31 protein-coding genes and 2 pseudogenes are annotated in these 91,332 nt (G+C 69.7%); 15 read left to right on the top strand and 18 right to left on the bottom strand.

What is annotated here, in order from left to right:
* The first annotated feature begins 133 nt into the window (after positions 1–133).
* Both ABH920_RS47105 and ABH920_RS47100 read left to right on the top strand, forming a co-directional pair.
* Complete coding sequence (locus ABH920_RS47105; RefSeq protein ID WP_370355889.1) at positions 134–1,081, top strand: carbohydrate ABC transporter permease; 948 nt, start codon at positions 134–136, stop codon at positions 1,079–1,081.
* A 19-nt stretch (positions 1,082–1,100) separates the two neighbouring features.
* Positions 1,101–2,054, top strand: coding sequence for a carbohydrate ABC transporter permease (locus ABH920_RS47100; RefSeq protein ID WP_370355888.1), 954 nt, complete (start codon positions 1,101–1,103; stop codon positions 2,052–2,054).
* Positions 2,055–3,069: 1,015 nt separating this feature from the next.
* Here ABH920_RS47100 and ABH920_RS47095 read toward each other — a convergent pair.
* A complete protein-coding gene (locus ABH920_RS47095; protein WP_370355887.1) occupies positions 3,070–4,713 on the bottom strand; it encodes a thiamine pyrophosphate-binding protein in 1,644 nt (547 codons plus the stop codon).
* Between the two features lie 225 nt (positions 4,714–4,938).
* Positions 4,939–5,718, bottom strand: coding sequence for a cyclase family protein (locus ABH920_RS47090; RefSeq protein WP_370355886.1), 780 nt, complete (start codon positions 5,716–5,718; stop codon positions 4,939–4,941).
* A 92-nt stretch (positions 5,719–5,810) separates the two neighbouring features.
* Here ABH920_RS47090 and ABH920_RS47085 point away from each other — a divergent pair, with 92 nt between their 5' ends.
* The 3 genes from ABH920_RS47085 (at position 5,811) to ABH920_RS47075 (ending at position 8,218) form a co-directional block, all read left to right on the top strand.
* Entirely contained in the window at positions 5,811–6,773 is a 963-nt protein-coding gene (locus tag ABH920_RS47085; protein ID WP_370355885.1) for a hypothetical protein, read from the top strand.
* On the top strand, positions 6,770–7,591 hold the full coding sequence (locus ABH920_RS47080) for a CHAD domain-containing protein (protein WP_370355884.1): 822 nt from the start codon (positions 6,770–6,772) through the stop codon (positions 7,589–7,591). The genes ABH920_RS47085 and ABH920_RS47080 overlap by 4 nt, the downstream gene beginning before the upstream one ends.
* A 204-nt stretch (positions 7,592–7,795) precedes the next feature.
* Positions 7,796–8,218, top strand: coding sequence for a ribonuclease domain-containing protein (locus ABH920_RS47075; RefSeq protein WP_370355883.1), 423 nt, complete (start codon positions 7,796–7,798; stop codon positions 8,216–8,218).
* A gap of 120 nt (positions 8,219–8,338) precedes the next feature.
* On the opposite strand, the gene ABH920_RS47070 is transcribed toward ABH920_RS47075, so the two are convergent.
* A complete protein-coding gene (locus ABH920_RS47070) occupies positions 8,339–8,704 on the bottom strand; it encodes a winged helix-turn-helix transcriptional regulator (RefSeq protein WP_370355882.1) in 366 nt (121 codons plus the stop codon).
* 93 nt (positions 8,705–8,797) lie between these two features.
* Between ABH920_RS47070 and ABH920_RS47065 the strand changes: the two genes are divergently transcribed.
* Complete coding sequence (locus ABH920_RS47065; protein ID WP_370355881.1) at positions 8,798–9,637, top strand: NAD(P)H-binding protein; 840 nt, start codon at positions 8,798–8,800, stop codon at positions 9,635–9,637.
* Between the two features lie 106 nt (positions 9,638–9,743).
* A complete protein-coding gene (locus ABH920_RS47060) occupies positions 9,744–11,072 on the top strand; it encodes an alpha/beta hydrolase family protein (protein WP_370355880.1) in 1,329 nt (442 codons plus the stop codon).
* Positions 11,073–11,268: 196 nt separating this feature from the next.
* Here ABH920_RS47060 and ABH920_RS47055 read toward each other — a convergent pair.
* The 3 genes and pseudogenes from ABH920_RS47055 to ABH920_RS47045 form a co-directional block, all read right to left on the bottom strand.
* Positions 11,269–12,266 (bottom strand): annotated as a pseudogene (locus tag ABH920_RS47055) (phosphotriesterase).
* A gap of 41 nt (positions 12,267–12,307) precedes the next feature.
* Positions 12,308–12,739 carry a hypothetical protein gene (locus ABH920_RS47050; protein WP_370355891.1) on the bottom strand — a complete coding sequence of 144 codons (432 nt, stop codon included), beginning with the start codon at positions 12,737–12,739 and terminating at the stop codon, positions 12,308–12,310.
* Positions 12,740–12,768: 29 nt separating this feature from the next.
* Positions 12,769–12,888 (bottom strand): annotated as a pseudogene (locus ABH920_RS47045) (sigma-70 family RNA polymerase sigma factor); the annotation flags it as partial.
* A 397-nt stretch (positions 12,889–13,285) separates the two neighbouring features.
* On the opposite strand from ABH920_RS47045, the gene ABH920_RS47040 reads away from it, so the two are divergent.
* The 6 genes from ABH920_RS47040 to ABH920_RS47015 all read left to right on the top strand — a co-directional run bounded on the left by ABH920_RS47040 (position 13,286) and on the right by ABH920_RS47015 (position 21,306).
* Entirely contained in the window at positions 13,286–13,696 is a 411-nt protein-coding gene (locus ABH920_RS47040) for a BTAD domain-containing putative transcriptional regulator (protein WP_370355879.1), read from the top strand.
* Positions 13,697–14,166: 470 nt separating this feature from the next.
* Positions 14,167–14,442, top strand: coding sequence for a DUF397 domain-containing protein (locus tag ABH920_RS47035; RefSeq protein WP_370355878.1), 276 nt, complete (start codon positions 14,167–14,169; stop codon positions 14,440–14,442).
* A gap of 25 nt (positions 14,443–14,467) precedes the next feature.
* On the top strand, positions 14,468–16,858 hold the full coding sequence (locus ABH920_RS47030) for an NB-ARC domain-containing protein (RefSeq protein WP_370355877.1): 2,391 nt from the start codon (positions 14,468–14,470) through the stop codon (positions 16,856–16,858).
* Positions 16,859–18,272: 1,414 nt separating this feature from the next.
* On the top strand, positions 18,273–18,653 hold the full coding sequence (locus ABH920_RS47025) for a hypothetical protein (RefSeq protein WP_370355876.1): 381 nt from the start codon (positions 18,273–18,275) through the stop codon (positions 18,651–18,653).
* Positions 18,654–18,725: 72 nt separating this feature from the next.
* Entirely contained in the window at positions 18,726–20,939 is a 2,214-nt protein-coding gene (locus ABH920_RS47020) for a tetratricopeptide repeat protein (RefSeq protein ID WP_370355875.1), read from the top strand.
* Between the two features lie 148 nt (positions 20,940–21,087).
* Complete coding sequence (locus ABH920_RS47015) at positions 21,088–21,306, top strand: DUF397 domain-containing protein (RefSeq protein ID WP_370355890.1); 219 nt, start codon at positions 21,088–21,090, stop codon at positions 21,304–21,306.
* Positions 21,307–21,747: 441 nt separating this feature from the next.
* On the opposite strand, the gene ABH920_RS47010 is transcribed toward ABH920_RS47015, so the two are convergent.
* From ABH920_RS47010 to ABH920_RS46965, 10 genes are all read right to left on the bottom strand, one after another.
* Positions 21,748–22,407 carry a 4'-phosphopantetheinyl transferase gene (locus tag ABH920_RS47010; RefSeq protein WP_370355874.1) on the bottom strand — a complete coding sequence of 220 codons (660 nt, stop codon included), beginning with the start codon at positions 22,405–22,407 and terminating at the stop codon, positions 21,748–21,750.
* Between the two features lie 19 nt (positions 22,408–22,426).
* Complete coding sequence (locus ABH920_RS47005; protein ID WP_370355873.1) at positions 22,427–23,287, bottom strand: metallophosphoesterase; 861 nt, start codon at positions 23,285–23,287, stop codon at positions 22,427–22,429.
* 226 nt (positions 23,288–23,513) lie between these two features.
* Positions 23,514–26,612 carry an ACP S-malonyltransferase gene (gene fabD / locus ABH920_RS47000; protein ID WP_370355872.1) on the bottom strand — a complete coding sequence of 1,033 codons (3,099 nt, stop codon included), beginning with the start codon at positions 26,610–26,612 and terminating at the stop codon, positions 23,514–23,516.
* Positions 26,609–42,352 carry an amino acid adenylation domain-containing protein gene (locus tag ABH920_RS46995; protein ID WP_370355871.1) on the bottom strand — a complete coding sequence of 5,248 codons (15,744 nt, stop codon included), beginning with the start codon at positions 42,350–42,352 and terminating at the stop codon, positions 26,609–26,611. The genes fabD and ABH920_RS46995 overlap by 4 nt, the downstream gene beginning before the upstream one ends.
* Positions 42,353–42,381: 29 nt before the next feature.
* Entirely contained in the window at positions 42,382–44,880 is a 2,499-nt protein-coding gene (locus ABH920_RS46990; RefSeq protein ID WP_370355870.1) for a beta-ketoacyl synthase N-terminal-like domain-containing protein, read from the bottom strand.
* A gap of 14 nt (positions 44,881–44,894) precedes the next feature.
* A complete protein-coding gene (locus ABH920_RS46985) occupies positions 44,895–46,028 on the bottom strand; it encodes an OzmP (protein ID WP_370355869.1) in 1,134 nt (377 codons plus the stop codon).
* Between the two features lie 29 nt (positions 46,029–46,057).
* A complete protein-coding gene (locus tag ABH920_RS46980) occupies positions 46,058–49,432 on the bottom strand; it encodes an amino acid adenylation domain-containing protein (protein WP_370355868.1) in 3,375 nt (1,124 codons plus the stop codon).
* Positions 49,429–63,324, bottom strand: a complete 13,896-nt coding sequence (locus tag ABH920_RS46975) for an SDR family NAD(P)-dependent oxidoreductase (RefSeq protein ID WP_370355867.1) — start codon at positions 63,322–63,324, stop codon at positions 49,429–49,431. The genes ABH920_RS46980 and ABH920_RS46975 overlap by 4 nt, the downstream gene beginning before the upstream one ends.
* A 217-nt stretch (positions 63,325–63,541) precedes the next feature.
* Positions 63,542–72,616: an amino acid adenylation domain-containing protein gene (locus ABH920_RS46970; protein WP_370355866.1), complete on the bottom strand. Its 9,075-nt coding sequence runs from the start codon at positions 72,614–72,616 to the stop codon at positions 63,542–63,544.
* The gene (locus ABH920_RS46965) at positions 72,616–85,029 is read right to left on the bottom strand and encodes an amino acid adenylation domain-containing protein (RefSeq protein WP_370355865.1); all 12,414 of its coding nucleotides are present in this window, start codon (positions 85,027–85,029) and stop codon (positions 72,616–72,618) included. The genes ABH920_RS46970 and ABH920_RS46965 overlap by 1 nt, the downstream gene beginning before the upstream one ends.
* A 1,056-nt stretch (positions 85,030–86,085) precedes the next feature.
* On the opposite strand from ABH920_RS46965, the gene ABH920_RS46960 reads away from it, so the two are divergent.
* Together ABH920_RS46960 and ABH920_RS46955 are read left to right on the top strand one after the other, a co-directional pair.
* A complete protein-coding gene (locus ABH920_RS46960; RefSeq protein WP_370355864.1) occupies positions 86,086–87,591 on the top strand; it encodes a DHA2 family efflux MFS transporter permease subunit in 1,506 nt (501 codons plus the stop codon).
* A 661-nt stretch (positions 87,592–88,252) separates the two neighbouring features.
* A complete protein-coding gene (locus ABH920_RS46955; RefSeq protein ID WP_370355863.1) occupies positions 88,253–88,723 on the top strand; it encodes a MarR family winged helix-turn-helix transcriptional regulator in 471 nt (156 codons plus the stop codon).
* 460 nt (positions 88,724–89,183) lie between these two features.
* Here the strand turns inward: ABH920_RS46955 and ABH920_RS46950 are convergent, their stop codons facing one another.
* Complete coding sequence (locus tag ABH920_RS46950) at positions 89,184–90,143, bottom strand: hypothetical protein (RefSeq protein WP_370355862.1); 960 nt, start codon at positions 90,141–90,143, stop codon at positions 89,184–89,186.
* Between the two features lie 893 nt (positions 90,144–91,036).
* Positions 91,037–91,201 (bottom strand): hypothetical protein, encoded by a 165-nt coding sequence (locus ABH920_RS46945; protein WP_370355861.1) that lies wholly within the window; start codon positions 91,199–91,201, stop codon positions 91,037–91,039.
* Positions 91,202–91,332: the final 131 nt, after the last annotated feature.

The following is a 91,332-nucleotide window of genomic DNA, read 5'->3' as shown; positions in this document are numbered from 1 at the left end:
TTCACGCGGCCCCCCTGCACCTCCGGCCCCCCCCCGCCCCCCCCCCCGCCGGGCCCGCCGGCACCGTCCGGCGCCCACGGCGCACCCTCCGCCACAGTCCCACCCTCCCCTTTCCTCCCCGGGAGCACGCGCCATGCGGCTGCGCAAGAAGACCAGAGAGCGGCTGTTCATCGCCTCGTTCCTCGCGGGGCCGCTCGCGGTCTATCTGACCTTCGTCATCTGGCCCTACATCGAGACCTTCGGCTACTCCCTGACGGAGTGGAGCGGCGTCGCGCCGCCGACCAAGACGGTCTGGTTCAAGAACTACGTGGACCTGTTCCACGACTCGATCTTCCTCAAGGCCCTGGGCCACAACATGATCATCCTGATCGTGTTCCCCACGGTCACCATCATCCTGGCGATGTTCTTCGCCTTCATGCTGAACGTCGGCGGACGCCGCGGCGGTCTCGGCGGCGTGAAGGGCATCCGAGGCTCGGCCTTCCTCCGGGTCATCTTCTTCTTCCCGCAGGTACTCTCGGTCGCGATCGTCGTGATCCTGTTCCAGGCCGCCTACGAGTCCAACAGCGTCGGCCTGTTCAACGCCATCGTCATCAAACTCGGGCTGACAGACGCGAACCACCCCTGGGAGTTCCTGAACTCCCCCACGTTCGTGCTCTGGTGCATCATGTTCATCCTGGTCTGGCAGTGGGTCGGCTTCTACCTGGTGCTGTTCTCGGCAGCGATGCAGCAAATCCCCCGGGACTACTACGAGGCGGCCCTGCTGGACGGCGCCGGACGCACCCAGACCTACTTCAAGGTCACGATGCCCCTGCTGTGGGACTCAGTGCAGACCGCCTGGGTCTACCTGGCAGTCGCCGCGATGGACGCCTTCGCCCTGGTGGCCACCCTGACCCCGGGCTCCAGCTTCGGCGGCGGCCCGGACGAGCACGGCGAGGTCCTGGCGACGTACCTGATGCGCAACTTCCAGGTACTGGGCAAGGCCGGGTACGCCTGCGCGATGGGCGTCGTCATCTTCTTCATCACCCTCATCCTTTCGCTCGTCGTCCTGCGCGCCACGCGCCGCGAGCGCCTCGAGTACTGAGCGCGGAGGAAAAGACGACATGGCAGCCGATATGACGCAGACCCCGCCAGCGAGCCCGGCATCGGGCACCCCGGGGACGCCGAGCGCAAAGCCCGGCAGCAGCGGCGCCGGCACGGAGCGCACCCGGCGCTTCGGCGAGTCCGGCGCGACCCTGAACGTGTTCGGCACCGGATTCATGGTCATCTGGGGGATCATGGTCGTTGGCCCGGTGCTGTGGGTGGTACTCGGAGCGTTCAAGAACACCAGCGAACTCAACGGCAGCGCATGGTCCTGGCCGCACCACTGGTCGTTCGACGCGTTCTCCCGCGCCTGGCACACCGGAATCAGCACGTATCTGAAGGACACGGTCATCGTGCTGGTGTTCTCGGTGTCCCTGACGATGCTGTTCGGCGCAATGGCGGCGTACGTACTGGCACGGTTCGAGTTCCGCGGCAACCGCTTCATCTACTACCTGTTCGTCAGCGGCGTGATGCTACCGGTGTACCTGGCGCTGGTGCCACTGTTCTTCCAGGTGAGCAAGCTCCACATGCTGAACACGTACCAGGGACTGATCCTGGTGTACGTCGCGTTCTCGATGCCGTTCACAGTGTTCTTCCTGCACGCGTTCTTCCGCACACTGCCCTCGGCCGTGTACGAGGCGGCGCTGATCGACGGCGCGTCACACACCCGGGCCTTCTTCCAGGTGATGCTCCCGATGGCCAAGCCAGGCCTGATCAGCGTGGGCATCTTCAACATCCTGGGCCAGTGGAACCAGTACCTGCTGCCGGTGGTGCTGATGCAGTCGCAGCACGGCGAGGCACCGCACTACATGCTGTCGCAGGGCCTGGTGTCGCTGATGGTGGCGCAGGGGTACAGCGGAGACTTCCCGGCGCTGTTCGCAGGGATGACGATCGCGATGCTGCCGGTGATGGCGGTGTACCTGTCCTTCCAACGGCAGGTGCAGGCGGGGTTGACGGCGGGGACGTTGAAGTAGGGGCTGGAGCTCGGGTGGTCGGCGGTGGCGAAGCCACCGCCGACTGCGGTTTTGGGCTTCGGTTGGTGACGGGGCAGCGCGGCCGGTGGTGTGGTGAGGGGGTCCGAAGGACCATGTGGGGTGTTGGTTCTGGGTCCCTCGCCGCGTCGGCGGGCGAAGCCAACCTGGCCGGGCCGGTGGTGTCAAGCCGGGCGCGACTGCACCACAGCAGCAGGGGTGCGGCTTGATACCGCCGGACCGGACTGGTTCCGTTTACGGCGACGACGCGGTGAGGGACCCAGAACCTCGGCGACCACAAGCAACACCGCCGGCAGGCAGCGCGGCGCAGGCAACAGCGTGATGGCAAGCCGAACAGTCGCGGGCCGCCGCCTGGAGGAGGTCGCGCGGGTCACCCCCTCGCTGTAGAGCGCCCGCCGGAGGCCTCGAGGTGCCCACCAAACGCGGCCGGCAGCCGCCCACATGACGTGTGCGCAGTGACTCGGACCTGTGCGTGGTCGTGGACGCGAAAACCGCCAGCCGCCAACGCACCGCCGCACAGACCTGAACCGGTGCGCGGTCGTGCCCACGAAAACCGGCGGCCGCCAGACCAAACGCGCGCAGCGACTCGGACCTGTGCCGGGTCGTGCCCGCGAAAACCACCAGCCGCCAAAGCACCGCAGCGCGAGTCGGACCATCGCGCGGTCATGTCCGCGAAAACCGCTGGCCGCCAGCGCAGCCCTGTTGTGCGGGTCGACGTGGCGGCATTTTGTTAGGACATTATCGCCCCTTATACGTAGATATAGCACGCACCACTGACACCGCCACCGCCGACCGCCAGCGCATTGCCACAAAGACCTGAACCACCGCGCGGTCGTGCACGCGAAAACCGCCAGCCGCCAGCGCAACCCCGCCCCGCACAACCGAACTGCGTCCCCCAGCGAGGTCACCAAACCTTAGGCGAAGCCGTAAAAATCGCCTGTAAAACCCACACCCCAACCGCACCCAGGCAGCTCAGTGGCCTGATGCACCAGCCCCCTCAGTGCCCCCGAAAAGCCTCCTCCAACCACCAAGAAGCCTGGTCCGCAGCCACCTTCGCATCAAGCAACAACGGCCGGTCCCGCGGTCCGGCCAGCCAAGGCGCCAGCACCTTCAAATCCGCCGGCGTACGAACGGTCGCCGCCTCGCACCCGAACCCCCGCGCGATCGCGGCGATGTCGGTGTCGGGGAAGGTGACGGTGCCCAGGTCGTCGCCGTGCGGTCCGAAGTGGTGGACCTCGGCCCCGTACGCCGCGTCGTTGTAGACCACGATCAGCAGCCCCAGCTGCTCGCGTACCGCCGTCTCCAGCTCCGTAATCGACATCAGCGCGCCGCCGTCTCCCAGCGCGGCGACCGTCAGGCGGTCCGGGCGTGCCAGCGCGGCCCCGATCGCCGTCGCGAGACCCAGGCCGATGGACTGGTACGCCTGTGTGAACACCAGCCCCTCGGCATCCGGCACGTCCAGATACATCACCGGATACCCCATGAAGTTCCCGGAGTCCACCGCCACCGTGCGCTCGGCGGGAATCAGAGCGTTGAGTTCCGCCGAAAGCATGCGCGGGTCGATCCGGTCAGCCGTGGAGCGGTCCGTGAACGGGATCAGCGGCCAGCGCCCCTCGGTCTGCACCAGGTCGGCGATCTCCTGCGACCGGTACCCGCGCTTGGCCGGCACCCGATCCGCGACCTGGCGCGCCGTATCAGCAGCATCGCCGATCACCCCCAGATCCACGCGCCGATGCCGCCCCAGCGCGTCCTGCTCCGTATCCACCTGCGCGACCTTGGCGTCGGGGGCGATGAGCGTGCCGTGGCGCAGCGTCCACATGTTCAGGCCGCAGCCCCAGCCGACGATGAGGTCCGCAGACCGGATCAGGTCCGCGGCCAGCGGTGTGGCGAAGCCGCCGCTGACGTCGAGGTCGAAGGCCTCGCCGCGGAACAGTCCGCGGGCCGCCGCCGATGTGGCCAGCAGCGCGCCGGCCCGCTCGGCCAGGGTGGCGATGGCCTCGCCGGCGTCCGCCAGCCGCGCGCCGCGCCCGGCGATGAACACCGGCCGGTCGGCCTCCTCCATCAGCGCGGCGAGGGCCGAGATGTCGTCCTCGCGCGGGTGCACCGTGCTCCCGCCGGCCAGCAGGCCGAAGCGATTGCCGGCCTCGACGCGCTGCTGCTGCACGTCCAGCGGCAGGTTGAGGATGACGGTCCGGCGCTCGGACTGTGCGGTGGCGACCGCGGTGAGCGTGTCGGCCCGTGCCGACCTGGCGCTGTTGACGCGGCGCGGCAGCGCGCCGACGGCCCGCGCGAGCGCGTTCTGGTCGACCCAGAAGTTCGACAGCCGCGACGTGGCCTCGGCGGCCAGCACGACCAGCGGCGTGCGACTCTTGGCCGCTTCGGCGATACCAGTCATGGCGTTGGTGAGCCCGGGCCCCTGGTGCACGGAGAGCACCCCGAGCCGGCCACTGGCGCGCGCGTAGGCGTCGGCCATCGTGGCCGCACCCCCCTCGTGCCGCGCGGCGACGAAGCGCGCGCCGGCACTGACCAGGGCGTTGGTGACGTGGAAGTTGCCGCTGCCGACCACGCCGAAGACCACATCGGCGCCGGCTTCGCGCAGGGTCTGGCCGACTTCGGAGGCGACGGTCTCTTCTGCGGACATGAGTCCTCCGATCGCTCGGGACGCGGCAGGTTCCTACCCGCCGCAGCACGCTTCACAACGAGAAGTGGGGATCCGGGCGGGGGCGCGCGACGGTGCGCGTACGCCGCTGGGGTGGCAGAACCGCGAAGCAAGGCCTCACCGACCGGCCGCATTACCGCCGACAAACCAGCAATAACTAGCAATAAACAGTAATAAACAGCAATAAACCAGCCCCGCGCCGGCCCCTCACGCCTCCCGCTCGACGAGCGCGAGCACGCGCGCCGGGCTGCCGGAGCCGCGCACGATCGGCAGCGGCGCCGCGATCAGCAGCGCCCCGCGCGTCGGCAGCCGGTCCAGATTGCGGAGCTGCGTCAGGCCGTACTTGCCGGCGCCGAGCATGTACGAGTGGCACGGGAACGGCGGGTCGAAGCTGTGCGCGGCGCCGGCGTCCGTGCCGACGGTCTCCACGCCGATACCTTGCAGCGGCGTCTGCTCCGCGAGCCACTTGGCGCACTCGGGCGAGATCCCCGGGGTGTGCGGCCCGGTCTCGTTCGCGTTGAGGAACGCGGCCTGGTCGGCGGCTCGGGCGTCCCAGCCGGTGCGGTAGAGGAGCCAGCCGCCGGCCGGCAGTGCTCCGTGCTTGGCCTCCCACTCCTGGACGTCCTCGATCTGCAGGAGGTGGTCGGGATCCTGGGCCGCGCTGTCGGAGGCGTCGAGGACCACCGCGGGGCCGATCAGGCGGCTCGGCGCCACCTGCGAGACGTCCTCGCCGTCGCGGCCGGTGATCCAGTGGACCGGGGCGTCGAAGTGGGTGCCGACGTGTTCGCCGGTGACGATGTCGTTCCAGTACCAGGCGGGGCCGCGCTCGTCGTAGTGGCTGATCTCGCGGAGCGAAAACGGGACCGTGTTGGCGAAGGGCTCGGGGAGTTGCAGGATCGGCGTCTCGTGCGACAGCGGCGCGGTGAGGTCGACCACCTCGATCGTCCCGGCGGCGACCGCCTCGGCCAGCTGGGCCAGCAGCGTCATACCGTGCACCGTACTCCCGGCACGGCGGCTCGTCAGCCGCGGCGGCGCGCTCTTTCCCCGCCCCGCGCGGATTCTGACGGATACTGAAGCGTATGAGCACAAGGCGGACGATTCTCCGGGGCGGCATCGCGGCACTGGGAGCGGCAGCGGTCACGGCCGCTTGTGACTCCTCGCACGGCAACGTCGGCGGCGCGGCGACGAGCACGCCGGCGACCGGGACGACCGGAGCGACCGGAGCGACCGGCACGGCGACGACGTCGGGCGCGACAACCGCGCCGCCATCGGGATCACCGTCGGGATCCGCGTCCGGACTGACATCGACACCATCGAGCACCGCATCGAGCTCGCCGCCGCCCACGTCATCCGCACCGTCCGCGAAACCAACCCCCGCCGCCCTCTGGACACCGGGCCCCGGCGAACTCGACCCGGACGTCAAAGCGGTCGCCGTCGAGCACATCACCGCCCAGCTGAACCGCCCCGACCTCCAGATCTTCGACGCGCAGTACGGAGGCCTGCTCGACACCTCCGCGAGCGTCCTGGTCGTCACCAGCGTCGCCACCTACGACGTCCGCCTCGTCCAGGCCAGCCCGCGCTGGCAGGTCACGCAGGTGAACCCCTCCGACCCCGGCCCGCCGACCGCGACCCCGAGCGCCGCCGCCCGGGCCCTGCTCGCCTCCTCGCGTGTGAGCCTGCCGCCGGCCGGGCTGGCCGACGTCCGCAGCGGCCAGGTGCACGACAGCGTCCTGACCGTGCTGCTCGAACTGGCCCAGGACCACGAGCTCACGGTCAGCATGGTGCGCTCCGGCCACCCCATCGACGTCTTCGGCACCACCCGGCCGTCCGACCATCCACGTGGACGGGCAGTTGACGTATGGCGAATTGACGGCAACGCTGTCGTGAACCCCGCCACTCCGACCGCACTCGTCGACAACCTGATGCGCCGGGCCGCAGCGCTCGGCTCCTACAACGTCGGCGGCCCCCGGCAGCTGTCGGGTCCGCAGTTCTTCAGCGACCGGACCCATCACGACCACGTGCACATGGGATTCACCACATGAACCGCATGACCCACCTGAGCCTCCTGACATCCCTGAAAGCCCAGGCCGACGCGCTCTCCGCCCTGAAGCCGGCGGTCCGCGACGACGCCCCCGACGCCGTGCACCAGATGCGCGTCGCGGCCCGCACCCTGCGCGCGAACCTGCGCACGTTCGAAGACGTGCTCCCCGGCGGCAAACGGCGCGCCGCCCTGATCGAGGAGCTGGGCTGGCTCGGGGACGCGCTGGGCCCGGCACGCGAGGCCGAAGTGCTGAAAGCCCAGGTCCTCGACCTCCTGGACCGGACGCCGCAGGAGTACGTCCTCGGCCCGGTGCGCACCCGCGTCGAGGCGGTCTTCGCCCTGGAACGGGAATCAGCCCTCGGACTCGTCACCGAAGCCATGGACTCCCCGCGCTATCGCAGGCTCCTGAAGCACCTCGATGCCTACTTCGCGGCGGTGCAGCCCGACAAGGACCCCGACCTCTCGCGCCTGCACCGCCGCGTCCGCACCAGAATGCAGCACGCGCTCCCGATGCCGCCGGGCGCCGACCGCGACATCGCGATGCACGAGGCCCGCAAGGTCGCGCGCCGGGCCCGCTACGCCGGCGAGGCGCTGGGTCTGACGACCAAGCCGATCAAGGCGCTGCAGGACGTGCTCGGCGACGAACACGACCGCGTGGTCACCGCCTCGGCGCTCACCGACCTGGCCGCCGGTGCGTACCAGGCCGGGGAGAACGCGTTCACCTACGGCGTGCTGCTCGGGCTCGTGCGCTGCGACTCGCGGGACTTCGACCGGAACGTGCGGAAGGCGTGGAAGGCGGCTCGGCCGAGTCTCGGCTAGCGCGCCGGCGATCCGACGACTACCCGCGAATATCCGCGCTCGACGATCTTCGGCAAACGCCGGGCGACGTGCACGGAACGTATCCGAGCCCTGACAGGTGAACCTTTACGAACGCGGCGGATGTACAGGGATTGCCCTGTAGCGAAGACCCGCATTCGGCGTCACAGTGACGGTGACCACCTTCCCCCACGACCTGGAGGTTCCATGACCCCCCAGCGCCGTCTCGGCCTGTCCTGGACGAAACGCCTCGCCGTGGCCGTCGCCGCCACCGCGTCCGCCGTCACCGTCACCGTCATCGCCAGCCCCGCCGCGAACGCGACGGTGTACAACTCCTGCACCATCTCCGGATGCTCGGACGCGGCCTCGGCGAACTCGACCTGGTCGTCCATGAACTACCCGAGCTCTCGTGGCTGGTACAACTGGCCCGACGGCGAGTGCAACTACGCCGGCGGCACCTACTACAACGACGACGGCCAGCTGCCCTCCGGCGACAGCTTCCAGGAGTTCGACGTCTACCCGCGTTCCTGCGGGGCCCACCGCGACGCGGTGCGGATCGTCGTGGACATGAACACCGGCGAGGTCTGGTACTCGCCGGACCACTACGCCGACTTCTACGCGCTGTCGTAGTCGCACTGTCTTGATCACGGCGATCACGGCGAGCACCGCGATCATCGCGAGCGCCACGATCGCCGCGTAGTCTGCGCCGCCGTCGGATTCCGGCGGCGGCGCAGTCTGTGCCGGACGGCCTCAGCCCGACGGCATCAACCGGCGCGTGACCCGGTTGAACAACTCCATCAGCGGCTCGCCGACCTCGCGGCCGAAGTCGGTCAGACCATAGGTGACCTGAGGCGGCGTCGTCGGCTCGACGTGCCGCCAGACCAGGCCGTCCTCGACGAGCGCGCGCAGCGACTGCGCGAGCATCTTCTCGCTGACGCCCTCGATCCCGTCGCGCAGTTCGTAGAACCGGAGATCCTTGTCCCGCAAGGAGATCAGCACCCAGATCCCCCACCGGCTGGTCGCGTGGTCGACCACGTCGCGCGCGGGGCAGTCGGTGTGAAACACGTCATACAACGGCCCGCTTCCGGCCGGTGTCAGCTGCGCGCCTCCCGTCATGTCATGAGCTTACCTCCAGGTATGTCCTTACCAAAAGTTAGCCAGCCTCCTACCGTTCGGAGCAGGCAAGACATTCGGACGAAGGAGCAGTTCATGATCGTGGTGACCGGTGCTACCGGAAACATAGGCCGTCCCCTGACGCAGGCGCTGGCCGAGGCCGGCGAGCAGGTGACGGCGGTGTCGCGGCACACCGCGGCGGTGCCGGAGGGCGTCCGCCACATCGTCGCCGACCTCGCCGAGCCGGCAAGTTTGGAGCCGGCGCTGGCGGGAGCGAAAGCCTTGTTCCTGCTGCTGTCCGGCGACCTGCACGCGCTGGGGGCCAACCCGGCGGACGTCATCAGCAAGGCCGCGGACAGCGGGGTGCGTCGCATCGTCCTGTTGTCCACGCTGGGGGTGGCGACCCGGCCCTTCGGCAGGACGCGGATCGCGATGCGCGAGCTGGAGGACACGCTGCGGGAGTCCGGTCTGGAATGGACCATCCTGCGGCCCGGCGGATTCGCCAGCAATGCCCTGTGGTTCGCCGAATCCGTGCGCACGCGGCAGCTCGTCGCCGCGCCCTTCGGCGACACCGGCGTGCCGCTCATCGACCCGGCGGACATCGCCGCGGTCGCCGCGGCCGCCCTAACCGAAGACCGGCACAACGGCGGCGTGTACGAGCTGACCGGGCCGGAAGTCATCACGCCGCGGCAGCAGGCCGAGGCCATCGCCGCGGCGCTCGGCACGCCGGTGCGCTTCCACGAGCTCACCCGCGCGGAGGCCAAGGCCGGGATGGAGCAGAGCATGCCGGGCGAGCTCGCCGACGACACCCTGGACATCCTCAGCTCCCCCACGCCGGCCGAGCTGCGCGTCAGCCCGGACGTCGAGAAGGTGCTGGGCCGCGCGCCGCGCTCGTTCGCGGAGTGGGTTCGGAGCAATATCGCCGCGTTCCGCTGAGGCGGCCGGGACGGAGCGGGCACGGATCGCGCACACACGCCTCCGGGTCTGGTAAAGCAGAGTTCTGCGACAACGGTCTCTCTGGAAACTCGGGATAGGAGAACTCATGTCCGTACCCCGCTCCACCGCTCGCGCCACTGTCCGCTCCGCGCCCTTCGCGCCCTCCGCCGCCTCCGCCCCCTTCGCCGGTGCGTTCGCCACCGCGCGCCCCAGCCGGCGCACCGCCCTGGCCGGCCTGACCGCGCTCGGCGTCGGCGCCGTCGTGCCGACGCTGTCGGCCGGGACGGCGCACGCCGCCGCCGCTTCCGCCGCCGGCGCGGGAACACTCGCGGCCGCCGGGCCGGTCCAGCTCAGCCTGCCCGCGCCGACCGGCCCGCACCGGGTCGGGAACGTCGCGCTGCACCTGGTCGACCAGTCCCGGCGCGATCCGTGGGTGCCGTCGCATCCGCTGCGCGAGCTGATGATCGGCATCTGGTACCCGGCGCACGACGTCGACGGCCACGGCGCCGTGCCCTGGCTGCCGGCCAACGCGTGGTCCGCGTACCTGCAGGACAGCGCGATCGCGCCGGGCTTGGTGTCCGTGCCGGCCACCCACGGCCACGACGGCGCTCCGGCCGAGCGCCGGGGCGGGCCACGTCCGGTGCTGCTGTTCTCGCCGGGCTCCGGCGGCGACCGCGACACCTGCACGACACTCACCGAGGAACTGGTCAGCCACGGCTACGTGGTCGTCACCATCGACCACACGCACGACAGCGCCGAGGTCGAGTTCCCCGACGGCCACGTCGAGCCGCGCACGATCCCGCCGGACTCCCTGCCGATCAACACCGAAGCCGTCTCGGTCCGCACCGCCGACGCGGTGTTCGTCCTCGACCAGCTGTGCGCCATCGCGGCGGGCCGCAACCCGGACGTCGACCACCGTCCGCTGCCGCACGGCCTGGCCGAGGCGCTGGACCTGTCCCGGGTGGGGATGTACGGGCACTCCATGGGCGGCGCCACATCGGCGTGGGCGATGCTCGACGACCGCCGGATCCGGGCCGGGATCAACCTCGACGGCTCGCTGTACGGCCCGGTCCTGAGCGCCGGGCTGGACCGGCCGTTCCTGTTCATGTGCTCGCAGCTGCACGATCTCAGCGACGACCCGAGCTGGGCCCAGACCTGGTCGCACCTGCGCGGCTGGCACAAGCTGCTGCGGTTGGCGAACGCCGCCCACAACTCGTACACCGACCTGCAGTCGCTGGTGCCGGAGGCCGCCGCCGCCATCGACTACCCGCCGAGCACGGTGCAGGAGCTGATCGGGACGGTGGATCCGACCCGGTCGGTGCTCGACGTGCGGACGTATGTGCGGGCTTACTTCGACCGGTTCGTTCGGGGGCACGACAACCATCTGCTCGACCGGCCGTCGCCCGCCTACCCCGAGATCGAGTTCTTGGCCTGAGCCGGTGGTCTGAGCCAATGGCCTGAGAGCGGGCATCGCGCATACCAACGGTGACCGCGCCCACGTTCGGCGGCGGCCTCGGTGCTCCGGCCGAGGCCGCCGCGGGTGTCGTGGGTGTCGTGGGTGTCGTGGGTGTCGTGGGTGTCGCGGTCGTCGCGGGCGTCCTCGGCACCATCGCAGGGCTCCGGCTCCGCGATCACCCACGGCCCCCGGTCAGAAACCGGCGCGGGTTGTCGACGAGCATCGTCGTGATCTGCTCCTCGGTGACGCCGGCGTGGCGCAGCGCCGGCAGGACCTGGTCGGGGATGTAGTGAAGTTCCAGTTCGGCGTGATCTGCTCGCGCACCCCCGGCGGGAACCAGTCGATGTGGCACGACGCGTCGTGCGAGAGCGTCAGCCGCCCGGCCAGGCCCTCGCCGACCAGCTTCACGAGGTTGGCGATGCGCTGCTCGCCGGGCAGGTACAGGTCCAGTCCGAGCCGGTCCATCCCGACGGGGGAGCCGCCGTCGATCAGGGCCCGGACATAGTCCAGGTCGTCGGTGTCCCCGCTGCGGTCCAGGACCAGCGCCGCCGGATCGACCCCCTCGCCGCGGAAGACGTCCTGGGCGACCAGTCCGGTGCGGTGCGCGGCGCTGGTGTGCACCACGATCGGCGCCCCGGTGCGCAGGTGCGCCTTGGCCACGGCCCGCATCACGCGCTCCACGCCCGGCGTCAGCGACTTCTCGATCGCGCACTTCAGGACCGCCGCGCGCACGCCGGTGTCGGCGATGCCCTCGGTGAGGTCGCGGACGAACAGCGCGACCATCGGCTCCTCGCCGCCGAGCAGCGTGCCCGGGCCGCGCTAGCGGAACAGCAGCGGGACGTCGGCGAGCGTGTACAGCCCGGTGGCCACCACGATATTGAGGTCCACCCGCTCGTTCACGCGCGCCACCCGCGCCACGTCGCGGCCCAGGCCGACCACGGTCGGGTCCACGACGGTCGACACCCCGCGCGCCGCGAGGGCGTTCAGCTTGGTCACCGCCTCCGCGACGACCGTTTCCTCGTCCCACATCTCCGGGTAGTTCCGGCGCATCTCCTTGTCCAGGACGAAGATGTGCTCGTGCATCAGCACCGTGCCGAGCCGGTCGGCCGCGACCGGTCCGCGGACGGTCTGGACTGTGGTTGTCGCTGTGGTCGTTTCCACGCTGGTGGTCATGTCCGAGCTCCTGGCCCTCCGGCCCCCCGGCCCTCACGCCCTCAGGCGCCCGGGGCCTTCTGGGTCAGCGCGTACAGGTCCGGGGTCGCGGGACCGTCCAGCGGCACCGGGTGGACGAGTCGCAGCTGGCTGACCCGGCCGCCGTCCAGGCTCATGATCCACGCCAACGCCGCCGGCCAGTGCTCGGGATCGTCGGTCGGAATGATCATGTCCATCTCCCACACCGCCACCGACCGCCCGGCGGCCACATTCACCGGCCGCTGGCGCACCCCGGCGGCCAGCGAGACGTCCATGGCGTCCCGGATGAGCGCGCCGTCGCCGATCCTGGTCCAGTCGCGCATCGCGAGGCGGTCCAGCACGTCCTCCGGGCTGGCGCCGACGCCGACGCCTCCGCCGGCCCGGCCCTCCCACCGCGGCCGGGGCACCACGGCGTACGGCTCGACCTCCGCGCGGCGCGCTTCATGTCCCGACACCGGTTCCGCACGATCATCCGCAGCCAGGCACCGACGGCCGCCGGGTCCCGGACGTCGCCGATCCCGCGCAGCGCGATCGACGCGGCGTCCTGCACCGCGTCGTCCGCGTCCGGACCGGGCCCGAGGATGCTCAACGCGACCGCGCGCATCCCCGCCCGGTGCTGCTCCAGCAGCAGGCCGAGGGCCGCGACCTCCCCGGACTGTGCGGCGCGGGTGAGCGCCACGTCGTCTCCGACCGCGTCCCCACCCGGATGTGCCGTCATCGCCGCTCCTGTCCGCCGAGGTTCCGACCACCGTGATGGCGCCGCGCCTAGGGGGACAGTCTTCGCGCGGTACGCGTTGATTACCGGTGACGCGGTGAGGGTGCTGTCGGTGAGAGCCAGCACGTTTGACGATAAGAGGTTTTCCACGGCCCTCCTCAGGGTGGGCTGAACTATGCGGACGGAAAGGATCTCCGCACAGGTGGAGGTGGTGCGACCACACCCGAGGCCGAGGCTGCACGCCTTGAGCTCCTTCCTCATAGGCGGAGGTGGAGCGTACGCGTAGATGGAACTTACCGAGCTGGCGGCGACGAACCGGACCGCCGAGCACATCGCCGCATTGCCGATGACGTCACTGGACAAAGACGGCCGCACCGCGGACGCCCTGGCCGTCTACTGCGAAATCCGCAAACAGCTGCAGGAACACACCGGCACCGAGCCCCGCCCGGAACTGCCGAAGTCCGGCAAAACCCACGGCACCGATAGACGCTGTGGAAGCCGGACCCGACTTCGTCGCCGGACGCAAGAGCGATCTCGAGATCCTCATCACAACTGCCACCTCCGACCTGCGCACGGCAGGGCGAGCGGCGCGGTTCGCCCGCGACGGGCTGGCCGGCTAGTTGGTCGTCTCGGCGCTGAGGATCGCATGGCCGACGACGGAGTCGGCCTGCCTGCTGTGGGCGCTGCCGATCTTTGACCGGCCAGCAGAGACCCGGTACTTGGACGGCACCCGCGTACCCGCGCTATCGGCAAGAGACCTAGCCAGCGCCGTTACTGCCGCTCTTGACGCAGCCAAGTCGGATTCGAGGCCTTCCACGTCGTCGACGACGGCTCTGGCCGGTGCTTGAGCCTTGCCAAGTCCGCGCATGAGCTCGGTTGGCGCCCGCAGCGACGTGAGAGTCGCCGGCCCCCGGAACGCCCGTGATCCGGGAATAGACAGCCCGCACAGTCGGCCGCCAGGCGGTTCGGCTGCCTGACGCTGCATGGTGTAATAGCCTGCCTCGGACTCAGAGCTGACGGCAGTAAGGCTAATACCTGGCAAAGGGAATCAGCCGCCAGCTACCCTCAAGTACTGCTGGCGCTACCCCGGCGCGCCGAGCCACTTTCGGATGAAATACGGCGACACACCGATCCACACCCAACGACTTCAGAACTGAGGTTGAGACAATGGGCACCGACGACCGACGACCGACGACCGACGACCGATCTGATCCGGATCCGGTACGGCTGGCTTCCGCCGATCTCAACTGGACGAAGGCAACTGCCAGCAACGGAACCGGCGGAAACTGCCTAGAGGTCGCACAGTTGCCGAATCACCACGTCGCGGTGCGCGACAGTAAGCACCCTGAACAGCAGTACCTGATATTCACCCAGCCCGAGTTCAGCGCCTTCGTCGATGGCGCCAAGGCCGGCGAGTTCGACACGTTCACCAGGAGACTGTGATCTCCACGTAGAGACCGGGGGACCGATGACGCGCGGGAACGAAGAGAGCGACCCGGTCCCTCGACCAGACGAATCCACGCACTCGAGAATCACGGACGCGTACGGGAATGTCGTTCAGGCCCGGGACGTCTCCGGCGGGGTCCATTTCCACGTACCGACGGCCCCCGGCCCTCGCCCCCAGCAGCTGCCTGCCGACGTCCGCGGGTTCGTCAACCGAACCAAAGAACTGGCACTCCTGCACGCTGCCGTCGGCGATCCAGCACACGCCGACTTCAGAACACCAGGAGTACTCCTGGTCGCAGGAACAGCCGGAGTCGGCAAAACATCGGTCGCCGTCCACTGGTCTCACCTGATCCGTGAGCACTTTCCCGACGGGCAGCTCTACGTCAACCTGCGTGGCTATGACGCGGGCGAACCCGTCACTGCGCGCGAGGTACTCGAGCGATTCCTGCGTGCGTTGCACGTCGCACCAGACCGAATGCCCCCCACTGAGGAGGAACGCGCGGAGCTCTATCGAACGCTGGTCGCCGAACAAAGGATGCTGGTCGTCCTTGATAACGCTGCAACGGCCGAGCAGGTACGTCCCCTACTGCCAGGAACGGATAGATGCCTGGTCCTGATCACGAGCCGAAACCGAATGTCGGGTCTGGCGGCCCGGGACGGTGCGCGCCGTATCAGCCTGGACACTCTGTCGCGAGAAGCCTCTGTCGCGCTGATTCGCAAGGCCAACGAAGGTCATCGGATGGGAGACCGGGAAGACGACCTCGCTGAACTGGCGCAGCTGTGCGCGTTCCTTCCACTCGCACTGCGCATCGCCGCGGAACGCGCGGCGTCACGGCCGCACATGCCTCTTCGAGAACTGATCCATGACCTGCGCGATGAATCCAGCTTGTGGGATGCCCTGTCCACTGATGAGGGCAGTCAGGCAGACGCGGTGCGGACAGTATTCGCGTGGTCTTATCGCGCACTCACTCCTGAGGCCGCGCTCATGTTCCGTCTGCTTGGGCTGCATCCAGGGCCCGAGTTCAGCCTTCACGCTGCGGCCGCCCTGGCCGGCCTCACCCCAGTCGAGGCACGCCGGCGCCTGAATGCGTTGGTCGGGGCTCATTTGCTGGAGGAGATCGAATACGACCGGTACCAGTTTCACGACTTGCTGCGCGCGTATGCGATGGACCAGGCTCGCGACGATGAATCTGAGGACGAGCGGAGATCGTCTGTCGAGCGTTTACTCACCTGGTATCTGCGGACGGCCGCGACTGCAGAACCCCGTGACCGCCTGGCTCCGATCGACATTGGACCAGACAGCTTGACCAGTGCCATTCCAACCCTGGATACGCCCGATGCCACGGCAAAGTGGTACCACGCCGAGCGCACGAATCTGCTGTTGGCCACCGAAGTCGCTGCTTCCGCGGGTCTGGACCGTATTGCGTGGCAGATTCCCGCTGTCGTTCAGGAGATCTCCCCAGCCTTCGATCCCATCGACACCTGGACCGCCGCCAAAGAACGGGGTCTTGAAGCCGCCAGGCGGCTCGGCGACCGTTACGGCGAAGCGGTGTTGCTCAATGCTCTGGCTATCGGCGACCGCTATGCCGGGCGCCTCGACCGGGCGCGTGAACGATACGTCGCGTCAGCCGATGCGTTCGCCGAGTCCGGGTCGCCACTCGGTGAGGTCTTCGCCCTCAACGGGATGGGCCTGGCGTGTCTGCAGGTTCGAGATCTGGATTCCGCCGAGACCCACCTAACCCGCGGCTTATCGGCAGCCCGCCGCTTGGAAGATCGCTACCCTACGGGTCTATGTCTCATGAATCTAGGCTGGGCGTGGCTGGAGTTGGGGGTATGGTCACGGGCAGATGAGCTGCTCAGCGAAAGCCTCGACATCATGCGCCAGCTCGGACAACGAAGCAACGAGGCGGCCGTTCTCAATTTGATGTCCCGCGTGCGGCTGGCCTCTGGTCGAACGGCCGATGCACACACCAAAATCGCTGAATCGTTGGCCATCAGCGCGGAGCTCGGCGAACGTGCTGCGCAGGCGTTCGGGCTGATCCAACAGGCCAGGATCGCACTGGCCAGAGGCGACCGGGCCGAGTGCCTGGCGGCGAGTCACAGCGCCGCGACGATGTTCCGCCGACTGGGCCATCGTGATCAAGAGGCTGTGGCGTGGGCACTAACTGGTCGCTCCTACATCGGCTCCGGACGCGCCGAAGACGCGATCCCGTACCTACGCCAATCCACAGCCGTACTCGAGGAACTCGACAGCCACTGGTTCCACGCCGACGCTCTTCTGGCTTTGGCGACCGCCCAAGAAGACATGGGCGAGATCGAAGCAGCTCACGAAAATCGCCGGAAGGCATCCGCCATTCTGGCCCGCTTCCATGACCCCGTCGCTAATGCGCTACGCGCCCAAGCTGAAGGCTGACCGGCACAATCATGACATTCGCCTCGCGGTAGCCACGCCGCTATTCTCTGTGAACGCAGCAAGTCCCCCAGGAGAAACCCTTTTGCAGCGCCTCTCGTATTCTTGACCGATGGTCGGTGAACTCGGGATTGACGTAACGGCCAAGGACCAACACCACCACTCGGGCTGCCCCAGCAGCCTTGAGAACGCTCGATGCACACTGGGCATGCGCTCCGGTAGTCCAGGTGTCGTCTACGAGCAGCACCGACTTCCCGCTTAGACTCTCCAGCGTACGATAGCGGTTTGGTACGCACTCGTGGTCGCGGATAGCGATCCCCGTCGGTTCCAGTAGATCAGCGTAACGATCTCTGGTCGGCGCGACGACAGTTGCCACAATCCGGCGCAACGGATGCTCCCCACGCCGACCGCTGGCGCTTGGCACAATTGTGACCATATCAAAGGTCTGTGAATCAATGAGAGCTGCGTCAGCAAGGCAGGATTCGTGTTCAGCCAGGAAGCGCCAGCAGACACATGCCAGCCTGGTCGCGACTGCTTCAGCCGAATCCCGAAGGTGGGGATGCTTGTATTGGCGAAGCTCACGCGCAAGCTGCCGGCCTTTGACCGACAGACTGATCGGGGTGACGAGATCAGCGGTACCGGCGCCGAGCAGCCTCTGGTTACGCCGGCAGGGCGAGCACGGCGAATTGCCATAGACCCAAGTCCGACACACCGGACAGACGCCAGGAGCTGAGGACCCGGGGCGAATGAGAACGTCGTGGGAGTACTGTTCGCTGACCTCTCGTACTGCCAGCATTCAGCCAGCACCTCTCAACCCCAACTCAACAGCACCGTCCTACCTGAAGGAATCCCTCGCATGCCGCCATCCGCGGCCCGAATACTCTCGCTCGTTCGTAATCCAGGAACGACAGTGAGCGAGACAAATATCAGCCCCGCACTTGGACGCGAGTCGCAGAACCGCCATCAACACAGGATAGCTACCCATATCCATGTTTTGGAGCGGAAGAGCCCATTCAGTCAGCAAGAGGTTCAGCGCGAGCCCGTCGCCCACTCGCGGATCCACAGCATCAATCAGCGCTTGCGGAACACGCTTTCGGACCGAGTACCAGTGGCTTACACCGCTCCCGACGACCGCCGCAGTTGCACGTCAACACCGCACGGACTTGCGGGCAGCGGCAGGGTCTGCGAGAAACCGTGAGCACACCATGGCCGTCCGACCTACCAACGACAGCAGCGCTCACCCAGCGCAGCCGATCAGTTGCCGAAGGGGTGGCTTTCGCAGCATACTGGCACCGTTTGAACGATGATCGGGGCTTGGAAGGTGCTACTAGGCATACTTACGACTACCCCCAGTAGCCCCGTCCTGCCAGGGCGGACAGACCGACGGTCGACGCACGAGACTTTCACGGAGGGACCAATGGACCCGATCATCACGGTACCCATGCTAGTTAGCGCGTTGACGAAAGCCTTGGATTCAGCCGCGGGAGAAGCCGGAAAGAAGGCCTGGTCTGCACTCTCGACTCTGCTGACGAAGCATCGGCGCCAAACCCCAAACGAAGCCGACGCTGCAGCCGCCCCGCTGCTGCGCCCCGACCCCAGGGACATCGAGCCCTTCGCACAACATCTGGCTACGCTCGCCGTGGCCGACCCCGCTCTCGCCCAGAGCCTGCATGACTGGGCAGCGGAGACGGCAAGAACCTTCGGCAGCTCCGAAAACACGGTCAACACGCTCTCAGGTACCGTTCACGGAAACGTCGTCCAGGCCGGGAACATCTCCGGTTCGGTCAGCTTCAGCTGAGCCCTCAGCAGACGGGGGACGGTTGTGCGAGACGAACCCAGGGAAGATCGAACCGCGAGCCAGAGATCTGAGTTGTCGGGCAACGCCCGTGACGTCGTGCAAGCCCGCGACATCAACGGCGGTGTTCACTTCCACAGCGCCTCCGGAGTGCCCCTGCCCACACCACGGCAACTGCCCCACGATGTCCACGGCTTCGTGAACCGTGTCACCGACCTAGAGTCCCTGAGCAACTTCCTGATTGCCGCCCAGCCCGGTGGCCCGGGCAGCAAAGTCGTCTTGATCGCCGGAACGGCCGGCGTGGGCAAAAGCTCGCTAGCTGTGCACTGGGCCCACCGAGTCCGGAATCAATTTCCTGACGGCCAACTGCACGTCGATCTCCATGGCTACGGGCCCGGGGCACGCGTGGAACCGGCTCAAGCCCTCTTGCGGTTCCTCGAAGCCCTAGGAGTGCCCGCTGATTCCATCCCGGATGATCTGGAATCCCGATCAGTTCTGTACCGATCCCTGCTGGCCGAACGACGGATGCTGGTCCTACTCGACAACGCCGGCTCGGCCGAGCAGGCCAGACCATTGATACCAGCCGCGGAAGGCTGCATCGTAGTAGTGACTTCGCGTAGCCAGCTGTCAGGCCTCGTCGCCAGGGACGGCGCTGTCAGGATCGCCGTCCACACCTTCGGTGACGCCGAGGCTGTCCAGCTACTCAGATCCACCATCGACAGCTACCGCGGCGGCAACGACAACGAAGACGATGTCGCCGAACTCGCGCGGCTATGTGCTCGCCTTCCACTGGCACTGCGCATCGCGGCGGAGAGGGCCGCCGCCCGGCCCATGATGGCGCTGGCAGATCTCATCGAAGATCTGCGAGACGAGTCTTCACTTTGGGACGCTTTGTCCGCCGAAGACGCCGCCGAAGCCGACGCGGTACGAACCGTGTTCGCCTGGTCGTACCGAGCCCTGCCTGAGCCAGCAGCCCGAATGTTCCGGCTCATCGGCCTGCACCCAGGGGCCGACTTCCCAACTGGGGCCGCCGCCGCGCTGGCCGGCCTGCCACGACGTCGGGCGGCCCGGCTCCTGGACGACCTTGTCGGCGCGCACCTGATCGAGCAGCTTGCCTCCGACCGATACCGACTACACGACCTGCTGCGCGCCTACGCCTCGGACCAAGTCCGAACCGATGAGTCATCCTCCGACCGCACCGACGCTTTGGCCCGCATGCTCGACTGGTATCTGCAATCGGCGGCGCACGTCCGGCAGGTGGCCCCCTACGAGCAGGCCTCGCACCACGCCCGCCTGGACCAGCCCCGCCCCGAGGTCGAGCCGCAGCGATTCAACAACTACACCACCGCGATCGAATGGTTCCGGAGCGAGCGGCACAATCTGATCGCAGTCGTCCGGGCAGCCGCCGAAGTCGGCCTGGATCGGCCGGCCTGGCAGATCCCGGCAGCATTGAGCTTCGTGTACGCTCACAACGGCTACTTCGACGACTGGTTCACGATCGGTCGCATGGGATTGGACGCTGCGACTCGCGAGGGTTCGCTGGATGGACAGGCCGCGCTGCTCGCGTCACTGGGCATGGCATGCCGACAGTCCCAGCGCCTCGACGAAGCATCAGAGTATTACCACGCAGCTCTAGATATCCACCAGAGCCGAGCAGATCACCTTGGTGAAGCGTGGGTCCTGAACCTCCTGGGCTACCTTCACCTCCAGGCCGGGCGCCTGACTGCGTCCACGGACACGTTCCAGCAGTCGCTGAATCTCTGTCGGCGAAGCGGTTTTGACCAGCTGTGCGGCTACCCGGCCGAAGGGCTGGGGCGTGTCCGCCTGGCCGCCCACAACGCTGAAGAAGCAGTCACTTACTTCCGGGAAGCCTTGGCCATCCATAGGGCCGCGAACGAACAGACCGGGCAGTTCAGTGTCCTGATCATTACAGCCGAAGCCCTACTCGCCCTGAGGCGAACCGAGGAAGCAAGCGATTGCATCTCAGATGCGCTCTCAGTCGCCGAGACGCTCGAAAACCGCCACTTCGAAAGCTTGGCGCTTGTGGTACAAGGCCACGTGCTAAGGGCCACGGGGCGGCCATCGGACGCACTGAGCGCCTATCAACAAGCCGGCGCGATCCAACGCATGCTCGGCGACCGCGCCGGCGAGCTAGTCACCATAGGTGCCATCGCTGTTGTCTATCGTGACCTGGGCCGAACCGACGAGGCCTCAGACTTCGAGCTGTGGGCGACGAACCTCAGACGCAGCCTAGGCATCGCCGCAACGACAACAGCTAACCCACGATGAAACCCACGCCCCCAGGACCGCATCAACCACATATGTATTCAACGGCCACTATGGCGCCACCTGGCGCGCTAAGACACCTTCGAGTGAAAGACAGACACGATGACAGCAGCAGCATCACTTCCTGGCGACGATGACAAAATAAAATCGGCTGGGACGAGCGGACGAGCGGACGAGCGGACGAGCGTGGCGGAAGGCTTCTGCCAGCGGCAGCTCCGGGTCCTGCGTGGAAGTAGCATGGCTACCCGACGGGGGTAGAGCAGTCCGGGACAGCAAGGATCCCAGCGGCCCGCACCTTAAGTTCACTGCCCGTGAATGGGCTGCATTCATCGACGGCGTCAGCAAGGGAGAGTTCGAAGACGAGCTCTAATCAACTCGCCGGTCGAGACTCACGATGGAGGTTGCCCCAGAATGCCGGTTCTGGATTCGCCGATTCGAGCCGGATCTGCACAGCAACCACAGCAAACAGCGCACCACTACCACCAGCGCGATCTGACGGCACCGACGGCAGTGCTCGGCCGGCGCGGCGGATCTTCCCATTGACACGGTAGACGCGCCTGCCAACGCCAGGCTTGCTCGGGTCCGTCCAGGTCACGGGCGGAACAGCACGCCAAACACAGACGACCAGTCAACCAGTCTCAGGCGAGGGCGCGTTGCGGTCGGGCATGAGCGCCGTGCTGGCCGCCTGTGCGGCACGATGCGGTACGGTGCGGGGCAGCGGGATCCGGAGTATGCGATCCGCAACGCTGAGTCTTGGATGGCGTTGCCCACCGATACTGGAGTACGGAGGGCGACGCTGGTCTCGACGTTGTCATGAGACTGGGACCACTACCGCGGTGAGGGCCAGCCCGTTGTGCACTCGCCAGCGGCCCCGCATCGCCGTCAGCGGGGCGGCGCCGATCACCGGTCCGATCACGTGCAACTGCGCGGCGAACGTGCCGTCGGACGGATCGAAGCGTAGCGTTGCGTCCTCGAAACCGAGCCAACACCGGGCTACCGGGAACCACGCCTTGTAGACCGATTCTTTAGCGCTGAACAGCAAACGGTCCCAGTGGATAGTCGGTTCCTGGCGTGTCAGGGATGCGAGGTGTGAGAGTTCCTCGGGGTTTGTGATCGTGTCGAGCACGCCGTCCGGCAGTGCCAGATGAGGCTCGGCGTCGATGCCGAGTGACGTCACCGCCTCGCTCGCCCGCACGACCGCGGCGGCGCGATAGCCATCGCAGTGTGTCAGGGCCCCCACTATGCCGGCTGGCCAAAGTGGCTCGCGTTTTGAGCCGTTCAGGATCGCCGTCGGTGGTAGACCGAGTTCGCCCAACGCCAGGCGTGCGCAGTAGCGGACTGTGGTGTATTCGCGACGGCGCTTGTCTACGGCGCGCGCGATCGCCTCGGTTTCGGCGGGGAGGAGAACCGCCTCCGGCGGATCGCCGAAAGCTTCGGCGACGGCGACGCTGGGCGGCAGAAGGGTTTTCAAGACAGTGACCTCGGCAGGTTTAAAGGATCAATCGTGGCGTGAAGGCGTCTCGGTGGCTCCACTCCCGCGGGTAGCCCAGGGAGACTTCCTCGAAGCGAACGCCGTCGTAGTGCGTGGTGCGTGGAATGTGCAGATGCCCGTAGACAGCCACGATGGCCCGAAACCGGGTGTGCCAGTCGGCGGTGTGTACGGTGCCGCACCACTGCGCGAACTCCGGGTATCTCAGGACCTGGGTGGGCTGGCGTACGAGAGGGAAGTGGCTGATCAGCACGGTCTTCGCCGTCGGATCCAGCTCCGACAGGCGCCTCTCGGTGTAGGCGAGGCGGGCTTCGCACCAGGCCTGCCGCGTCGGGTGCGGGTCGGGGTGCAGGAGGAACTCGTCGGTGCAGACGACGCCGGTTTCGTGCGCGAGGGCGAGGCCTTCTTCGACGGAACTGGTGCCGGGCGGATGGAATGAGTAGTCGTAGAGAACGAACAGGGGCGCCACCACGACGGGCCCGTCCGGGCCGGCCCACACGGGATACGGGTCTTCCGGTGTGTCGATCCCCAGTCGTCGGCATATTCGCACCAGATGCTGGTAGCGCTCCTCGCCGCGCAGTCGCACCGGATCCGAAACGTGGGTCCACAGCTCGTGGTTGCCGGGTGTCCAGATGACCCGGGTGAACCGCGTCGCCAGCTTGGCCATCGTCGCCTCGAAGTCGGCCGTGATCTCGGCGACGTCGCCAGCGACCAGCAGCCAGTCTTGGGGGTTCTCGGGACGTAGCGCTTCGACGACGGCACGGTTGCCGGCCACCGCGACGTGCAGGTCGCTGACGGCCAGCAGATGCCCGCCGCGCCAGGTGGCATCCGGCCTCGGCAGCGGCATTTCAGTGGTGTGCATACCGTCCCCTCACGAATATCGTCGCCCTGGATCCACCACTGGAATGCAGGCCCCCACCCGCAGCGATGCCTTTACGAGCCCCAAACGTCACCGATCCGACGCCGGCCGACGATCTCGACGCGCTCCGTCGAGCGATCGATCGCGCGGGCGGCGCCGAGGCAGAGGCGCGACCGCACTGGAGCGCCACCCGGAAACGCAGAACCCGCGATCCGACGCCTGACGCGGACTACGCGCTTTTCAGCTGCGCGGTGCGGGTCGCGGCACCCTCCATCAACAGGGTGGCGATGGCTTCGACCGTGCGGGCGCGCCAGTCCTCCAGCTGTGTGCCGGCGACCACCTGGTTGAAGGCACCCATCGCGGGGCCGCAGTGGATCAGGAAGTCAACTTTGGACAGCTCGTCGCCGGTCACCGCGAGCCGGAAGCAGCGCTCGACATAGCCTCGCAGGACCGCCGTCAGCTCGGTTGTCGCGGGCAGTTCGCCACCGAGATACCGCTCGACGACCCGGGACCGAGTGGCACCGTCCAGCTCGGCCAGGGAGCCGTACTGACGCGAAAGCTCGTGCAGGCGGGTCGCGCGGGCCGGGAAGAACAACCCACGCTTGAGGTAGCGGGCCTGCACGCCGAGTTCGAGCTGCTCGCCCCATGGCGCGGCGTCCACGTCGTATTCCTGAGCCTGCGCCAGCAGGTCCTTCACCGCCGGGCTGGTCGCCGCCTCGACCGAGCACTGGTTGACCGACCCCGTCAGGATGAACTCGGCGCCGAGCAGGAACGCCGCCGCCGCGGCCTCGGGCGTGCCGATGCCGCCGGCGCAGCCCACGTGGACCCGAGGGCCGCTCACCGCGGCGGCGTCGCGGAGCCGGATCACCGACGGGAGCAGGGTCAGCAGATCGGCGGTGCCTTCGAGCCACCCGCCGACGGCCTCGACGCACAGGTCGTCGGCCATCGGCCGGCCGCGTGCCGCGCGCGCCTCCTGCTCGGTCACCTCGCCGGACGCCAGGAGGCGTTCGACCAGGCGCTGCGGTGGAGGAGCCAGGAACTGGGCGGCGACGTCGGTGCGGGACACCTTGGCGATGATTCGTCCGCCCTTGAGTCGGAACCGGACCAGGGCGGGCGTGATCAGGGGGAAGCCCGATGCCTCGATGAGCTCGACGCCGTGCCGCAGCAGGAGGTCGACCAGCGCGGACTCCGCCTCGGGGGCGCCGTGTCGGTAGAGCAGGTTGGCGCCGAACGCGCCGCCGAGGCCGAGGTCTGCGACCAGGGTCCGCAGGTGGTCGGCCACCTCGGCCACGCTGAGGCCCCCGGTACCGAGGAAGCCGAGCAGGCCGCTCTTCGCCGCGGCCCCGAGGAGTTCGAGGCCTGAGACGCCTCCGTACATGCCGCCGAGCAGGTAGGCGTGGCGCAGCCCGTACCGTTCCCGGAAGCTCGCGGCGCCCAGGGTCTCGGCGGTCGGGCGGACCGGCTCGGCCGCGGTTCGGGCAGGGGCCGGCATCTCCAGCGGCTGGGCGTTCTCGCGGATCTTGCCGACCAGCTTGGTGAGCACCTGGCCCGGCCCCAGTTCGACGAACTCGAACTCGCCGAGGCCCATCAGCCTGCGCACCATGTCGGTCCACCGGACCGGCGCGGCGATCTGCGCGGTCAGCGTGGCTTTCAGGTTCTCCGCCGTGTAGGGCAGCGCGGTCACGTTGGCCAGCACCGGAATCGTCGGCGGTCGCAGCGTGAACTCGTCGAGGAAACGGCCGAACTCGGCCGCCGCGTCGCGCATGTAGCGGGAGTGGAACGGCGCGCTCACATTGAGCCGGACCGCGCGGGCACCCGCTTCCTGGAACACGGTGCAGGCACGGTCGATCTGCTCGAGGGGCCCGGACATGACGAACTGGTCGGGTGCGTTGTGGTTGGCCAGGTCCAGCCCGTCCAGGCCCGCCTCCGTCAGGGTCCTTGTCACGGTCTGCTCGTCGGCGCCGACGATCGCCGCCATGCCCCCGCCGCCGGCCTGCGCCATCAACTGGCCTCGGCGCTGCACGAGGCGCAGACCGTCCTCGAAGGAGAGCACCCCCGCCGCGAACAGCGCGACGTACTCGCCGATGCTGTGGCCGACCACGTAGTCCGGCGGTCGCGGGTCCGTGGTCTGACGGTCCAGATAGGACAGCGCGCTGACCACGTAGATCGCCGGCTGGGTGAACTCGGTGCGCCCGAGCTTGCGCTCCGGGTCGGCGACACAAAGCTGCTCGATCGACGTACCGAGCACCCGGTCGGCGATCGCGGTCTCGCTGGGGAACCGGGCGAACAGGTCCCGGCCCATCCCGCGCTGCTGGGAACCCTGACCGGGAAAACCGTAGACCTTCATACCGGACGCCTTCCTTGATGGCTTCGGACGGGGAGCCTCACTGGCGATTCGGGCCAGCAAGCCCGGGTCGTGACCGAACGGGCTGAGCAATGCCACCGACCGGGATCGCGAGCCCGGCGGGAGGTTGCCTCGGACAAAGTTGTTCAGGGTCCCAGCGGGGCCGAGATCGAGATAGTGGAAGTCGCCGCGACGACGCATCGCGGTGATGGTCGTCTCGAATTCGATCGGCCTGCGCGCGGCCTGCCACAGGTGCTCCGGAGTCACCCGTGGCACCAGTTCGCCGTCCACGCACGAGACCAGCGGAATGCGCGGCGGTCCGAACGTCGCGGTGGCCGTGGCCTGACGAGCCGCGACCGCGATCGAGTCCATCAGGCTGGAGTGGTACGCGTACTCGACCGCGACACGCTGGTGCGGCACGTCGGCCGCACGCAACGCGACCTCAGCCGCCTGGAGCACGTCGGTGCGCGCCGACACCACGAAGTGTCCCGGGTAGTTGCGGGCCGCGATCTCGCACTCGCGCAGCTCGGGCACCCGGTCGAGCACGTCGGGCGTGTCGAGGACGGCGAGCATGCCGCCGCGCGGACCGTCACGCAGAGCACGTACCTGCTCGACCAGCAGCCGCAGGCATTCCGCCGGCTCGATGCAGCCCGCGACCACCGCGGCAGCATATTCACCGAGGCTGGCCCCCAGCAGGTAGTCGGGGATGACGCCGGCCTCAGTCAGGGTCTGCGCCAGAGCCAGCTCGATCATGACGATCGCGGGGTGGCTGAAGCGGGTGTCGGTGAACGGATCGCTCTTGCGCTTGGCCGGGTCGAGGATCCGGGCCAGCACGGACTCGCCCAGCGCCTGCGCCACCACGTCGTCGTGGCGGCGCAGGGCGGCGCGGAACACGGGGTTCTCGTCGTAGAGCTCCTGACCCATCCGGTAGTACTGGGAACCCTGACCGGAGAACATGAACACCACGGGCAGCGGGCCGCTCATCGGTACGTGTCCCAGAACAGGCCGGAGGCGACCGGCTCTTCGGTACCCCGGATGACCGCACGACGGTCCAGGGCGGGCGGGGCCAACGGAGTGCGGGTGGCGCGGTGCCCGGCCGGTGCGGGAACCAGCAGCAGATGGGCGTTGGTGCCACCGTCGGCGAAGCAGTTCAGCGCGGCCGCGTCGGCCGTTGCCGGCCACGGCGCGCTGTCCCTGGGGAAGTACAGGGCGGAGGCGTCCATGTCGAAGTGCTCCAACGGCTTCTGGCCGGACAGGAAGGGCACCTGCTGGTGGTGCCGCACCATCAGCACCACCTTGATGAACGCGGCGATGCCCTCAGCGGTCAACGGATGCCCGATGTTCGGCTTCACGCACCCGAGCGCGAGCGGGGCGTCATCGCCCTCGCGATACACACTCTGCACCGCCTTGAGTTCGAGCAGGTCGGTGACGTTGGTGCCGGATCCGTTGGCCTCCACCCAGCCGACATCGCGGGGGCGCAGCCCGCTGCCGGTCAGAGCCTCGGTCATCACGTTCTTGAGCGCTCGCAGGTTCGGGGTCGCCGGGCCCGCGGTCCGGCCGCCGTTGTTGACCGCGATGCCCTTGAGCACCGCGAGCACCCGGTCCCCGTCGGCGAGCGCCGTGGCCAGCGGTTTGAGCACGACGACGCCGACCCCCTCGCCCAGCATGAGACCGGCGGCCCGCTGGTCGAACAGGTGGAACTCGCTGTCGGGATTGAGCAGCCCGCGCCAGCCGAACACCTGGTAGGCCCGGTCGTCGCCGAGCAGGCTCACTCCGGCCACCACGGCGGATTCGACATCGCCCGCGCGCAGCGCCCGCGCCGCCATGTCCATCGCCACCAGCGCCGAGGAGCAGGCGGTGTCGACCACCAGGCTCGGTCCCTGCAAGTCGAAGAACTGTGACACGTTGGCGGCCAGGTAGTTCTGACCGGTCACCATCGCAGGGTTCTGTGCTTGTCGCAGGCGGGCCGGATCAGGGGTGTGATCGGCTCGGCCGCCCACGTAGACCCCGATCCGGCGGCCCTTCAGCTCGGCCGGTTCGTACCCGGCGTCGTACACGGCGTTGCGCACTTCCTCCAGCACCAGCAGGGCCTGCGGATCCATGGCCGCCACATCGCCGGGGTCGAGCAGGAAGGCCGCCGGGTCGAACCGCAACGCGTCCGGGAGCAGACCGGCGTGGAAGTCCAGCGGGCTCCCGAACCGCTTCGCCGGGATCGGCCGCAGCGCGGAACGCCCCTGCCGCAACAGCTCCCAGTACTCCTCGACCGACTCCGCCCCGGCGAACCGGGCCGACACCCCGACCACCGCGATCTCCGATCCGACCGGTGCGGCGACGCCGACGGGTGCGGGAGCGGGAGCGGACACGGAACCGAGAACGGGAGCGGGTCGTCGGGCAGCAGGTCGTGGGGGTACTGGTTCGGTTGGACCGAACACCGCGTTCACGCGCTCGCCGTGTTCCTCGGCCAGGTAACCGGCGAACCCGCCGATCGTCGGGTACTCCAGCAACGCCGACGGGTCGAGCGGCACGTCCAGCCGCTTGGCCACGTTCTGTGCGAGCTGAGCCAGCATCAGCGATTCGACACCGTAGTCCTGGACCGGTACGTCGCCGGAGAGCTTGGCCCGGTCGAAGCCGAGCTTCTCGGCCAGTTCCCCGAGCAGCCACTCGGTGACGGCCTCCTGCGCCGAGACTCCGACCGGCTCCGGCTCCGGCTCCGGCTCCGGCTCCGGCTCGGGTTCGGGTTCGGGTTCGGGTTCGGGCGCGGGAACCTCCGGCATGGTTTCGGTCTCGGTCAACGCGGCCAGTTCCGCGTCGGCAGCGGCCAGCCAGATCCGGTCGCCCTCGAAGGGGTAGCCGGGCAGGGCGACTCGGGCGGGCCGGGTGCCGTGCAGCGCCACGAAGTCGACCAGCTGTCCCAACGTCCACGCCACCGCGTAGGCGGCCGGATCGGCCGGCAGCCGGTCGGCAGTGCCGGGACGGCGCGGGTCGACGACCCCGGTCCAGCATTCGGCGGGCCGTCCACCCGTGGCGAACTCGCCCAACCGGGTCACGAGTTCGGGCAGATCCCGGAACACCACGGCCAACCGGTGCGCCATGCCCTCGCGTCCGATCTGCAAGGTCCAGGCGACCTCCTCCGGCAGCGGGCCATCGGCCGCATCGTCGAGGTGCGCGGCAAGGCGACGAGCCTGGGACAGGAGTCGGTCGGCGTCCCGGGCGGACAGCACCGCGAGGTGCGGCCCGGCTGCGCCGCCGGCACGTGCCGGCTCAGTCACGTACTCCTGCAGGAGCACGTGCGCGTTGGTGCCGCCCGCGCCGAACGAGCTCACGCCCGCCGTCCTCGGTCGCGGCGTGCCATCCGGCTCGACACGGCGGGGCCAGGGCGCCCGCTCGCGCTGCACCCGCAAAGGTGTCGACGCGAAGTCGATGTTCGGGTTGAGCCGGTCGGAGTGCAGCGAGGAGACCAGCTCGCCGTGCCGGAACTGCAACAGCACCTTGGTGATCGCGGCGATGCCTGCCGCCGACTCGGCGTGCCCGATGTTGGACTTGACCGAGCCGATCGGCAACCGCTCGGGCGGATCGCCCTGGAACGCGCGCAGCATCCCGTTCACCTCGACCGGATCGCCGAGCGCCGTGCCGGTGCCGTGCGCCTCGAGGTAGTCCAGGTCGGACGGCCGCAGACCGGCCCGGTCCAGCGCGGTCCGGACCAGGTCGCCCTGTGCCTTGGGATTGGGCACGCTGTAGCCGCGACCGGCACCGCCGTGGTTGACCGCCGATGCCTTGACCACGGCCAGAATCCGGTCGCCGTCGGCGACGGCGGCGTCCAGGCGCTTGAGCAGCACCGCTCCCGAACCCTCGGCGGGCACGTAGCCGGTGCCGCCCTCGCCGAAGCTGCGGCAGCGGCCGTCCTCGGCCAGGAAACCGCGTTGCGCGAGCTGGAGGAACTTCACCGGGTGGCTGGAGATGTTCACCCCACCGGCCACGGCGACTTCGCAATCACCGTTGCGGATGGCCAGGCACGCCTCGTGGATGGTGACCAGCGAGGAGGAACACATCGTGTCCAGGGCGACGCTGGGACCGGTGAAGTCGAAGAAGTAGGACACCCGGTTGGCCACCGAGGCGTAGGACGACGCCGCGGGGCTGCCGTTGCCGCGCAAAGCGTCCTGGACGCCGTAGAGCTGGTAGTCGCCGTACATCATGCCGACGAACACCCCGGTGTGCCGGCCCCGCAGTTGTTCGCGGGTGTAGCCGGCGTCCTCCAACAGGTGCCAGACGGTTTCCAGGAACACCCGCAGCTGTGGATCGGTGTGTTCGGCCTCGATCTGCGACATCTGGAAGAACAGCGGGTCGAACCGGTCCGCGCCGCGCACGAAACCGCCCCACCGCCCGTAGGTCTTGCCGGGCACGGATCGGTCCGGATCGTAGAACAGGCCGTGGTCCCAGCGGTCGGCCGGGATTTCCTCGACGCTGTCCCGACCCTCGCGCAGGTTGCGCCAGAACTCGTCCACGTCATCGGCCTGCGGGTAGCGGCCCGACACGCCGATGATCGCGATGTCACCGTCAGAGGCGGATCGCGCCGGGGTGTGGGGGGCGAATGCCTCGACAGGCGGTTCGGCGCCGAAGGCGGCCGGGTGCGCGGCGGCCAGGTGCTCGGCCAGCTCCCGGACCGTGACGTACTCGAAGAACAGCGTCTTGGACAGCGGTCCGACGTGGTCCTCCAGCCTGCGGGTCATGCTCATGCTGATCAGCGAGTCCACGCCATGGCGGTCGAACGGCTCGGTGACGATGATCTCGCTCTCGGGCAGCTTGAGCTCCTCGGCCAGCAACCGCAGTACCAGCGTCTCAGCTCGCTGCTGGGCGCCGTCGTCGGTGACCTCGGGTTGAGCAGAAGCCTGTCGCGCCGGCTCGGCCGTCAGAGCGGCGAGGATCCGATCGGGATCGCCGGACGCCAGCAGCAGCGCGGGCGCGTCGGTCGCCAGCGCGCGTTCCAAGGCCTCCAGCGCGGCTTCGGTACGCACTGGGCGCATGCCCAGGGTCCGTTCCATGTCGCGTTGCGCCGCGGCGTCAATCCGCATCCCGCCGTCGGCCCAGACCGGCCAGGCGGCGGCGAGGGTTCGGCCGCGCCGCAGTCCCTCGGCCCGCTGCCGTTCGCGCTGCTCCGCGAAATGGTCGAGGAACGCATTGGCAAAGGCATAGGCACTCTGGCCGACGTTGCCGAACGCGGCGGCGGCCGAGGAGAACACAACGAAGTAGTCCAGCGGGTCGTGCCGGGTCGACTCGTCGAGCAGGACTGTGCCGTCGATCTTGGCGGCGAGCACCGCTTCGGTGTCCGCGCGGTCGGCGCCGCGCAGCAGCCCGTCCCGCAGTACCCCGGCGGCGTGCACGACGCCACACACCGAACCGAATTCGCGGCGGGCCTGTGCCAGCAGTGCGTCGAGCGCCGAGGGGTCGGTGATGTCGGCGCGCACCATCCGCGCACCGATGGCTTCGGCCCTCGCCAGCGCCTCGGCTCCGGGCGAGGAGCGGGCCACGAGCACGATCCCGCCCTCGCGCACGCCGGCCGCGCGTCGGCGCGCGGCAAGGTGTTCGGCCACCAGCAGTCCGATCGCGCCGGCACCGCCGGTGATGATGTGTGCTCCCGCACCGGTGAAGGCCGCGTGCTGCGGCGCGGGCAACGGCACCTGTCGCCAGGCTCGACGAGCTCGACCGGTCCTGCCGACCCGCACTTCCGGGTCCGACGCGGCGAGTTCGGCCGACACGGTGTCCGCGACCGAATCGGTCGCGGTCGCCAGCGCGGTGAACGTGATCGCTGGGTGTTCCAGTCGGACGGATCGACCGAACGCCGCCATGGCGGGCTGCGCGGGCGACGAGGCGGGATCGGGGAGCACGTAGACGTACCGCAGCGGGGTCGACGACGGCCAGACGCGCAGGAACTCACGGGCGGCATGGAAGCCGTGCTCGACCGGGTCCCCGTCCGCGAGGTGCACGACCGACACCGGGCCGGACGCTGTCGCCGCGTCGAATTCGGACGCGATCACCACGCGCGCGCCACGGGAGGCGAGGGCGGTGCGCACCTGCGACTCGCTGGTGCCTGCGCCGAGCAGCAGCACGGTTCCGTCGAGCCTGCCGTTGCCGGCCGGCAGCGGCGCCGACTGCCAGATCGGTTCGAACGCGACCACGCTCTCCGGCCTCGCGGAGGCGCGCAGGGTGAAGGCGTCCAGTTCGGCGAGTACCGCGCCAGCGGGGTCAAGCAGGGCGATGTCGAAGCAGGCGTCGATGCCCGGGGTCGGCCGCACATACGCCAGCACTCGCTCCGGCAAGGGGGCGTAGCGCCGGACCGAGGAGATGGAGAACGGCCGGTAGGACAGCGGGTCGCCGGGATCAGCGGCGGCCCGCAGCCGACCGGCCACCTGGAGGGCGGCGTCGAACAGCGCAGGGTGGAAGACATAGCCGGCCGCATCGGTGTCGGTGCGGTGCAACGTCGCGAGTGCGATCTCCGGGCCTTCGGCGATCTCCTCGATCACCCGCAGACTCGGCCCGTAGGCGAACCCGAGCCGGTCGAACTCGGCGTAGCAGTCGGTGCCGCTGAGCACGTGGGTGCACAGTGCCCGCAGGGCAGCCGGATCCAATGGTGCGGGCCGGTCGTCGGGCTCGCCGAAGCGCAGCCGGCCACTGGCGTGCCCGGCTTCGCCTCGCACCTCGAAGACTGCCTGCTCGCGGTCGCCGGTGACAGTCACCACGAGCGGATATCCACTGCCCTGTGCCGCGAGTTGGACCGGTGAGGCCCAGACCAGGTCGTCGATCCGGCTGACCGGACGCCCGTCGCAGGACAGTTCACCGGCCAGGCGGCCCATGTCCAGATAGGCCGCACCGGCCAGGACGCGTGCACCCGCGATGACGTGATCGCGCAGGAAGAACTCGGCTCCAGTGAGGGTCTTGCTGAACTTCTGCTCGCCTAGGGTGGAGACGTTCGCGTCCAACAGGGTCGGGTGCAGCCGGGTAGGCGACGCCGTCGCGGTGCCGGGTGTGACCCAGTGCCGCGGTCCGGCGAAGGGGTAGCCGGGCAGGTGTACGCGCCTGCCCGCCGAGGCAGGCCAGTCGATGTCGGCGCCCCGCAGCCATTCGACGGCCAACGGGGTCAGCCCGGGCTCGGTGCCTTCGGTGGCGACGGCGGACGGCTCGCCGGCCAGGAACGCGTCGAGTTCGGTCCGCACCGCGGCCGTGCTCGTGACCAGGACGGCAAGCCGGTGCCGCATCGGCTCCCGGCCGACCTGGAGGGTGTGGGCGAGGTCGGCGAGCGGCACGTCCTGCCGGGTCAGGTGATCGACGAGCCGTCGCGCGCTGCGCCGCAACGCGTCCTGATCCCGCGCCGACAGCACCACCAGCCTTGATGCGTCCGCGACGGGATCCGATTTCACCATCGAGGGTTCGGCCAGGACGACGTGTGCGTTGGCGCCACCGAAACCGAACGAGCTGACCCCGGCGGTGCGCGGCAGTTCGGCGCCGTCGGCGTCGGTCGGCCGCGGCCAGGCCCGGGTCGTGTCCGCCACCTCGAACGGGCCGCCGTCCAGTTCCAGGTACGGGTTGCGGGCCTGGAAGTGCAGGCTCGCCGGGATGACGCCATGCCGGAGGGCCAGCACCGCCTTGAACAGTCCGGCGATGCCCGCCGCGCCTTCGAGGTGCCCGATGTTGGTCTTCACCGAGCCGATCGCGATGGCGGAGCTCGTGTTGTCGCCGAGCTCCGCGTGCATCCGCTGGAACGCCGTGCTCAGACCGGCCGTCTCGATCGGGTCGCCCAGGGCGGTGCCGGTGCCGTGCGCCTCGATGTAGCCCACGGTCGCCAGCGGGACGGCGGCGGCGCGGTATGCCTCGACCAGCAGATCGGCCTGGGCGTCCGGGTTGGGAGCGGTGAGCGAGGTGGTTCGGCCGCCGTGGTTGATCGCGACGGCCTTGATCACCGCATGCACCGCGTCGCCGTCGTGTTCGGCAGCAGCGTTGGGTTTGAGCAGGACGACGCCGGCGCCCTCGCCCCGCACGTAGCCGTCGGCGCGGCTGTCGAAGGTCTTGCAACGACCGTCGGGACTCAACATCTCCCCCTGGCTCAGCGCCTCGTAGACGCCGGGGGACAGGATCAGGCTGACGCCGCCCGCGATGGCCAGCTCGCAGGTGCCATCGCGCAGCGCGGCGCACGCCTGCTGCACCGCGGTGAGCGAGCCGGAGCACGCGGTGTCGACGGCCATGCTCGGCCCGCGCAGGTCCAGCAGGTAGGAGACCCGGTTGGGGATGATCGACAGGGCGGCCCCGGTGAGGGTGTGACCGGCCACGGCCTGCCCGGCGTCGCGCTGCACCTCGAGGTAGTCGGAGTTGGTGACAGCGACGAACACCCCGACCCGTCGACCGGCGAGTTCGCTCGGCCGGTAGCCCGCGTCCTCGATGGCGGACCAGACCAGTTCCAGCACCAGCCGCTGCTGCGGGTCCATCAGCTCCGCTTCACGCGGGGAGATCCCGAAGAAGGCCGCGTCGAAACGGTCGATGTCCGGGGCGAAGCCGCCCCAGCGGGACCGGGAACGGCTCTGTTCGCGCCAGTCCCAGCGGTCGGCTGGGATCTCGGTGATCAGGTCGTCGCCGGCGACGAGGTGCTCCCAGAACTGCGCGAGGTCGGCCGAACCCGGCAGCCGACCGGCCATGCCGATGATGGCGACATCGCGGCCCTCGGCCGGCGGTTGCCCGGCAGGCCCGGCAGCGGGTACCTGGACGGCCAGTTGGTCGGCGTATTGCTGGGACAGGTGCTCGGCGAGCGCGTGCAGCGTGCCTCGGCGGTAGAACAGCGTCGGGTAGACGTCGATGTCGTACGCCTTGCGCAGTTGGGTGGCCAGCGCGGTGAAACTCACCGAGTTCATCCCCACCTCGCCCAGCGGGGTGTGCGCGCCGATCTGGTCGGTGGGCACACCGGCCAGGGCCGAGACCATCTCGGCCAGCTCGCCCACCAATGTGTCGAACCGACCGGTCGAGGCCGCGACCGGTGCACCGGCCAGGCCGAAGCGGGCGCGGATCTCGGCCAACGGCAGGGCGGACAGGGCGCCGCGGTCGATCTTTTCGTTGAGCGTGCGCGGGAATCGCGTCACGCGGACCAGCGCGTCCGGCACCATGTGCCGAGGCAACCACGCGGCCAGCTGGGCCGTCGTCGGTTCGGCGGCGCCGTCGGCGAGCACGTAGCAGGCGAGCAGGGTCTGCGAACCGACGTCCTGGCCGCGCGCCACCACCACCGCCTCACGCACGCCCTCCACGCGCAGCAGCGTCGTCTCGATCTCCTCCAGCTCCACCCGGAAGCCCCGGATCTTGACCTGTGAGTCGATCCGGCCCAGATATTCGATGTCGCCGTCGGGCAGCAGCCGCACCAGATCGCCGGTGCGGTACATCCGATCGCCGACGGGATCAGCCAGGAACCGGGCCGCCGTGAGGTCAGGCTTGCCGAGGTAGCCCATGGCCACGCCGTGACCGCCGATGTACAACTCCCCCGCCACGCCGGCCGGTACCGGGCGCCTCGAACTGTCCAGTATGTACAGGCGGGTGTTGGCTATCGGCTTGCCGATGGTGACCCGTTCCCCGGCGCGGAGCCGGCTCACCGTGGACCAGATGGTGGTTTCGGTCGGTCCGTACAGGTTCCACACCGCACGTGAGCGAGCCTGCAGCGCATCCGCCGTGGCCGAGGGCAGCGCCTCACCGCCGCAGAACACTGTGAGCCCCGGGTCGCCTGACCAGCCTGCGGCCAGGAGCATCGCCCAGGTGGATGGCGTCGCCTGGATCACCGTGGGATCGCCGCGCTCGATGACGTCCCGCAGTCGCACGCCGTCCCGGCTGTCCTCGGTGGCCACCACGTACACGGTGCCGCCGGTGATCAACGGGAGGTACAGCTCCAGATTGCTGATGTCGAAGCAGACGGTGGTCAGGGCGAACAGCGTGTCGGAGGGGCCGAATCCGGGCTCGCGAGCCATCGACCACAGCAGGTTGACCAGAGCCCGGTGCGCGACCTGCACACCCTTGGGCCGACCGGTCGAGCCGGAGGTGTAGATGACGTAGGCGGGGTCGGTCGGTGTCGCAGGTCCCGGACAGGGCAGCGCGGGCGGCGCTTCATCGGTGTCGACGACCAGGCGGGTCAGCGTGCTGAAGTCGCTGGTCACGCTGGAATGCGTGAGCAGCAGATGCAGCGCGGCATCCTGAGCCATGTAGGCCAGCCGCTCGGCGGGATAGGCCGGGTCCAGCGGCACGGCGACGCCGCCCGACGCCTGAACGGCCAGTAGCGCGGCGGGCAGGTCGGCGTCGCGAGGAAGCAGGACACCGACGGTCCGACCGGTGCCGACGCCGGCCGCGGTCAACCGCGCGGCCAGGATCTCCACCCGGGCGACGAGCTGGGCATAGGTCAGTTCGGTGTCGCGGTCGCGCACGGCGATCGCGTTCGGCCGCGCCCGCGCCTGCCCGCGGACCAGATCCCAGACCAGGACGTCGGCCGGGAAGTCGGTGTCCGGACCGGTCAGCGCCACGGGTTCTTCCTTGACCAGCAGGTCGATGCTGGTCTCGGGGGCACGCACGGCGGCGGCCAGCAACGTGGCGAACCGGTCCCCGATCCGTCGCACAGTCGCCTCGTCGAACAGGTCGGAGTCGTACTTGAGCGTGTAACGGCAGCCCTGCACCTGCTCGACGACCTCAAGAGTCAGCTCGAACTCGCCCTCCTGGTGCACGCCTTCGACCGGGCCGAGCACGACGCTGCCGCCCTGCGCGTCCTTGGTCCAGTTCTGGAAGTAGCAGGCGACGTTGAACGGGACGGACGTCTTCAGATCCTGCGCCAGGCGCACCAGCGGGTAGGCGCTGTGGTCCAGGGCGTCCAGCACCACGCGGTGCAGCCTGCGGACCAGGTCGCCGAAACGGTCCTGGCCGTCGACGTGCTCGGCCAGCACGACCATGTTCATGAAGTAGCCGAGCACGTCGTCATAGCCGGTCGGCGGGCGGCCCATGGTCGGCGTGCCGACCGCGAGGTCGGCCTGGTCACTGTAGCGGTGCAACACGGCGAACCACGCCGCCAACACCACGCTGAACAGCGAATTGTGCTGCGCGCCCGCCAACGCCCGGGCCAGCTGGGTGACCTCGGCGGGGATGTGCCCGTCGATGCTGGCACCACGGAATCCGGGAATCGCCGGATGCGGGCGGTCCAGCGGCAGCGCGACAGTGGTGGCGCGGTCGGCCAGCCGAGCAGTCCAGTAGTCGCGCAGGCGCGCGCCTTCGGGACCGGCCAGCAGTTCGCGCTGCCATTCGACGAACTCTGCGAAGGTGTGCGCGGGCTTGTCGCCCTCCAGCGGCCGGCCCGCGCGCAGCGCACGATAGCCCCGCGCCAACTCGGTCAACAGCGCCGCGATCGAGACCCCGTCGAAAACCAGATGGTGGAAGGCCAGCAGCAGCGCGTTGCGGCCATCGCCCAGGGTGTAGAGCGTGGCGCGCACGAACGGACCCGCCGCGAGGTCGAACGGCACCCGCAGATCGGCCTGCATCCGCTCGCGCAGATCCGGTTCGGACACCGTAGTGAGGAAGACCTGCTGGAACGGCAGTTCCGGCTCGGCGGCGACGCGTACGAACGGGCCGTGCTCGTCGTCGCGCACACTGGCACGCAGCTCGTCGTGGCGGTCGAGGAGATCCTGGAGGACCACACGCAACGCCGGTATGTCGAGGTCGTCTGCGAGCCAGAGGGCCAGCGGCAGGTTGTAGGCGTAGTTGCCGGGCGCGACCTGCTCGATCACCCACAGCGCGCGCTGCCCCTCGGACAGCGGATGCCGGCCCTGCTCCCGATCGGTCCTGGGTCGCAGCACCGACGACATCGGCGGCACCGGCATCGAGGCGACCGGGAGCGGTGCGGCCCGCTCCGGCTCGACGCCGGCGCCGGCCAGCCAGTTCTGCGTGAGGTGGACGGTCAGTTCACGCAGCGTGGGGCGTTCGAAGAAGTCGCCGAGCGGCACGGAGACCCCGAACGCCTGGTCGGCGGCGGCCACGATCTTCATGCCGCTGAGCGAGTCGAAGCCGTAGTCGGCCAGGGGGCGGTCCGGGTCGATCCGCTCGTTGAGCTTGAGCACCTGCTCGACCAGCTCACGCAACCGTTCCCCGACCGCGTCGGCGCTGCCGACCACCGACGCGGGTGCCACCACGACGGCGGGCGCGGTGTGCGGTACGACGCCGTCGCTTTCCGCCAGCAACACGGTCTGGCCCAGCTCGGGTCGGCCGAACACCCGGACCGGACCGAAGCCCTCCTCACCGAGCAACCGGGCCCAACCTCGCGGCGATGCCAGCGGGGAGTCCGGGATGCGCGACTCGGCGTCCTCGAAACTCCACCAGCCTTCGAGCACGCCGCCACCGATGGTCAGCAGCGGCCGGGCCGAGGTCAGCTCATTGAGCACCAGCCAGCCGCCCGGCTTGAGCAGTGCCTTGGCCCTGCGGAGCGTGGCGCGCAGGTTCCTGGTCGCGTGCACGACGTTGGTGGCCACCACCAAGTCGGCGCCGGCCTGCTCGAAGCCCTGCTCGGCCGGTTCGCGATCGAGGTTGAGCGGCTGGAACCGGGCGAAGGGATACGCCGAGGCGAAGCGTTCCCGGCCGTGCTCGACGAAATGCGGGGAGATGTCGGTGAAGGTGAACGCGGCCTGGTCCGGGTGTTCGGCAAGTACCGGCAGAACTCTTTCACTGGTCGCACCGGTGCCCGCGCCGAGTTCGACGACGTGGATCGGCCCGTCGGACGGCAGGAAGGCACGGAAGGCGCGGACGGCGTCGCGGACCATGAGGTTGAACGAGTCGGTCAGCGGGTTGCCCCGGTAGAAGTTCTGCACCAGCTTCATCGAGGAGCCGGGGAACATGATCTCGGTGGCGCCGACCTCACCGCGCAGGATGCGCGGATAGCTCTCCAGGAACAGCCGGTTGAGCGTGATCGTCGCCTCGATGTCGGGATACGCGTGGGTGAGCCGATCGAACTCGGTCTCCGTCGGAGCCGGCGATTCCACGACTTCCGTGGTGGAAATCTGGTCACCGTCGCGGGTGAGGAAACCGGCCTCGGTGAGAATGTTGAGCAACGCTTCGTGCAGCCGCGCGAACTTGTCCAGGATGCCGAGGCGTTGCCGCAGTTCGGTCGCACTGTGCCGCTCGCCCGCGCGGTGGAACGCGCCCAGCCGCTGGTAGACGCCGAGCAGCAACGGTGTCGCGACCGCTTCCAGTTCCGCGTAGCCGGCGATGACCTGCGCCACCTCCGGCGCGACGTCCGCCGCCGATGGCAGGGCGGCCAACGCGGCCAGGGTGGTAGGTCGGCCACCGGCGGGGACCTCGCCGTCCAGGGCCGGGTCGTGGCCCATGGCCTCAAGGGCTCTGCGTCCGGCCCGGATCGAAAGCACCTGCGGCAGTCGGTTGCCGAGAATGGTCTCGACCGCGGCGATGCCGGCCTCGGGGCTGAAACCGTCGATGCCCAGACCGGTGAAGATCTCGGCCAGACCGGGCTGGGCGCCGGAACCGACCTGGCCCCAGTAACCCTGGTTGATCACGCTCACGGGGAACGGCAGCCGCTCGCGCAGGGCCAGCGCGTAGGCGTCCTCGGTGGCACTGGCGCAGATGTAGGCGCCGTTGCCGGCGAAGTTGCCGAAGGAACCGGCCGAGGAGAAGTAGACCAGGAAGTCCAGCGACTCCTCGGCGAGCGCCTCGGCCAACGCCGCGCTGCCTTCGATCTTGGCCCGGGTGGCTGCGCGGAACGTGGCCTCATCCAGTTCGGCCAGCGGATGGTTGTCGAAGGCCATGGCCGCGTGCACGACACCATGCAGCGCGCCGAAACGCTGGTGTGCCGTCGCTACCGCGCCGGCCAGGTCGGCAACCGTTCCGGCATCGCCGGCCACATGCACGACGTCGCCGCCGTGCGCGCGGATCTCGGCCATGGCGGCACGCTGCGCGGCATTCGGTTCGCTGCGACTGAACCAGACGATTCGGGCCCGGTGCACGGCGGCCAGGTGCCGGCTCAACTCGACACCGATGCCTCCGGTGCCACCGACCAGCAGATAGACGCCGCCTTCGCGGAACACCCGGCGCGGCGCCGGTAGTTCGACCCGGCCAAGCCTTCGCACGTAACGAAGCCCGCCGCGCAGCGCGACGTCGTGGTCGCGGCCGGTCGGCTCGGCCAGGATCGCCGATACCAGATCGGCCACGTCCTCGATCTCGGCCGAGGCGAAGTCGAGGGCGTCGACCCGCAGCCGCGGGCGTTCCTTGGGCACCACCTGAAGCAGCCCGTGCAGCCCGGCTGCCATCGGGTTGTGCCCGCTGCCGCCCGCGACCGAGTACACGTCGCTGGTGACCACGACGATCCGCGCGGCCTCACTGTGCCGCACCACGTCGAGCAGGGACAGCGACCCTCGGCGCAGCTGATCGTCCAGCGCGTCGAGGTCGTCGGGCATCTCGACGCCGACGCCGCCGAGGTGCACCACCAGGTCGGACGGGCCGGTCTGGACCGGTGCTTCGTCGATGCGGACCACGTCGACCGTCACGTTCGCGGCCGAACAGTGCGCCGCGATCGCGTCCCCGAGCCAGCGGGACGCATCGGTCACCAGGATCGTGACGCGCCGCGCCGCCACGCGTGTGGTCGGCTGGTCGGTGCGTACCCAGAGCGGACGGTAGAACTCGGGGAGGTCGACGGTCACGGTCGCTTCAGCCGGGGTGGTCACGGCGGGTGCCGGAATCCAGTAACGGTCGCGGGCGAAGGGGTAGCCGGGCAGCGCGATCCGCCGCGCCGACGGATCGGCGATCCCGCTCCAGTCGACTCTCGCGCCGCCGACCCATGCCGCCGCGATCTCCTCCGGCGTGGTCATCGGCTGGTCTTGCGCGGACCGGACGCCGCGTCCGGTCCGGACGCGCGGGTCGGCGTCACCCTCGGCGTAGCGCGCCAACACCTCGGCCGCCTCGCCGATGGAGGACGCGAACAGGGCGAGCCGGAACTCGTACGCGGTGCGGCCGGCCTGGAGCGTGTGCGCGACGTCGTCCAGGCGCGGCGAGTCCGGGTCGGTGGCGGCCGTGCCGTCCAGGGCCAGTGCCACCCCGCGCACGGTGTGCGCGGCGACGACCGCGGCGTTGGTCTCGGCGCCGAGCAGCGCGTGGAACCGAGCGCGCTCGACCACGCCGAAACCGCATTCAGCCAGGTCGATGTCGGGGTCGAGGGCGGCAGGCTCGACGTCGATGGCCTGCGCGGCAGCGCGCAGACAACGCTGGAGCCCGTCGTCCGCGCCACGGCGAAGGAAGGCGGCCAGCTCGCGGGCGTAGACGCGCAGTCGCTCCTCGGTCTTGGCCGAGAGCACCAGAAGTTGCTCCCCGGTGGCCTCGGGCCGTCGCGGCGCGTCGGCCGAGTACTCCTCCACCACGACGCAGGCGTTGGCGCCTCCGCCGCCGAAAGAGTTGACGACCGCCCGCCGCGGACCGGTCCACGGTTCGCGCGTCTGCTGGATCTCGAACGGCGTGGTGTCGAAATCGATGTCCGGGTTACGCTGCGCCGAGTCCAGCGACGGCACCAGCATGCCGTGCCGGAGCTGGAGCAACACCTTGGTCAGGCCCGCGATGCCCGCGGCCGATTCGAGGTGGCCGATGTTGGATTTCACCGAACCGGCCGCGACCCTGCCGCGCCGTGCCCGCTCGGCGGCGGTGATCCGCCAGCCGAAGGCGTCGACCAGTCCGGCGATCTCGATCGGATCGCCCAGCGGGGTGCCGGTGCCGTGCGCCTCGACGTAGCCGATGTCCTCAGGCTCGAGCGCCGCACGCCGCAGTGCGGCGCGGATCACCTGAGTCTGCGCCGCCGTGCTGGGCACCGTGTACCCGCCGGTCTTGCCGCCGGCGTTGATGGCCGAACCGCGAATCACCCCCAGGATCCGGTCCCCGTCGGCGATGGCCGCGTCCAGCGGACGCAGCAGAACCGCGCCGACACCTTCACCGTCGACGAAGCCGTCCGCGCCCGCTCCGAAGCTGCGCAGCCGGTCGCCGGGTGAGATCATGCCGCGCTCAGCCAGGGTCCGCAGGTGCATCGGATGCAGGATCAGGTTGACCCCACCGGCGATCGCGGCATGGCACTCGCCAGAGCGGATGCTCTCGCAGGCCAAATGGATCGCGGTGAGCGAAGCCGAGCAGGCAGTGTCGACCGCGAGGCTGGGGCCGGTGAAGTCGAAGGTGTAGGAGACCCGGTTGGCGATCGACCAGTGGTTGGAGTGGGCGTCGGTGCGCACTCCGAGTGCGGTCGCCTCGCCACCCATCCATTCGTAGTTGCTGTTCATCACGCCCGCGAACACCCCGACCGGCCCCCGGGCGGCCAGGTCGGCCGCCGGGTGGCCGGCGTCGTCGAGCACGGCCGCCGCTGTTTGCAGGAACAGGCGCTCCTGCGGGTCGATGGATTCCGCGTCGGCCGGGGAGATCTGGAAGAACAGCGGATCGAACTCATCGACGCCGTCGATGAACCCAGCCGAGTTGCTGTGCCCGCGATGCGCAGCCGCGTCCCACCGGTCGGCCGGCACCTCTCGAATGCAGTGCTGTCCTTGGGCCAGGCTGTCCCAGAGCTCATCGACCGTCCGCGCCAACGGATAGCGACCGGCGACGCCGACGATGGCGATGCCGGTGCTCTCCGGAGCCGAATCCTGCTGGGCGGTCTTGGCCAGCAGACTCAGCAGCAGCTTTCGCTTGTCGTCCACGCGTAGCTTCTCTCTCACAATTCGGCTGGTCAGCTGTTGCGCATCGTCGCTGCGCGCTGGGCTCGCCGCGACATTCGATCGACGGCCTTCTCCCCGGGTGCGGCGGCCAGGCCGAGCAACTCGGCCAGGTTGGCGACGAACGAGCGGATGGTCGGGAACTCCAGGAACGCCGTGGTCGGCACCTCGAAGCCCAGTTCGCGCGCGAGCTTGGCGCCGATCTCGATCAGCAGCAGCGAATCCAGGTTCAAGTCGAACAGGTTGCTGTCCAGACCGGCCCGATCCCGGTTGCCCAGCACCCGCCCGATCTCCTCGACCAGGTATCCGGTGATCAGTTCGACGTTGTGGGCCGGATCATCGCGATCGAACTTGTCGACCAACCGGTCCCCCGCGACCGGGTTGGGCTCGCCGGCGCCAGCCGACTCGACCCAGTACCGCTCGCGCCGCAACGGTGCCGTCGGCAGCGGCAACCGGTGCCGATCACGCCCGGTGTACACGGCCGCGAAGTCCACCGGCGCACCGCGTACCCACTCGGCGGCCACGATGTCCAGCAACCCGGAGTCCAGCCGAACCGCGTGGTGGCCGGTGTCAGCCAGCAGCGTGTCCAGTTCGGTCAGGTCGACGACCGGCAGGCGCGCCTGGTTCAACCGGGCAGGCTCGGCGCCATCGGCCATGGCCAACGCGTCGGCGACCGGCAGGGTCTGGGCCACAGCCGCGGCCACCGCGTGACCGGTGCCGGTGGCAGCCACAGCGGCCGGTGCGATGCCCCAGGCGATGAGCGTGCGGGCCAGCGCGTACTCGTGGGCGAAGGCGGCCCGCGCCCCGCCCGCGCGCAGCACCGCTTCACCCTGCTCGACACAGGCGTCGACAGCGTCGCGGTACGCGGGTACCGAACCGTAGAGCTCGACGGCCGCTTCGGGGTCGACGGCACCGCTGAGCACGAACACCGCGGCGCCGGGCTCGTCCTGCGCCACGCCCTGGTGCAGGCGCTCGGCGTCGCCGATGGCCAGCGCCATCGCCGCCGAGCGGGTACTGTTCGCGACCAGTGCGAGCCGGTGCGCATGGGCTTTGCGGCCCACGGCCAGGGTCTGGGCGACCGCGCCGAGGCCGAGATCGGGTCGCTGCTTGAGGTGGCGGGCCAGCGCGGTGCCGATGTGGTGCAGCGCGGCGCTCGACCGGGCCGAGACGACCAGCAGTTCGGGTCGCGGTGCGGCTGCCGGTTCGGTGCGGGCCGGGGCTTGCTGGACGATCACGTGCGCGTTGGTGCCGCCGATGCCGAAGGAGCTGACGCCGGCCCGGAGCGGGCCCTGGCCGTCGGCCCAGTCGGTGGTCGCGGTGTTGACGAAGAACGGGCTCGACCCGAAGTCGATCTCCGGGTTGGGCGAGGTGAAGTGCAGGCTAGGCACCAGGGTGCGGTGCTCGAGCATCAGCACGGTCTTGATCAGGCCGGCCATCCCGGCCGCGGTGTCGAGGTGCCCGATGTTCGTCTTCACCGAACCGAGCGCGCAGTATCCGGACCGGTCGGTGCCCAGGCGGAACGCCTCGGTCAGCGCGGCCACCTCGATCGGGTCGCCGAGCGGCGTTCCGGTGCCGTGGGCCTCGACGTAGCCGATGGTGTCCGGTTCGACGCCGGCTACCTCGTGCGCGTCGGCGATGACCGCGGCCTGCCCGGTGATGCTGGGCGCGGTGTAACCGGTTTTGGCCGAACCGTCGTTGTTGACCGCCGAACCGGTGATGACGGCATGGATCCAGTCGCCGTCGGCCTGGGCCTCCTTGAGCGGTTTGAGCACGACGACACCTGCGCCGCTGCCGATCACGGTGCCCCGCGCCGCGGCGTCGAAGGCCCGGCAGCGGCCGTCCGGGGAGAAGATCATGCCGTCCTGGTACTGGTAGCCCTGCCCGGGCGCGCCCAGGTGGACCGCGCCGACCAGCGCCACGTCGCACTCGCCGCTGAGCAGTGCCAGACACGCGGTGTGCAGCGCGACCAGCGAAGTCGAGCAGGCGGTGTTGATGGTGAGGCTGGGGCCGCTGAGGTTCAGCTTGTAGGACAGCCGGGTGGCCAGGAAGTCCTTGTCGTTGGCCAGCATCAGCCGGTAGCGGTCCACGGAGGACCCGTCGCGGTGCCGGGCGGCCAGGTTCTCCAGCAGATAGGTGTTCATGCCTGCGCCGGCGTACACACCGATCTGGCCGTCGGTGCGGTCCGGGTCGTAGCCGGCGCGCTCCAGCGCCTCCAGCGCGCACTCCAGGAAGATCCGGTGCTGCGGATCGAGGATCTCCGCCTCGTCTCTGGTGAACCCGAACAGCTCGGCGTCGAACAGGTCGATGCCCGGGATGCTCTGCCCGGCCTTGACGTAGTGCGGGTCGGCAAGGCGGTGCGCAGGCACCCCGGCGGCCAGCAGTTCCTCGTCGGTGTAGCGGGTCAGGGTCTCGCGGCCCTCCCGCAACACCTGCCAGAACTTCTCGATCGAGTCGGCACCCGGGAACCGGCAGGCCATCCCGATGATCGCGACATCGGAGTCGGAGTAGGTCATGGTGGTCCCCCTGATCAGCTCAGCCGGACGCCGAGATCGGCGGCAACGGAACGCATGTCGAGAAAGCTGCGGGACACGAACCGGGCCGCGTCCTCGGTGGCGCCCATCCGCTGGAACAGGTCGACCAGTTCGGTTTCGTGCGCGGCGCGCTCGCCCTCGTCGGCAGCGATGGCCATCACCACCTGGCCGAGCCGCTCCTCCACGTCGGCCAAGTCGAGCGAACGTGGGAACTTGAGGCTGAACGTGTTGCGGTCGTACTGCGCGCTGCGTTTGACCGACCGCACGTGGCTCGACGCATTGAGCTTGTAGAACATGCAGTCCCAGTTCTTGAACGAGTAGTAGTTCAACAGGGGAAGCAAGGTGCAGTGCGTCTCCAGCGGGGAGGACTGGTACAAACCCTTTGCGCGCAGTTCCTCGACGATGCGGTCCGGTTCGTACTCGTGCCGCATGGCGATGAACGGGAAGACGATCTTGGGCAGGTTCTGCTCCTCCTCGAAGAGCAGTTCCTCCAACTCGCCGCCGAACAGCGTCCCGGTCAGCCGTTCACCGAAGGTCTGGTAGAAGCCGCGCACCACCTCGACCACATTGGATTCCATGGTGAGGATCTGCTGCGGGTCCGCGCACAGCGCGATGTAAGGGATCTTCTGCCGATAGGCCATCAGGATCGCGCGGAGCACGAAGAAGGTGCGGCAGGAAACGCACGGCAGCTTCTCGTCGAGGTACTTGCCGGGACGCTTGGTCGCGGGCCGGTTGAACACCTCGCGCATCATGAGCTTGATGTTGTCGTCGTCGGAGTCGACCACGAACGTCGCAGGGATCTTCTCCCGTGCCAGGGCGATGTTCTGGGCCGCGTGTTCGCTCTCGAACGGCACGTCGAAGGTGAAGGCGAGGACGCGTTTGCCGTAGTCGTTGACGAACTTGTCCAGCATGTAGGTGCTGTCCTTGCCGCCGCTGTACATGAACAGGCAGTCGAACTCGCCGTCGGCGGGCGGGGCCTGCTGGAACTGCGTGAACACCTCGTTGGTGTATCGGTAGTTGATCAGCAAGTCCTCGGCGAAGTCCAGGTTGCACAGGTTGCAGACGCCGTGCGCGTCGAGGACGATCCCGGGATGGTCCGCCTTGAGCGCGCAGACGGTGCAGCTGGACATGGAAACCTCCGTGCGAGTGGTGGAGCGCATCAGGATTGCCGCTTCTTGCGGTCGCGTCGTTGGGCCAGCGCGGTCGTGTCGCGCGCCCGCCGCTGCCGGCTGACCGGCTGCGCGCCGGGTTCGGCCAGGTCGGCGGCCATCGCGCGGACGGTGGGATGCCGGAACATGCTCAGCCGGGTGATCGGCCGGTTCAGTCGCTCGCGCAGCAGGGCCGTGACCGAAGTCAGGCGCAGCGAGTCCCCGCCGACGTCGAAGAAGTTGTCCTCGGTGCCGACCCGGGCCAGCCCGAGCACCTCGCACCAGATCTCGGCGACCTGCCGTTCCAGTTCGGTGCGCGGCGCCGTGCCGGTGGCCCCGGCCAGTTCCGGGGCGGGCAGCGCGCTGCGGTCGATCTTGCCGTTGGGCGTTTGCGGCAACGACGGCAGCACCAGCACCGCGGCGGGCACCATGTAGGCGGGCAGGCTATCGCGCAGCGCGGCCCGCAGTTCGGCCGCGATCAGTCCGGCGTCGCCGGTCACGTAGCCGATCAGCCGGTCCAGGCGGACCAGCGCCACCGCGGCCGCCACCCCGGGCAGGCGCCGCAGCGCCGACTCGACCTCGCCCAGTTCGATCCGGTACCCGTTGAGCTTGATCTGGCCGTCGAGTCGTTCCAGATACTCCAGCCGACCGTCAGGCAGGTATCGCACCAGATCGCCAGTGCGGTAGGCGACCGGCTCCTCGGCCATAGCGACGAACCGCTGCGCGGTCAGTTCTGGCCGGTCGAGGTAGCCGTTGGCGACACCGTCGCCGGAGAGGTACAGCTCACCGGGAATGCCCGGGGGCACCGGCCGACCGCGCTCGTCGAGCACCTGGCACCGGGTATTGGCGATCGGGCGCCCGATGGTGACCGGCTCACCCGGTCGAACCCGGTCCACGGTGGACCAGATGGTGGTCTCGGTCGGGCCGTACATGTTGTACAGAGCGCCGACTTGCTGGACCAGCCGATCGGCCAGCTCGGCGGGCAGCGCCTCACCCCCGCACAGCGCGCGCAGCGCCGGTGCACCGGTCCAACCGGCCGCCAGCAGCATCTGCCAGCTGGTCGGCGTGGCCTGCAGCACAGTCGGTTGGGCCTGCTCGACGCGTTGGCGCAGCGCGAAACCATCGGCGGCGACGTCCTCCGGCAGGATCTCGACGGTGCCGCCCCGGATGACCGGCAGGTACAGCTCAAGGCCCGCGATGTCGAAGCACACCGTGGTGAGTGCCAACAGCGAGTCCGCGGAGTCGAACCCCGGATGCCGGGCCATGGCGCACAAGAAGTTGACCAGCGCACGGTGGCCGACGCGAACCCCCTTGGGAAGTCCGGTCGACCCGGAGGTGTAGATCAGGTAGGCGTCGCCATCCGGGTCCGACCGGTCGACCGGCGGCGCGGCCGACTCGGTCGCGCTCACCGCGACCGGGGTGACGTCCACGTCGGACAGCGCGTCGCGCAGGCTCGCGTCGGTGAGGACCAGCCGGGTGCCGGAGTCGGTGAGCATGTGCCGGATGCGGCCCACCGGGTAGATCGGATCGATCGGCAGGTACGCCGCCCCGCTCTTGACCACCGCAAGCAGGCTGACCAGCAGCTCGGGCGAGCGGGCCAGGTAGACGCCGACGAACGTGCCGGGGCCCGCACCGAGCTCGACGAGGCGACCGGCCAGCCGGTCGGCGGCCTGGTCGAGCTCGGCATAGCTGAGCGTGCGCTCCCCGGACCGCACCGCGATCGTGTCCGGGGCCGCGCAGGCCAGGTCGGTGACCAGCCGGCTCACCGTGCTCGCGCGCGGATAGTCCTCGGCCGTGTCGTTCCACTGCCGCAACAGCTCCTGCTCGGCCGGGTGCAGCAGGCCCAGTGCACCGACCGGCCGATCGGGTCCGGCCACGGCCTGCTCGTAGAACAGCGCGAGCCGATCGGCCAGCCACAGCGCCTGTTGCTCGGTGCAGTCGTGGAAACCGACCGCGCCATCGGTGTCGATGCCGATGGTCAGCGCGTGGGTCCCGGTCGATCCGCCGGGAAGGACGATCGCGACCGGCAGCCCGGCCCGGGCGACCCCGGTCACGCAGGGTTCGCGCAGCGGCAGATCCCGCCGGTACGGCGAGCGGTTCCTGATCGCCGCAACCTCGGCCCCGACCAGTTCGGCCAGTTCGGCCAGCGTCCGGTCGAGCGCGTCTTCGGGTCCACGCAACGGCAGGTCGGCGGCCAGCAGGGCGTTGCCGGGAACCAGAGCGAGCGCGACATCGCGTTCGCCGTCCCGAGCCAGCCGCGCGAGCAACGCGAACACGCCGGCCAAGGCCATGATTTCCGGCACGGCATCGCCGGTCCGCAAGGCCGGGGGCAGCGCCACCGGGCGCGGTTCGCACGCAACCGCCGCGAGCGCGCCGAACCTCGGCGGCGACAGAGGACTGAGCGCGTCGAGCACTCGCCGCCAGTATCGTTCCTGCCGCAAGCCCGCTCGACCGGCCTCCGTCAGCTCGGCGGCCTCGGCGTCTGAAAACTGCCGGAACCGGGCGTCGGCCAGGGCGAGCGGATCGACGCGCTCGCCGGTGAGGGTGGCCAGGTCCGTGAACCGGATGTCGTTGTCGACGGTGGCCACGGTGAGCACGTCGCGGCCGGCCGCCACGACGGTGCCGGGCGCGGCGACGGAGGGCTGGCCGGTCAGCTCGACCCCGCGCACCGCCAGCAATTCCGGACCCGTCGCGAGCAGCGCGGTGCCGAACGCGTTGCCGCCGTGGCCCAACGTCGTCGCTCGGACCAGCGCGTCGAGTTCGGCCGCCGGCCTGCGCCAGTCCACAAGACCGCCGCGTGGTGCTCCGTCGAAGCGGCCGTGATAAGTGCGCAGGGTGAGATCCTGCGGGGTGCGGGTCGCCGTGCCCGCGGCGAGTTCGTCGACCAGTTCACTGAAACTGTCCAAGGCCGCGTCGAAACAGGCCAGGTTCAGATCGTGCGCCGTACCCGCGGGATCGACCGCGACCGAGCGCTGCTTGAGGATGTCGCCGGTGTCGGCCTCGGTCTCGATCACGTGCCAGGTGACGCCGTACTGCTCGTCGCCGTCCAGGATGGCCCAACTGGTCGCGAACAGGCCCGCGTGCCGGGGCAGCGGTCCGTCGTGGAAGTTCACCGGCAGCCGGGTCGGCAGGGCGAGCACCTCGGCCGAGAGCATTCGCAGGTTGGCGATGCTGAACAGGTAGTCGAACCGCAGCGGCGCCAACCGTCGGGCGAGATCGCCCGCCAACGGCACCGCCGGCAGCCCGGCGCCTTCGGCCCAGGCCAACAGGTCCGGTTCGGGCGAGACCACCGCCAGAACCCGGTGTCCTCGCGCAAGGAGCACCCGCGTGCACTCGACCAGCAGCGGCTCCTCACCGATCACCACGGCGCTGAACGACTCGGTCATCCCCGGCCCCCGCCCTTGGCCGACAGTTCGGCCAACAGTTCCTCGACCTCGTCGTCGGACAGGCTCGCGACCAGCCGCTCGGCATCGTCCGCCGGTCGCGCCGGCTCGGCATCTCCGGCCGGTGGTGCGGGCTCGGCACTGAGGTGGCGGGCCAGGCGACGAATGGTGATCTGCTCGAACAGCAGAGTCGCGGGCTGCGAACCGAACTCGGCTTCCAGCGCCCGGGTCAGTTCCAGCGCAACCAGCGAATCCACGCCGTAGTTCTCGAAGGTGAGGTCGGGATCGAGGTGCTCGGGCGCCATGTCGAGCACCCGGGCGAAGACCGCGGTCACCTGCGCCAGGCCGTCCTGCGCAGCGGCCACGACGGTGACGCGTTCGGCCTCGGGCGCGGGTCGGGGGCCGCGCGTGGCGGGCGCGATCCCGTCGCTCACGGCGGCGATCACGCTCTGGAAAGCCGGACCTGCTTCGGAGATGGGAGAACCAATGCTGATGTCGGTGAAGCCGCAGGAAGCCAGCACGTCTCGCCACTGCCCCGCACTGGCCAGCGGCGAGCGCGGCAGGCGCTGCTCGGGGTCGGTGAAGCTCCACCAACCGGCGGTCAGCCCGAAGATCAGCGCCAACTGCCGCGCCACCCTGGTGCCCTCGACCAACAACAGCACGCCGCCGGCGCGCAACAGCGACTTGGTCCGGGTGAGCGTGTCGGCGAGTGCGGCGGTGGCGTGGAAGACGTTGGTGCCCAACACCACGTCGTACTCCGCGGACGCGCCGTCCGCCTCGATGTCGAGCACCTCGAAGCGGGCGAAGGAATACTCCTCGCCGAACCGCTGCCGGGCCTTGCGCACAAAGGCCGGGGACACATCGGTGAACACGTACTCGACCGAGTCGGAGTGCGCGGCCAGCGCGGCCAACACCGTCGCGCTCGTGCCACCGGTTCCCGCACCCACTTCGAGGATGCGCACCGTGGTCGCGGGCCGGGCCGACAACCGCGCAGTGACCTGCTCGACAACCAGCCGGGCCACTTCCGCGTTGCAGTGGTCGGTGACCGGATCGCCCTGGTAGACCGCTGCGACCCGGTCCGAGGAACCATTCGGGAACAGCACGTCGAGAGCCCGCAGCCGGCCGGTCAGCACCTCCGGCAGGGCAGCGAGGCACTCCCGCAGGAGGGTGGCGACCCCGGCGATGCCGGGCGCGCGAGCGATCAGCGCGTCGAGATCGGAACCCCGTTCGAGGACGGGTCGGTCGGGCACCATGTCCGACAGCGCCTGGAAGAACATGGCGTGCTCCGGCGTGACGGTGCGCTCGGACACGCCCGCCCGGCGCAGCGCCGCCGCGACCAGCCCGGGGACCAGACCCTCCAACTCGTCGACCGCGCGCTGGTGGCGCAGCAGTGCCGCATCGGCCGACGTGGTGCCGGCCAGCCGCACCTTGGGCGACCGGACCGGGTCGCCCGGTCGCACGGTTGTCGCCGTGTCAGGGTCGATGCCGAGGTCAGCCAGGATGCGCTGGTCCGCGTCGAAGGCGAACACCTGGGGCAGCCGAGAACCGAGCACCTGTTCCAGCACGGCCATGCCGGTTTCGGCGCCCAACGGACGCAGGCCAGCCGCTTCGACCCGGCGCAGCACCCGGGCCCGCTCGGAGTCCCCGCCCGCGTGCCAGTAGCCGAGGTTGAGCACGCGCACCGGGAAGGGCAGGATGCGTGCCGCGTGTAGCGCGTAGGCGTCGGCGAACGCACAACCTGCCGCATAGCCGGCCTGCCCGTGGTTGCCGGTGAACGCGACCCCGGAGGAGTAGCACAGCACGAAGTCAAGGGACTCGCCGCGCAGTGCCCGTAGCAGCGTCCACGTCGAGTCGGCCTTGGCGTCGAACGCCTCGCGCAGCCGCTCCGGCGACAGCTCCCGCATGCTCTGGTTGACCAACACCATCGCCGCGTGGAACACACCGTGCAGCACACCGAACTCGTCGTGGGCGACGCGGATCGCGGTCGCCAGCTGGTCTGGCTCGCGGGCGTCCAGGGCGAGGTAGCGCACCTGCGCGCCCGCCGTAGTCAGCTCGTCGATGATGCGCTGCCTGCGCTCGTCCAGCGGGGAACGTCCGACCACGACCAGCTTGGCCCGGTAGGCACGAGCCAGGTGCAGGCAGGTGTCCCGGCCGACGGTGCCGAGGCCGCCGATGACCAGGTACACGCCGCCATCGCGCAGCGCGGGCGGGGCCGGGGACAGTTCGACGGGTTCCAGTTCGCGCACCCGCCGGACCCCGGCCCGCAGGGACACCGGCACCGGCCGGGTCGTGCACGGTTCGGCCACGACCATCCCGGCGGCCTGCCCTGCTTCCGTCGACCGCACGTCGACCAGCGCGATCCGCAGGCCCGGACATTCCTTGCCCGCCACCATGGCCAGCCCGGCGAGGCCCGCGGCCCACGGCGCGGACGGATCGTCGGCGCCGAGCGGATGCACATCGGTCGTGACGACCTTGACGCGCAGCCGCTCGTCGAGCAGTCCGCGCCCGTCCAGGGCGCGCAGCACGCGGAACAGCGAGACCACGCCGCGGTCCGTGATCGCGTGCAGGCCGACCCGGTCGTCCGGCTCAGGCTCTGTCGCGGAGGCCAGGAAGTACACCAGATCGGGTCCGGTCAGCTCTCGGTCGAGTTCGATGTCGGTGAAACCTGGCCGGAGGCGTCGTACGTCGCCGTGTTCGGCGGCGATGGCGTCCGCCAGTTCGCTGTCCGGTCCGACGAGCAGGACCTGCCGGGCGGGTTCGGCGAGGGTGTCGGCCGCTCGCGCTCGCCACACCGGCCGGTAGCCGGGCACAGTCCGCGGCTTGGTCATCCGGTAGGTCAGGCCGAGGAAGCGGACCCGTACCGCGCCCGCGTCGTCGAGCACGAGCACGTCGTAGCGATCGGAGCCGGTCTCCCGCACCCAGGACCATCCGGCGCTGGGCACCGGGCCGAAGAACTCCACCCGGTCCGCCGCGAAGGGCAGCCGCAACCGCCCGTCGCGGCGCGCCAGCAGCGCCGCGACCGTGTGGATGGCCGCGTCGAGGAATCCGGGGTGCAGCGCGTACGTGTCGTCGTCAGGGGCGTGGCCGAGCCGGCTCATCACCTCGTCCGGGCCGAGCCAGACCTGCTGGACCCGACGGAAGAACGGACCGTACGGCAGACCCTGGTGCCGCAACGACTCGTAGAACGCGTCGTGATCCGGTCCGGTGTCCAATCGGGACCGCAGCGCGGCGATGTCGATCGCCTCCGGCGCGGCGGGTGCATCGGTGATGCGGCCGTAGGAGTACGGCGTGCCCTGGGCGCCACGCACCTCGTAGCGGTCCTCCTCGATGACGACCGACACGGACACCTGGCCCTGCGACACGGCCAGCGGCAACGCCCAGCGCACGTCAGCCAGCGCGCGGCCGACCAGGTCGCCGTGTTCCCGCGCGACGAGATCGAGGTGGCCGACCCCGGGCAGGATCGCCCGCCCGTCGACGATGTGGTCGCGCAGCACCGGCGCGTTCGCGGACAACGTGTGCTCGGGCTGGCGCACCACCGCGGTGGGCGCGATGTCCAGCCAGTGCCGGACCCGCTCGAACGGATAGGTCGGCAACGGCACCCGGCGGCGCGGCCGAGGCCGCAGCCGGTCGGCCAGATCCCAGTCGACCGTGATGCCGGCGACCCACATGCGGCCGAGCAGGTCATCCGCACCCGCCTCGATCTGCGCGGCCAGGAACTCCGCACCGCCGACGCCTTCCGCGAACAGACCGGACAGCGACGGATGCTGCTCGACCCGTCCTTGGTGCAGCCACTGGCCGACCTCGCCTCGGCCGATCGCGGCCAGCTTGGCGGCGGCGTCCACGCGGTCCGCCGCGACGAATGCGAGCCGTTGCGCCAGTTCCGGGCGGCCTATGCGCAGTGTGTAGGCGATGTCGGTCAACCGGAGCGGCCCGGTCACCGCCTGTGCCAGGTCGCTCGCGTAGCGACGCAGGCGCTGTTCGTCACGGGCGGACAACACGATGAGCTCGGGTGAGTCCGGATCGGCCGGCGCGTCCGGCACGTATTCCTCGACGATGACGAACGCATTGGTGCCACCTGCCCCGAAGGAACTCACCGAGGCGCGCCGCGGCGAGTCGCGCGGAGCAGGCCAGGGTGCGGCCTCACGCTGCACGGTGAACGGCGAGTGCTCGAAGTCGATGGCCGGGTTCAACTGGTCCGCGTGCAGCGTCGGCGCCAGGGTCGCGTACCGCAGTTGCAGCACCACCTTGGTCAGCCCGGCGATGCCGGCAGCGCCCTCCAAGTGGCCGATGCCGGACTTCACCGAACCGAGCGCGCAGAACCCGACGTCGCCGGTGTAGTTGGCGAACGCCTTGGCCAGTCCGGTGTGCTCGATCGGATCGCCGAGCGCCGTGCCGGTGCCGTGCGCCTCCACGTAGCCGATGCTGCGGGCGTCGATCCCGGACGTGGCCAGCGCCTGTTCGACCAGGGCTTGCTGCGCCTTGGGATTCGGCACCGTGTAGCCACTGGTCCGGCCGCCGTGGTTGACCACGCTGGCCCGGATCACGGCGTGCACGGTGTCGCCGTCGCGGACGGCGTCGGAGAGCCGCTTGAGCAGCACCGCACCGACTCCTTCACCCGGCACGTAGCCGGTCCCGCCCGCGCCGAACGCCCGGCACCGGCCATCGGTGGCCAGCATGGACTTGCTGCTCAGGTGCACATAGCGATCGGGGTGCACGGCCACGTTGACGCCGCCCGCGATGGCGTAGGCGCACTCGCCCCGCCGGATGCTCTCGCACGCCTGGTGCACCGCGACCAGCGAGGCGGAACACGCGGTGTCGATGACGACGCTGGGGCCGCGGAAGTCGCCGAAGTAGGAGACCTGGTTGGCGATCGAGGAGCGGTTGGCCAGCACCACCTGGTGGTTGCCCCGTGCCGACTCGGTGGCGCCGAGCACCGCGTAGTCGTCCCACATGACACCCACGAACACGCCCACGTCGTGGCCCTCACGGCCGAAGGCGGGCGGTGGGATGCGCCCGGGCGGATAGCCCGCATCCTCAAGCGCGGACCAGGCCGTTTCGAGAAACAGCCGTTCCTGCGGGTCCATGGAGCGGGCCTGCTTCGGCGCGATCTGGAAGAACAACGAGTCGAAACAGTCCACATCGGACATGAAGCCGCCCCAGCGGCCGTGGCTATGGCCGGGCGCGGCCGGGGCCTCGTCGTAGAGGGCGGTGGCATCCCACCGGTCGGCCGGGACCTCGGTAACGCAGTCGCGGCCGGCCACCAGGTTGCGCCAGAACTCGTCGAGGTCGGCCGCCTGCGGGTAACGTCCGCTGATGCCGATGATGGCGATGGGCTCGTCGGAGACGGCCGCGCGCGGCGCGGACGCGACCTCGACCACCGGGGCCGGGCGCTCGACCGGCGCGGAGGACTCGCCCCGCGCCGGGGACTGGATGGGCGCGGGGAACAGAGCGGCCACGGCGTCGGGATGCTCGACCAGAATGTGGTCGGTCAGCTCCTCGACGGTGCGGTGCTCGAAAAACACGCTGCCGCTCAGTCCGGGGAAGTCCTTGGCCAGCAACGCGCTGGCATCCATGATCAGCACTGATTCCATGCCGTAGTCCTGGAGCACGACCCGGCTGTCCAGCCGTCCGACGGGGAGCTTGAGCACGCCGGCCAGCACCCCGCGCAGGTGTTCCACCACCTTGCCGCGCGCGCCGTCCGCGATCCGGGCTTCCGGTGACCGAGGGGTGACCGGCGCGAGCGCCGCGCTCACCGTCGCCGGATCGCCCCAGGTCGGCACCTGCCACGGCGCCCCGACGGCCAGAGCGTGCTCGAACACTGCGACGCCCGCTTCACCGCTCAGCGGTCGCATCCCGGTGCGCCGCACATAGTGGGCCAGCTCCGCATCGCTGACCAGATCATCGACACCGCCGACAGCCCACAACGGCCAATCGAGCGAGATACCGACACCGGGCCCGACCCGGTCGCACAGGTAGAGGTCGGCAAACCGGTTGGCGGTGGCATAGCTCGCCGAGCCGAAGTCACCGATCACCGACGAGATCGACGAGAACACCACGAACAGGTCCAGCTCGTCCTCGCGGGTCAGCCGGTCCAGGTTGACCAGGCCGTGCGTCTTGGCGGCCAGCACCCGGGCGAACCGGGCCCGGTCCTCGGTGGCCAGACGTTCCTCGTCGGCCACGCCGGCCAGGTGGAACACCCCGTGCAACGCGCCGAACCGGCTCCGGGCATCGGCCAGCGCGGCGTCCAGCTCATCGGCCCGGGTCACGTCGGCGCGCACCGCGTGCACCTGTGCGCCGAGCTCGGCGAGCGACCGGTGCCAGGCGAGGTCCGGCTCGCCCCGGCCGATCAGGACCAGCGTGGCCCGGTACCGGCGGGCCAGGTGCTCGGCCAGCACCCGGCCGATCGCGCCGTTGCCGCCGGTGATCACGTAGACGCCTTCATCGCGCAGCACCGGTCCTTCGCCGCCGGTCACCGGCCGCAGCACACGTACCGCACGTTCTCCCGTCGCCGTGCGGCTGACCTCCAGCCCGGCCGTGCCAGCCCCCGAACGCAGCTCGGCCGCGACGGCGTCGGCCAGTTCCTCAGCGGACAGACCGGGTTCGACGGCCAGAGTCGACAGTTCGAAGCGGGGTGCCACCGCCCCCGTCGATCGAGCGAACCCGGTCAGGGCGCCGTGCTCCGGTCGATCCCGGCCTTCGTACACGAGGACGCAGCGGACCTTCCCGGACAACGCGCCCGAAGTCACCGCACCGAGTAGGTCAAGCACCCGCGCGCAGACTCGGTCCAACTCTGTCGCCGGGTCGGCGCCGGACGGTTCGAGGACGATCGCCACATCCAGATCACCAGCGACCGAGCCGGTCGGCAGGGGGATCACCCGGCGCCACAGCCGGGCCGCCGCCGTCTCCAGCTCGGGACCCAGCAGGGCCAGGGTGTCGGTCGATCGGCCCGGTACCGGTTCGCCGGTCACCTCCCATTGCGGGGCGTAGCACCGGATCTCCCCGGCGGGAGCACTGGACATGGATCGGCCCACGAAGTCCCGGATCTGGGCCAGCACGTGGCCGTGCTCGTCGTAGAGGGTCAGGTCGAAATGGCGAACCCCGGCCTGTTCAGCAGTCAGCCTGCTGTGGGCCGAGCGGACAGCGTCCAGCTCACCGAACGCGTTGAGCGCGCCGAGGCTGAACGGCACGGCCACCTCGTCCGGCGTGATACTCCCGCCGATCCAGTGACAGGCGCGCAGGGCGCCGTCGAGCAGCGCCGCCGGCGATGCCGCGCCCAGCCGCACCAGGGCTTCGTCGGAACCGGCCCGGATCTCCTCGATGACCTGGTAGGCCGGGCCGTAGTCCAGGCCGGCAGCGTGGTAGTCGGCGTAGGCCCCGGCCCTGTCGCGCACTGGCGTCAGCCGCTCGCGCACCTGATCGACATCCTGGGCCTGCGCGACCTCGGACGGCAGGGCAACGGCTCTGCCCCGGGCGTGGGTGAGACGTGCACCGGACGGTGCGCTGTAGACCTCGAAGCTCAGATCCGGCAGGAAGGACACGTACAAGTCCAGCGCACTGCTCGACAGTTCGGCCGCCTGCCCCCACACCAGGTCGCGCACGGCGTGCCGGACGGTCGGCTCGGCCAGATCAGCGGCAGCGCGGACGAACTCCACCGTGACGGCTCCGGCCAACACCGGCCTGCCGGCCACGATGTGGTCGCGCACCAGGGGATCGCCGGCCCGCAGGGTCTTGCGGAACCGCGTCTCGGCGACCGTCGACTCGTTGGCGTCCACCAGCGGATGCAGAGCGCTGGTGCCCAAGTCGGGTTCCAACGGAAGCCAGTAGCGCTCGGACGCGAACGGATAGCGCGGAGCACGGACCCGGCGCGGTGTCGGCCCGGGGTGGGACTCGTGCCAGGCCAGCCAGTCCACGTCCTGGCCGGCCAGCCAGTTTCGCGCCGATTCCGCCAGCGGCCCGGTCCCGGCTATCTCGGTCGCCGGTCCGCCCTCTGCGAAGCGGCGCAGCGCCGCGACGATCTGCGCCCCGTCCGTGGCCAGCACCGCGAACCGGGAGGCCATGGCCTCCCGGCCCACCTGCGTGGTGAAGCACAGGTCGGCCAACGGAATCCGCTCGGTGTCCAGGAACTCCGCCGCCTGCCCGGCATACTCGCGCAGGCGTTGCTCGTCCCGGGCCGAGAGCAGGTAGAGCAACGGATCGTCGGCCTGCTGAGCGCCCGCCGGCGTGGCGGCGCTCAGGTCGCGTCGCGGCGATTCCTCCACCACCAGGTGCGCGTTGGCGCCACCGGCGCCGAACGAGCTCAGCCCGGCACGGCGCGGCCGGTCGCGGTCCGGCCAGGGGGCCAACTCCCGCTGCACCCGGAACGGCGAGCGCGCGAAGTCGATGTTGGGGTTGAGTTCGGACGAGTGCAAAGACGGCACCAGGGTCTGGTGCTCGAACTGCAACAGCACCTTGGTCAGCCCGGCCACGCCCGCGGCCGATTCGAGGTGCCCGATGTTGCTCTTCACCGAGCCGATCGGCCAGGCGCCGGGCCCGACCTGGGCGTCGGAGTAGGCGTTGGTCAGGCCGGTCAGCTCGATCGGATCACCGAGGTTGGTGCCGGTGCCGTGCGCCTCGATGTAGTCGATGTCGCTCGGGTGCAGTCCGGCGCGGTTCAGGGCAGTGCCGATCACCTTCTGCTGGGCGTGCGGGCTGGGCACCGTGTAGCCATTGGTCCGGCCACCGTGGTTGAGCGCGCTGGCCAGGATGACGCCGTGGATGCGGTCACCGTCGACGAGGGCCTGCCGGTAGGGCTTGAGCAGGACCGCGCCAACCCCTTCGCCCGGCACGTAACCGTCGCCACCGGCGCCGAAGGCCCGGCACCGGCCATCCGATGACAAGTACCGGCCCTGACTCAGGAAGGCGTACTTGTACGGGTGCACCGACACGTTCACGCCGCCGGCGATGGCCAGTTCCGACTCACCGCCGCGCAGGCTTTCGCAGGCCAGATGGATGGCGGTCAGGGAGGACGAGCACATGGTGTCCAGCGCCATGCTGGGACCGGTGAGGCCGAAGACATGACTGACCCGGTTGGCGATGGTCGCGAACGACGACCCGGTCAGCTCCCGCCCACCGCGCAGCGCGTCGACCGCGCCGTGGAACTGGTACTCGCCGTACATGACGCCGACGTAGACGCCGACGGCCCGGCCGGACAGTTCGGCCCGGCGGTACCCGGAGTCCTCCAAGGTGTGCCATGCGCACTGCAGGAACAGACGCTCCTGCGGGTCCATGATCTCGGCCTGGCGGGGCGAGATCCCGAAGAAGACCGGATCGAACCGGTCCACGTCGCGCAGGAAGCCGCCCCACCGGGTGTGGGCCCGGCCCAGCGCCGCCGGATCAGGGTCGTACCAGCGATCGGCGTCCCAGCGATCGGCGGGGATCTCGGTGACGCAGTCGCGGCCGGCCGCCAGGTTGGCCCAGAACTCGTCCAGGTCGTCGGCCATCGGGTAGCGCCCGGCCACGCCGATGACGGCGATCGCGGTGTCCTCGGGTGTGCTCGATGGCAGCGGCCTGCTTCGGCTCGGCCGAACGGCGTGCTCGATCGGAGCCTGGGCCCGCTCGCCGTGTAGTGCGTGTGCGTGGTGTTCGGCGAAGAAGTCGGCAAGTTCGCCCAGGGTCGAGTACTCGAAGAACAGAGTCTTGGACAGGCCGGGGACGTGCTTGTCCAACTCGCGGTTGAGCTGGGTGATCACCAGCGAGTCGATTCCGTACCGGTCGAAGGGCTGGTCCTGCGAAAGTTCGTCCGGGTCGAGCCCGGTCTGCGCGGCGACCAACGTCCGCAACAGCAGCAACGCGGCGGCGCGGTCGCCGTCACCATCACCGTCGCCGGTACCGCCGCCGCGCGGTGGGGCGGCGACCGGAGTGGTGATGCCCGCGGTGATCTTGTCGAGGTCGCCGTAGGCCGCGACCAGCGCACCGGACGCGCCGAGCGCGTGTGGCAGCAGCGCGAGGCCGTCGGCGGTGGGCAGCACGCCGAAGCCGGTACGCGCGCTGTTCTCGGCGGCGGCCTCGGCCGACTGGCGCATGCCGCCCTCGGCCCACAACGGCCAGGCGATGGCGCTCACCCGGCCGCTCCGCTCGGCGTAGGACTCCAGGTAGGCGTTGGCGTAGGCGTAGTCGGTCTGGCCTGCGTTGCCGATGTGCGCGGCGATCGAGGAGAACGCGACGAAGAAGTCCAACGGATCCTCGGCGGTGACCGCGTCGAGTTCGCGGATGCCGGTGACCTTGGGCGCCAACACGTCCGTGAAGTCCACAGCGGACTTGTTCAGCGCGAATCCGTCCCGCAGCACGCCCGCCGCGTGCACGATGCCGTTGAACGGTCCGAATTCGGCGCGGATCGCGGCCAACCGCTCCGGGTCGGTCACGTCAGCACTGCGGTAGATCATCCTGGGGTCGAGTCCGTGCGGAGGTTCCACACCGCGTCCGATCAACACCACCTGCGCGTCGGCCTGGCTCAGCAGCCAGTCGGCGACCAGCCGGCCCAACCCGCCGGCGCCACCGGTGATCAGGTAGACACCGCCGTCGCGGATCGGCACCCCAGGCGCGTCCGGTGCGGCGACCAGGACCGGCACCCGACGCCCCGAGGAGACGTACATGACCTCGGGATCGGTACCGGGACCGGCCAGTTCCCCGCTAAGCGCGGTGAGTTCGTCCACATCGACGCCCAGGCCGACGGCCTGGACCGCGAGCAGCGGGTTCTCCGCCCGCATGGTCCGGGCGAAGGCACCCAATGCGGCATATTCGGGCCGGGGCCCCGTGGCGTCGTGCCGGTGCGTCAGCAGGACGCGAACCGGAGTGGTCGGTCGAGAGCTCAGCAGGTGCCGAACGACCTCCAGCGCCTGCTCCGGTTCGGGCTCGTCCACCACGACGACGGCGGCGTTGGCGAGGTCCGTCACGCCGCGCGCAGCGATGATGTCCGCCAGTCGCTCCCGGCGCTCCGCGTTCTCAGCGATCACCACCCCCGCGCCGTGGATCGGCGTCGCCGCACCGGTCAGCGGGGCATCAGCCCAGGATCGCGTCAAGAGCGCCGACCGTCGGGATCCTCGCAACACCCGGACGACGAGGTCCCGCAGCCGCGCGAGTACCCGGCCGTCCGGCGCGATCAGCGTGATGTCGGCCGTGGCCGACCGGTCACCGCGTTGGCCGACCGTCACCCAGGCGTGACAGGGCCCTGACACCGCTTCGTACGCGATCAGCTCGCCCAGCGCCATCGGCAGAAAACCATCGACGTCCTGATAGGACTGGGCGAGCGTGAGCACGAGCGCGTGCAGCGCGCCGTCAAGCAGAGCTGGATTCAGCAGGGCGCCGTCCAACGCCGAGCCCTCCGGTGGCGTCAGGGTGGCCAGCGCGACGTCGGCACCCAGCACGACCTCGGTCAACGCCCGCATCCGTGGGCCGTAGTCCAGGCCGTACCCGCGCAACGCGGCGTAGCCCGTCACCGCGGCGAGCAGATCGGTGCAGCGGTCCGCCAGCGCCGCCGGGTCGATCGGCGCGGCCGGCTCGATGGGATCGTCCCGCAACCGGCCCGAAGCATGCACGTTTCCGTCGTCGGTCACCTCGAAACCGACCGTGTCGCGCTCCCGCCAGAGCGAGACCAGCGCGGTGCGGGGGCCTGCCGCGTAGGACAGCGGTTGTTCGAAGGAGACGTCCGTGAGCCGAACCGGAGCGCCGAGCGCCAGAACACCTGCGGCCCTGGCCAGTTCGAGGTAGCCGACCGCGGGCATGACCGGTTCGCCGCCCACTCGATGATCGGCCAGGTAGAACTCGTCGCCGGAACGAGAACTGCGGTACGCGGCTCCGTCCAAGTCGGACACGTTCTCGTCCAGCATGGGATGCGGGCCGCCGACGGCGACCGGTGCGATCGGTCCGTCGAGCCAGCAGCGGCGTCCCTCGAACGGATAGGTCGGCAACGGCACCCGGCCGCGCAGCTCGGCCGCGAACCACGCCGCCCAGTCGACGTCAGCCCCGGCCGCCCAGGCTCGGGCGACACCCGCCCACAGCCCGTCCGCGGCGCTCAACGCCAAGCCACGCACGGCCTCGTCCGTCCCCCGCATCGGGAAGCCACCCGACGCTGGTGTTTCATCGGCCAGACGGGCGGCGATCCGCGCCCCGATCCCGTCGCCGTGGCCGGCCGCCGGCCGAATGCCCCAGTCCAGCCAGCAGCGGGCCATCGCGTACTGCACCGCGAACACGGGTCCGTGCGCCAGGGCCGCGTCGTAGTGCTCGGCGAAGGCAGGCTCGACGCGCCACTGTCGCGCGAGATCCTCGGCGTCGGCCAGCTCTTCGGTGAAGACGAAGGACACCACGCCCGCCGCCGGGTGTTCGGGGACCTGCGCAGCGCGCAACGCCCGCGCCAGCGCGGCGTTGTCGGATCCGGTGACCGCGATGCGGTACTCGTGGCGCCGCCGACCGACCGCGAGCGTGTAGGCGATGTCGGCGGCGGGCCGGTCGTCGTCGACGAGGTGATCGGCCAGATTGGTCGCGACGGTGCGCAGCGCGGTCGGCGTGCGGGCGGAACACACCAGCACCTGCGTGGCCCGCGAAGCACCGGCGACCGGGGCGGGCGGCGCCTCCTGGAGCACGGCGTGGGCGTTGGTGCCGCCAATGCCGAACGAGCTGACCCCTGCGCGTAGCGGGCCTTCGGCGGTCCAGGGTGCGGCGTCGGTGCTGACCGTGAACGGGGTGGCGGCGAAGTCGATGGCCGGGTTGGCCGATCGGAAGTTGAGGGTCGGCACAAGGGTCCGGTGCCGCATCATCAACGTCGCCTTGATCACCCCGGCCACGCCCGCCGCGGCGTCGAGATGACCGAGGTTGGACTTGACCGTGCCGATGGCGCAGAAACCGACGTCGCGCGTACCCGCCGCGAACGCCTTGGCCAGGGCGGACACCTCGGCCGGGTCGCCGAGCCGGGTCGCGGTGCCATGCGCCTCGATGTAGCCGATCGAGCGCGGATCGACGCCGGCCACGGTGTGCGCCTCGCGGATGACGGCGGCCTGGCCCGCCACCCCCGGTGCCGCGAAGCTCACCTTGCCCGCGCCGTCGTTGTTGGTCGCCGTACCCTTTATCACCGCGTGGATGGTGTCCCGGTCGGCGATGGCCTCGCGCAGCGGCTTGAGCACCAGCACGCCAACCCCGTTGCCGAGCACCGTGCCGCTGGCTTCGGCGTCGAAGGTCCGCACGTACCCGTCCTTGGACAGGATCGCGCCGTCCTCGTAGAGGTAGCCCTTGGTCTGCGGCAGTTTCACCGTCACGCCGCCCGCGAGCGCCATGTCACACTCGCCGTTGATCAAACCCTGGCAAGCAAGGTGAATCGCGACGAGGGAGGTGGAACATGCGGTCTGCACGGTGTAGCTCGGTCCCTTGAGATCGAGCTTGTAGGACAGTCTGGTGGCGAGGAAGTCCTTGTCGTTGCCCACCATCACGGCGAAGTGGTTGGCCGTACTGGTCTGGTCCACCCGAGGCAGCACCTGCTGCTGCAGATAGGTGTTGATGGCAGCGCCCGCGTAGACACTGATCAGTCCCGGAAACCGCGCCGGGTCATATCCGGCGTCCTCCAACGCGGCGTGCCCGGTCTGCAACAGGATGCGGTGCTGCGGATCGATCATCTCCGCTTCGGCGGGCGTGTACTCGAAATAGTTGGTGTCGAACAGGTCGATGTCAGGTAGCACGCCATGCGCGGGAACGTAACTCGGATCATCCAGCAATCGCGCCGGAATTCCCGCTTCGGCCAGTTCCGTGCGGCTGAACCGGGTGATGCCCTCGCGGCCTTCGCTCAGCAACCGCCAGAAGGCGGAGATGTCGTCCGCGCCGGGAAAGCGGCACGCCATCCCGATGATCGCGACGTCCATCTGCCCTGCCATGTCCTCAGGACTGCTCACTGACCCCCAACTTTCCCCAGCTCATGGACGCACCACCGGACGGCGTGGCCCCCGCCAGCGCACCTATGCTTCGGATCTAAATCGAATCGACCCCAGCGTCAGACCGGCCGAGTACACGCCCCCTGTCCGACCGCGTCGACTTCCTCGTACAGCAAGTGCCGGAAACCGGCCGCACCGCGCTCACCCTGGCTGTGGTGCTTCATCTGGCCGGCCCGTCCGCGACGGCCCGCAACCGGGACAGGCTCAGGTCCGGGTCCGCCACGATCGCCCGCAGCAGCCGGGTGAGCGCGTGCACCAGGTCCCGCGCGGTCGGCTCGGCGTACAGATCGGTGCTGTACTCCAGGTAGCCCCGCAGGCCGTCGCCGGTTTCCCGGACGACCAGGTTCAGGTCGAACTTCGCCAGTCCCGGGTGGGCGGGCAGCGGGGTCACCGAGACGTTCGCAGGCGCGTCGCGACTGTCAGTGGGCGCGGCGGGCAAGAGGTTGAACACCACCTGGCACAGCGGCGGGTGGGACGCGTTCGCCGCCGGCGCGAGATCGCGCACCAACTCGGTGAACGGCAGGTCCTTGTGTTCGTGCGCCTCAGCCGTCACCTGCCTGGCCTCGCCGAGCACCTCGGCGAAGGTCCGGGAGGGTGTCACGTCCAGACGCATCGCGAGCCGGTTGGAGAAGTAGCCGACCAACGGCTCCAGTTCGATCCGCGGCCGGTTGCTCACCGGGGAGGCGATCGCCAGGTCCGTGCTGTCGCCGTGTCCGCCGAGCAGCACCGCGAACGCGGAGAGCAGCGTCATGTACAGCGTCGCGCCGCGTCGGCGGCCGAGTTCACGCAGCTCGGTGAGCACGTCCTGCGGGATCGTCACATCCACGGCGGCGCCCTGGTACGACCGCACCGGACCACGCGGGTGATCGGTGCGCAGCCGCACGCACGGCGGCAGGCCGGCCAGTCGCCCTCGCCAGTACGCGCGTTGCCGGTCCAACTCGGCCGGACCGACGGCCTGACGCTGCCAGCGGGCGAAGTCGCCGTACTGCCAGGCCAGCGGCGCCAGATCCGGCGCGCGGTGCTCGGCGTCGGCCCGGTACAGCTCGAACAGATCGGCGAAGACGATGTTCATGGACCATCCGTCGAAGACGCCCCAGGGCCGGGTCAGCGTCAGGACGTGGCCGCCGTCCGGGCGCGGCAGCAAGTGCACCCGCAGCACCCGCGGATCCGCAGGGTCGAACGGGCGGAGGCGTTCCTCCCGCAGCCAGCCGTCGAGCGCGTCCTCGCCGACCTGCTCGACGACGACCTCGACTCGGTTGTCCCCGACGACCTGCAGGACTTCGTCACCCTCGACGCGATAGCCCGTGCGCAGCACCTCGTGCCGGTCAACCAACGCGTGCACGGCACGGGCGAGCACGGCCCGATCCAGTTCTCCGCCGATCCGCAGCGCGACCTGGACGTTGTCGTAGGCCGTCCCGAGCCGGGCGTGTTCGGGACGGTCCAGGAACCACAGTTCGCTTTGCTGGAGGGAGATCGGTGGCGCGCCCGCCGACACGGACACCGTGGCCTCCGCGTCCGGACCGTCCCGCAGTGCCTGCAACGCGGCCGCCGCCTCCCGCATGGTCGCGCCGGTGAGCATCAGCCGCAGCGGCAACCGCACTCCGAACTCCCGCTGCACCCGCATGGTCAGCCGGACCGCGAGCAGCGAGTGCACGCCCAGCGCGAAGAAGTCGTCGTCGAGTCCGACCCGGCTGATCTCGAACATCTCCTCGACGAGGCGGCAGAGCACTCGCTCGGCCTCGGTGCGCGGCGCCGCGTAGGCCGCCTTGACCACGCTGTCCTCGCCGGGCGCGGGGAGCGCGCGCTTGTCGACCTTGCCGTTGCGGGTGACCGGAATGTCCTCCAGCACCATGAACAGCGTCGGGACCATGTAGTCCGGCAGGCTCGCGGACAGGTGTTCCCGAAGCGCCGCAGTCAGCCCGGGACCGAGGTCGGCGAGTTGCGGGAAGTTCGAAGTCCGCGTGGCGCGGTACGGCTCGCGGGCGCGCACCTCGGGCAGCTGGTCGCGGCCGAACAACAGGTCGATGCCGTCCGGCCGATTCTGCGACCAGGTGGCGCAGACCCGATAGCCGAGCCGCTCGGCGTGGGCGAGAACCGACTCCAGGTCGCGGACGGCCGCCGCGGCCCGCTCGTCCAGCCGCGCACCGCCCCGCAACGGCTCGATCTCGACGGTGGGCAGCCCCTGTGCCAGCTGGGCCACGACCCCGACATCGTCGGCGATGCGCGGGTTGACCAGGCCTGCAACGCCGAACCGGTCCGGCGCTCCGGCGTCCAGCAGTGCGAGCAGCTCGTCCGTGGTGCCGGCGTGGCGCCACGGCAGCGGCCGCGACGGCACCCGCGCGCCCTTCGTCAGCACGACGTCGTAGCGGTAGGCGAGCATCTCGTTGTCGCCGAGACCGCGCTTGACCATCAGGTCTACTGAACCCAGCTCACTGAATCGCTCGGAAAGGCGCGCGAAGTACGTGGGGCTGACGAGCAGTTCCGTCTCCTGCCGAGCACGGCGGCGCACCTGCGCGGCCAGCGCCGCCACCGTGGTGCGGCCCCGGGCGCTACCGCGTTCGATCGCGCCGATGTGCGCGGTCAACAGGTCCAGGTTGCGCACGTCGCCGATGAACAGGCGGCCGCCGTCGGAGAGCAACGGGAGCAGCCGGGCGATGACCTGTTCGAGGTAGTAGCAGCTCGGGAAGTACTGCGCGACGGAGTTGATCACGATGGTGTCGAAGGTCGCGTCGGGCAACGGGGCGGTGAGCGCGTCGCCCTGTTCCAGCGTGACGTGGGACCACCCGCGGCGCTCGACCCCCCGACGCACGTCGGCCAGCACCGCTGCGGCGAGGTCCACCGCGTGCACGGCCTCGCACTGCTCGGCGTAGCGGAACAACAGCAACCCGGTGCCACAGCCGATCTCCAGCAACCGCCTCGGCCGCAGCGCGACGATGCGATCGACGGTGCCGTCGATCCACTCTCGCATCTGTTCGTCGGGAATCGCCGTGCCGGTGTAGCTGCTGTCCCAGCCGACCAGGTTGAGGTCGTCGGCGACCCGCTCGTCCGGCGCGCCCTGCTTCTCGAAGATCTGCCGCCAGTGCGTCAGGTGCTCGGCGACCTGCTGCCGCGCGGACTCGTCCAGCCATTTGGCGCTGGGCCGCACGTAGCCGATCAGCGCGCGGTCCTCACCGTCACCGTGCGGGAGGACGACCGCGCCCGCGACGGCGTCGTGCCGCAGCAGCGCGGTCTCCACCTCGCCGAGTTCGATGCGCACGCCGCGGACCTTCACCTGGTCGTCGGTGCGGCCCAGGAACTCCAGCCCTCGGTCGTGCCACCAGCGCACCACGTCGCCGGTGCGGTACATGCGCTCGCCCGCGGGAACGAACGGATCGGGCACGAACCGCTCGGCGGTCAGGTCGTCCCGGCCGACGTAGCCCCGGGCCAGCTGGACACCGGCGAGGTACAACTCCCCCGGCACGCCGGCCGGCACGATGCGCCGCCGCGAGTCCAGCACGTACACGCGGGTGTTGGGCACCGGGTGACCCATGCTCACCCGGTCGCCATCAGGCCGGACCTCGTTCTCGGTCACGTCGATAGTCGCCTCGACCGGTCCGTAGAGGTGGTGCAGCTCGGCGTCCAGCACCCGGTGGAACTCCCGCGCGAGCGACACCGGCAGCGCCTCGCCGCCACACAGCACCCGGCGCAGGCTTGTGCACCCGGTGACGGTCGGTTCCTCCAGGAACAGCCGCAGCATGGAGGGCACGAAGTGCAGGGTCGTCACCTCGCTTCGCTGGATCAGTCCGGCCAGGTAGGCCGGATCCTTGTGTCCGTCGGGCCGGGCGATCACCAGACAGGCGCCGGCGGCCAACGGCCACAGCAACTCCCACACCGACACGTCGAAGCTGGCCGCGGTTTTGTGCAGGACACGGTCCTGCTCAGTCAGCTGGTAGCGCTGCTGCATACCCGTGATGCGATTGACGACCGCACGATGCGGGACGACGACGCCCTTGGGACGGCCGGTCGAACCGGAGGTGTACAGCACGTAGGCAGCCCGGTCGCCGCTCACCGCGACGCCGGGAGCGCTGGCCGGCCAGGCGCTGGTGTCCGGCAGTTCGGTGAGCACGAGCGCGGGCGTGGCCTGGGCGAGCATGTGCTGCGCCCGCTCGAGGGGCAGATCCGGCTCGACGGGCAGGTACGCCGCGCCCGCCTTCAGCACGCCGTACACCGCCACCAGCAGGTCGATCGACCGCGGCAGCCGGATGGCGACCACATCGTCGGGCCGTACCTCCCGCGCCATGAGCCAGTGCGCGAGCCGGTTGGCTCGTTCGTTGAGTTCGCCGTAGCTCAGCGTCTCGTCCTCGTGCACCAGGGCGAGGCGGCCCGGATCGAGGTCGGCCTGCTCCTCGAACGCCGCGACCACCGAGACGTCCGGCACCGGGACGAGCGGGCCGCGCCACACCGCCAGCAGACGGTGTCGCTCGGCCGCCGGCAGCACCTCGATGTCCAGCGCCTTCGTCCCGACGCCGTCGTCCGCGGCGAGACCGGCCAGCAGGCCGGCGAGCGCGGCTTCCACGCAGTCGAGCACGTCCTCGGGCGAGATCCGCTCGTCGACCCGGACATGCAGCGACAGCGAGTCGCCGAAGTCGTCCAGCGCGACAGAGAGCGGGTAGTTGGTGGCGTCGGTCTCGGCGATCCACCGCACGCCGTGATCTTCGGCCGGCGGGTCCGACGGCGCGGCGCGTCCCGGTTCGAAGTGGCGCACATTGACCACCGCGGTGAACAGCGGCGCTTCGCCGTCCATGCCGCTGCACCGCTGCACCAGGCTCAACGGCGTCTGCTCGCGGGCGATGAGGTCCGCGAGCCCGCGATCGACCTCGTCGACCAGCTCGCGGACGGTCAGGTCGGCCAGCCGCAGCCGCAGCGGCAGCGTGTTGATGAGGTTGCCGAGCATCGCCTCGACGCCGGGCACACCCTGGAGGCGTCCGGACAGGACGGTGCCGAACACGACGTCCTCGCGACCGCTGGTGGCGGCCACGACCCGCGCGTAGGCGGCATGGAACAGGCACGCGGGACTGACGCGCAGCCGTTTCGCCTGCGCGCGCAGGGCTTCGGTGAGTTCACCCGGCAGCCCTCGGCGCAGCTGCGAGAACCGCCGCGCGTCGCCGCGCACCTCGGTCAGGCCGAACGGGGCCGTCGGCTCGACCACGTCGCCGAGCGCCGCTCGGAAGTAGGCCTCGGCGTCGTCGGAGGCGAGCCGGTGCCGGGTGTGGGCGACGAAGTCGCGGTACGGTGCGGTCGGCGCCAGCCGGTCGGCCTGACCGGCCAGGTGCGCGGTGACCTCCGCCATGCTGAGCCGGATCGAGGTGGCGTCCTCGATCAGGTGGTGCGAGGTGAGCACCAGGTAGCGGCGCTCGGAGTCGGGGTCCTCGGCGACGACCAGCCGCTGGAGCGGGGCCCGGTCGACTGGGATCCGTTCCGCACCGTGCAGGAGCTCACGGGCCTGCGCCTCGGTGTCGCCCGGCACCAGCCGGATCCGCTGCACGTCCAGCTCCGCGTGCCGGTACACGACCTGCACCGGCTCGGGCAGACCAGTGGTGAGGACCGCGGTCCGCAGCACGTCGTGCCGGGCGACCATGGCCCGCAGCGCGTCGATGAACGCGGTGGTCGCGGCCTCGTCCCGCGCGGTGAACAGGATGGAGACCAGGTACGGGTCGTTCTCGGGATCGAGCAGGTGATGGAACAGGATGCCTTCCTGCGCCGAGGCGAGCGGGTACACGTCCGCCACGTTAGCCACGCCACCGGGCACGGTGGCCACCACCGCGTCGATCTGCTCCTGGGTCAGCTCCACCAGGGGCAGCAGTTCGGGTGTCAGTCGGCGGCAGTCGGCCGGGATCGGGTTGGCGGGCACCGAAAAGTCCTCGGTCGTCCCCGCCGTGAGCAGGGCGGCCAGGTCGGCCAGGGTCGGCGCGCCGAACACGTCGCGCACCCGGACCGCGAAGCCGTGCTCGGCCAACCGCGCGACCAGCACCGGGATGAGCAGCGAGTGCCCGCCCAACGCGAACAGGCTGTCCTGGGCACCGATCCGCGACTCGTCGAAGCCGAGCAGCTCGGCCCACAGCCCGGCGAGCAACCGCTCGGCGTCGGTGCTCGGCGCCGCGTAGGACTGCCTGGCGACGTCATCGATGCCCGGTGCCGGCAGCGCCTTCCGGTCGAGCTTGCCGTGCGCAGTGACGGGCAGCGAGTCCAACGCCACGAAGGCGCTGGGCACCATGTGCTCGGGCAGGGCACGGGCGAGGAATCGGGAGAGCTCGGTCTGCGGGTCCGCGAGGTCTGTGTCGGGAGCGAGCACGGCGTAGGCCACCAGCCGCGGATCGTCGCGCTGATCGGTTCGCAGCACCACAGCGCACTCACGCACCGCGGGATGCTCGCCCAACCGGTGTTCGATCTCGCCCAGTTCGATCCGGAAGCCGCGCAGCTTCACCTGCTCGTCGGCTCGGCCGAGGAACTCAAGGGTGCCGTCGGCCAGCCACCGCACCAGGTCCCCGGTGCGGTACATGCGCGCGTCCGGCGTCGCCGCGAACGGGTTCGGCACGAACCGCTCGTCAGTGAGCTCCGGCTGGTTGAGATAGCCCCGCGCCAGGCCGTCACCGGCGATGTGGAGCTGCCCTACACAGCCGATGCCCTGCGGGCGCAGCGCTTCGTCCAGCACGTACAGCTGGATGTTCTGGATGGGCCTTCCGATGGGTACCCGGGCAGGGGTGCCGGGCGGGCAGGTCCAGTGGCTGACGTCCACGGCGGCCTCGGTCGGACCGTAAAGATTGTGCAGCGGCGCGGGGTGCCGCTCGTAGTGTCGCGAACAGAGGTCGGGCGGCAGCGCCTCGCCGCTGCAGAACACCTGGCGCACGGACTCGCACGCGGACCAGACGGGCTCGTTCAGGATGGCCCGCAGCATCGACGGCACGAAATGCAGGGTCGTGACACCGAAGCGACGGATGGCGGAGACCAAGTAGGCCGGGTCTTTGTGACCCTCGGGCCGCGCAAGGGCCAGCCGCGCGCCGGCAAGCAGGGGCCAGAAGAACTCCCACACCGACACGTCGAAGCTGAAGGGCGTCTTCTGCAGCACGACGTCCCGCTCCGTGAGCGAGTACTCGTTCTGCATCCATTCGATGCGGTTGACCGCGGCCTGGTGCTCGATCATGACGCCCTTGGGACGCCCGGTCGACCCGGAGGTGTGGATGACGTAGGCCAGATTGTGCGAGCCGAGACCCGGCACGACCACGGCGTCGTCCCGGCCCGCCGCGAGTTCCTGGCCGGTCGCGTCGCGCACCGAGCCGTCGCCGTGCAGCCGCAGCACGGTGGCGCGGCCCAGGGGCACCGCGTCCACCTCCGGCTGGGCCAGCACGATGCCCACCCCGGAGTTCTCGACCAGTTCGGTGATGCGCGCGGCCGGGTTGGACGGTTCGATCGGCATATAGGCGCCGCCAGCCTTGAGGATGCCGTAGATGCCCGCGACCATCTCGGCCGAGCGGGCCGCGTACAGACCGACCACGGTGTCGGGGCCGACGCCCAGATCCCGCAGCGCGTGCCCGATCCGGTTGGCCCACGCGTCGAGCCGCGCATAGCTGATCTCGCGGTCGCCGTCCACCACCGCGACGGCCTCCGGGTGCCGGCGCGCCCGCGCCTCGAACAGCTGGTGCAGACAACTGTCCCGGGAGTACTCGCGCGCCGTGTCGTTCCAGGTCCGCAGCACCAGCTCCCGTTCCTGTGCGCCGACCATGTCCAGACCGGACAGGCTGGACTCGGGCGCGACCGCGATCGCCTCCAGCAGCGAGGTGTAGTGCCCGATGAAGCGCTCGATGGTGGCCGGGTCGAACAGGTCGGTGTTGTACTCGACCGCACCGAGCAGACCGGTGGGGACTTCGCGCAGGTCCAGGGTCACGTCGAACTTGGTGATGTCGAAATCGAATCCGACCGCGGAGGTGGTCATTCCGCCGAGGCTGATGTCCTGCCCGGTCGACGCCTCCTGCAAGACGAACAGGGTCTGGAACACGGGCGAGTGGCTGAGGCTGCGCTCCAGCTGGAGAGCGTCCACCACCATCTCGAACGGCACGTCCTGGTGGTCGAAGGCGGCCAGCGCGGTGCGCTTCACTGCGGCCAGCAGGTCGGGGAAGGCCGGGTCGCCGGCGAGGTCGGCCCGCATCACCACAGTGTTGGCGAACAGGCCCACGAGGTCCTCGACCTCGTGCTGGTTGCGGTTGGCGACCACGGTGCCGACCGCGAGGTCGTGCTCCCCGGTGTAGCGGTGCAGCACGATGTCGTAGGCCGCGAGCAGCACCATGTAGAGCGTCACCTGGTAGCGCGCCGCGACGGTTCCCAGACGCTCGATCAGATCCGGCGGGCAGCCGAAGAACGCACGGGTGCCGCGGTAGGTCTTGTTCTCCGGGCGCGGCCGGTCCGTGGGCAGCGTGAGGCGGGGATCGACGCCGGCCAGTTGGCCGCGCCAGTACTCGACCTGCTCGTCGCGCACCCCGTCGTCCAGCCATTCGCGCTGCCAGAGCGCGTAGTCCGCGTACTGGATGGGCAGCGGCGCCAGCGGCGAAGGCAGACCCGCCCGGAACGCGTCGTACAGCGCGGACAGGTCACGGAAAAGCACACCGAGCGACCAGCCGTCGGACACGCTGTGGTGCATCGTCACGACCAGCACGTGCTCGGTCGCGCTCTCCGTCAGCAGCAGCGCGCGGATCAGCGAGTCGGCGGCGAGATCAAACGGTGCCACCGTCTCCTGCCGGCACAGCCGCGCCAGCTCCGCCGGGTCGGTGCCGTCGGCGACGTCGGTGATGTCAGCGACGTCGGCGACCCGGAGTTCGAACTCGGAGCCGTCGCCGATCACCTGGTGTGGCACGCCGTCGACGGCCGGGAGCCGGGTGCGCAGCGCCTCATGGCGACGGACCACCTCGGTCAGCGCGCGCCGAAGCGCGGGCAGGTCCAGCTCACCGTGCAGCCGCACCGCGACCGGGATGTTGTAGTGCGCGCTGGTGCCGTCCAGCTGGGCGAGGAACCACAGGCGTTGCTGCGCGTAGGACAGCGGCACCTGCTCGTCGGCCTTACGCGGACGCGGCGTGACGACGTTGAGCGCCGACAGGTCCACGCCCTGCTTGCGCAGCAGCGCGGTCACCGCACGTCGTCGTTTGGGCGACATCGCCCGGATCCGCCGGACCAGGTCCGCACCGCTCAGTTCGTCAGTGGTGCTCATCAGCGGCCTTCCACGTCATCGAGGCCGAGCGCCTCCAGTTCCTCGTCTGTCAGACCCTCGATGAAGCTGATGCTCTCGTTGATCTTGGCGACGTCGTCCAGCGATCCGGTCAACTGGGCGGCCAACTCCGCCAATCCCGGGTTGTCGAACACGGCCTGCACGCGCAGCCGCGTACCGGTCCGCTGCTTGAGCAGGTTGATCAACCGCGTCACCAGCAGCGAGTTGCCGCCCAGCTTGAAGAAGTCGCTGGTGATGCCCAACTGACCGGAATCGATCCGCAGCAGCTCCGCCCACACCGAGGCCACCGTCTGCTCGGCCTCGGTGCGCGGTGGCACGCGCAGCTCGTCCGGCCCGCCGGCCCGCTCCGGCGAAGGCAACGCGCGCCGATCGATTTTGCCGTTGCGGGTCAACGGGATCGCGGGCAGGAACACCAGCGCGGACGGGCGCATATAGTCCGGCAGTCCGACGCTGAGTACGGCGTCGATGTCGGCACGCAGCAGGTCGGCGTTCGGCCACGTCGTCGGCACCGGCGGCGGGTCGGCCGCCATGTCGGCCACTGTGTCGGCACCGGCCCGCCTCGCGTAGAGGTTGTACAGCGGCGTGTCCCGCAGCATCCGGTTGTCCTGGTCGGTGATCACCGTGAAGCCGTGCGACTCCAGCAGCGCCACCACCGTGGCCAGCCGTCCGTCGGCGTCGTGCACCTCGACGACGACCTGGCGGATCCGCGCCCAGTCGGCCTCCTCGATGCCGCGCAGCACGTCGAGTTCAGCGTTCTCCACGTCGACCTTGAGCAGGTCGATCCGGTCGATGCCGTGCTCGGCCCGCACCGAAGAGAGCGTCCGCACCCGGCAGACGAACTGTTCGCTGTCCATGCGCGCGTCGACCAGTTCGTCGACGAGCGCGCCGTCTTCGGTGGCCGCACCGTCGGATTCCTGCCGGTTGGACAGGTAGGAGCGCATCAGCTCGTGCGCCTGTTCAGTGGTGGTGCGGCTGCTGGAGATGACGGTGTTGTGGCGGTAGAAGGTGAAGGTCTCCTCGCGGGCCTGCGCGCCCAGCCCGAAATCGAACACGCGCGCGTCCAGGCCGTGCAGGTCCACGTTGCGCCGCAACGTGTCGTGCACCGGCGGGATCGGCTCGAACGCGTACACCCGCGCGCCCGGCCAGCGCAGCCCGGCGAACAGCGTGAACATGCCGATGTTCGCGCCGACGTCGAACACCAGATCACCGTCGCGGACGGTGATGCCGTGCCGCGCGTACTCGGCCTGCGTGAAGATCTCGTCGTAGAGGAACTCGGTCTCGCTGCGGTTGTGGTCGAACACGGGCAGCCCGTTGGGCAGGCGGTGTACGTCGGCCAGTGCGGCCGGCTCGGCGTCGGCCAGCCGCAGCAGTTCGCGCACCGGCCGCGCGTGCGTGGCCGAGGGCACGATGTAGCCGATCAGGCGCCGGTCGTCGGCGTCGTACTCCCGCACCACGACCCGGGCGTCCTGGACGCCCGGGTGCGCCGCGATCCGCTGCTCGATCTCGCCCAGCTCGATCCGGTAGCCGCGGATCTTCACCTGCTCGTCGTTGCGGCCCAGGTACTCCAGCGTGCCGTCGGGCAGCCTGCGCGCCAGGTCACCGGTCCGGTACATGCGCGCATCCATGCCGTGGAAGGGATCGCGCAGGAAGCGTTCCGCGGTCAGCTCGGGGCGGTTGAGGTAGCCGCGCGCCACGCCGGCGCCGGCCACGTACATCTCGCCGACGGCGCCGGTGGGAGCCGGTCGGCCGTGCCGGTCGAGCACGTACACGCGCAGGTCCGGGATCGGCCTGCCGATCGGGCTGGCCGTGTCCTGCGCGTCGTGCGCCCGCAGCGGCCGGTGGGTGACGTGGATGGTGGTCTCGGTGATGCCGAACATGTTCACCAGCTCGGTGCCGGCGTTGACCGGGCGGTCCAGCCACGGCTTGAGGGCGGTGACATCCAGCGCCTCTCCGCCGAAGACCACCGTCCGGAGCCGGTGCTCGCCGGGACGCTCTGCCTGCGCCGCGATGACCTGGCGGAACGCGCTCGGGGTCTGATTGAGTACGGTGACGCCCTCGTCGCACAGCAGCGCGTAGAACTCCTCGGGGCCGCGCACCACGTCTTCCGGTACCACGACCAGGCGGCCGCCGTGCAGCAGGGCTCCCCACATCTCCCACACGGAGAAGTCGAAGGCGCACGAGTGGAACAGCGTCCACACGTCCTGCGACCCGAACCGGAACCAGTCGTCGGTCGCGGTGAACAACCGCACGACGTTGCGATGCTCGACCAGCACGCCCTTGGGCTCGCCCGTGGAGCCGGAGGTGTAGATGACGTAGGCCAGGTCCGAGGGCCGGGACCGACCCGGCACCGGGGTACTGGGCCGGTCCGCCGCCGCGAGGTCGGCCCGCTCGATCCGGGCGAGGCCGGGCATCTCCAGGTCGGCGAGCAGGTCGCCGTCGGTGACCAGCACGGCGGGCGAACTGTCGGCGAGGATGAACGCGAGCCGGTCCGACGGCGCGCCCGGATCCAGCGGGAGGTAGGCGCCGCCGGCCTTGAGCACGGCGAGCATCGCGACGACGATCTGTGCGCCGCGCGGCAGGCACAGCGCGACCAGCGTGTCCGGCCCGTCGGCGCCGACGCCGTGCTCACGCAGCACGTGGGCCCAGCGGTTGGCGCGTTCGTCCAGCTCGCGGTAGGTGAGCGCGATCCCGTCGTGGGTGACGGCCACCGCGTCGGGGGTGCGGGCGCAGACCTCTTCGAACCAGGTGTGCAGGCAGCGTTCGGCGTCGTGCTCGGTGAACGGCTCGTTGAAGCCGGTCAGCTCGCGCTCACGGACCCGGGCCGGCAGCACCGGTAGGTCCAGGGCGAGCCGCACGTCACCGTGCCCCTCGCCCACGGCGGCCACCAGCGAGGACATCACCGTCTCCAGGTACGCCACCAGAAGCTCAGGGTCCTGGGTCCGCACGAGCTGCGCCTCCAGCTCGAACGAGCGGCCCAGGTCGTTGACGGACAGCGCGACCGGATAGTTGCTGCGCTCGATCACCCCGGAACTCGGCGTGATGCCGGCGCGCTCCAGTTCGGCGGCGTCGAACCCGCCTTCGCGTACCAGGTGCCGGTAGTTCAGGAAGCCGTTGAACAGAGGCACGTCCGGCCCGGCCAGGCCGCTGTGGCCGCGAGCCACCGTCAGCGGCACCTGCTCGTACCGCACGAGTTCACGCAGCAGCCGCTCGGTGCGGACGATCAGCTCCGACACGGTCAGCCCGGCGAGGTCGAGGTGCACCGGCAGGGTGTTGATGAAGCTGCCGAGCATCCGCTCCATGCCGCCGGGCCCCTGCACACGGCCCGACATCACGGTGCCGAACACCACGTCGTCGCGGTCGGCGGTGGCCGCGACGACCAGCGCCCAGCCCGCGTGGAACAGGGTCGCCGGGCTGACGCGCAGGTCCTTGGCGAGCTCGCGGATCCGGACGCCGAGCGCGGTGTCCAGCCGATGCCGCAGGTCGACCACATTCCGGCCGTCACCGTGCACATCGGAGAGCCCGAACATCAACGTCGGCTCGGTCACGGCTCCGAGCTGTTCGGCGAAGAACGCGGCCGGGTCCAGCACCGTCGCCCGCTCACGCGAGTGAACGACGAAGTCGCGGTAGGCGGCAGGCTCGGCCAACTCGGCCGCCCGGCCGGTCAGGTGTGCGGCGATCTCGGCGAACAGCAGACCGAAGGAGGCGGCGTCGTGGATGACGTGGTGCAGGCTCAGGACAACGTGCCAGCGCCCTGTCTCCGGATGGCGCCCGGCTCGCAGCCGGATCAGCGGCGCGGTGTCCAGCGCGATGGTCCCGGTGCGGGCCAGCAGCTCGGTCACCTCCTCGTCGACCACGCGGCCCGCTCGCAGCTCGAACTCCTCCAGCGGCAGCTCCACCCGGCGATGCACCACCTGCACGGGCGCGCTCAGTCCGTCCCACACGATCGCGGTGCGCAGCGCGCCGTGCCGTGCGACGACCGCGCGCAGCGCGTCGGCGAACTGGTCGAGGCGCTCGCGCTCGGCGAAAGAGAACACGACCGACGACACGTACGGGTCATGTCCGTCCTGCCTGAGGTGGTGGAAGAACATGCCTTCCTGTAGCGCCGCCAGCGGGTAGACGTCCGCCACGTTGGCGGCCCCGCCCGGCACCGCCGCCACGATCGCGGCGATCTCATCCGAGCTGAGCGAGACCAGCGGCAGCATCTCCGGGGTGATGGCGGTGCTCCCGACCGGAACGGCGGCAGCGGATGGTTCGGCGGGGGTGGCCGGCCCGGTCTCGACGGCGGCGGCCAGGGCGCCGAGCGTGCGCGCTTCGAAGACGCGGGCGGGCTCGCAGTGCAGCCCGCGCTCGCGCAACAGCGCGACGAGTTGCTGTACATGCAGCGAATGACCGCCGAGCGCGGCGAAGTCGTCATCGGCTCCGATCTGGCCCGGCTGGAAGCCGAGCAGGTCCGCGCACACCGCGAGCACGGTGTCCAGCAAGCCCAAGCCGTCGGCGTCCGGTCCCGCCGGTGGCCGCTTCGCAGGCGTTTCGGTGGCAGGCGTCTCGATGGCGCGGCCAAGCCAGTAGCTGCCGGTCTCGAAAACGGTCGAGGGCTCGGCGGTCAGCTTCCGGCGACCGCGGTGCAGGCCCCGCCACGGCACCTTCGCGCCGTGCACCCACAGCTCGGCAAGCCGGTCCAGGTCCGCCTCGCCGACGAGCGCGGCGAGGAACGTCTCACCGAGCGCACCGTCCAGCACGGTCCGCAGCGGACCGGCGTCGCTGTCGGCGTTGCCGCGCCGGATCGAACCGGCGGGCGCGGGCGAGTCGTCGAGCAGGGCGGTGAGGGCGGCGGACAGCTCCTCGCGGGACCGGGCGATGACGGCGACGCGCTCGGCCATGGCCTCCCGGGCGATCTGCGAGGTGTACGCGATGTCGGCCAGGGTCGCGCTGGAACCCTCGTCGGCGGCGAAATCGGCCAGCCGCCGCGCGGCCGTGCGCAGTCGCGTGGCGTTCTTGGCCGACAACAGGACCAGCTGCCGGCCCGGCACCGGTTCGATCGCCGGTGCGACGGCGGGGGGCGAGGCCACGACCAGGCTCACGTGGCTGCCGCCTGCCGCGACGGAGTTGACCAGCGCCAGCCTGTTCCCGTCACGCGCCTCCCAGTCCGCGAGTTCGTCGCACAACGCGAGCGGGCCGCGGTCCAGGCCGAGGTTCGGGTTCGGCCTGCCCACCGAGACCAGGGGCACGAGCTGCCGGTGACGAAGCTGGAGCGCGACCTTCGTCAGCTGGGCGACACCGGAGGCGGCCTCGGGGTGGCCGAGGTTCGACTTCACGGTGCCGACCGGAACCGGTGCGGACACCCCGCCGAACACCTCGGCGAGGGCGCTCACCTCGATCTCGTCGGCGAACGCCGAGCCGTTGGCCGCGGCCTCCACATAGCCGATGTCCTCCGGCCCCACGCCGGCGCGGTTCAACGCCCGCCGCATCACGGCGACCTGAGCCTTGCGGCTGGGCGTCATGAAACCGTTGCCGCGACCGCTGTGCAGCGACGCACTGCCCTTGATGACCAGATGGATGTCGTCGCCGTCGCGAAGGGCCGCGTCGAGCCGCTTGAGCAGCAGCGCCCCCACGCCCTCGGCGGGCAGGTAGCCGTCGCCGTCGCGGAAGCTGCGGCTGCCGGGGTGGGTACCGAGCAGGCCGAGCTTGTCCAGCATGACATACTTGTCGGAATGGACGGTCAGGTTGACGCCTCCGGCCACGGCCAGCTCGCACTCGCCCGCCCGCAGATCGGTGCAGGCCAGGTGGACGGCCATGGCGGAGGAAGCGCACATGCTGTCGACGGCGAGGCTCGGCCCCTCCAGACCGAAGAACTGCGAGATCCGGCCACAGATCATGTTGTAGGACGCCGACGCGGTCAGTGCGGCGAGGCCGGATTCCACGTCGTCCGAGCGGTAGAGCTGATAGGCCGCGCCGACATAGACGCCGACCGAGCGGCCGTAGCGTTCTTCGATGACCTCCTGGGTCATGCCGGCGTGCTCGAACAGCCGCCATACCGTCTCCAGCATCAGCCGCTGCTGCGGATCCATCGTCGCGGCTTCGCGCGGCGAGACGCCGAAGTGCAGCGGGTCGAACTCCTCGACGCCGTCGAGGAACGCGCCCCACCGGCCGGGGACGAGCGCGGAGTCCCAGCGCTGCGCGGGCACCTCGGTGACGCAGTCCGCTCCGTCGCGCAGCCGGTTCCAGAACGCGTCGAGGTCGGGTGCGTCCGGATAGCGTCCGCTGATGCCGATGACCGCGATATCCGCAGTGTCTGTTCTGTTAACAGTATCTGCGTTACCTGCGACGCTTGCTGTCTCGGGCGCAGCTCGGTCAACGCGCGGTTCCGACACCACCACGACGCTCGGCACCGAGGGGCGAGTCACCGGCGTCGCGGCGACCGGCGCGGGTTCGGGGTCGCCGATCAGCTCGCGCAGCACGTTCGGGTGCTGGGCGGCGAAGTACCGCGCCAGCTCGCGCACCGTAGGTTCCTCGAACAACAGCGTCCTCGGCAGCGGGCCGAACGACTCCTCCAGCTGGGTCACCACGCTGACGCCCAGGACCGAGTCCAGACCGTACTGGTCCAGCGGCAGGTCGATCTCGAGCCGGTCGGGCGTGAGCTTCAGGAACTCGGCCAGCACTCGGCGGAGGTACGTCACCGCGCGGTCCTCCACCGCACGGTCCAGCGCAGCATGGTCCTCCGCCGCCCGACTCCCATCGGCCTCCACCAGAACCTCCGTGACCGTATCCACGTTCTCCTCATCGGTCCGGACCAGCGACAGCACCGCTTCCCGCTCGCCGACGAGCACCAGCGCCCGGCCGTCGACCAGGCTGTTGCCCTCGGCGTTCGCCGCCCAGCGCAGCGCGGTCAGCCCCTGCTCGGTATCCAGCGGCGCGAGTCCCATGTCCCGCAGGCGTTCCCGCATGACGCCGTCGGCGCCCATGCCGCCCTCATCCCAGAAGGGCCAGTCGATCGACATCGTGCGGCCGCGCCGCCTGCCGTGGGCGACCAACAGCTCCCGGTAGGCCGCGTAACCGGCCATGAACGCGTTGCCCGTGGCGTAGTCCGCCTGCCCGGGGTTGCCGAACGCCCCGCTGAGAGAGGAGAAGCACAGGAACAGGTCCAGCGGCTGGTCCCGGGTCAGCTCGTCGAGGGTGACCAGCCCGGCGGTCTTCGGAGCGAGCACCCGTGCCCACTCCTCGGCGCTCTTGCGGATGATCAGCTTGTCCTCGAGCACACCAGCGCTGTGCACTACGCCGGTCAACGGCCCGTGCCGTTCCGCGATGTGGGCGATCAGCCGGGACGCCGACGCGCGATCGGTGACGTCAGTGCTCTGGTAGTCCACGGTGATCCCGCTCGACCGCAGCGCGTCCACGCTCTGCTGGCGATCCGGGCTCAGCGCCGACCGGCCGGTGAGCACGATGGTCGCGCGGTCGAGCGAGCGCGCGATGTCCCGCGCGACTATCAGGCCGAGACCGCCCGCGCCGCCGCTGACCAGGTACACGCCGCCCTCGCGCCACAATCGACCGGGCCGAGGGGCCGGCGCCTCCTCGGCGCGGAACACCTGCCGCTGCCCATCCCGGTAACGCACCTCCTGCTCGCCCCCGGCCTCGGCCAGCAGGCGCGCCACGACCACGGAGGGTGCGGCACCGTCGATGCACTCGACGAACTGACCGATCAGATTCGGGTTCTCCAGCCGCGCGGTCTTGAGCAGACCGGCCACGCTGGCGAAGCAGGCCAGGCGGGCCCGCTCGACCGCCGAGTCCGCCGTGCCGACCAGCACGACCTGCACGAGCGTCGGCTGCCGCACGCTCTCGCGCAGGACATCGCGGATGATCTCGAAGACCCGCCGAGCCGCGTCCGCGTGGGCCCGCTCCAGCGGAGCGCCGGCGATGTCCACGGCATGGCTCTGGGTCCCGGCCGGGAGCAGGGGCCGGTACTCCGCCAGGCTCCGTGCGGCATCCTCGCCCAGCAGCACTACGTATCGCGCGAGGTAGTCGACGCCTGTGGCCGCCGGCGCCTTTCGCGCCTGCCAACTCGCGCGCAGCAGGATCGTCTCAGGGTTCGACCGAGCCGACGTCTCAGGATTCGACTGAAGCGACGTCGGGTTCGGGGCGGGCCGATCCGGCCGGGCCTCATGGTCCGGCCGAGCCCACGCCAGACTGATGGCGGGCAGATCCGGCCAGCACCGGTCGGTCGCGAACGGGTAGCCGGGCAAGCTGATCCGCCGGACCGGCGACGCCCCGCGCAGCGAGTCCCAGCCGACCGTCGCGCCCTCGGTCCAGGCGCGCAGGATCTCCTCGCCGCGGCCGCGTTCGGTCCACGCCTCGGCGTCCGCGCGCAGGTCCTGCTCCGCGTGCGAACCGGAGCGGTCGCCCCGTCCGATATGCACCGTGCCGCGCAGCCACGCCCCCGCCTGTCCGGGGTTCTCGGCGAACGCGGCCAGCCGGGCCCGAGCATCTTGGATCGAGGACGCGACGAAGGCCAGCCGTTGTTCCAGCGCCATCCGACCCACCTGGAGCGTCCACGCGACGTCGGCCAGCGCGTCCTCGGACAGTTCGCCGAGTCGGACGTGCAGCCGCCGAGCCTGCTGGACGAGCTGTTCCTCGCTGCGTGCGGAGAGCACGATCAGCGCGGGGCCGGGCGCGGTGGCGGCACGCTCAGGCGCCTGGTACTCGGCCACGATGACGTGGGCGTTCGAGCCGCCCGCACCGAATCCCGACACCCCGGCGATCCGGGGGAAGGTCCGCCGCTGCCCGTCGACGTCCAGCGTCGGCCGCTCCCACGGCTCCAGCCGCTGTTGCACCCGCAGCGGTGTGCTCTCGAAGTCGATGTGCGGGTTGAGCGTGCCGGAGTGCAGGTTCGGCACGATCTCCCGGTGCCGCATCTGGAGCAGCACCTTGGTGAGCCCTGCCATGCCCGAGGCGGCTTCGCAGTGCCCGATGTTCGACTTCACCGAGCCGATGGACAGCCGCTCCGGCAGCGCGTCGTTCGCCCGCAACGCTTTCATCAGGCCGGAGATCTCGATGGGGTCGCCGAGCGCCGTTCCCGTGCCGTGCGTCTCCAGGTAGCTCAGCACGCGCGGATTCACCCCCGCCGCGGCGATCGCCTCCGCGATGACCTCCCCTTGCGCCACCGGGGACGGCGCGGAGTACCCCGAGGTCCGGCCGCCGTGGTTGAGCGCGGTGCCCTTGATCACGCCGTGGATCTGGTCGCCGTCGGCGATCGCCTTGGCCAGCGGCTTGAGCAGCACGGCGCCCACGCCCTCGGACGGCACGTAGCCGTCGCCGCCCTCACCGAAGCTGCGGCAGCGCCCATCGCTGGACAGCAACCGCCGGATGCTCAGGATCCGGTGCTTGTTCGGGTGCAGCGTGAGGTTGACGCCACCGGCCAGCGCCGCATCGCACTGTCCGCTGTTGATGGCCTCGCAGGCCAGGTGGATCGCGGTCAGCGAGGACGAGCACATCGTGTCCACGGCCATGCTCGGTCCGCTGAAGTTGTAGAAGTACGACACCCGGTTGGCGATGGTCGAGGCATTGCCCGACAGCGCGACCGGCATGCCACGCTCCTGCGCCTGCGCGCCGAACAGCTGGTACTCCAGGTACATCAGGCCCACGTACACACCGACACGGCCCGAGCGCCCGAGCGCGCCGCCCGCCGTGGCCAACCGCTCTCCGGTGTAGCCGGCGTCCTCCAGGGTGTGGTGCGCACACTGCAGGAAGAGCCGCTCCTGCGGGTCCAAGTACTCAGCCTCCAGATGGGAGATCTGGAAGAACAGCGGGTCGAACCGGTCGATGTCAGCGAGGAAGCCACCCCAGCGCCCGGCGCCCGAGCGACCGTCCGTGAAATCGCGGTAGTCCCAGCGTTCGGCGGGCACCTCCCGGATGGAGTCCTTGCCCGCCCGCAGATTGCGCCAGAACTCATCGAGGTCCGCGGCTTCCGGGTAGCGCCCGCTGACACCGACGATCGCGATGTCCTTCGCCCCGTGCTCGACCGGAACCTGGTCGACCGCGCGCTCCCGGACCGCGGCCCTGGTGGGCCGAGGGGCGAGAGCGCGGACCCGGACGCCGGTGAGTTCCACGCACACCCGGCCGTGTTCGTCCAGAACGGTGACGTCCAGCGGCGCGGAGGCGCCGCCGGTCTGGCTGCGGACCCAGGCGTAGGCCCGCGACGGCGTCTCGGTGAGGGCATCCACACGAGCCAGCGCGAACGGCAACGACGGGCCCTGAGGCTGCTCAGCGGTGACGCCGTCGGCGAGCCGGAGGCCGATCATGGCTTGCAACGCGCCGTCGATCACGCTGGGGTGCAGGCGATAGCCGCTCAGATCGCCGGCCTCGGAGGGCACGCGCAGTTCGGCGAGCACCTGCACGCGACCGCGCTCGTCTGTGCCGACGCCGATGGAGGTGATCGCGCGCTGCGCCGGACCGTAGTCCATGCCCACGTCGGAATACAGCGGATAGATCTCGGCCGCGTCAAAGGTCCGCGTCGAGCAGGCCGCACGGAGCGCGTCCAGGTCACGCCGCGCCGGCTCGGCCGACTCGGCCGGCTCGACGCGGACCGCGCGGCCCTTGCCGCAGACGGTTCGCGTGCCGTTCGCGGCGAGGTCCTCGACCGTGTACTCCCAGCGGCCCTCGGCCTCGGCTCGCACGGTCACGCTCAGTTCGAGGCCGTCCGGCCCGCAGATCGCCGGGCGCAGCCACACCACGTCATCCAGTCGTACCCGAGCGCCGATCGCGCCGAGTTCGACCGCGGCACGCGCGATTTCCAGCTGCACGACGGCAGGCAGAACCCGCCCACCCCGCACCTGGTGATCCCGCAGAAACGGTTCGTCGCCGCGATAGCGCACCCGGTATTCGACGCCGCTTTCGGTGCCGCCGACTCGGCGCACCGCCGGATACGGCCCCGGGCCGCCGACCGGGTCCGCCGGAAGCCGTCGAGCGACCTCGCGCAGGGTCGCGGCCTCGACGAACGCGGTCGAGGTGAACTCGGTGCCGAAGCGATCGTTGAGCCGGGTCGCCAATCGGGCCATCCCGACCCAGTCCAGGCCGAAGTCGGCCAGGTCGGTGTCGGGGTCGAGACTGGTCACCGGGACGGCGAGCAGATCGGCGACCTCGGCCAGCAACGCCGGGGTCACGTCCGCATCGGCGACGGCGGCCACGGCTGGCGGCGGGTTCGGTTCCGTCACTGTCAGCCCGGCGGCCAGCTCCGCGAGCGACGGGTACTCGAACATGATCGTGGGCGAGAGAGAGCAACCCAGCCGGTCCTCCAACGGAGGAATCAGGGAGACCAGGTCGGCCGATGCCAGCCCCAGCTCGTAGAGGCTTCCGTCGACGTTCACCCGTGCCGCCGGCAGTTCCAGTCGCGCCGCGACCAGCTCTCGCAGGAACGACAGGAGGTCCGCGCCGGGTGCGGCGGGAGGGTCGCCGACGACCGCCGGCGGTCGCGCGAGCACGACGGCCCCGCCCTCCGGCATGTCGACGGACGCCGCGTCCCGCACGCGCTTGGCCACCAGCCTGCCGATATCCGCGATCTTCGCGCCGGACTCGTCGTAGAACTCCACCGACAGCCGGACGAAGTCGTCATCGCGTCGGGCCGACCCGGCCGGTAACCGCACGAAGCACCGCTTGCCCAGGGGCGCGACAGCCCGGAACGACTCGAAGACCAGGGGAAGGTACAGGCCCTCGCCCTGGTCGCCTTGATGCGGCTGCTGGATGCCGGCCCCGCCGCCGAGCAGGCCCGCCTCGAAAAGGGCCGGGTGGAACAGGAACCTGTCCGCTGTCTCGTGATGCTCGGCCGGGAGTTCCAGCTCGACCAGCCAGTCATCGGCGCGGTGGCTGATGGTTCCGTCGATCTTCATCAGTCCGGAGTGGACGAGGTCGTGACCACGGCACCAGGCGTAGAGATCGGCCATCGACGTGACCGTGGTGGCGCCGCTGACCGGCAACGGCAGACGCTCGGTGAACTCCGGTATCGGCGTGCGGTGCACAGTGACGAACGCGTGCCGCACAACGGGTGCGTCCGGTCCTCGCCTGCTGTGGACCTCCACCCGCAAGCCCCCCGCGGGTGCGGTCCGTCCCTCGACTGTGGTCAGCAACTCCTCGCCCGGTCCGGCGACCAGCGGCGTGACGATGGTGAGGTTGCGTAGCTCGACCTCTGCCATCGGGTACCCGTTCTGGGCGAGGACCTGGAGCACCAGGTCCACATAGCCGACGCCGGGCAACATGTTGCGCCCGTAGACGACGTGCCCGCGCAGGAGTGGGTTGTCAGCCGTGACCGTCAAGTTCGCAGCAAAAACCCGTGTGTCGGTCAACTGAATTCCCCCATGGACCGGTGCGAAAAACAGCAAGGTGCGATGTTCACCGCGAAAAGAGCACACCAATTGCAGGTGTCGACAGAATTGTTCGGCTCAGCGAGCCATCGTCGCCGGCAATGCCATTGCAGGACATGCACAGACGGTCTTGCCTCAAGATAGACCCAGAGCCCCGTTGCCCCGTTCTCGCAAACTGACTTCACGCTAGCACGGCCCACCGGCGACCACAACGAACACTTGAACCACAGCGAACACTCGAACGCGGCTGATCCGCACCATCTACCAATGTAATTGCAAGTTAGTTTCGATCTTTGCCGTTCGTGGGATTATGTCGGACATAACAGGGATGGCAGAGATCTGTCATACGATGCGCTGGAGCCCGCTTCGCGTCCGGGCGGCCGAGGTGCCCGGCAGGAACCCGCCGACATCACAGACCGCTGCGACCGGTGGGACGAAACCCCAGGCGGTCAACGGTTGGAGACGAAACCGGAAGGCTGGCGGGGCTGAAGCGCCGGCGGCGAAACCGCCCCCGCGCCTCCGGGGTCGTCATCACTGAATCAGTGGGCTGAGCTGGCCGTTTCGCTTCCGAGACCACGCGCCGGCCGACTACGTTTTTGCCTATGAGTCGTGCGCCAAAGCGCTTGTCGCGGCGCTGATTGCGCAGCGGTTCGCCGATATCGTTCCAGCGCGATTGGGCGGGAAAGTCGCCCGCATGGGATGGGTTCTACTCTTTGACGGCGACACTCCCGGCGGTGTGACCGACGCCACACCGGGGGCGGATTGCTCTAAACGCGGGCAGCCAGGATAGTTGGGCGCTGACTGGGGTCGAACGGGGAGTACGTTTCATCGGTTGGCGGCCGTCGTAGTCGGAAATCATTGTTCCGCAACGGCGGACAGGTCTGCCTGCGGTGGGGCGTTGAGACGAACCGCTTTGGCCGATCACTAATGCGGTACAGGGAAGCAACTCAACTGGGCGGCGCGACAATCGTCGGCGCGGGCTCGGTCAGGTAGACGGATTCCGGGGGATCCACGGTGGGTCGCGCGCCACGGGCGCACGGCACCGGCGATGTCGCGGACCGGCGCCGTCCGACACCTGCGTAGGCGTTCGCGCGCCCACACAGAATGGGGGACCACGTGGCATCGACGGACGCGCCGGCGGCACCGGCGACCGGAAGAGACCGGCTCGACCCCGCGGTACTCAGAGTCGCAGGCGTGGTCGTTCTCGGTACTTTCATGTCCGTTCTGGACACGACGGTGGTGAACATCGCCCTGCAGAACCTGACGTTGCGGTTCTCCACGTCGTTCGACACGATCCAATGGGTCGTCACCGGCTACAGCCTGGCGCTGGCGATGGTCATCCCGATCACTGGCTGGGCCGCCATGCGGTTCGGCACCAAGCGGCTGTACCTCATGGCGATCGTGGCCTTCCTCTTCGGCTCGGTATTGTCCGGCCTCGCCTGGAACGTCGAGTCGCTCATCGTGTTCCGGGTGTTGCAGGGGATGGGCGGGGGCGTGTTGATGCCCGCGGGCATGATCATCGTCACCAGGGCGGCCGGACCACAACGACTCGGCCGGGTGATGTCCATCCTCGGCGTGCCGATGTTGCTCGGCCCGGTCGGTGGCCCCATCCTGGGCGGCTGGCTGGTGGACGTGAGCAGTTGGCGGTGGATCTTCTTCATCAACGTGCCGATCGGCATCGTCGCGCTGTTGTTCGCGAGCCGAGTGCTGCCCAAGGACACCACGCACGCGGGCAACCGGTTCGACTTCCTCGGCATGCTGATGCTCTCGCCGGGTCTGGCGCTGCTGATCTTCGGTTTGTCCAGGATTCCCAGCGTTGGCGGTGTCGGCGATCTCAGCGTGTGGCTGCCGAGCTTGGTGGGCCTGGTGTGCATCGTCGGCTTCCTGCTGCGCGCGGGGCGGGTCGCCAATCCGCTCCTGGACCTGAAACTGTTCAGGAACAGGGCTTTTACGATCGGCGTACTCACCTCGACGTTCTTCACGATCGCGTTCTTCGGCTCCGGGTTGGTGTTTCCGACCTACTTCCTGCTCGTTCGCGGCAACAGCGTCCTGAAGGCCGGACTGCTCCTCGCCCCCAACGGCATCGGCGCGATGCTGACCATGCCGTTCGCCGGACGGCTGACCGACCGACTCGGCGCGCGGGCGGTGGTCTTCCCCGGTCTGTTGGTCATCGCCGCGGGCACGGTGGTCTACACCATGATCGGCGCCGACACACCATACTGGGAGCTGCTGACAGCGTTGTTCGTGATGGGCATGGGCATGGGCGCCACGATGATGCCGATCTCCGCGGCGGCAATGGTCACCATGCAGCCCCACCAGATCCCCAGCGCTGCCGCTGCCATGAACGTCGTGCAACGAATCGCCGGCGCGATCGGCTCCGCGCTGATGTCGACCGTGCTCGCCGCATCACTCGCCAACGAGTTCAACGTGCCGACCAACCACGGACAGCTCGCCGCGACGGCGGCACTGCACGGCCCCAACGCACGACACGCCGCGTCGTTGGCCGCGAATGCCTTTGCCACCACCTTCATCTGGGGAACGGTCCTGATGCTCATCTGCCTGGTGCCCGCGCTGTTCCTGCCGGCACGCCGTCCGCAACCACGGTCGTGACAGCGAGCTGGATTTCAAAAGGTGCTCGGACACAAAATTCGTGATCCTTTTCCTGGCACTCAACAGAGCAGCAACCAGACGGCGGAGTAGGCCGAAGGTCACGCGGCCATGGCATCTGCGCTTGAGTGCCTGCGGTTTGCAGACCGGCCCTCGACCGCGCCGGAGATCCCGGCAAGTGCCAGACCATTGGTAACGGCCGCCATATCGCGGCGTATCCCGGCGGCGAATACCAGTTCAGGCCAACGTGCCGGGATCGCCCGTAACCACGTCCTGCCAGCCTCGGTGACAGTATCGGCTTGGCGGTTCATCCATCCGGTGGCCTTTCGCGGCTTCGGAGCTGCCGGGACCTGCGTGGCCGGAGTACCGCCAACCCGCACAGGCTCCAGACAGCGGCTGACGGTCCGAGACGAACCACGGTAGCCCTGCTCGCGGAGTCTCGGTGAGAGGGGTCGCGCCCTGGCAGGCCCGCGCCCAACGCGAGTCCAGATACGACTTGAATCGATCCAACTGGCTGAGCCAGGGAGCTGGTTCGGCCTGGCATACGCAGACCCCGGGGTGATCGCGCAGCCAGGCGGCGACAGCGCCGGATCCCTTACAGGGCACCACATCGACGGCCCGTCGTTCTTGCGCCCAGTCGACAACCCAGGCGCCACAATGAACTGTGACCGTTGACGACCCGCTCCCGCCCGATGAGCTCGCCCCACGCCTCGCCGAAGTCCATCTGCTGGTCGGGCTGCTGTATCGGCGGGCACTGCGAAAGGTGAAGCTCGGCGAGGAGATCGAGGGGGTCGGCGCCGGGGTGCGCGCGGTGCTGGACATGCTGCGGCTGAACGGGCCGATGACGGTCCCGCAGATGGGCCGCGCGCAGGCACTGAGCCGACAGTTCGTGCAGCGCATGGTGAACGACGCCGCCGGGCTCGGCCACGTCGAAGCCGTCCCGAACCCGGCGCACCGGCGGTCATCGCTGATCCAGCTCACCGACGACGGCCGCGCGGCCATCGGGGCGGTGATCGCCCGCGAGCACGGGCTGCTGGGCCAGATCGGCGGCGGTCTGACTCAGGCGGATGTGGACGGCTGCGTCAAGGTGCTGTCGATGAGGCTGGACACGCTGTCGGACGTCGACATGGACTGAGCGAATCTAGGTGACGTTAAGTATGGGTACCCCAGAAGGCAACACCTTCTGCATCGCGCCCCGCAGTGCGGAGAGTGCGTAGAGCTGACGCCCATGTCGGTGACGAGCCGCAGGCGGGTGATCGCCGGATGCGGCGTCTACCGCCCGCAATGCAGCCCCACCCAGGACTCGACCCAGTATGACTCGTGATGCGTTGGTAGAAGATCGGCGAGCCGGTCGTCGTCACCCGGTGCTGGAACCGGGTTCGTTCCGCCACCACCAGAAATCCGTCGGCCACCAGCCGCGCGACCGCCACGCCGGCATCACCGAGCAAAAATCTCGGGTGAGTGCGGACTCGGTCACCAACGGGAACAAGACGTCCGGATAGGAGCGCGGGAAGCGGCCCGTGAACCGGATATGGGCCCTTTGGACGCCGGCCGGGGAATGCATCCCGGCCGGGCCAATGTGTTCTGCGATGGCGTTAGGGGGTGACCTTCGAGTGTTCGGTGCACAGCTGTGTTCCGTCGGTGTTGGTCAGGCATGCCCAGACCTCGACGGATTGACCACTGCTCAGGGAGCCTGTCTGGGACACCGGGGTCCTGGCGTTGGTTCCGCCGGCGTCTGCGGATGTGGTCATGTCTCCGGTGCAGGGCAGTGACTGGGTCTGCACCGCGCCGTCGGGTACGGTCTGCCAGTTCAGCGTTGCCGCGGTCACTCCGGCCTCGGCGCAGGTCGCGCCGCTGCCGGTGGCCGAGCCGGCATCCGGGATCTCCGGGTCGTCGAGGGTGCCGGTCAGGTCGAGGTGGCCGACGAGGTTGTAGGACCCCGGCAGGAACGCGACCGAGGCCTCGTAGGTCACGTTCGCCGTCTCGGTCATCCCGGCACTCTCGCCGGTGAGCTTGGCTTCCTTGTCCTTGATCCCGCTGATGGACTGTCCTGGGATGACGGTGTCGTGGAAGTTCCCGCAGTTGGCGCCCGCCCCGCCGATGCAGGCCCACAGCTCGACGCCGTTACCCCCGCTCAGGCTACCGGAGGCGCTCACGTTCTTGGTCACCTTCTTCCAGCTCGCCAGGGAGTTGCAGCCGAGCGAATCGGTCTGCTCGGTGCCTCCGGGCACCACCTTCCAGTGCAGCTCCCCGGTGACGGCGGGACTGTAGCTGAAGCATTGGGTCTTGTTGAGACCGGTGATCCTGAAGTTGCCCGCGCCGTCGAAGGTGACGTTGCCCTGGATCATCACGTTCGCGTTGGAGCCGTAACCGTTGTTGCCATCCGCGGCGTTGTTGCTGGGGAGCTCCAGCGCGTCGGCGACGACGGCGAACCCGCCGCCCGGGGCGGCTGCGGAGGCGATGGATGCCACCGGCAGGACGGTGCCGAACGCGAGCGCGCCGACGACGGCGACGCGGCCGAACGCGCCGCGGGTGAATCTGGACAGAGAGATCATGCATACCTCCATGAGGAAGCTGAACGTTCCCGATCAGGGCACTCCCAGGGGCCTGGGCGTGCTACTCGGTGCGATCCGCCTCCGGGATGTCGAGTCCGGTGCCCGGACCCGAGAGAAGTTGATCATGAAGGGAGCCGCCATCCGCTCTGAGCGAGCAGGGGGTGTCCCCGAAAGGGGACGACTATCCACTCGAACGGCGTATCGCCCCTCGGCACCCATAGCTTTAGTAACGCCCCAGCACGCCACGTCTACCTGCTGCCGGGGACCGGTAGGACGAACCGGCCAGCCTTCCTCGGAAACCGAAGAACCTTCTGAACCTCAAATCTGCGCCCAGCCCGGAATAGCGGAAGAGTTGTCTAAGAGTTGACTTGATAATCACAGGCTTACTGCTCGTTCCAGTCTTCATCTGTCGACGTCTAGTCACCGGGCGCAACGGACCAGCAAATTTCCGGCACGACACTGTGCCGACAGGCGCGAATATTTCGAGCGTTGCACGGGCAATCCAGAGCCGACTTCTCGCCAATACGTTGCGCAAATCAGAAGCCTGTTAAAAGGTTGCGGGCTACAGCCAGTCACGCCGACGGCCTTCCCATACCCGCACCTATCGCGGCCCAGCCGTGAGACGCCTGCGGCTACCCGGTTACTGATCACCCGTGGAAGGGAAGTGCTACTGCAGCGCCTGGGCCGCCGGTCTGGGCGCACAGGCGCCAAGCTGACCAGGCGGGCGCTACCGGCGGCACCGCCGGAGACAGGGGCGCGCGCGAATAGATGCCGGAGCAACAGCAGCCGCGCAACGGAAGGCCACGGCTACCGATCGCATAGGGCACGTCCAAGATCGCAGACCGATATCGGAGCCGGTGATCAGGCCAGGCCGGCGCCGTGTGAGAGCTCCGTCAGGGAACGATGGTCAAGGCCAGGGTCCACAGCTTCGACGGTGGGCCGGACGGGTCCGGGTTGTACGTACTGGAGCTGCTGAGGGTGACGGTGCCGGGGCGCAGAAGCCTGACTTGGTCGTGGCGGGTTCCGATCGGCTTGACCTGGTCGCTGATCGAGGCCATCTGACTACCGGGCCGACCACAGATCTACAAGACACTGCCTAGAAGCCTGATGAAAATCTTGGGTTCTGGTCGTGGCGTTTTCACGCCTTGGGCAGGGCCCATCCTGTGCTGGTGTGGTGGAGTCCGAGGTT

The sequence above is a fragment of the Catenulispora sp. EB89 genome, from assembly GCF_041261445.1.
Taxonomy (GTDB): Bacteria; Actinomycetota; Actinomycetes; order Streptomycetales; family Catenulisporaceae; genus Catenulispora.
The sequence above is the reverse complement of the archived record's forward strand: the minus strand, read 5'-3'. Positions and strand labels throughout refer to the sequence as shown.

Coding starts and splice junctions, on each gene's coding strand:
- ABH920_RS47105 (WP_370355889.1), top strand. CDS start 134: ATGCGGCTGCGCAAGAAGACCAGAGAGCGGCTGTTCATCGCCTCGTTC.
- ABH920_RS47100 (WP_370355888.1), top strand. CDS start 1,101: ATGGCAGCCGATATGACGCAGACCCCGCCAGCGAGCCCGGCATCGGGC.
- ABH920_RS47095 (WP_370355887.1), bottom strand. CDS start 4,713: ATGTCCGCAGAAGAGACCGTCGCCTCCGAAGTCGGCCAGACCCTGCGC.
- ABH920_RS47090 (WP_370355886.1), bottom strand. CDS start 5,718: ATGACGCTGCTGGCCCAGCTGGCCGAGGCGGTCGCCGCCGGGACGATC.
- ABH920_RS47085 (WP_370355885.1), top strand. CDS start 5,811: ATGAGCACAAGGCGGACGATTCTCCGGGGCGGCATCGCGGCACTGGGA.
- ABH920_RS47080 (WP_370355884.1), top strand. CDS start 6,770: ATGAACCGCATGACCCACCTGAGCCTCCTGACATCCCTGAAAGCCCAG.
- ABH920_RS47075 (WP_370355883.1), top strand. CDS start 7,796: ATGACCCCCCAGCGCCGTCTCGGCCTGTCCTGGACGAAACGCCTCGCC.
- ABH920_RS47070 (WP_370355882.1), bottom strand. CDS start 8,704: ATGACGGGAGGCGCGCAGCTGACACCGGCCGGAAGCGGGCCGTTGTAT.
- ABH920_RS47065 (WP_370355881.1), top strand. CDS start 8,798: ATGATCGTGGTGACCGGTGCTACCGGAAACATAGGCCGTCCCCTGACG.
- ABH920_RS47060 (WP_370355880.1), top strand. CDS start 9,744: ATGTCCGTACCCCGCTCCACCGCTCGCGCCACTGTCCGCTCCGCGCCC.
- ABH920_RS47040 (WP_370355879.1), top strand. CDS start 13,286: ATGGAACTTACCGAGCTGGCGGCGACGAACCGGACCGCCGAGCACATC.
- ABH920_RS47035 (WP_370355878.1), top strand. CDS start 14,167: ATGGGCACCGACGACCGACGACCGACGACCGACGACCGATCTGATCCG.
- ABH920_RS47030 (WP_370355877.1), top strand. CDS start 14,468: ATGACGCGCGGGAACGAAGAGAGCGACCCGGTCCCTCGACCAGACGAA.
- ABH920_RS47025 (WP_370355876.1), top strand. CDS start 18,273: ATGGACCCGATCATCACGGTACCCATGCTAGTTAGCGCGTTGACGAAA.
- ABH920_RS47005 (WP_370355873.1), bottom strand. CDS start 23,287: ATGCACACCACTGAAATGCCGCTGCCGAGGCCGGATGCCACCTGGCGC.
- fabD (WP_370355872.1), bottom strand. CDS start 26,612: ATGAGCGGCCCGCTGCCCGTGGTGTTCATGTTCTCCGGTCAGGGTTCC.
- ABH920_RS46990 (WP_370355870.1), bottom strand. CDS start 44,880: ATGACCTACTCCGACTCCGATGTCGCGATCATCGGGATGGCCTGCCGG.
- ABH920_RS46985 (WP_370355869.1), bottom strand. CDS start 46,028: ATGTCCAGCTGCACCGTCTGCGCGCTCAAGGCGGACCATCCCGGGATC.
- ABH920_RS46980 (WP_370355868.1), bottom strand. CDS start 49,432: ATGACCGAGTCGTTCAGCGCCGTGGTGATCGGTGAGGAGCCGCTGCTG.
- ABH920_RS46975 (WP_370355867.1), bottom strand. CDS start 63,324: ATGGCAGGGCAGATGGACGTCGCGATCATCGGGATGGCGTGCCGCTTT.
- ABH920_RS46970 (WP_370355866.1), bottom strand. CDS start 72,616: ATGAGCACCACTGACGAACTGAGCGGTGCGGACCTGGTCCGGCGGATC.
- ABH920_RS46960 (WP_370355864.1), top strand. CDS start 86,086: ATGGGGGACCACGTGGCATCGACGGACGCGCCGGCGGCACCGGCGACC.
- ABH920_RS46950 (WP_370355862.1), bottom strand. CDS start 90,143: ATGATCTCTCTGTCCAGATTCACCCGCGGCGCGTTCGGCCGCGTCGCC.
- ABH920_RS46945 (WP_370355861.1), bottom strand. CDS start 91,201: ATGGCCTCGATCAGCGACCAGGTCAAGCCGATCGGAACCCGCCACGAC.